This window comes from Trueperaceae bacterium (assembly GCA_019454765.1).
GTDB lineage: Bacteria > Deinococcota > Deinococci > Deinococcales > Trueperaceae > JAAYYF01.
On the sequence record JACFNR010000001.1, the window covers coordinates 100,405 to 186,117 of the forward strand.

77 protein-coding genes are annotated in these 85,713 nt (G+C 72.2%); 42 read left to right on the plus strand and 35 right to left on the minus strand.

Annotation, left to right across the window (positions count from 1 at the left end; translation table 11 throughout):
- Positions 1-54: 54 nt before the first annotated feature.
- From H3C53_00425 to H3C53_00435, 3 genes are read right to left on the minus strand one after another with little or no spacing between them, the layout of a single operon-like run.
- Complete coding sequence (locus H3C53_00425) at positions 55-1,395, minus strand: NAD(P)(+) transhydrogenase (Re/Si-specific) subunit beta (protein ID MBW7915140.1); 1,341 nt, start codon at positions 1,393-1,395, stop codon at positions 55-57.
- Positions 1,396-1,429: 34 nt separating this feature from the next.
- A complete protein-coding gene (locus H3C53_00430; protein MBW7915141.1) occupies positions 1,430-1,708 on the minus strand; it encodes an NAD(P) transhydrogenase subunit alpha in 279 nt (92 codons plus the stop codon).
- A gap of 2 nt (positions 1,709-1,710) precedes the next feature.
- Complete coding sequence (locus H3C53_00435) at positions 1,711-2,853, minus strand: NAD(P) transhydrogenase subunit alpha (protein MBW7915142.1); 1,143 nt, start codon at positions 2,851-2,853, stop codon at positions 1,711-1,713.
- Positions 2,854-2,945: 92 nt separating this feature from the next.
- Here H3C53_00435 and pfkA point away from each other — a divergent pair, with 92 nt between their 5' ends.
- On the plus strand, positions 2,946-3,914 hold the full coding sequence (pfkA, locus tag H3C53_00440) for a 6-phosphofructokinase (protein MBW7915143.1): 969 nt from the start codon (positions 2,946-2,948) through the stop codon (positions 3,912-3,914).
- 9 nt (positions 3,915-3,923) lie between these two features.
- Here pfkA and H3C53_00445 read toward each other — a convergent pair whose 3' ends face one another.
- Positions 3,924-5,180 (minus strand): tyrosine--tRNA ligase, encoded by a 1,257-nt coding sequence (locus tag H3C53_00445; GenBank protein MBW7915144.1) that lies wholly within the window; start codon positions 5,178-5,180, stop codon positions 3,924-3,926.
- A gap of 152 nt (positions 5,181-5,332) precedes the next feature.
- Here H3C53_00445 and gnd point away from each other — a divergent pair, with 152 nt between their 5' ends.
- Genes gnd through rocF form a run of 3 tightly spaced genes read left to right on the plus strand, consistent with a single transcriptional unit; the run spans position 5,333 to position 8,724 of the window.
- Positions 5,333-6,232: a decarboxylating 6-phosphogluconate dehydrogenase gene (gene gnd, locus H3C53_00450; protein ID MBW7915145.1), complete on the plus strand. Its 900-nt coding sequence runs from the start codon at positions 5,333-5,335 to the stop codon at positions 6,230-6,232.
- Positions 6,232-7,809 carry a glucose-6-phosphate dehydrogenase gene (gene zwf, locus H3C53_00455; protein ID MBW7915146.1) on the plus strand — a complete coding sequence of 526 codons (1,578 nt, stop codon included), beginning with the start codon at positions 6,232-6,234 and terminating at the stop codon, positions 7,807-7,809. The genes gnd and zwf overlap by 1 nt, the downstream gene beginning before the upstream one ends.
- Positions 7,810-7,830: 21 nt before the next feature.
- Complete coding sequence (rocF, locus tag H3C53_00460; protein ID MBW7915147.1) at positions 7,831-8,724, plus strand: arginase; 894 nt, start codon at positions 7,831-7,833, stop codon at positions 8,722-8,724.
- A 27-nt stretch (positions 8,725-8,751) separates the two neighbouring features.
- On the opposite strand, the gene H3C53_00465 is transcribed toward rocF, so the two are convergent.
- On the minus strand, positions 8,752-9,726 hold the full coding sequence (locus H3C53_00465; protein ID MBW7915148.1) for a patatin-like phospholipase family protein: 975 nt from the start codon (positions 9,724-9,726) through the stop codon (positions 8,752-8,754).
- Positions 9,727-9,810: 84 nt separating this feature from the next.
- On the opposite strand from H3C53_00465, the gene H3C53_00470 reads away from it, so the two are divergent.
- Positions 9,811-10,725 carry a glycosyltransferase family 2 protein gene (locus H3C53_00470; protein ID MBW7915149.1) on the plus strand — a complete coding sequence of 305 codons (915 nt, stop codon included), beginning with the start codon at positions 9,811-9,813 and terminating at the stop codon, positions 10,723-10,725.
- Positions 10,719-11,531 carry a hypothetical protein gene (locus H3C53_00475; GenBank protein MBW7915150.1) on the plus strand — a complete coding sequence of 271 codons (813 nt, stop codon included), beginning with the start codon at positions 10,719-10,721 and terminating at the stop codon, positions 11,529-11,531. Before H3C53_00470 ends, H3C53_00475 begins: the two co-directional genes overlap by 7 nt.
- Positions 11,532-11,544: 13 nt before the next feature.
- Here H3C53_00475 and H3C53_00480 read toward each other — a convergent pair whose 3' ends face one another.
- Both H3C53_00480 and H3C53_00485 read right to left on the minus strand, forming a co-directional pair.
- Positions 11,545-12,534 (minus strand): histidine kinase, encoded by a 990-nt coding sequence (locus H3C53_00480; GenBank protein ID MBW7915151.1) that lies wholly within the window; start codon positions 12,532-12,534, stop codon positions 11,545-11,547.
- A gap of 1 nt (position 12,535) precedes the next feature.
- Positions 12,536-13,204 (minus strand): response regulator transcription factor, encoded by a 669-nt coding sequence (locus H3C53_00485; protein ID MBW7915152.1) that lies wholly within the window; start codon positions 13,202-13,204, stop codon positions 12,536-12,538.
- Positions 13,205-13,326: 122 nt separating this feature from the next.
- Between H3C53_00485 and phoU the strand changes: the two genes are divergently transcribed.
- From phoU to gatC, 8 genes are all read left to right on the plus strand, one after another.
- Positions 13,327-13,980: a phosphate signaling complex protein PhoU gene (phoU, locus tag H3C53_00490; GenBank protein ID MBW7915153.1), complete on the plus strand. Its 654-nt coding sequence runs from the start codon at positions 13,327-13,329 to the stop codon at positions 13,978-13,980.
- 85 nt (positions 13,981-14,065) lie between these two features.
- Entirely contained in the window at positions 14,066-14,983 is a 918-nt protein-coding gene (locus H3C53_00495; protein MBW7915154.1) for an N-acetylmuramoyl-L-alanine amidase, read from the plus strand.
- Between the two features lie 23 nt (positions 14,984-15,006).
- Positions 15,007-15,426, plus strand: a complete 420-nt coding sequence (locus H3C53_00500; GenBank protein MBW7915155.1) for a FixH family protein — start codon at positions 15,007-15,009, stop codon at positions 15,424-15,426.
- 53 nt (positions 15,427-15,479) lie between these two features.
- A complete protein-coding gene (locus H3C53_00505; GenBank protein ID MBW7915156.1) occupies positions 15,480-16,973 on the plus strand; it encodes a 4Fe-4S ferredoxin in 1,494 nt (497 codons plus the stop codon).
- Positions 16,970-17,902, plus strand: a complete 933-nt coding sequence (locus H3C53_00510; protein ID MBW7915157.1) for a M15 family metallopeptidase — start codon at positions 16,970-16,972, stop codon at positions 17,900-17,902. The genes H3C53_00505 and H3C53_00510 overlap by 4 nt, the downstream gene beginning before the upstream one ends.
- On the plus strand, positions 17,892-18,638 hold the full coding sequence (locus H3C53_00515) for a hypothetical protein (GenBank protein ID MBW7915158.1): 747 nt from the start codon (positions 17,892-17,894) through the stop codon (positions 18,636-18,638). Before H3C53_00510 ends, H3C53_00515 begins: the two co-directional genes overlap by 11 nt.
- On the plus strand, positions 18,635-19,363 hold the full coding sequence (locus tag H3C53_00520) for a DUF554 domain-containing protein (protein MBW7915159.1): 729 nt from the start codon (positions 18,635-18,637) through the stop codon (positions 19,361-19,363). The genes H3C53_00515 and H3C53_00520 overlap by 4 nt, the downstream gene beginning before the upstream one ends.
- Before the next feature lie 89 nt (positions 19,364-19,452).
- On the plus strand, positions 19,453-19,746 hold the full coding sequence (gene gatC, locus H3C53_00525) for an Asp-tRNA(Asn)/Glu-tRNA(Gln) amidotransferase subunit GatC (protein MBW7915160.1): 294 nt from the start codon (positions 19,453-19,455) through the stop codon (positions 19,744-19,746).
- A 6-nt stretch (positions 19,747-19,752) separates the two neighbouring features.
- On the opposite strand, the gene serS is transcribed toward gatC, so the two are convergent.
- Entirely contained in the window at positions 19,753-21,033 is a 1,281-nt protein-coding gene (gene serS, locus H3C53_00530; protein MBW7915161.1) for a serine--tRNA ligase, read from the minus strand.
- Between the two features lie 137 nt (positions 21,034-21,170).
- On the opposite strand from serS, the gene H3C53_00535 reads away from it, so the two are divergent.
- The 3 genes from H3C53_00535 to H3C53_00545 are packed head-to-tail and all read left to right on the plus strand — an operon-like array spanning position 21,171 to position 24,416.
- The gene (locus tag H3C53_00535; protein ID MBW7915162.1) at positions 21,171-22,265 is read left to right on the plus strand and encodes an HD domain-containing protein; all 1,095 of its coding nucleotides are present in this window, start codon (positions 21,171-21,173) and stop codon (positions 22,263-22,265) included.
- 47 nt (positions 22,266-22,312) lie between these two features.
- A complete protein-coding gene (locus H3C53_00540; GenBank protein MBW7915163.1) occupies positions 22,313-23,032 on the plus strand; it encodes a DUF3108 domain-containing protein in 720 nt (239 codons plus the stop codon).
- Positions 23,033-23,051: 19 nt separating this feature from the next.
- Positions 23,052-24,416: a bifunctional folylpolyglutamate synthase/dihydrofolate synthase gene (locus tag H3C53_00545; protein ID MBW7915164.1), complete on the plus strand. Its 1,365-nt coding sequence runs from the start codon at positions 23,052-23,054 to the stop codon at positions 24,414-24,416.
- On the opposite strand, the gene H3C53_00550 is transcribed toward H3C53_00545, so the two are convergent.
- The 16 genes from H3C53_00550 to H3C53_00625 all read right to left on the minus strand — a co-directional run bounded on the left by H3C53_00550 (position 24,379) and on the right by H3C53_00625 (position 42,065).
- Positions 24,379-25,545: a PilT/PilU family type 4a pilus ATPase gene (locus H3C53_00550; protein ID MBW7915165.1), complete on the minus strand. Its 1,167-nt coding sequence runs from the start codon at positions 25,543-25,545 to the stop codon at positions 24,379-24,381. The two genes, H3C53_00545 and H3C53_00550, sit on opposite strands and share 38 nt — an antisense overlap.
- Before the next feature lie 103 nt (positions 25,546-25,648).
- On the minus strand, positions 25,649-26,371 hold the full coding sequence (locus tag H3C53_00555) for an amino acid ABC transporter ATP-binding protein (GenBank protein MBW7915166.1): 723 nt from the start codon (positions 26,369-26,371) through the stop codon (positions 25,649-25,651).
- 103 nt (positions 26,372-26,474) lie between these two features.
- Positions 26,475-27,692: an amino acid ABC transporter permease gene (locus H3C53_00560; GenBank protein ID MBW7915167.1), complete on the minus strand. Its 1,218-nt coding sequence runs from the start codon at positions 27,690-27,692 to the stop codon at positions 26,475-26,477.
- Between the two features lies 1 nt (position 27,693).
- Positions 27,694-29,511, minus strand: a complete 1,818-nt coding sequence (locus H3C53_00565; protein ID MBW7915168.1) for an ABC transporter permease subunit — start codon at positions 29,509-29,511, stop codon at positions 27,694-27,696.
- Between the two features lie 161 nt (positions 29,512-29,672).
- A complete protein-coding gene (locus H3C53_00570; GenBank protein MBW7915169.1) occupies positions 29,673-30,686 on the minus strand; it encodes an amino acid ABC transporter substrate-binding protein in 1,014 nt (337 codons plus the stop codon).
- Positions 30,687-30,983: 297 nt separating this feature from the next.
- Positions 30,984-31,628 (minus strand): V-type ATP synthase subunit D, encoded by a 645-nt coding sequence (locus H3C53_00575; protein ID MBW7915170.1) that lies wholly within the window; start codon positions 31,626-31,628, stop codon positions 30,984-30,986.
- 21 nt (positions 31,629-31,649) lie between these two features.
- Positions 31,650-33,074, minus strand: coding sequence for a V-type ATP synthase subunit B (locus H3C53_00580; protein MBW7915171.1), 1,425 nt, complete (start codon positions 33,072-33,074; stop codon positions 31,650-31,652).
- 13 nt (positions 33,075-33,087) lie between these two features.
- Entirely contained in the window at positions 33,088-34,827 is a 1,740-nt protein-coding gene (locus tag H3C53_00585) for a V-type ATP synthase subunit A (protein MBW7915172.1), read from the minus strand.
- Between the two features lie 16 nt (positions 34,828-34,843).
- Positions 34,844-35,170: a V-type ATP synthase subunit F gene (locus H3C53_00590; GenBank protein MBW7915173.1), complete on the minus strand. Its 327-nt coding sequence runs from the start codon at positions 35,168-35,170 to the stop codon at positions 34,844-34,846.
- Complete coding sequence (locus tag H3C53_00595; GenBank protein MBW7915174.1) at positions 35,163-36,182, minus strand: V-type ATPase subunit; 1,020 nt, start codon at positions 36,180-36,182, stop codon at positions 35,163-35,165. The genes H3C53_00590 and H3C53_00595 overlap by 8 nt, the downstream gene beginning before the upstream one ends.
- A 6-nt stretch (positions 36,183-36,188) precedes the next feature.
- A complete protein-coding gene (locus H3C53_00600) occupies positions 36,189-36,779 on the minus strand; it encodes a V-type ATP synthase subunit E (GenBank protein ID MBW7915175.1) in 591 nt (196 codons plus the stop codon).
- A 2-nt stretch (positions 36,780-36,781) separates the two neighbouring features.
- On the minus strand, positions 36,782-37,093 hold the full coding sequence (locus H3C53_00605) for a V-type ATP synthase subunit K (GenBank protein ID MBW7915176.1): 312 nt from the start codon (positions 37,091-37,093) through the stop codon (positions 36,782-36,784).
- The gene (locus tag H3C53_00610; protein ID MBW7915177.1) at positions 37,093-39,081 is read right to left on the minus strand and encodes a hypothetical protein; all 1,989 of its coding nucleotides are present in this window, start codon (positions 39,079-39,081) and stop codon (positions 37,093-37,095) included. The genes H3C53_00605 and H3C53_00610 overlap by 1 nt, the downstream gene beginning before the upstream one ends.
- Positions 39,078-39,398, minus strand: coding sequence for a hypothetical protein (locus tag H3C53_00615; GenBank protein MBW7915178.1), 321 nt, complete (start codon positions 39,396-39,398; stop codon positions 39,078-39,080). Before H3C53_00615 ends, H3C53_00610 begins: the two co-directional genes overlap by 4 nt.
- Before the next feature lie 229 nt (positions 39,399-39,627).
- A complete protein-coding gene (locus H3C53_00620) occupies positions 39,628-41,466 on the minus strand; it encodes a DNA primase (protein ID MBW7915179.1) in 1,839 nt (612 codons plus the stop codon).
- Positions 41,467-41,516: 50 nt separating this feature from the next.
- Entirely contained in the window at positions 41,517-42,065 is a 549-nt protein-coding gene (locus H3C53_00625; protein MBW7915180.1) for an adenine phosphoribosyltransferase, read from the minus strand.
- A 61-nt stretch (positions 42,066-42,126) separates the two neighbouring features.
- Here H3C53_00625 and ruvB point away from each other — a divergent pair, with 61 nt between their 5' ends.
- From ruvB to H3C53_00650, 5 genes are all read left to right on the plus strand, one after another.
- Positions 42,127-43,284, plus strand: coding sequence for a Holliday junction branch migration DNA helicase RuvB (gene ruvB / locus H3C53_00630; protein MBW7915181.1), 1,158 nt, complete (start codon positions 42,127-42,129; stop codon positions 43,282-43,284).
- Between the two features lie 7 nt (positions 43,285-43,291).
- Positions 43,292-44,353 carry a DUF4388 domain-containing protein gene (locus H3C53_00635; GenBank protein ID MBW7915182.1) on the plus strand — a complete coding sequence of 354 codons (1,062 nt, stop codon included), beginning with the start codon at positions 43,292-43,294 and terminating at the stop codon, positions 44,351-44,353.
- A 253-nt stretch (positions 44,354-44,606) separates the two neighbouring features.
- Positions 44,607-45,854, plus strand: a complete 1,248-nt coding sequence (locus H3C53_00640; GenBank protein MBW7915183.1) for an ABC transporter substrate-binding protein — start codon at positions 44,607-44,609, stop codon at positions 45,852-45,854.
- 72 nt (positions 45,855-45,926) lie between these two features.
- Entirely contained in the window at positions 45,927-47,063 is a 1,137-nt protein-coding gene (locus H3C53_00645) for a sugar ABC transporter permease (GenBank protein ID MBW7915184.1), read from the plus strand.
- 35 nt (positions 47,064-47,098) lie between these two features.
- Complete coding sequence (locus H3C53_00650; protein MBW7915185.1) at positions 47,099-47,935, plus strand: carbohydrate ABC transporter permease; 837 nt, start codon at positions 47,099-47,101, stop codon at positions 47,933-47,935.
- 6 nt (positions 47,936-47,941) lie between these two features.
- Here H3C53_00650 and H3C53_00655 read toward each other — a convergent pair whose 3' ends face one another.
- Positions 47,942-49,918: an acetoacetate--CoA ligase gene (locus H3C53_00655; GenBank protein MBW7915186.1), complete on the minus strand. Its 1,977-nt coding sequence runs from the start codon at positions 49,916-49,918 to the stop codon at positions 47,942-47,944.
- An 87-nt stretch (positions 49,919-50,005) separates the two neighbouring features.
- On the opposite strand from H3C53_00655, the gene H3C53_00660 reads away from it, so the two are divergent.
- The 7 genes from H3C53_00660 to H3C53_00690 all read left to right on the plus strand — a co-directional run bounded on the left by H3C53_00660 (position 50,006) and on the right by H3C53_00690 (position 60,035).
- Complete coding sequence (locus H3C53_00660) at positions 50,006-51,829, plus strand: ATP-binding cassette domain-containing protein (GenBank protein ID MBW7915187.1); 1,824 nt, start codon at positions 50,006-50,008, stop codon at positions 51,827-51,829.
- Between the two features lie 46 nt (positions 51,830-51,875).
- Positions 51,876-53,963 (plus strand): excinuclease ABC subunit UvrB, encoded by a 2,088-nt coding sequence (gene uvrB, locus H3C53_00665; protein ID MBW7915188.1) that lies wholly within the window; start codon positions 51,876-51,878, stop codon positions 53,961-53,963.
- Between the two features lie 27 nt (positions 53,964-53,990).
- Positions 53,991-55,637 (plus strand): hypothetical protein, encoded by a 1,647-nt coding sequence (locus H3C53_00670; protein ID MBW7915189.1) that lies wholly within the window; start codon positions 53,991-53,993, stop codon positions 55,635-55,637.
- A gap of 336 nt (positions 55,638-55,973) precedes the next feature.
- Positions 55,974-57,104, plus strand: coding sequence for a 16S rRNA (adenine(1518)-N(6)/adenine(1519)-N(6))-dimethyltransferase RsmA (gene rsmA / locus H3C53_00675; protein MBW7915190.1), 1,131 nt, complete (start codon positions 55,974-55,976; stop codon positions 57,102-57,104).
- Positions 57,105-57,188: 84 nt separating this feature from the next.
- Entirely contained in the window at positions 57,189-58,133 is a 945-nt protein-coding gene (locus H3C53_00680; GenBank protein MBW7915191.1) for a carbohydrate kinase family protein, read from the plus strand.
- Complete coding sequence (locus tag H3C53_00685; protein ID MBW7915192.1) at positions 58,120-59,157, plus strand: peptidase S41; 1,038 nt, start codon at positions 58,120-58,122, stop codon at positions 59,155-59,157. Before H3C53_00680 ends, H3C53_00685 begins: the two co-directional genes overlap by 14 nt.
- A complete protein-coding gene (locus H3C53_00690) occupies positions 59,157-60,035 on the plus strand; it encodes an MBL fold metallo-hydrolase (GenBank protein ID MBW7915193.1) in 879 nt (292 codons plus the stop codon). Before H3C53_00685 ends, H3C53_00690 begins: the two co-directional genes overlap by 1 nt.
- 19 nt (positions 60,036-60,054) lie before the next feature.
- Here the strand turns inward: H3C53_00690 and thrC are convergent, their stop codons facing one another.
- Together thrC and H3C53_00700 are read right to left on the minus strand one after the other, a co-directional pair.
- Positions 60,055-61,350 carry a threonine synthase gene (thrC, locus tag H3C53_00695; protein ID MBW7915194.1) on the minus strand — a complete coding sequence of 432 codons (1,296 nt, stop codon included), beginning with the start codon at positions 61,348-61,350 and terminating at the stop codon, positions 60,055-60,057.
- Positions 61,347-62,372, minus strand: coding sequence for a homoserine dehydrogenase (locus tag H3C53_00700; GenBank protein MBW7915195.1), 1,026 nt, complete (start codon positions 62,370-62,372; stop codon positions 61,347-61,349). Before H3C53_00700 ends, thrC begins: the two co-directional genes overlap by 4 nt.
- A 109-nt stretch (positions 62,373-62,481) precedes the next feature.
- Here H3C53_00700 and ychF point away from each other — a divergent pair, with 109 nt between their 5' ends.
- Together ychF and H3C53_00710 are read left to right on the plus strand one after the other, a co-directional pair.
- Positions 62,482-63,567, plus strand: coding sequence for a redox-regulated ATPase YchF (gene ychF / locus H3C53_00705; protein MBW7915196.1), 1,086 nt, complete (start codon positions 62,482-62,484; stop codon positions 63,565-63,567).
- A 138-nt stretch (positions 63,568-63,705) separates the two neighbouring features.
- Entirely contained in the window at positions 63,706-64,314 is a 609-nt protein-coding gene (locus H3C53_00710; protein MBW7915197.1) for a helix-turn-helix domain-containing protein, read from the plus strand.
- 18 nt (positions 64,315-64,332) lie between these two features.
- Here the strand turns inward: H3C53_00710 and H3C53_00715 are convergent, their stop codons facing one another.
- Positions 64,333-66,972, minus strand: a complete 2,640-nt coding sequence (locus H3C53_00715) for a BamA/TamA family outer membrane protein (GenBank protein ID MBW7915198.1) — start codon at positions 66,970-66,972, stop codon at positions 64,333-64,335.
- A gap of 80 nt (positions 66,973-67,052) precedes the next feature.
- Between H3C53_00715 and H3C53_00720 the strand changes: the two genes are divergently transcribed.
- Both H3C53_00720 and H3C53_00725 read left to right on the plus strand, forming a co-directional pair.
- Positions 67,053-67,910, plus strand: a complete 858-nt coding sequence (locus H3C53_00720; protein MBW7915199.1) for a purine-nucleoside phosphorylase — start codon at positions 67,053-67,055, stop codon at positions 67,908-67,910.
- 43 nt (positions 67,911-67,953) lie between these two features.
- Positions 67,954-68,493, plus strand: a complete 540-nt coding sequence (locus H3C53_00725; protein ID MBW7915200.1) for a DivIVA domain-containing protein — start codon at positions 67,954-67,956, stop codon at positions 68,491-68,493.
- 26 nt (positions 68,494-68,519) lie between these two features.
- On the opposite strand, the gene H3C53_00730 is transcribed toward H3C53_00725, so the two are convergent.
- Both H3C53_00730 and H3C53_00735 read right to left on the minus strand, forming a co-directional pair.
- Positions 68,520-68,951, minus strand: a complete 432-nt coding sequence (locus H3C53_00730) for an SUF system NifU family Fe-S cluster assembly protein (protein ID MBW7915201.1) — start codon at positions 68,949-68,951, stop codon at positions 68,520-68,522.
- Complete coding sequence (locus H3C53_00735) at positions 68,948-70,183, minus strand: cysteine desulfurase (protein ID MBW7915202.1); 1,236 nt, start codon at positions 70,181-70,183, stop codon at positions 68,948-68,950. Before H3C53_00735 ends, H3C53_00730 begins: the two co-directional genes overlap by 4 nt.
- A 124-nt stretch (positions 70,184-70,307) precedes the next feature.
- Here H3C53_00735 and recF point away from each other — a divergent pair, with 124 nt between their 5' ends.
- The 3 genes from recF to H3C53_00750 are packed head-to-tail and all read left to right on the plus strand — an operon-like array spanning position 70,308 to position 73,888.
- Positions 70,308-71,378: a DNA replication and repair protein RecF gene (gene recF / locus H3C53_00740; GenBank protein MBW7915203.1), complete on the plus strand. Its 1,071-nt coding sequence runs from the start codon at positions 70,308-70,310 to the stop codon at positions 71,376-71,378.
- Positions 71,371-72,315 carry a DUF721 domain-containing protein gene (locus tag H3C53_00745; GenBank protein MBW7915204.1) on the plus strand — a complete coding sequence of 315 codons (945 nt, stop codon included), beginning with the start codon at positions 71,371-71,373 and terminating at the stop codon, positions 72,313-72,315. The genes recF and H3C53_00745 overlap by 8 nt, the downstream gene beginning before the upstream one ends.
- A 34-nt stretch (positions 72,316-72,349) precedes the next feature.
- Complete coding sequence (locus H3C53_00750) at positions 72,350-73,888, plus strand: 2,3-bisphosphoglycerate-independent phosphoglycerate mutase (protein ID MBW7915205.1); 1,539 nt, start codon at positions 72,350-72,352, stop codon at positions 73,886-73,888.
- Here H3C53_00750 and H3C53_00755 read toward each other — a convergent pair.
- From H3C53_00755 to H3C53_00770, 4 genes are all read right to left on the minus strand, one after another.
- Positions 73,885-75,165 carry an alkaline phosphatase family protein gene (locus H3C53_00755; protein MBW7915206.1) on the minus strand — a complete coding sequence of 427 codons (1,281 nt, stop codon included), beginning with the start codon at positions 75,163-75,165 and terminating at the stop codon, positions 73,885-73,887. The genes H3C53_00750 and H3C53_00755 overlap by 4 nt on opposite strands.
- Positions 75,166-75,302: 137 nt before the next feature.
- Positions 75,303-76,940, minus strand: a complete 1,638-nt coding sequence (groL, locus tag H3C53_00760) for a chaperonin GroEL (protein MBW7915207.1) — start codon at positions 76,938-76,940, stop codon at positions 75,303-75,305.
- A 56-nt stretch (positions 76,941-76,996) separates the two neighbouring features.
- On the minus strand, positions 76,997-77,299 hold the full coding sequence (gene groES / locus H3C53_00765; protein ID MBW7915208.1) for a co-chaperone GroES: 303 nt from the start codon (positions 77,297-77,299) through the stop codon (positions 76,997-76,999).
- A gap of 158 nt (positions 77,300-77,457) precedes the next feature.
- Positions 77,458-77,772 carry an FUN14 domain-containing protein gene (locus tag H3C53_00770; protein MBW7915209.1) on the minus strand — a complete coding sequence of 105 codons (315 nt, stop codon included), beginning with the start codon at positions 77,770-77,772 and terminating at the stop codon, positions 77,458-77,460.
- Here H3C53_00770 and H3C53_00775 point away from each other — a divergent pair.
- From H3C53_00775 to H3C53_00795, 5 genes are read left to right on the plus strand one after another with little or no spacing between them, the layout of a single operon-like run.
- Positions 77,714-78,799, plus strand: a complete 1,086-nt coding sequence (locus tag H3C53_00775) for a pseudouridine-5'-phosphate glycosidase (protein ID MBW7915210.1) — start codon at positions 77,714-77,716, stop codon at positions 78,797-78,799. The genes H3C53_00770 and H3C53_00775 overlap by 59 nt on opposite strands.
- On the plus strand, positions 78,796-79,962 hold the full coding sequence (locus tag H3C53_00780; protein ID MBW7915211.1) for a DUF4115 domain-containing protein: 1,167 nt from the start codon (positions 78,796-78,798) through the stop codon (positions 79,960-79,962). Before H3C53_00775 ends, H3C53_00780 begins: the two co-directional genes overlap by 4 nt.
- A gap of 22 nt (positions 79,963-79,984) precedes the next feature.
- Complete coding sequence (locus H3C53_00785) at positions 79,985-81,160, plus strand: ABC transporter permease (GenBank protein MBW7915212.1); 1,176 nt, start codon at positions 79,985-79,987, stop codon at positions 81,158-81,160.
- 45 nt (positions 81,161-81,205) lie between these two features.
- A complete protein-coding gene (locus H3C53_00790) occupies positions 81,206-82,978 on the plus strand; it encodes a DUF2207 domain-containing protein (protein MBW7915213.1) in 1,773 nt (590 codons plus the stop codon).
- A 59-nt stretch (positions 82,979-83,037) separates the two neighbouring features.
- Positions 83,038-83,739, plus strand: coding sequence for an ABC transporter ATP-binding protein (locus H3C53_00795; protein MBW7915214.1), 702 nt, complete (start codon positions 83,038-83,040; stop codon positions 83,737-83,739).
- A 91-nt stretch (positions 83,740-83,830) separates the two neighbouring features.
- On the opposite strand, the gene H3C53_00800 is transcribed toward H3C53_00795, so the two are convergent.
- Positions 83,831-85,183 carry a beta-glucosidase gene (locus H3C53_00800; protein MBW7915215.1) on the minus strand — a complete coding sequence of 451 codons (1,353 nt, stop codon included), beginning with the start codon at positions 85,181-85,183 and terminating at the stop codon, positions 83,831-83,833.
- Between the two features lie 86 nt (positions 85,184-85,269).
- Here H3C53_00800 and H3C53_00805 point away from each other — a divergent pair.
- On the plus strand, positions 85,270-85,713 hold a 444-nt coding region (locus tag H3C53_00805), incomplete at its 3' end, for a DMT family transporter (protein MBW7915216.1).

Genomic DNA, 85,713 nt, shown 5'->3' on the forward strand with positions numbered 1-85,713 from the left:
GGTCGGCGCCACCGGCGGGCCGGCCGGTGGCCGCCCCGAACCCGAACGCGCGGGCTAGGCGTCCTTGAACTCGGCGACGAGCGAGCCGATGGAGGCCTTGGCGTCGCCGAACAGCATGCGCGTGTTCGGCTTGTAGAAGAGCGGGTTCTCCACCCCGGAGAAGCCGGGGTTCATGGAGCGCTTGAGCACGATGCAGGTGCGAGCCTTGTCGACGTCGATGATCGGCATGCCGTAAAGCGGGCTGCCCTCGTCCTCGCGCGCCGCCGGGTTGACGACGTCGTTGGCGCCGATGACCACTGCCACGTCGACCATCTCCATGGTGGGGTTCACGTCGTCAGGCTCGACCAGTTGCTCGTACGGCACGTTGGCCTCCGCCAAGAGCACGTTCATGTGGCCCGGCATGCGGCCCGCCACCGGGTGGATCACGTAGCGCACCTCCGCGCCGTTGCGCTCGAGCAGGTCCGCCAGCTCCTTCACGACGTGCTGCGCCTGCGCGACGGCCATGCCGTAACCCGGCACGAAGATCACGCTGGCGGCGGCCTCCAGGAGGAAGTAGGCGTCGTCGGCGCTGATCGGCTTGATCTCGCCCTCCACCTGACCGGCGGAGGCGTGGGTGGCCGCGCCGAAGCCGCTGAAGAGCACGTTGGCCAACGACCGGTTCATCGCCTTACACATGATCTGCGTGAGTATCAGCCCAGACGCGCCCACGAGCGAGCCCGCCACCACCAACACGGTGTTGCCGATGGCGAAGCCGGCCGCGGCACCGGCGATGCCCGAGTAGCTGTTCAGGAGCGAGATGACGATGGGCATGTCGGCGCCCCCGATGGGGATGACAGCCAGCACGCCCAGCGCCAGGCCCAGCACGAGGAAGACGAGCAGCAGCGGGTAGGAGGCGGCGGGCGCGATCACGAAGATGACGCCAAGGACGAGCGTGCCCCCCAGGATGCCCGCGTTGACCAGTTGCTGAGAGGCGAACAGTATGGGCTTCCCGCTCACGCGCTCCGACAGCTTGGCCCACGCCAAGACGGAGCCTGTGAACGTCACGGCGCCGATGACGACCGCGGCGAAGATGGCGATGGCGGACACGGGGTCGGCGTGTGGCGTCCGGATGTACTCGTTCCAGCCCACGAGCATGGACGCCAGGCCACCCGACCCGTTCAGGAGGGCGACCATCTCCGGCATCGCCGTCATCTTCACCGTGCGAGCGACGTACACGCCGATGGCGCCACCCACCAACATGCCGACGATCACGTAGGTGAAGTCGATCCCGGCCGACACCAGCGTGGCGACGACGGCCAGCAGCATCCCGAGGGCGGAGACGAGGTTGCCGCGGCGCGCCGTCGTAGCGCGACCCAGCATCTTGAGGCCGAAGATGAACATGACGGCCGCGACCATGTAGACGAGTTGGACGACCTGGGTCACGCCGACCTCACTTCTCCTTCTCGCCGGCGCGGAACATGCCGAGCATGCGGTCGGTCACCAGGTAGCCGCCCACCACGTTGACGGTGGCGGCGGCGATGGCCAGCACGGCCAGGACGGTCGCCAGGGTGCCGTCCACCGCCGTGGCCGCGATGGCGCCCACGATGGTGATGCCCGAGATGGCGTTCGACCCCGACATCAGCGGGGTGTGAAGCTGCGACGGGACCTTGTTGATCAGCTCGAAGCCTAGGAAGATCGCCAAAACGAAGGCGAGCAGGAGTAGCATCATGGTCACCCTTCTCCCAGAGCGGCGCGGACCCGCTCGTCGCGCACCTCGCCCTGCGACGTGAGCAGGCAGGCGCCCACGACCTCGTCCGCCGCATCTAGGCGCAGCCCTCCCGCCTCCTTGTCCCAGGCATGCTCGATGAGCAAGTACAGGTTGTTCGCGTAGACGAGGCTGGCGTCCTTGGCCACCTTGGCGGGCAGGTGTTCCAGCCCGACGATGCGGACACCGCCGTCGGTCACGACCTCCTGCCCCGCTACCACGCCCTCGACGTTGCCGCCCGTCGAGGCCGCCAGGTCGACGATCACGCTGCCGGAACGCATGCCGGCCACCATGTCGGCGCTGATGATGCGCGGTGCCCGACGCCCGAAGACCTGGGCCGTGGTGACGATCACGTCCGCCGTGGAGCACACCCTGGCCATCTGCTTGCGTTGCGACTCGAGCTGCTCGGCGGACAGCTCCTTGGCGTAGCCCTGCTCCGTCTGCCCCGTCTCCCCCACGTCGATCTCGACGAACTTCGCACCGAGCGACTGCACCTGCTCCTTCACGACCGGCCGCGTGTCGTACGCCTCGACCCGGGCGCCGAGCCGCTTGGCGGTGGCGATGGCCTGCAGCCCGGCCACCCCGGCGCCGACCACGAACACCCGGCCCGGTGGGATCGTCCCGGCCGGCGTGCTCATCATCGGGAACGCCTTCATCGACCGCTCGGCGGCCAACACCACTGCCGCGTAGCCCGCGAGGCTCGCCTGGCTGGAGAGCGCGTCCATCTTCTGCGCGTAGGTCGTGCGCGGGATGAGTTCCACGCACAACGCCTCGAGGCGCAACCTGGCGAGCGCCCTCACCAGGTCGTGGTTGAAGAACGGGTCGAGGAACCCGGCCACGACCGCGCCGGGCCGCATGGCCTCCAGGTCGGCGACGGCCGGCGGCTGCACGGCGAGCAGCACGTCGGCGCCCGCCAACAACGCGCCACGGTCTGCCCCGAAGCTCGCCCCGGCCTTGCGGAAGTCGTCGTCGCTCATGAACGACGCCGCGCCGACCCCCGGCTCGAGCGTGACGGTGGCCCCCAGCTTGACGAGCTTCTCGACCACCTGCGGGGTGAGCGGGCTTCTTCGCTCACCGCTGACGGACTCCCTCAAGGCGACGATGTTCATATCGGCCTCATCTTTGCACGCGCGTCCGAGCCGCCGCCCGGGTCAGTTGCCCCGCCCGTGACGCGCACGCCTTGGGGCTATACTCCTCAGTCATGATGCATCTCGGCATCCTCACCAGCGGCGGTGACGCGCCCGGCATGAACGCCGCCATCAGGGCGGCGGTCCGTACCGCCGCCCATGACGGCATCCGCATGACCGGCATCTACCGCGGCTTCCAGGGGCTGGTGGACGACGACACGGTCGAGTTGGGGCCGCGCGCCGTGGCCAACGTACTCCAGCGCGGCGGCACGGTGCTCCGTACCGCCCGCTGCGATCAGTTCCTCGAACCGGAGGGCCGCAGGGCCGGCGCCGAGACCCTGAGGCGTCACGGCGTGGACGGGCTCATCGTCGTCGGCGGCGACGGCAGCTTCCGCGGCGCCCAGCTCCTGCAGGAGGAGCACGGCGTGCCCGTCGTCGGGATCCCCGCCACCATCGACAACGACATCAACGGCACGGACGTCTCCATCGGCTTCAACACGGCGCTCGACGTCGCGCTCGACGCCGTCGACCGCCTGCGCGACACGGGCGCCAGCCACGACCGCCTCTTCCTCGTGGAGGTGATGGGGCGGCGCGCCGGTCACATCGCGCTGTCGGTCGGCGTTGCCGGGGGCGCCGAGGCCATCGTCGTGCCCGAGGCGCCCCTGCCGGCGGCCGAGGTCGTGAGGCTCCTCACCAAGGCCGAGGAGCGCGGCAAGACCTCCAGCATCGTCGTGGTGGCGGAGGGCGCCTTCCAGGGTGGCGCGGCCGAACTGCAGAAGGCGATCGAGTCGTCGTGCGGTTACGACGTCCGCACCGTCATCCTGGGTCACACCCAGCGCGGCGGCAGCCCCAACGCCCGCGACCGAGTGCTGGCGTCGCGGCTCGGCTTCCACGCCGTGCGGACCCTCGCCGCCGGCACGAGCGGCGTGATGGTCGGCACCAACCGTCGCGAGGTCGTCACCATCCCCCTCAAGGAGCTCGAGCTCCACCCGAAGGACATCGACCGCGAGCTGCTGGAGATCGCCTACGTGCTGGCCGTCTGAGCGCCGCGCCTAGGCTCGCCGCACCCTCACGAATGCGTCCCTGCCGCGCTGCAGCACGGCGGGGCGCTCCAGCTCCAGCCGCGCGGCCGGGTCCGTCAGCGCCTCGCCGTCCAACCTGAGGCCGCGGTTCTGCACCAGGCGCCGCGCCTCGCCGTTGGAGGCGGCCAGGCCCGCCAGCACGGCCAACCTGAGGAGCCCGACGGTGCCCGCCTCGAACTCGCCGGCCGGCACCGCCACCTCCGCCACATCGTCTGGGATCCCGCCCCGCGCCACCTCGTCGTAGCGGCGCTCGGCGGCCGCCACCGGATCGGAGCCGTGGTAGATCGTCACCAGGGCTCGCGCGAACGTGCGGTGCGCCGCGACGGGATCGCGCGCCAGCTCGGCTCCCAAGGCGTCGAGGCCCAGGTCGGTGCAGAGCTCGGCGTACTGGAGCAGTTGAGCGTCGTTCACCTGCATCGCCTTCTTGAACATCACCTCGGGCGGCTCGGCTATGCCGATGTAGTTGTCGAGCGACTTCGACATCTTCTCCACCCCGTCGAGCCCCACGAGGAGCGGCGTGGTGAGGGCGACCTGCGGCTCGAGCCCGTACGCCCGCTGAACGTCACGGCCGACCAGCAGGTTGAACAGCTGGTCGGTGCCGCCCAACTCGACGTCGGCCCTGATCGCCACGGAGTCGTAGGCCTGCGCCAGCGGGTAGAGGAACTCGTGCACGCTGATGGGCACGCCGCCATGGAAGCGCTTCGTGAAGTCGTCACGCTCGAGCATGCGCGCGACCGTGTAGTTGGAGGCGAGGCGCACGACGTCCGCGAAGCCCAGTGGCTCGAGCCACTCAGAGTTGTGGCGGATCTCTAGCTTGCTCTCGTCGGTGTCGAGGATCCGCGCCGCCTGCTCAACGTAGGTCCGGCCGTTCCGCCGCGTCTCCTCCAACGTGAGCACGGGCCGCGTCTTGCTGCGGCCGGACGGGTCGCCGATCATGCCCGTGAAGTCGCCGATGATGAGAACTACCCGGTGGCCGAGGTCCTGGAACTGTCTGAGCTTCCTCAAGACCACAGCGTGGCCGACGTGGAGGTCCGCGCTCGACGGGTCGACCCCGAGCTTGGCTCGCACCTGCCTGCCCTCGCGCGCGGCCAGCTCGAGCTTCTCCAGCAAACCGCCGTCCGGCACCACGTGCTCCGCGCCCCTGTTCAGGAGACGCAGCGCCTCGGCGTGGGCGCCCGCCACCTCGTCGTCCCGCCGCGAGGCGGGAGTCGTCCCTTCGCTCACCATCGTCCTCCTGGAACATCGCGAGCACCGCGCCGCGCGGCGCCGTGGTGCGCCCTACGCGACGGGCGTGCGTCAACGGCGCGCAGTCTAGCACGCCCACTTGCTAGCATCGAACTCGTAACCCCGCCCACAGCGGGCGGGTCAGGAGGTACAGGATGGAACTCGCTATCGTCGGGCTGGGCAGGATGGGGGCCGACATGGCGCGCCGGCTCATGCAAGGCGGACACGCGCCGGTCGTCACCGACCTGACGCCCGACCTCGTCACGGAGCTGGTCGAGGAGGGCGCGCGCGGCGCGCGCGACGTCGCCGACGCCGTCAAGCAGCTGTCGGCCCCGCGGGTGGTGTGGAGCATGGTGCCGGCCGGCGGGCCCACCGAGCAGGTCATCGAGCAGGCCCTCGCCGCCCTGTCGCCGGGCGACGTCATCGTGGACGGCGCCAACTCCAACTGGGAGGACTCGCGCCGCCGCGCCGACCTCGCCGAGGCCAAGGGCCTCGGCTGGGTGGACGCGGGCGTCTCCGGCGGCATCTGGGGTCTGGAGGAGGGGTACAACCTCATGGTCGGTGGCCACGACGACGCCGTGAAGATCGTGTGGCCCGTCCTCGAGACCCTGGCGCCCGCCAGCGGGTTGGCTCACGTCGGCCCGCCGGGCACCGGTCACTTCGTGAAGATGATCCATAACGGCATCGAGTACGGCCTCTTGCAGGCGTACGGCGAGGGGTTCGAGGCGCTGGCGCGCTACCCTCACCACGACCTCGACCTGCCGGCCATCGCGCGGCTCTGGACGCACGGCGCCGTCGTCCGCTCCTGGCTGCTCGAGCTGCTGGCCGAGGCGCTGCACGACGACCCGCGCCTCACCGAGCTCAAGGGCTACGTCGACGACAGCGGCATGGGGCGCTGGACGGTGGACTTCGCGGTCGCCAACGCCGTCGCCATGCCGGCCGTGACCGCAGCCCTCTACGCCAGGTTCGCGAGCCGCGACGCCGACGCCTTCTCCAACCGCGCCGTGGCTGCGCTGCGCAACCGCTTCGGCGGTCACAAGACGAAGAAGGCATGATGCGGGCCGAGGAGGCGGGTAGCTCGGCCGCGCGTGACGCGGCTCGCGCCGCGGAGCCGGCGGTCAGGCGCGTCGAGCGCGAGGCCAGGCCGGGCGCCCCCGACAGCGTGTCGCGCGCGAAGCCGGCCCCGGCCTGCGCGTTCGTCATCTTCGGCGTCACGGGGGACCTCACGGGCCGCAAGCTCATCCCGGCGCTCTACCAGCTCGCCGCCAAGGGGGAGCTCAACGAGGGGAGCGTCATCGTCGGCCACGCTCGCCGCGAGATGACCGACGACGAGTTGCGCGCCTACCTCCGCGACAAGGTCGCGGCCGAGGTGCCCGACCTCGACGCGGGCGTGTGGGAGCGGTTGGCGGCGCGCATCAGCTACGTGCAGGGCGACTACGAGAGCGCGGACGGCTTCGTTCGCCTCGCGCAGAAGCTGGCCGGGCTGGACGTCGCCGGCACCATCTTCTACACGGCCACGCCGCCCGAGGTTTACGCCACCATCGCCCGTTCGCTGGCCGAGGCGGGGCTGGCGCGCCCCGCGCCCGGCAGGTTCGCCCGGCTGGTCGTCGAGAAGCCGTTCGGAACGGACGAGGCGTCCGCCAAGGAGCTGAACGCCCTCCTGCTCGAGCACTTCGACGAGTCGCAGCTGTTCCGCATCGACCATTACCTTGCGAAGGAGACGGCGCAGAACCTCGGCGTCCTGCGGTTCGCCAACAGCATGTTCGAGCCGGTATGGAACAACCGTTACGTCGACCACGTCCAGATCACGATGATCGAGCCCATGGGCATGGAGGGGCGCGGCCGCTTCTACGAGTCCGCCGGAGTGCTGCGCGACGTCTTCCAGAACCACCTGCTGCAGCTCCTGGCCCTGATGGCGATGGAGCCGCCCGTGCGCTTCGACGCCCGCGCCGTGCGCGACGAGAAGGTGAAGCTGTTCAGCGCCGTCAGCTGCCCCAGCCCGGCCGACACCGTCTTCGGGCAGTACGTGGCCGGCAACGGCGCGGTGGGGTACCGGCAGGAGAAGGACGTGGACCCGAACTCGAAGCAGGCCACCTACGCCGCCATGCAGTTGCGTGTAGAGAACTGGCGCTGGTCCGGGGTGCCCTTCTACCTGCGCTCCGGCAAGCGCCTAGAGGCCAAGGCCAGCGAGATCGTGCTGCAGTTCAAGGCGCCGCCTCACGTCCCGTTCGCGCTCAGCGCGCCGGTGCACGCCGACCGCCTCGTGATGCGCATCATGCCCGACGAGGGCATGACCATCCGCTTCAACGGGAAGCGGCCCGGCCAGAAGGTGGAACTCGACCGGATCGGCCTCGACTTCTCCTACGGGGAGAGCTTCGCGGGCGCCATCCCGGACGCCTACGAGACGTTGATACTCGACGTGATGAACGGCGACGCCACGCTCTTCATGCGCGCCGACGAGGTCGAGGCGCAGTGGCGCATCGTCGCCCCGGTCCTCGCCTACCTGGAGGAGCGGCGGCCGACCCCGGCCTTCTACGAGGCGGGTGGGCGCGGGCCGCAACAGGCCTACGCGCTGCTCGAATCCGCCGGACGCGAGTGGAAGAGGCCCGCGGGGGTGCGACGGGGCGGCTAGGGCGCGTGCTAGCGTGACCGCATGCGCAGGGTGCGGGTGGTGGGGGTGCCCATCGACCTCGGGGCCGGTCGCCGCGGGGTCGACATGGGTCCGAGCGCGATCCGCCTGGCGCGGCTGGCGCCGGTGCTGCGCGAACTGGGTCACGAGGTCGTCGACCTCGGCAACGTCGAGGCGCCCGTGGCGGAGGCGCACGAGCACCTCCTCACGCCCGCCGGTCCGCACCACGCCGACGTCATCGCGGCCGCCTGCGCCGCCACCCACGCCCGGCTCAGCGGCCTGCCGGCCGACGACTTCGTCGTCGCCCTCGGCGGCGACCACTCCATCAGCATGGGCACGGTGGCCGCGCTCGGGAGCCGCCAGGCGACGGGTTTGCTCTGGGTAGACGCCCACGCCGACGCCAACACCCCGGCGACGAGCCCGTCGGGGAACGTGCACGGGATGTCCGTGGCGCACCTGCTCGGGCTAGGCGACGCCAGGTTCCTGGACGTCTGGGGCGGCGGCGCCATGCTGCGCCCCGAGCACGTCGTCTACCTGGGACTCCGTAGCGTCGATCCCGGGGAACGCGCCCTCATCCGCGACCTGGGCATCACCGCCTACACCATGAAGGACGTGGACAACCGCGGCGTCGCCTACCTGGCGGCGGCGGCCCTCGAGCAGCTGGGCGGCCTGGGGCGCCTGCACGTCTCGTTCGACGCGGACTCGCTCGATCCCGCCATCGCGCCGGGGGTCGGCACGCCGGTTCCCGGCGGCCTCACCTACCGCGAGGCGCACCTCCTGATGGAGCTGCTGGCCGACTCTGGCGCGGTCACCTCGCTCGACTTGGTGGAGGTCAACCCGACCCTGGACCGCGCCAACGAGACGGCGGCCATCATGGTGGAGATGGCCGCCAGCCTGTTGGGCAAGCGCATCCTCTGACCCGGGGCCCTCCCGGCGCCCGGCGCCTCAGACCTGCGCCATCGCGGTGATCACCAGCGGCACGAGCCCGGTGAGGGCGGCGTCACCCGCCCTGATGGCCTCGCCTGCTCTGTGGAAGTTCAGCCAGTGGATGGGCGGCTTGGTGTGGACCTCGAAGCGGCGGCAGCCACCCGCGGCGCTCACGGCGCCGTCGGGCCCGGCCGTGGGTGCGCCACCACGCGCGGCGCCGGCCCAGCCTCCCGCCGCGAACGCCAGGGCCCGGCCGAGGCGTCCAACGGCGCCCTTCGGCGCGGCCGCGGCCGCCCGCGACTGCCAGCGCCGCGCGCCGTCCGAGGCGAGCACGCGCCGCGCCAAGCGGATGGCGCCCGAGTCCCCCGCCTCCATGCCGGCGCCGATGCCGATGGCGACATCGACGTCGAGGCCGTCGAGCGTGTCGAGGGGCACGGGCGAGCCGATGCCGCCATCGATCAGCCGCCGGCCGTCGACGAGCGCGGGGGCGAACACGCCGGGGATGGCCGTACTGGCCCGCAACGCCAGGGCGAGCGGCCCCGACTCGAGGAGCACCTGCTCGCCGCTATCGATGTCCGTGGTGACCACGACGAGCCGCTTCTCCAGGTCGGCGAACGACCGCCCCTCAAGCAGCCTGTCGAAGTAGGCCTCGAGGCGTTTGCCCTGGAACAGGGCGGCGCGGTGCAGGCCGAAGTCGGCGACGTACGGGAAGACGTCGCGGCGCCGCATCGACTCCGCCTGGCGCAGCAGCTCCGGCAGCGGCCTGCCGGTCGCGTAGAGCGCCCCGACGACGGCCCCGAAGCTGGTGCCGGCGATGACGTCGGGGACGAGTCCGTTACGTTCGAGGCTGGCGAGCGCGCCGAAGTGGGCGTAGCCACGGGCGCTGCCGCCGCCGAGGGCGACGCCGAGGCGCGGCGCGGGCCGAGGGCGTGGGGCGGCCACGGCGCCTTCGGTCGTGGCGAGGGCGCGCGCGGGACGACTGTCTGAGAACACGCGGCATGGTACGTCCTGGGAGATGAGCTCCATGTAACTTAGCTCGCGTCCCGCCCCCGGCCCGGGCGTGGCATGCTGCTTGCCATGGCTGAGCCGCGCCTGACGGTGGCCGTGGTCACCTACCGCACCCCCGACCTCGCCCTCGACTGCCTGCGGTCCGTGGTGGCGGCGGCGCCGGCGGCACCCGTGCGGCTCGTCGACACCGACCCGTCGGCCGAGTTCGCCGCGCGCGTGGCGGCGGCTCAGCCGACCGTCGCGTACGTGCCGGCCGAGAACAGGTCGTACTCGCACGCGGTGAACGTCGGGTTGGCTGGCGCCGCCACCGAGTTCGTGGCCCTGATGAACGCGGACGTGCAGCTCGGGCCGGCCACCTTCACCGACCTGATTCAAGCGCTCGACCGCGACGACGGCGCCGGCGCCGCTGGGCCGCTCGCGCTGGGCAGCGACGGGCGGCCGCAAGACCTCGGCCCGTGGTACGCGCGCCACTACCGCGCGTTGCGGCGCCGGGCCGACGCCGCGCGGTCCTCCGGCGCGCCGGATGGGGGCGCGGCCGCGCCGGCCAGCGTCGACGTCCCGTGGCTCTCCGGCTGCCTCCACGTCGTCAGGTCCGCGGTCTGGCGGCAACTGGGCGGCTACGACGAGGCGTTCCGGTTCTGCAACGAGGACCTCGACTTCGGGCTGCGTCTCGGGCGCGCCGGCCTGAGGAGCAGCCTGGTCGACACCCGCGTCGTCCACCTGGGCGGCACGTCCACGCCGGCGCACCCGGCGTTCGCGGTGGAGGGGCGTCGCGGCGGCCTGATCATCGGCCGGCGCCACTACCCCGCTCCCCTGTTCGCGGCCCAGCGCGCGTTCGTGCTCCTCGAGGGGCTCGCGGGCGGGGTGCTGGCCGGCACGCCCGGGGCCAGGGCCGCCTACCGGGAGCTGCGGCGGCTGGCCACGTCCGGCGACCTCGACAGGAGTCCGTTCGGCGCGACGCTCGACGACAGGCCGCCGTGGTGACTACCGCGCAGACCGACATGTGGCAGCGGCTGACGACCGACCCCGTGTTCTTCTACTCGGCCGCGGCGGCGCTGCTCCTCGGCATCGTCTCCCTCGCGACCGGCCTGGCGCGCGGCGACGTCCTGGTACTGGCGAGGCCGAGGAGCGCGCTCAGCGTGCTGGCGGCCGTGGCCATCGCGTTCGCGGCGACGGTGGCGGCGGAGTGGGCGCTGGCCGGCGGCGCCGCCCCATGGGTGAGCGGGACGACCAGGGCGCTGGCGCGCGTGCCGCTCTACCTCGTGGCCCTGGCGTACGGGCCGGGCGTCGGCCTGGTGGCGGGCGCCCTCTTCGGCGCCGCCACGGCCGGCGGGGCGTTCCCGGGAGCGCGGGAGGCCCTGTTCACCTTCGAACTGGTCGTCCTCGGTTGGTTGGCCATCTACCCCTCGCCACGCCTGGCCCGCTGGGCGGGGCCGTTCGACGTCGCGCTGGCGCGCTGCCTGACATGGGGCACCGCGGGCGTCGCCTGGCTCAGCTACCAGGGCGGCGGCGTCACGGCCACCGCGGTCGTTGCCGCCAGCGGCCGTTGGCCCTGGGCTGCCCTCGTCTCGGCGGCCGCGCTCGTCCTGGCCGCGCCCCGTTGGTACGACGCGCTCTTCCCCCACTCCCGCGTCGCCCCGCGACCGGCGGGCGCGGGGGCGCCGCCGGTCAACGCGGTGCGGGCGCTGCGGGAGCCCGAACTGGCACCGGCCGAGTACGACCGGCCGCGCCACCCGCGGCGACCGCCGCTGGCCACGCCGCCGCTGCGCGATGACGACCCCAACGACTGACCGAGCGCTCGCCTCAGCCGCCGTCGACGAGCGGGAAGGAGACGCCGAACGCGTTGGCGCCACCCACGCCCCCCGGACCCCACTCGTGGGGCCCGCCCCACGCGGCGCCGCCCCACCGCTCGGCTATCGAACGGACCACGTAAAGCCCCAGCCCGGCCCCCTGCGAGGCGCCACGTCCCCTGCCGCGCGGGGTGAACAGCGCCGGCACCGCCACCGGGTCGAGCGGCGTCCCCGAACCTCTCACCTCGAGGCGACCGGCGGGCTCCGGTCCGCTGGCGGCCGCGCCCGGCTCCCGCCAGGCGGCCACCTCGATCCGGCCGCCCCAGCTGCCGTGGATGACGGCGTTCTCGACGAGGTTCAGGACCACCTGGAGCAGCTTGTCCTCGTCCACCCAGGCCATGAGCTCGTCCACCTTGACCACCAACTCCGCCCCGGAGCGCTCCACCGGTTCGCGAAGGAGCGACAGGGCCCGGCGCACGACGTCCGCGACGGGGACGCGCCGCTCGCGCGGCGGACGCGACTCGACCGTGAGGTCGTCGAGCAGGCGCGACAGGCGTTCCGCCTCGGCCCGCGCCAGGCGGACGAAGTGCGCGTCGTCACCGGCGCCCGCCGTGGCGGCCTCGCGCGGCTCGAGCGCCTCGATCGCCCCCCGGATGACGGTCACGGGCGTCCTCAGCTCGTGCGACAGCACCGCCAGGAGGTCGCGCGCCGCGGCGCGCTCCTCGCGAAGGGCGGTGATGTCCTCGAGGACCAGGCCGTCGCGCGTGACCGTGGCGCGGACCGTCCGAGAGCGGAGCGACAGCTCGCCCCCCTGGCCGCTGGCCCACATTGCCTCGAGCCGGTGATCGCGCAGGACGGCTATGGCGACCGCGCCCCGCGCCCGCGCGCGGTCGACGTCGAGAAGGCGGGCCGCCGCCGCGTTGAGGTCGGCCACCCGGTCGCCCGCCAGCAGCACCACCCCCTCGGCCAGCGCGTCCCACCACCCGCCGAGGTCGCCGCTCACGTCACGGCCCCGTCAGGTCACCCGCGCGGTAGCCGCGGCCCCGGACGGTGACGATCACGGTGTCGGCGAAGGCGGCACGGAGCTGCGCCACGTGCTGGTCGACGGTCCGTTCGGTGCCGACGAAGTCGGGTCCCCACACGCCGTCCAGCAGTTCGAGGCGCGAGTAGACCCTGCCCGGGTTGGCGGCCAGGAAGGCCAGCAGCTCGAACTCCCGTCGGGTCAGGTCCCGCGCCGCGCCGAACCACGACGCCGTCCCGGCGTCGAGATCGACGAGCAGCGGACCGAGCGCCACGCGCCGCGGCCCCTCGGTCCGGCGCAGCAGCGCCCGCACGCGGGCCACGAGTTCCGCGGACGAGAACGGCTTGGTGAGGTAATCGTCGGCTCCCGACTCGAGACCCTCTACCCGCTCGCCCTCCCTGGCGCGCGCCGTCAACATGAGCACGGGCAACCGCGCCGCGCTCCCGGCCCGCAAACGGCGGAGCAGGCTCAGGCCGCTCTCGTCCGGCAGCATCCAATCGAGCACCATCAGGGAGGCGCGCGGCGCCGCCCGCCAGGCGGCCAGCGCGGTCGAGGCCTCCTCGACGGCGAACCCGGCTCTCACGAGGTGATGGCGCACCACGTCGCACACCGCGTCGTCGTCCTCCACCACCAGGATGGTGGGCCCGCTCACCCGCGGTCCACCGGGCCCGCACCTGGACGCCGCAGTGGCCCCATGCCGTCATTGTAAGGTCCGGGCGCGCGCGGCGCGGCCGTGACCCCGCCATGACGCTGGCGCGCTACGCTCTTGGCATCATGAGCGAGACGGCACCGGCCCCCTTGGAACTCGACCTGCAGGCGATCAGCGGCGACCTCGTCCGGATGCTGAGCCTGGTGCGCGAGAGCTGCGAGTGGGCGCGGCGCTCGCTCATCGACGCCGACCAAGCGGCGGCCGCCCACTGCTCCGAGCTCGACGACGAGGTCGACGCGATCCAGGCGCGCCTCGAGGTTAGGATCCTGACGGTGATCGCGCGGCGCCAACCGGCGGCGCGCGACCTCAGGTTCCTCGGGGCGGCGCTGCAGGCGCTCGCCGACATCGAACGCGCCGGCGACTACGCCCAGCACGTGGCCGACGTGGGCAGGAGCCTGGCGCTCGAGCCGCCCCTCAAGAAGTACCTCGACATGCAGCGCATCTTCGAGGTCCTGGCGACGATGATCGACGCCACGAGCAAGGCGTTCGCCGAGGCGGACGCGGTCGCGGCGCGGCGCGCGCACGGCCTCGACGCCGAGATCGACGACCTCTACGATCAGATCCAGCGGGAGCTACTGACCTACATGCTCGCCGACCCGAAGAGCATCGGCCGGGCCACGCAGCTGCTGGCAGTGGCGCGCTACCTCGAGCGGCTGGGAGATCACCTCGAGAACGTCAACGAGCACATCATCTTCTGGCTCGAGGCCGTGCGGCTCTGAAGGCGCAGGCGGCAGCCACCTGCCGTGGCGTAAGCAGGCCGCCGCCGCGGTTGTGACCCGCCGCGACGGTTAGTAGCATCTGGGGATGAACGGAGGCCGCGATCCGCTAGGGCTCACGGCGCCACGCCGGGAGCGGGGCGACGAGCCCGCGGGCCTCGGCCCCGAGGCGCCGAGCCGCCGCAAGCTCAGGCGGCGGCTCCTCGGACGCGGCTTCCTCGCCGCCCTGGTCCTACTGCTCCTCCTCAACGTCGCCACCGCGGTCAGGGAACGCGGCCTCGCCCCGGTAGCCGCCCTCGGTGGCGGCCTCGCCGGCGGGATCGAGCGACTGCTCGAGGCCGCGCCGGGGGCGGGGCAGGTCAGGGTCTGGCGCGCCGGGCCGGCGCGGTGGCTTGCCAACCGCATCCTCGGCCCCGTTCGCGTCGGCCTGCAGGTGGGGCACCTGGACGCGGCGCTCCAGCCCGACGAGCTCGCCGCGCTCCGTTACAGCACGGGCGCGCACCACGCGGGCCTCGACGAGGTGACCGTCAACGCCGCCGTGGTCGAGGCGTTGGCGACCAGGCTGCGAGCGCGGGGCGCGGTCGTCGACGTGTTCGGCGCCACCGTGCCGGCCGGCTACCGGGCGGACCTGGTGTTAGCGGTGCACGCCGACTCGAACGTCGACCCGACTCGAAGCGGCTACAAGAGCGCCCACTTCTGGCCGGCCAGGAACCCGCGCGAACCGCTCCTGAAGCTCGCCGTCGACCGCGCAGTGTTCGGGTCGACCGCCCTGGCCGACGACGACGCCAACGTCTCCGCCAACATGTTCGAGTACTACGCCTTCAACCACGCTCGCTTCGAGCACGCCGTGGCGCGGCGGACGCCCGCCCTACTCGTCGAGCTCGGCTACCTCTCGAACCCGCGCGACAGGGGCGCCCTGCTCCGCCCGGACGGACTCGCGGCGGCGCTCGAGGCGGGCCTCGTCGCCTACCTCCGGGTCACCGGCCGGGTGCCCGACGCCTGGTGACCCGTGGTAACCTGCCGCCGACGATGCACCGCCGTTCGCACCTCGCGCCGCGCCGCGCCGCGCCCCTCCTCGCCGTCCTGGTCGGCGCAGCGTTCCTGGCGAGCTGCAGACCGCCCGAGGGCAAGGCGACGCGGGCGGCCGACGCTCCGGTCGTGGTGGTCCGGCTGGACGGCCCCGCCCGCGTGGGGGTCGTGCCGCTGGTCGTCGAGGTGACGGCCGCCGGCGCGCCCGTGACGGGCGCGGTCGTGAAGGTGACGGGCGACATGACGCACGCAGGCATGCAGCCGGTCACGGCCGCGGCCGTCGAGACCGGCGATGGCGGTTACCGCGCCGCCGGGTTCGCCTTCACGATGGCCGGTGATTGGGTCGTGACGGCCGACGTCACGACGCCGGCCGGTACCCGCGTCAGCGGCGAGCTCCTCACGACCGTCGCGCCCAAGTGACCGTCCCGCGCGCCACCGGCGCGGTCGAACTGCCGCGCGCCACCGGACCGTTCGTGGATCAGCCCGCCGGCTTCGACCTGTTCCGCCTCCCCGGACTCAGGCGGCTGGCGCGCTTCAAGTACGGCCGCCTCGTGCTGCAGCTGCCGCTCCTGGCCCTCGTCCTCATGGTGGTGGTCGACGGGCTCACGGGGAGGCAGCTCGCCCCGCGCAACGTGGCCACCACCGTCACCTGGCTCCACTACCGCGGCCTCGTGGTCCTGGCCCTCGCGCTCTTCGGCAACGCGTTCTGCGCGGCGTGCCCCCTCATGCTCACGCGCGGCGCGGCGCGGCGCCTCAAGCGCCTGCTTCCCGCCACGTTCACCTTCCCGCGCCGGCTCCGCAACAAGTGGTTGGTCCTCGCCATCACCGCCGCCTACTTCATCACCTACGAGGTGTTCGACCTCTGGGCCAGCCCCTGGCTGACGGCCTGGTTGGTCATCGGCTACTTCGGCGCCGCTCTGGTCGTCGACACCCTGTTCCCGGCCGGCACGTTCTGCCGGTACGTGTGCCCGCTCGGCAACTTCAACTTCGCGCTCTCCACCGTCTCGCCTAGCCAGGTCGTGGCGGTCGACCCGGACGTGTGCCGCGCCTGCGTCCACAAGCCGTGCCTCCACGGCCGCGAGACCTACGCCGAGACGCCTGCGCGCGCCCCCACGCGCGCCGCCTTCATCCCGCTCGCGGAGATCACCAACCCCAACGGCACCGGTTACTTCCCCGGCTGCGAGAGCGACCTGTTCGTCCCGACGATCACGAGCAACATGGACTGCACCTACTGCTTCAACTGCGTGCGCGCCTGCCCGTACGACAACGTCGCCCTCAGCGTGCGGACGCCGGGGCGCGAGCTGAGCCGGGCCCCTTGGGCCAGGCGCTTCGGCCTGCCGGCGCTCGCGCTAGGTGTGCTGCTCACCTTCTGGGGCGTCGTGAACGCGCTCGCCATGATCACGCCCTTCTACGCGTTCGGCGCTCGCCTGGCCGCCTTCCTCGGCACGCGCGACGAGGCGGTGCTGCTGGCCGTCGTCTACCTGCTCGTCACGGCGCTCGGCGTCCTACTGACGGTGGGCGCCGCCATGTTGGCGGACAGGCTCGGTGGCAGGCGCACGGGCCCGGTCGCGGCCTCCACGCGCTGGGGGTACGTCACGGTGGCGCTCGGCTTCGGCTTCTGGGGCGCTCACTACCTGTTCCACTTCCTGACGGGGGCTCTCAGCATCGTGCCCGTCTTCCAGCACTTCTTCGAGTATCGCGGCCTGCTCGTCGACCCCAACTGGCGCCTGGCGCAGATGGTGCCCTCGCGGTGGCTCTTCCCCATCCAGGCGCTCGTCGCGGCCGTCTACACCGCCATAGCGCTGGCGACCGCCGTGCGCATCGCCCGCCGCGACTTCGCGGGCCGCGCCTGGGTGTTGGCGATGTGGCCGATGCTCCTCTACGTGCTCGCGTTCACGGCCTCGCAGCTCGTGATCCTGGCTCAACCCATGGAGATGCGCGGGACCATCCTGGGGCCGCTGCCGTGAGGCGCGGCCGCCGCGTGCTCGGCGCCGCGCTCTTGGCCGCGCTGGCGCTGTGGGCCGCCGTCGCTGCGGGCGCCGGCCGGCAGGGCCGTGCGGACGCCGACCCGGAACGGCCGAGCGCCGCGCACTCCGCGCCGCCGCCCGCCCCTGCCGCCGGGGCCGAGACGTCGCAGTCCGTCGGGGCGCCCGCGACGGCACCCCTGCCGGCTGCGGACGCCGCGGCAGAGTCGGCGACCCCCGCGGCTGCGCGGGGCGGGGACGACGCCCGAGGCGACGCGCCGTCCCTGCCCACCTGCGAGATCGCCGACCTGCCGACGCGCGCCACCGAACCGGACGGCTTCGCCCACGCCGTCCTCGACACCGCATACGCCCTCCCCGCCGATTACGTCCCCGCCGACCTGGTGGAGTTGCACGCCGCTCTCGGCGACGTGTCGCGCTACGCCGCGGCCGAGGGACAGCGGCTGAGGCGCGCGGCGGCCGCCGACCTGCACGCCCTGTTCGTGGCGGCCGAGGCCGCCGGCGTCCGCCTCGAGGTGGCGTCCGCCTACCGGTCGTACGAGTACCAACGCCGCACGTTCGACCGCTGGGTCGAAGAGGACGGCTACGAGCACGCCGTCCGCACGAGCGCCCGCGCCGGGCATTCGGAGCACCAGCTCGGCACCGTCGTCGACCTCAAGAGCCGCGGCGGCCCGGCGGCATGGGACCTGGACGACTGGGCCGCGACGCCCGAGGGGGCCTGGCTGGCCGAGAACGCCTGGCGTTTCGGGTTCGTCATGAGTTACCCGCGCGGCAAGGAGGCGGTTACGTGTTACCTCTACGAGCCGTGGCACTACCGCTACCTCGGTCGCGAGCTGGCGGCGCGCGTCCGGGCGTCCGGGCTCGCCCCGCGCGAGTACCTGTGGGCCCTCGCGGGCGGTGCGCATGACGAGTGACCTTGCCCCGTCGCGCGGCGCGCCGAGCGACGCGACGCCCACGACCTGCGGCCGGGCGTGGCGGCTGCTCCCCCTCGTCGCCTGCCTCGCGCTCGCGCCCCTCCCCGCGACCGCACTCGCGCACGCGACCCTCGTCATCGGCACCCTCGAGGTGTCGCCCGACCCGCCCGTGCCGGGCGCCGCCCTCGCCGTCACGGTGCGGCTCGAGGACACGCTACTCACCCCCGTCGAGAAGGCGTTCGTGCGCGTGGAGCTGCGCGCCGGCGACACCGACGGGCCCGCGGCCCCGGAGAGCGCCGTGGGAAGCCAGGCCGGCGACTTCCTGGCGGTGCCCCCGGCGGCCGCCTCCGAGCGTTTCACGGAGACGGGGGTGAAGGGCACCTACACGGGCAGCCTGACGGCACCGGAGGCCGGCAGCTACACGCTGAGCGTGCGGGACACGACGTTCCTGAACGAGGAGGCCATCGCCAACGTGACGCTCACCGTGGGCGGGGCCGCCAACGGCGCCGTCGCGTTCGTGCTGCCGCCCACGCCCACTCAACCCAAGTCGCTGTCGACGTGGCTCCTCTGGCTCATCGGGGTCCCGCTGCTGGCGGGGCTCGTGACGACGGTGCTGGTGTTGCGGCGTCCGGCCCGGTCGGCCGAAGCCGATGAGGGTGGTGCGAGCGGCGTGGGTGGCGAGGGCGGCGCGGGGCCGGGCGCCGGGACCGACGGTCCCGAGCGGGGCGCGCCTTGACGCCGCTCGAGCAGACCTGGGGCACTCTCTTCAACGTGGCGACCGTCCTAGTCGGGTCGGCGGTCGGCCTGGCGCTGCGCGGGAAGCTGCCGCCCCGCGTGACGGAGGCCGTCATGCAGGGCATCGGCCTCGTCACCCTCTACATCGGCATCGCGAACGCCTTCGACCTCGGGCGGGTCGGCGACCCGCCGGGCGTGATAGTGGGGTTGATGGCGCTGGCGGTCGGCGCCGCGCTGGGGGAGTGGTGGCGGATCGAGACGGGGCTCGAGCGCCTGGGCGACCTCCTGAAGAAGCGCCTGCGCGGGCGCGGCCGCTTCACGGAAGGGTTCGTGGCCGCCTCGCTCCTGTTCTGCGTGGGGCCGCTCGCACTGCTCGGCAGCATCCAGAACGGCCTCAGCGGCGACGCGGGTTTCCTCCTGCTGAAGTCGGCGCTCGACGGCTTCTCGGCCCTCGCGCTCGCGGCCAGCCTCGGGTTCGGCGTCGCCGCCTCGGCCGCGGTCGTGCTCGTCTACCAGGGGGGGCTGTCGCTCGCCGCCGGGGTCTTCGCGAACCTCGTCCCCGACCCCGCCGGCGACCCCCGCGTCCTGCTGGTGAACGGCGTGGGTGGGCTGATCATCATCGCGCTCGGGCTCGGGCTCCTGGAGGTGAAGCGCCTCAAGGTCGCCGCCATGCTGCCCGCCCTGCCGCTGGCGGTGCTGTTCTACTGGCTGGCCCGGCTCTTCTAGGCCCACCGCGACAGGCCGGCGGCGGCCGGCCGGCCGGCCAGCAGCGGCGGCGCCGAGCCGGCCGGCCGCGGTCGTGCTACCATCCCGGCGTGACGCCACCCGACGCGCGCCTGGAACACCTGCAACGCCTCGCTCGGCTGCAGCTCGACGAGGCCGAGGCCGAGGCGGTCGCGGCCGACGTCGAGCTCCTGCTCGGTTACCTGACGCGCCTGCAGCAAGTGGACGTGACGGGCGAGCCTGAATGGACGCCGCCGGTGGCCCCGAAGGCCTTCGCGCGCCCCGACGCGGTCGAACCGTCCATGGCGCGAGCCGAGGCGCTGGCGTTGGCGCCGGCCCGGCAGGACGGCTACTTCAGGGTCCCGCGGGTCCTCGACGACGCCTGAACCCCACTAGCCGAGCCGGGCCGTGCCCAGGTACGGCCTAAGCGCCTCCGGCACCGCGACGCCGCCCTCCTCGTCCTGGTAGGTCTCGACCAGCGCGGCGATGGTGCGCGGGAACGCCAGCGCGCTGCCGTTCAGCGTGTGCACCGCCTCCGTCTTGCCCTTGCCGGCCGCGCCGCCGGCACGGCAGCGGGTCTTCAGGCGGTTCGCCTGGAACGCCTCCATGTTGCTGACGCTCGACACCTCCAGCCACCGCTCCTGGCCCGGGCTCCACACCTCGAGGTCGTACTTCTTGGCCTGCGTGAAACCGAGGTCGCCCGTGCACATGAGCAGTCGCCGGTACGGCAAGCCGAGCGCCTCCAGCATCCCCTCCGACAGCGCGGTCATGTCCTCCAGGGCCGCGTACGACGTCCCGCCCGCCACGAACTGCACCATCTCGACCTTGTCGAACTGGTGGACGCGGTTGAGGCCGCGCACGTCCTTGCCGTGGCTGCCCGCCTCCCGCCGGAAGCAGGGCGTGAACGCCGCGTACCTGATGGGGAGATCCTCGCTCGCGAGGATCTCGCCGCGGTGGAGGTTCGTGACAGGCACTTCCGAGGTGGGGATCAGGAAGAAGCCGTCCGTCACCTCGTACATCTGACCTTCCTTGTCGGGCAGCTGGCCGGTGGCGGTGGCCGAGGCCGCGTTCACCATCAGGGGCGGGGCGACCTCGACGTAGCCGGCGGCCGCCAGGCGGTCGAGGAAGAAGTCGCGCAGGGCGCGCACCAGCCGGGCGCCCTCCCCCCTGAACACCGGGAAGCCCGCCCCGGTGAGCCTGATGCCGGCCTCGAAGTCGACCCAGCCGCGGTCCGCGAGGAGGTCCCAGTGGGGCACGGGCGTGAACGCGAACTCCCGCCGGCTGCCCCACTCCTTGACCACCACGTTGTCGTGCTCGCTCGCCCCGTACGGCACGCTCGCGTGCGGGACGTTGGGGATCTCGAGCATCAGCTCGTCGAGTTCGGCCTGCAGCGACCGCTCGCGGTCCTCCAGCCTCTTGACGCGCTCCGACAGCGCGCTCATCTCGGCCATGAGCTCGGGCGCGCCTCGGCCCTCGCGCTTGAGTTGCCCCACCAGTCGCGCGTTCGCGTTGCGCTGCGCCTGTCCCGCCTCCAGCTCGCTCCGCAGGAGCCGCGCCTCCTCGTCGACGAGGAGCAGGCGGTCGAGCTTGGCGAGGGCACCCCGCAGTTGCTTGGCCTCGATGGCCCGCCTAACGGCGGATGAGTTCTCGCGGATGAAGCGCAGGTCGAGCATGAGGGCCATTCTAACGACGCGGCGCTCCACCCTGCCCCGCGGCGGGGGCGCGGGTGAGCGGAACCTCGCAGCCGCCGCCGGGGGGCGCGGGTATATTCGGGTCACGACGCGCTCGGCGCGCGGGTCGTAGGTGAGCGGTGTTCAAGAGGATCTTCGCAAGCGGCACCAGCACGGCCGCGCTCGACGCCTTGACCGTCGGCGAGGCGCTGCTCCGCGCCCGCACGGCCAAGGAGATCGGGCACGAGGCCCTGGCGGCCCTCTGCGCAGGCCTCGCCGGCGACGTGCGCGCCTACCTCGTCACCGGCTCGGCCGAGGACGGCTACCGCTTCGAGGCGCAGCACGGTTACGGAGACGCCCTCTTACAGCTCCCCGCCGTCAACGGTCCGTGGCGCAGCCCCGGGCCCCGCGTGGTGCCCAACCCGCTCGCCGAGCTGTTCACGAGCAACGAACCGGAGCTGCGGTCGGAGTACGGCGCCCTCGGCCTCCGCGAGGCCGCCACGGCGCTGGTGGTGCCGGTGGCCGGTCGCTACGAGCGCTACGGCGCCCTCACCGTCACGCGCCACGGCGCGCCCGCCTTCGGCGACGACGACGTCAAGCTCGCCGGCCGCTGGGCGGCCGTGCTGGGGGAGGCCCTCGGGCGGGCGAGCGAACTCCGCTTGGCGAAGCTCAGCCTCGTGCAGTTCACGCGAGCCTTCGTGCAGGCGTTCGAATCGCCCCACTTCGCGCAGCTCGGGCACGCCGAGCGCGTCACCGCCTACGCCCTGGCCATCGGCCGGGCGCAGGGCATGTCACGCGCCCAGCTCGCCGACCTCTACTTCGCCGCCATGCTCCACGACATCGGCAAGCTCGGCAACGGCCTCGACCCGAGCATCGAGGACCTGGAGCACCCGCAGCGCGGCGCCAACATGGTGGCCGTCTCCGACCTGCTGCTCACGGCCGCCGAGGGCATCAGGCACCACCACGAGGCGTGGGACGGCTCCGGCTTCCCGGACGGCCTCCGCAAGGAGGGGATCCCGGTGGCGGCGCGCATCGTCGCCGTCGCCGACACGTTCGACCTACTGAGCAGCGAACGCGGACGGGCGCTGCCCCTGCGCGACGTGGAGAAGGCGCTCGACGCCCAGGCAGGCAAGACCCTCGACCCCGCCACCGTGGCGCTGCTCCTGCACGTGCTCCGCCAGGGTCGCAGCACGCAAGAGCTCGCCAACCTGAGCGACGACGACCTACCGTTCTGAGCGGCCACGGTGTCGGGCGCTCCCGGGAGCGGTGGTAGATTGACGCCATGTCGGTCGAGGTGATGAGCTACCGTCTCACGTACCGCGGCAAGCCCGCCGGGACGCAGGTGCTGAAGAGCGAGCTGCGCGGGCGCCACGCCCGGTTGGAGGGGCGGTCCCAGTTCCAGGGGCCGCTCGGCACCTCCACCGTGGTGCAGAAGAGCCGGAGTCACGCGCAGCGCTACTTCTCGCTCCGCTACCTGGAGGAGACTCAGGAGCGCAACGAGAGCCGAAGCCTCGACGTGACGTTCGACGCCGCCACCGGGCTGGTGACCGCCGTGAAGGGCCCGAAGGATCAGGCCGCCATCCCGTACCTAGTCCCCTTCCGCGACCCCCTCGGGCTGCTCTACGAGCTCCGCGCGCTCGACGCCCCGGCGCAACCCGCCACCGTCCCGATGCTCGGCAAGGACGTGCGCGTGCAGTTCGCGGGCGTGGTCGACCTCGAGACGGCGCTCGGTCAACGTCGGGCGCGCGCCTACCTGCTTCACCCGGGCCAGAGCGTCGTCTACGTCGACGTGGCCGAGCCCCACCACATCCTCAAGCTGACGCAGCGCCTGGCCGAAGGGCACCTGGACGCGCTGCTCGTGAAGGTCGGCAGCGAGCCGTCCCTCGAGCCGTTCGGGGAGGCGCCGCCGCCACGCCGCAGCAAGGGCGGCCGCGACAAGGCAGAGCGCGACAAGGGCGACCAACCCCAGAAGCGGCGACCCCGTCGGCGGCGGCGCCGCTGATCGCCATCACCGCCGCACCGTGACGCAGGCAGCGGAGGACGACGCGCTCGCGTGGCTCTACTCGCGCTCGCGTGCCGGCGGGGAGCGCACGAGCGCGCGCGCCGCGGCGCTCCTCGCCGCACTCGGCCTCGCGCCGCCGCCCCTGACCGCCGTCGTGGTGGGAACGAACGGCAAGGGCACGGTCACGGCCATGATGGCCGCCGGGCTGAGCGCCGCCGGGCGGGTCACGGGCCGCTTCCTCTCCCCTCACGTGGAGGCGTTCGAGGAGCGCGTCGCGGTCGCCGGGAACCCGACCACCCGAGGGCGCGTGGCGGAGTTCGTGCGAGCGGCGCGGGACCTGGACGCCGCGTGGCCCCACGGCGAGGCCACGCGCCCTGCCTTCTTCGAATGGGTGTTGGCGTTCGCGCTCGACGAGTTCAACCGGCTCGGGGCGGACGCCGCCGTGCTGGAAGCGGGCGTGGGTGGCCACCACGACGCCACGCGCGCGGTGGCGCCCCTGGCTCTGGCGGTCCTCACCAACGTCGACCTTGACCACGTCGAGACGCTCGGCGGCAGCCTGGAGGCCATCGCGCGAGACAAGGCGCTGGCCTTCCGGCCCGGCGTACCCGCCGTCTGCGGCGCGACCCAGCCCGGGGTGCTGGCCGTCGTCGGCTCGGTCGCCGCCGAGCTCGGCGCGCCCCTCCACGTCGACCCGTTCGCCGCCGGCGGAGGTGGCGAGGCCGCGCTGTTCACCCTCCCGCGCGCCGTGGAGCGCGCGCTGGGCGAGCCCGGCACGGCGGGCGGGCTCCGCCGCGCCAACCGCCGGGCCAACTCGCGGCTCGCGGCCGCCGCGCTGCGCCTGCTGGGCGTCGACGAGGCGGGCGTGGCGGCGGGCCTCACCGCACCGGCGCTGCCGGCGCGACTCGAGCGGTTCCTGCTGCCGCCGGCCGCGGTCGGCTCGCGACCCGTGCTGGTCGTCCTGGACGGCGCGCACGACCCGGCCGCCGCCGACCGCCTCGCCGGCGAGGTCGAGCCCGGCTACGTGCTGCTCTTCGGGGCGCTGGCGCGCAAACAGGGGCGGGAGGTCCTCGAACGCCTGGCGCCGCGCGCCGCCGGCGTGGTCGTGACCGACGCCGCCACCGGCGAGCCGGCGGCGCACGCCCGCGCCGGCGACGTGTACCTGCCAGACACCGCCGCCGCCCTCGCCGCCGCGCTGGCGCTGGCGGAGGCGACACCGACCGACCAGCCGACTGTGGTGGTGGCCGGCTCGCTCTACCTGGCCGGCCTCGTGCGCCCCCTGTTGCGGGCGGCCGGGACCAGGCTGATGGACCCGTGGGAAGGTCCGGCGCCGCGCCCCGCGGCGGGGCTCAGCGCCCGAAGCCGCCGCGCGACTTATGGAGGTTGACGGTCTCCTCGAGCTCGTCGATGCCGATGCCGCCCTGCCGCTGCGTGACCATCAGACGGAACTCGTGGGGGCTGGTTGCCATGAAGGTGGCGTCCTCCATCGTGATGCGCCCGGCGAGGTAGAGCTCGACGAGGTGCTGGTCGAAGGTCTGCATGCCGCGCAGGTTGTCCTGCATGAGCGCCTCCTTGATGAGGGGCGTCTTCTCCTCGTCCTTGATGTAGTCGCGGATGAGGGGCGTGTTCACGAGGACCTCGAGCGCCAGCACGCGGCCGGCCCCGTCCGAGCTGGGCAGTAGGCGCTGGCTCAGGATGCCGAGCAGCGACTCGGCGAGCAGGATGCGGATCTGGTCGCGCTCGTGGGGCGGGAAGAAGTCGATGATGCGGTTGACGGTGCGGATCGTGTCGAGCGTGTGCAGCGTGCTGAACACCAGGTGGCCCGTCTGCGCCGCCGAGATGGCCGCCTCCACCGTCTCCTTGTCGCGCATCTCGCCCACCATGATCACGTCGGGGTCCTGGCGCATGGCGAACTTGAGAGCGCCCACGAAGTCGGCCGTGTCGAGGCCGATCTCGCGCTGGATAACGAGGCTCTTCTGGTTGCGGTGCAGGATCTCGATGGGGTCTTCCACCGTGATGATGTTGCGGGCGAAGCGCCGGTTGATGAAGTCGATCATGGCCGCCAGCGTCGTCGTCTTGCCCGAGCCCGTCGGGCCCGTGACCAGCACAAGGCCGCGAGGTTGGCTCGACAGGTCCGTGACGACGTTGCCGGGCAGCCCAAGCGACTCGAAGCTCGGGATGGCGTCGCGGATCACGCGCATGACCACGCCGACGGAGCCGCGTTGCCGCAGCACGTTGCAGCGGAAGCGGGCGATGTTCGGGATGGTGAAGGCGAAGTCGACCTCGTGGCGATGGCGGAAGAGCTCGCGCTGCGACTCGCTCATCATGGCGAGGGCGATCTGTTCCGTCTGCTCGGGCGTGAGTGTGGGCACGCCCTCGAACGGGTACAGCTCGCCGTCGATCCGCATGTGTGGCGGCGCCCCCGCCTGCAGGTGGATGTCGGACGCGCCCTTCTGCACGATGCTGCGCAGCACGTCGGCGATGCGGATGCCGCGGCTACCGTTGGCGTCGCTCATGGCTCGTCGCCGCTCACGGCGCGCCTGACCCAGGTTCGCTTCATGCGGTCAGTCTAGTGGGCGCCCGCGGCGGACCGGTGTGACATTCCGCGCGGCCCCGGCGTCAGAGGATCTTGGAGAGGAAGGAGCGCGTGCGCGCCTCGCGCGGGTTGCTGAAGAAGTGCTCGGGCGTCCCGACCTCGACCACCTGGCCTGCGTCCATGAAGACGACCCTGTCGCCGACCTCGCGGGCGAAGCCCATCTCGTGCGTCACGACGACCATCGTCATGCCCTCGTTGGCAAGGTTCTCCATCACCTGCAACACCTCGCCGATGACCTCCGGGTCGAGCGCGCTGGTGGGCTCGTCGAACAGCATCACCTTCGGTTCCATGGTGAGGGAGCGAGCGATGGCCACGCGCTGCTGCTGGCCGCCCGACAGCTGGCCGGGGTACTTGGCGGCCTGCTCGGGGATGCCGACCTTCTCGAGGAAGTAGCGCGCGCGCTCCTCCGCCTTCGCCTTCTTCCACTTGCGGACCCTCGTCGGGGCGAGCGTGATGTTATCGAGCACGGTGAGGTGCGGGAAGAGGTTGAACGACTGGAAGACCATCCCCGTCTCGCGCCTGATCTGGTCGATGGCGCGCACGTCGTCGGTCAGCTCGACGCCGTCGACGACTATCCGCCCCTGTTGGTGCTCCTCGAGGCGGTTGATGCAGCGGATCAACGTCGACTTGCCTGAGCCCGACGGGCCGATGATGACCACGACCTCGCCCCGGTTCACGGACGCCGAGATGTCCTTGAGCACGTGGAACTCGCCGTACCACTTGTTGAGACCCTCGATCTCGATGATCTTGTCGCCGCCGGCCGGCGCGTCGGCGCGCACCGGGGTCGGGCCCTTCGCGGGATCGGTCACACGGAACCTCCTTGGTATCGAGCCGGGACGGTCACGGCGCTCACCTCTCCCCCACGCCCAGCCGCCGCTCCAGCTGCCTGGAGGCGACGGACATCCGGAACGCGAAGAAGAAGTAGATGGCGGCCACGAACAGGAACACCTCCAGCTTCACACCACCCGTCACCAGTAGCGCCTCGGGTTGTGCGGTCACCACGTCGCCGACCTTGAAGAAGTCCATCAGGCCGACGATGAAGACGAGCGAGGTGTCCTTGAACAGGCCGATGGCCTGCCCGACGATGGCGGGGATGACGGCGCGCAGCGCCTGCGGCAGGACGATCAGCAGGGTGGTCTGCCAGCCGGACAGGCCGAGGGCGCGAGCCGCCTCCGTCTGGCCGCGCGGCACCGCTTGCAGCCCGCCGCGCACGTTCTCGGCCATGTAGGCGGCGGAGAAGAGCGTGATGGCGACGTACGCCCGCATGATGGCGGGAAGCGAGTTGGCGTCGACGTTCAGGAGGAGCGGCAGCAGGAGCGAGGCGATGAACAGCCACATGATCAGCGGCGCCCCGCGGATCACCTCGATGAACGTGATGCAGATGTACTTGATGGCGGGGAGCTTGCTGTTGCGCCCGAGTGCCAGCGCGATGCCGAGCGGGAAGCTCGGGACGATGCCGGTGAACAGGATGAGCGTGAGCAGGAAGCCGCCCCAGTCGCGCACGGGGACCTTGGCTAGCGGCCCCGCCGCCGTGAAGCCAGACAACACGAGGTAGCCGAGCACGAGCCACGCCCCCCACGCCCACGGCAGCTGCCTGACGGACGCGCGGGGCCAGCGCGCGCCGACGAGGTAGCCGACGGCGCCGAGCACGACGACCATGGGCCACAGGTAGCGCACGCTGGGCCAGAAGACGACGGCCAGGACGGTGACGACGAGGCAGAAGCCCCACAGGGCGGCGAAGGCGCCCCCGACGATGGACCTGAGCCCGCCGGCGCCGGCCATCACGCCCATGAGTCCGAGCATGACGGCGAGGCCGGCGAGGGGTCGCCAGAGCAGCTCGACGGGGTAGCGGTAGACCCCGAACAGCTTCATGTTCTTCCACACGAGGCCCCACGACGCCTCGACGAAGACGAAGGTGAGGAGGTTGTAGACGGCCCAGCCTAGCGCCACGGCCGCCACCACGGTGAGCACCGAGTTGAAGGGTCCGGCGAACAGGTTGTGCCGCAGCCAGTGGCGGACGCCGCTCGACTTGGCGGGGGCGGGGCGGGCCGGGATCAGCTCGTGCACGTCACCGCTCCACCAACGCCAGGCGCGCGTTCACCTGGTTGAGGACGACCGAGAACGCCAGGCTGATGGCCAGGTAGCCCCCGACGAGGAGCAGCGCGATGGGGATGGCCGCTCCCGTCTGGTTCTGGATGACGCTCGCGATGACGAAGAACTCCGCGTAGCCCGCCAGGGAGGCGAGCGAGGAGTTCTTGGTCAGGTTGAGGTACTGGCTGATCATCGGGGGGAGGACGATGCGCATGGCCTGCGGGAAGACGACGAGCGTGAAAGTCTGGTAGCCCGACAGGCCGATCGCCTGCGCGGCCTCGCGTTGCCCCTTGGGCACCGCGAGGATGCCTCCGCGCACGATCTCGGCGATGAACGAGGAGGTGTAGACGACGAGCGCCAGGAGCAGGGCGAGGTAGTTCACGGTCAGCCTCATGCCGCCCTCGTAGTTCGCCACGGGGATGAAGGCGCGGCTCCACACGAGGGCGCCGACTGGCAGGATGGTCGTCTCGGCGGTCAGGCTACTCTCCTTCTGGGTCGCCGCGGTGCTGGCCTGGCCGAACGCTGAGAAGCGGCCGCTGGGCTTGGGCGCGGCGGTCGCGGCCGCCTCCTCGGCCCCGGCGTCGACGGCGGCCTTGAAGAGCGGCGTGCGCACCTGACCGTCGCGGTCCGACACGAGGGTGCGCCGGAAGTCCGTCAGGGTCATCACGACCTCCACCCCGCCGTAGCCGCGGCCCGTCGCGGGGTCGATCTCCTCGCCGGCATCGAGCCTGTCGTTGCCGTTGCGGTCCGCGTACACGGAACCGATCGAGGGGAAGTCGCGGAAGGCGAGCTTGAGGCCCCGCTCCGCCGCGGCCGCCGGGTCGGCGAAGTCGACCGTCACCGCGGCCGCCTCGCGCTTGCCGATGAGCGGGAAGCGGACGGTGCCGCTGACCACCTCGCGGCTCTCGACGAGGTTCTGGCTCGTGGTGGTGAGCGTGGCGTGAGGCAGCTCGACCCGCACGGGCACGAACGCGGCGGGGCGCGCCTGTCCGTCCGTCACGAACGAGGTGGTGCCGCGGCCCCGATCCGCCTCGAAGGTCACCCGCAGGTCAGGGGGCACGCTCGGGTTCAGGTAGGTGGTCGCGAGACCGACGCCGGCAACCGCCACGAACGCCACGAGCGGGTAGGGCCACACGCGGCCGACCACGTCGAGGCGCCTGAGCTGGGCGCGGCGCCACAGCAGCGCGGCGACCGCGAGCACCAAGGCGGCCGCCAGCCACGGGAACCAGGCCGAGAAGCGGTACGTGGGGTAGAGGAACGGGAAGCCGAGGCCGACGTTCGACATGAGTAGGCCGCCCGGCAGGGCCACCGGGTCGGAGATGCGCGGCGGGAACGGTAGCAAGATAGCGGAGTACCAGAAGACGATCTGGACTGCCAGGGGGATGTTCCTGAGCACCTCGATGTAGACGCTCGCGATGGTGCGCACGAGCCAGTTGGCAGATAGGCGCATGACGCCGAACAGCACCCCGAGGACGGTGGCGAGGGCGACGCCCACGAGGGCCACCTTGAGGGTGTTGAGGAAGCCGATGAGGAGGGCGCGAGCGTAGCTGTCGGTGCCCTCGTATGGGATGGGGCGCTCGGCGATGGGGAGGTGGGCGGGTCTGGGCAGGAAGGAGAAGTCGGCGGGGAGGTTGGCGGCGGCGAGCGCCGTCACCACGTTGTTCACCAGAACGCCTATGCCCGCCACGATGGCGAACACGAAGGCGATCTGCGCGATGATGCCGATGACCTTGACGTTGCGCCAGAACGGCACCACGTTGTCGCCGGACTTGCCCCGAAGTTGTGCGTCTACCACGTGGCCTCGTCTATCGATCCGGTCTCGTCGGGAGGGACCGCGCACCCACCGTGGCGGCCGCCAGCGGGGGTCTGCGGACCCGCGACGCCGGCCGGAGCCTGGTTGACTCCGGGATCCGGCGCCGCGGGTTGACGTCAGTCAGCCTTCACTCGTGGCGAACGTCAGTTGAAGGGGAAGCCGTAGATGAGGCCGCCCTCGTAGTACTGGGCGTTGAGGCCGCGCTCGAGCCCGAAGACAGAGCCGGCGCCCAGGTTGCGTTCGAAGATCTCGCCGTAGTTGCCTACCGCCTTGATGGCCTGGTAGAAGGCGTCGGCGCGGAGGCCGAAGGCCTGGACGTACGACTCGGAGCCGGGGGCGCCGAGGAGGCGCTTGACCTGCGGGTCCTGCGCGTTGACGAGCATGTCGTCGACGTTGGCCTGCGTGACGCCGTACTCCTCGGCGTTGAAGAGGGCGAACACGGTCCAGGTGACGACGTCGAACCACTGGTCGTCGCCGTGCAGCACGGCCGGCCCCAGGGGCTCCTTCGAGATCACGATTGGCAGGATCTTGTGGTCATCCGGCTGACGCAGCTGCAGCTGGTAGGAGAGGAGGCCCGAGGTGTCGGTCGTCCAACCGTCGCACTGACCGTCGTCGTACGCCTTGATGAGCACGGGCGCGGTCTCGAAGATGACGGGCGTGAACGAGATGCCGAGGCCCGACAGGGTGGTCTGGAGGTTGGTCTCGGTGGTCGTGCCGGACTGCACGCATACCGCGCGGCCCTCGAAGTCGGCGAGGGAGTTGATGCCCGAGTCCTTGCGAACCATGAAGCCCTGGCCGTCGTAGTACGTCGTGGGACCGAAGTTGGCGCCCCAGTCGGTCTCGCGGAGGCTCGTGCGGGTGGTGTTGCGCAGCAGCACGTCGATCTCGCCGGACTGGAGGGCGGTGGGCCGCTCGCCGGCCGTGAGGGGCCGGTAGACGACCTTGGAGGCGTCGCCGAAGACGGCGGCGGCGATGGCCTTGCAGAAGTCGATGTCGAAGCCCTGGTAGTTGCCGTCGGCGTCGACGAAACCGAAGCCGGTCAGGGTGGCGTTGACGCCGCAGCGAAGCTCGCCGCGGTCCTTGATGGCCTGGAGTCGCCCCTGGGCGAACACCGAGGAGGCGCCGACGAGCAGCGCCAACGACAAGAGGATCCGGATGGTTCGAGACATTAATCCACCTTCCTACGAGCGTGCGAGGACTGATTTTCGACTCCCCTTCGAGGGAGGTTGAAAGGGGTCATCAGGACTTTATCCGGAAGGCGCTGGTCGTGTCAAAGCGAGGCACGTCGTGCAGCACGGCGGCGGCGCGCACGGCGCGGTTGCGGTCCGGCGTGACCCTCCCGCTCGAACGCGAACGGGAGCACCCGCTGGGTGCTCCCGCCACGTACTCGCTCGCTGGCCGTGCCGCCGGCCTGGTGGGCCGCCGGGTCGTGGCGCCCGGCGGCGCCCCGAGCCTCACGCCTTGGCGGCGTCGGCCTCGTCTCGCGCCTCGAGCTTCGCCTTGATGCGCTTCAGCGTCGTCACTTCCTCGAGCGCGCGCTGATCCAGCACGCTCCTGATGTGCCGGATCTCGTAGTTGATGCCGGGGATGACGAGCTGCTCGAGCGCGTTGACGCGCCGGTTGGTCTTCTTGATCTCCTCGCCGATCTTGCGCAGCCGCGTCTCCGTGGCGGCCACCTTCACGATGGCCTCGACGAGCTTGCGGAACTGCCTCGCCGCCTCCAGCGTCGACGTTCCGGCGCCCACGGGTGAGAACGGCAGGGCGGCGTCGAAGCTTGGCGGCTGCACCTGGGGCACCTTCACCCCGAAGATGTTCTCCATCTTCAGGGGGATCTCCAGGCCCTGGTGTTGGGCGAGCGCGAGGCTGCCGACGGCCTCCGGGCCGTCCCAGGCGTTGGCGAGGAAGAGGGCGAAGTAGGCGTCGCGGCTCGCCTGTTGCAGCTGGCGGCGCGCCTCGAGCGACGCCTTGACGAGGGCGAAGAACTCCCCGACGAGGGCGTCGCGCTTGCGCTTGAGCAGGTCGGCGCCGCGGATGGCGAGCTTGGCCTGGTCGCGCCTCTGCAAGAGGTTCGACCTGGTGGGTGCGACGTTCTCAGCCACTACCTGACCTCCTTCCGCGCCTCAGAGCTGGTCTCTGCGGGCGGCGCCCCACAGCTCGTCCATCTTGGCGCCGTAGTACTTGTCGATCTGATCGTTGGAGAGGCGCGTGAGCTCGCTCTTGGGGAGCTGCGAGAGGACCGCCCAGGCGATCGACAGCGACTCCTCGATGGTGCGGTTGGCGCTCCCCTGGTTGATGAAGTTCTTCTCGAACTCGTCGGCGAACTTGAGGTACAGCTTGTCGTTCTCGGAGAGGGCGTCCTCGCCCGTGATGGCCACGAGGCGACGCAGGTCGAGGCCGTTGGCGTACGCGGCCTGCAGCTGGTCGGCCACGTTCTTGTGATCCTTGCGCGTCTTCCCTTCCCCGATGCCGTTGTTCATGAGCCGCGACAGCGACGGACCGGGGTTGATGGGCGGGTAGACGCCCTTGTTGTGGAGCGCCCGCGCCAGGTAGATCTGGCCCTCGGTGATGTAGCCCGTGAGGTCGGGGATCGGGTGCGTGACGTCGTCGTCTGGCATGGTGAGGATCGGGAGCTGCGTGACGGAGCCGGGGAGCCCCTCGACCACGCCGGCGCGCTCGTAGATCGACGCCAGGTCGGTGTACATGTAGCCGGGGTAGCCGCGGCGCCCCGGGATCTCCTCGCGCGCGCCGCCGATCTCGCGCAGCGCCTCGCAGTAGTTGGTCATGTCGGTGAGGATGACCAGCACGTGGTAGCCGTGCTCGAAGGCGAGGTACTCGGCGGCGGTGAGCGCCATCTTCGGCGTCAGCAGGCGCTCGACGGCGGGGTCGTCGGCCTTGTTGAGGAACAGCACGGAGCGCGCCAGCGCGCCGGTCCGCTCGAACTCCTGGGTGAAGAACGTCAGCTCGCGCTGCGTGACGCCCATCGCCGCGAAGACGACGGCGAACTCGGTGTCCTCGCCGATCACCGTGGCCTGCCGCGCGATCTGCGCGGCGAGCTCGTTGGCCGGGAGGCCCGACCCCGAGAAGATGGGGAGCTTCTGGCCGCGCACCAGGCTGATCAGGCTGTCGATGGTGGATACGCCGGTCTGGATGAACTCCTCCGGCTTGCGGCGCGCCACCGGGTTGATGGGGGCGCCGCCGATGGGGAGGCGCTTGTCGGCCACCACCGGCGGCAGGCCGTCGATGGGGGCGCCGGCGCCGTTGAAGCGGCGGCCGATCATCTCGCGCGCCACCCCCAGCCGGGCCACGTTCTCCACCAGGCTGACGGTGGTGCTGGAGAGGTCGATGCCGGAGGTCTCCTCGAAGACCTGCAGCACCGTGAACTCCTTGGAGACCTCGATGACCTGACCGCCGCGCAGGCGGCCGGTGCCGTCCTTGATCTGGACGATGGCGTTGTACGAGAGGTCGGGCGCGTTCTGCAGGAACAGGAGCGGCCCGGAAACGTAGCTGACCTCGCTATAGACCTTCTTGAGTAGGTTGCTGCTCATCTCTCTCCTAGCCTCAGGCCGCTACCGCGAAGCCCTCGTCGAGCTCGGCCATGACGCCGCGCTGGTAGGCGTCGAACTCGTCCTCGGCGACGTAGCGGGACCGCTGGATCTTCTCGATCACCGGCGCCTTGAGGATGTCGTCGACCGTGGCGCCGGCGTCGAGTGCCGCCTTGGCCTGGTCGTAGAACCGCAGCATCATGTGGAGCATGCCGTAGGCTTTGCCCATCGAGCAGGAGGCGTCGACGGGGTCGAAGCCGTTCTGCTGCAGGAAGTCCTGCCGCAGGATGCGGCCGGCCTCGATGACGAGGCGCTCCTGGTCCTGCAGGGCGTCGGGGCCGACGAGCTGCACCACCTCCTGGAGGTCGCTCTCCTGCTGCAGGAGCGTGACGGCGCGGTCGCGCAGCTCCGGGTAGTCCTCCGCGACGTTGGCGCGGTACCAGTCCTCGATGATCGGGGTGAACAGCGAGTAGGAGCGGTTCCAGTTGATGGCGGGGAAGTGACGGCGGCGCGCCAGCGAGGCGTCGAGCGCCCAGAAGCAACCCGTGATGCGCAGCGTCGCCTGGGTGACGGGCTCGGAGAAGTCGCCGCCGGCCGGGCTGACGGCGCCGATGATGGAGACGGCGGCCTCGTCGCCGGCCAGCGTGGTCACGCGGCCGCCGCGCTCGTAGAACGCCGCGAGGCGCGACGCGAGGTAGGGCGGGTAGCCCTCCTCGGCGGGCATCTCCTCGAGGCGCGAGGAGATCTCGCGCAGCGCCTCGGCCCAACGGCTGGTGGAGTCGGCCATGATCGACACGGAGTAGCCCTGGTCGCGGAAGTACTCGGCGAGGGTGATGCCCGTGTAGATGGACGCCTCGCGCGCGGCCACCGGCATGTTGGAGGTGTTGGCGATGAGCACCGTGCGGTGCATGAGCGGGTCGCCGCTCTTGGGGTCCTCGAGTTCCGGGAACTCGACCAGCACGTCGGTCATCTCGTTGCCGCGCTCGCCGCAGCCCACGTACACCACGATGTCGGCGTTGCCGAACTTGGCGATCGACTGCTGCGTGACGGTCTTGCCCGAGCCGAACGGTCCGGGGATGGCCGCGGTGCCGCCCATGGTGAGGGGGAAGAGCACGTCGAGGATGCGCATGCCGGTGAGGAACGGCGTGACGGGGTCGAGCTTCTTCGCCACGGGCCGCGGTTGACGCACGGGCCAGGGGTGGTACATCTTCAGCTCGGTGCCGTCTTCCAAGGTGGCCACGGCCGTGTCGATGGTGTACTCGCCGGCGCCGACGACGCTCTTGACCACACCCGACACGGTCGGCGGCACGAGGATCTTGTGGACGAACTGGAACTCCGGCACGGTCCCTATGACGTGGCCCGGCTCGAGCCTGTCGCCCGGCTTGACGGAGGGCGTGAACTGCCACTTCGCGTCGCGCGAGAGCGAGTTGACCGTGATGCCGCGGTCGATGTAGGTGCCGGACGCCTCGCGGATCTTGTCGAGGGGTCGCTGGATGCCGTCGAAGATGCCGTTGAGCATCCCCGGGCCCATCTCGACCGCCAGAGGTAGACCGGTCGATACGACCTGCTCGCCGACGGTGAGGCCGGCCGTGTCCTCGTAGACCTGGACGAAGGCCGTGTTGCCGTCCAGGCGGATGATCTCGCCGATCAGGTTCTCGTCGCCCACGCGCACGATGTCGTACATGCGCGCGCCCATCATGCCCTCGGCGATGACGGCCGGGCCGGCGATGCGTTGGATCTTGCCTTCGATGGCCATTATCTATACTCTCCTGCTACTCGAGCTTGATGTCGAAGCCGATGGCGCTTCGCACCAACTCCTTCATGTAGGTGACGGCGTCGTCGCCACTCCCGAAGGCGGCGCCGAGGCTGGGGACGCTCAACAGCACGGGCAGGTCGCGCCCGCGCATGGCCCGCTCGGCAGCCTTGACGGGGTCGCGGATAAGGCCCTCGTCGACCACCACGAGGCCGTAGGCGTCCTCGTGGATGATCTCTTCCAGGGCGTGCACGGCCTCGCCCGGCACGCTGACGCGCACCTCCACGCCGGCCAGGCGGTAACCGATTGCCGTCTCGGCGTCGGTGAGGACCAAGAGGCTAGGCATGAGCCAGCTCCCGTTCCAGCGCCTCGCGTGGCACGCCGTAGAACTTGCCACGCGCGAGGAGGCGCAGCTGCGCCGCCTCCGCCTCCTTGCGCCGTAGGAAGTCGACGACCACCCCGATGTTCAGTGGGTCGAGCGCGAGCCGGCGCGCGTCGGCGTCGAGCACCTTGCGGATCTCGGCCTCGGCCGCGCCGAGGTCGCCGGCCGCGGCCGCGGCGGCCGCCGCGGCGAACGTGCCGCCGGCCAGGGCCGCCAAGGCCCCGTCGGCGTCGTCGACGAGCGCCTGGAAGGCCGTCTGCCTGAGCTCGTGCCCGCCGGGGACGAACAGGTCGGCCGCGACCACGCCGGTGCCTCGCACCTTGAGGGCCGTGCGTAGGTTGGTGGCGTCTACCTCCCGCGCCAGGTAGCGCAGGAGCCCGGTGGGCGCGTTCGCGTCGCGCGCGCGCTGGGCCATGGCGGCGTAGTAGGCCATGTCGAGCGCCAACTCGAGGGCGAAGAGGTCCTGGTCGGCCTGGTAGCGCCGCGCCGCCCTCACGAAGGCGGCCGTGATCTCGGTGCGCGCCAGCGCCAGCACCTGCGCCGCGGCCGCCATGTCGCTCGCGACGGCGGCTTGCTCCAGGAGGGCCGGCTTGAGTTCGCCTGCCGGGAACAGCGAGCCCTGGATGTCATCAACACCCTTGCCCGCGTGCTTGCCGCGGGCGATCGCCTTGACGTTGGCGAGGTCGAAGCGCATGAGGAGCAGCCCGATGAGCTGGCGCGGCTGCCCGTCCGTCGTGGAGAGGAGGCCATGGGAGGTGCGGTAGACGTTGCGGGCCACCGCCCTGTCCACCGCCGCGAGCCCGTCGCCGCGCGCCTGCGCCTCCTCCAGCTCCCGCATGTACGGGGTCTGGGACAGGCCGGCGGTGAAGGCGCGGAAGTCGCTGGCGTCGAGCGCCGCCTGGTAGTAACCGGGGCCGAGTAGCTTGGCCTTCATCCCGCGCACGCGCGCGTTGATGTAACCGTAATCGCTCGACATGGGCCCTCAACCCGCCTTGGCGCCGAAGAGCGCCGCCGAGACCTCCGAGGCCAACTCGCCGCGCAGCGCCTCGAGCCGACCGTGGAGCGTGTTCTCGATGACGCTATGGTTGACGGTGCGGAGCCTGACGCCGCCCCGGACGTCGTCCGCGGTCTCGACCGGCAGTCCGAGGCCGGCGTCGGCGACGGCCTTCTCCGCCAGGGCCTCGTCACCCCGGCCGACGACGAGGGCCTGCAGCGCTTGACCGCCGGCACCCGCGACCGCCTCGGCCAGCAGCTTGGCGAACACGGCGGGGTAACGAGCCGGGTCTGCGAGCAGCTCGTCGACCTGGGCGCTCACGGCGGCGAACACGCCCTGCACGGCGTCGTGCTGGGCAGTGAGGCGCAGCGACGACGCTTCGAGCTGCGCCGCCGACTTGGCGCGCACCAGGAGGGCCTCGCTCTGCGACTTCACGGCGCGGGCGCGCGTTGCCTCGAGCGCCTGCGCCTCCGAACTCGCGCCGACAGCGATCTCCGAGGCGCGCTGGCGCGCCTCGGAGAGGATGGCCTCGATCTCGGTGCTCGCCTCTTTCTCGAGCAGAGCCGAAAGATCAGCCACGCTTACCCGCCGATCTGGTTGTTCAGGAAGAAGGCGATGACGAAGCCGAAGATGATGAGCGTCTCGGGGATGACGAGGTAGATCAGGATCTGACCGAAGGCCTCGGGCCGTTCGGCGAGCAGGCCGGCGCCGGCGCTGCCGATGGCGGCCTGGGCGATGGCCACGGCGATGGCCGCGAGGCCGATGGCGAGGCCGGCGCCGAGGGCGATGAGACCAGCACCGATGCCGGGCCCGCCGGCGGACTGGGCGAAGGCGACGGCACCGACGAGGGCGAAGACGGAGACGGCCGAGAGAACGCGGACTACCTTATTCATCACTTTCCTCCTAGGAGCTTGAACGGTCTGTATGGTCGGCCGCTAGCGTCGTAGTAGCCGAACTTGGTGAAGAACTCGACATACTGCAGTCGCAGGGGCTGCAGCGTATGCCCGATGATCGTGAGGGTTATCGCGGTGAGGTGGACGGCCGCTCCCAGGACGATGCCCAGGATGGGACCGATGACGGGCAGGGTGCCCGCGACCGCGAAACCCAGGCTCGTGACCAGGTTGGCCACGAGGGCGGCCGAGAGGCCGACGGCGAAGAGTCGGAGGTAACTGAGGATGTTACCGGAGTTCGAGATGAGCTCGACGAGCATCAGCGGCATCTTGGCGAGCACGGCGCAGGCGAGGAACACGAGCATGAGGACGAGCACGCCGCCCAGGAGGGCGGGCGAGAGCGCGCCGTTCAGGTACGCCCAAGCGAACACGACGATGCCGGCCAGGCCCGACGCCATGCCGGCGCCCTCGTAGACGTGCTTCATGTCGCCGTGCCTGGCGCCGTAGATGACGCGGATGATCCAGCCGCCGATCACCTGAAGCACGCCGAAGCCGATGCTGAGGAGCAAGAGCGGGGTGAACACCTCGACGCGGAAGATCGGCACGTCGATCAGGCCGTAGCCGGGCTCGTGGTGCAACGTCGTGTAGAAGATCGGCCGGCCGGCCGGGAAGCGCTCGAGGAAGTTGCCGAACACCTCGCCGAACAGGAAGCCCCACACGATGGACCAGGCGGCGCACCAGTAGATCACGGTGCTGATGGGCTTGAGCGCCCCCGCCGGTACGACGATGTTGAGGGGGCCGAGGTCGAGCTTCTTGCCGGCCTCGCCGCGCCGGCGCAACCAGTAGGCGATGAGCGCGAACAGCGCGCCGAACCCCATGTCGCCGACGACGAGACCGAAGAACAGCGGGAAGAAGACGGCCAGCGTCCACGACGGGTCGAAGCTGCCGTACTTCGGCGGCGCGAACAGCGCCAACAGGCCCGTGAAGGGCCGCACCCAGGCGGGGTTCTCGAACTTGACCGGCACGCCCTCGTCGTGGTGGGCGTCGGCCTCGCGCGTGCTCATGACCACGTCGGGACCGAACTGCTTCGTGAGGGACGCGACCACGTTGTCGCGGTCCGCGCTGGGCACCCAGCCCCTCAGGGCGAAGCCGTAGCGGCCCTCGGCGAGGTCCTGCAGGCGGTCGTAACGCTCGCGCTGGTTGCGCGCGGCGCGGTCCAGGGACGCGAGGCGCGCCCCCTGCTGGCCCGCCAGCTTCTTGAGGTCGGCGGCGATGGCCTCGAGCCGCTGCGGTAGCACCCGCGCGCGCTCCTCCATGACGTGAGCCGCCTTCGCCACGCCCAACCCCGCGTAACCGTCCGGCAAGACGAGCTCGGAGAGTCCCTCCTTGGTAAGGGCGCTCCTGAGGTCGGCCAGGCGCGTGGCGAGGGTGACGGCCACCACGAGGTGCCCGCCCCTGTGATGGCGGCTAGCGAACGCCACGGCGCCGCCGAGCTGCTCCTCGAGCTTGGGGGCGACAGCGTCGAGGCCGCCGTCATCGATGAGGAACGCGACGGAGCGGAGGTAGCGCGAGTCGTCGAGGGGGCCCTGCAGCGGCGCGAGTTCTCGCAGAAGCGGCTGGAAGGCTCGGATGAGCTCCAACTCGTCCGTGAGCTCGCCGCGCTCGGCCACGAGCCGCTCCACCTGTTCGGCCACCTGCTTGAGGTCGCGTTCGATGGCGACCGGGTCGGCGCCGACCTCGACGCGTTGCTGCTGCTCGACGTCGATCTTGAGCTCCGACAGCAGCGCCGCCGACTTGGCGACGAGCCGGTCCCAGCTCTCCTTGGCCTCCAGGTCGGAGCCGGCGAGCTTCAGTCGGCGGATGGACTCCTGAGTGGCGCCCGGGTCGAGCGTGTCGACCTGCACCACGCCCAGGTTCTGGAGGCTGGTCAGCACTTCCTTGGCGCGGCTGCGCCTGCCGACCACCACCACCTGGTCCATCGTGGCGATCACGGCAGGACCTTCTCCATGACCAGCTGGACCGCGCGTTGGGCGTTGTTGCGCGCCTTCTCCCGCAGCAGCTCGGCGCTCTCGCGCGCGGCCCTGACGATCTCCTCGCGCGCGGAACCGGCCTCCTTGGCGGCGGCCTCCAGGTCGCGCTTGGCGGCGCTCTCGGCCTTCGCCTTGGCGTCCTCGACCAGCTTCGCGGCGTCCACCGCGGCCTGGTCAAGCTGCGCCTTGGCCTTGGCCTTCGCCTCCTCCACCTTGCGCACCAGGTTCTTCTCCTGGGTCACCAGGTCTTGGAGCAACTTCTCACCTTGGGCTTCCAAGCGGCCCTCCTTCCGTCACACACGCCGGCACCGGCACCAAAAGGCGGGGCCTGATGTCGTCGGGATCGTCCGCTAGTAGTTCGTGCACAAAAAAACGCAGTCGAACGGCATATGACGCCCCTGACGCGTTTCCGCCCAAACATACCAAGGCACCCCAGGGGTGTCAATCAAGGACATTCGTCCCGCGAGCGCCCGACCGGCGCCTGGAACCTCCCCACACTGTAGTGCGTCAACCCCGGCGCTTGCGCCGCTTCGAGAACGAGCCCTGCACCCGCAGGCGCCGCTCGGCGTCGCGGGCCGTCAGCACTCCCTGTATCTCGTGGAGCTCGTCGTAGAGGTCGGCGAGGGCCGCGCCGTCGGCGGCGCCATCTTCCAGGTCGCGCGCCAGCTGCGCGCGGCGCGCCAGCAGGCGCGCCCGGCCCTCCTCCTTCTGCTCCTCGAGGTCGAGCTCTCGCAGGCGCGACATGGCCTTGACGAGCTGGTCCTCGACGTCGATGCGGCCGTCGTCCTCCGCTTCGGCCCGGAGGAGCCGCTCGAGAACCACCGCCCCATCGTCGAGCCCCTGGTACTCGGCCAGCACGGCGTCCGCATCGAAGTCGAGCCGCCGGCAGCGCCGCTCGAACTCCACGAGCAGCGAGTCGGCGCCCTGGTCGGGCAGTCCGGCGAGGACGCGCCCGAGGCGCTCGGCGAGGGCGCGCGGCTCCATCAGGAGCAGGGCGACCACCTCGAGCTCCAGGCGCCGCGCCTGCCCCAGCTCGAGGCGGCGGCTTCTCATGCCCCGCATCTCGGTGGGCGACGGCGCGCGCCGCGCGTGCCCCGCCAACCAGTCGTCGAGGCGCGCGGCGTCGATGGCGAGGTGCTCGATCACGAGCCGCCGCATCTCGGCCGCCACCGGGTCGAAGACGGCGCGCGGTCGCAACACCCCCTGGAGCTCCTCGAGCACGGCCCGCTGCCCGGTCAACGTGGTCACGTCGTGACGCTCCGCCACGCGCCGGAACCGGAACTCGACCTCGCTAACGCCCCGCTCGAGGGCGGCCCGGAACTCGTCGAGGTGCCCTCCGAGCACCGCTTCCGCCGGGTCCTTGCCGTGCGGAACGCTCACGGCCGTCACGACGAACGATCGCCCGACGGCCTGGTCGAGCCCGGCGAGCACCGCCCTCTGCCCCGCCTCGTCGGCGTCGAACGCCAGCTTCACGGCGTGCACGTCCAACCGCGCCAGCGCGTCCCCCTGCTCGGCGGTGAGGGTGGCGCCGAGGGCGGCCACCGTGTTGGCGAGTCCCACCTGGTGCAGGGCGATGACGTCCATGTACCCCTCGACCACGATGACCTCGCCGCTGCGCCTGATGTCGGCGCGCGCCCGGTCCAGTGCGTAGAGGAGCTCCCCCTTGCGGAACAGCTCAGACTCCGGGCTGTTCATGTACTTCGGCTGGGAACCGTCCATCACCCGGCCGGCGAAACCGACAAGGCGCGACAGGCCGTCGCGGATGGGGAACATCACCCTGTCCCTGAAGCGGTCGAAGCGCCGCCCGCGCTCGCTCTCGATGACGAGCCCGAGGGCGAGCAGGTCGTCCTCCCTCACCCCCTTGGCGAGGGCGTGGCGCAGCAGCCCGTCCCACCCCGCCGGGGCGTAACCGAGCTCGAACGCCGTCACGGTGGCGGTCGTCAGCCCGCGGCCCACCAGGTAGTCGAGTGGCGGACCCGCGAGGTGTGAGCGGAAGTAGTCGAGGGCGAGCTGGTTGACGTCGTAGAGGTCCCGCCGGTGCGGCTCCCCCCCCTGGCCGACCGTCACCTCGACGCCGGCCCTGGCGCCCAGCAACCGCAGGGCGTCGGGGAAGCCGAGCGACTGCGTTCGCATCACGAAGTCGAAGACGTCGCCCTTGGCGTGGCAACCGAAGCAGTAGAAGTAGCCCCGGTCGACGTGCACGTGGAAGCTCGGCGTCTTCTCGGAGTGGAACGGGCACAGGCCCTTGAGCTGACCGCGACCGGCCGGCTTGAGCGCCACCACCTCCCCGACCACGTCGGCGATGTTGAGGCGCTCCTTGATCTGCGACTTGGCGTCTGCGGCCATCTACCCGGCTCCCCGAAGCACCCGCACGTTACTCCGCCACGCGGCCGGCCTCAGTCGTGCGCGCCCAGCTCCGCCGGGAACAGCGGCAGGTGGCCCAGCGCCACCACCCCCTCGCGCTCGTCGCCCTCGGTGAACACGACCATCGTCGCCACGACGGTGGCGCCGATCTCGCCGAGGATCTCGACCAACCCCCCCAGGGTGCCGCCCGTCGAGACGACGTCGTCCACGATGGCCACGCGCTTGCCGCGGAGCTTCTCGACGTCGGCGCCGTCGATGACCAGGAGCTGCGGCTTGCCCGTGGTGATGGAGACGACGGACTTCTTGATGGCGCCCACCATGTAGGGCTTCTCCGTCTTCCTCGCCACCACGTACGGCAGGCCGCTCCTGACGCTCATGGCGTGAGCCAGCGGGACCGCCTTCACCTCCGGCGTCACCAGCGTCTGGACGCCGTGCGGCAGCCGCTTGACGAGCTCCTCGGCGGCGGCCTCGGTGAGGGCCGTGTCGCCGAGCAGGTTGAGGAGCGCGACCGACGCCGCCCCCACGTTGACGACCTTCAGCTCGCGTTCCTGGTCCCCGACGCGAACCCGGTGAGTCTGCATGGTGTGACCCTCCTGCTGCGGCGCCCGCCCGCCGGACCGACCGGCGCCGGGCGCCGAGGCCATGGCCGAGCCACCTTACCGCAGCGCGCCACCGGCAGCGCGCCGTCGGCGCGAGCGCGCGGGCAACCGACCCCGCCAGGCGGGGGGCAGGTGGGAGCCGCGAGCGCCGCCGGGAGCGGGTCGCCGCGGGCCGCGTGATACGCTCGAGGGCGTGGATGAGGTACGGCTCAGGCCCGCTTCGTTGGCTGCCTACGTCGGCCAGGCGCGCCTGAAGCGCAAGCTGGAGGTGTACCTCGAGGCGGCGCGAGACCGCGGCGAGGCGCTCGATCACGTGTTGCTGTACGGCCCGCCGGGGCTCGGCAAGACGACCCTCGCGCACATCATCGCGGCGGAGCTAGGCGTCGGGATCCGCGTGACCTCCGGGCCCGCCATCGAGAAGCCCGGGGACCTGGCCGCGATCCTCACCAACTCCCTGGAACCCGGCGACGTGCTGTTCATCGACGAGATCCACCGGCTCGGCCGCGTGGCCGAGGAGCACCTCTACCCCGCCATGGAGGAGTTCAAGATCGACATCGTGTTGGGGCAAGGCCCCGCCGCGCGCTCCATCCGGCTCGAGCTCCCGCGCTTCACCCTCGTCGGCGCCACCACGCGGCCGGGCCTCATCACGGGTCCGCTGCGGAGCCGCTTCGGGATCATCGAGCACCTCGACTTCTACTCGGACGCCGAGCTGGCCACCTCGGTGCGGCGCGACGCGCGCGAGCTCGGGTATCACCTCTCGGACGAGGCGGCGCTCGAGATAGGCCGGCGCTCGCGGGGCACCATGCGCATCGCCAAGCGCCTGCTCAGGCGCGTCCGCGACTACGCACAGGTGGCCGGCGACGACGACATCGACCTGGGGAGGGCCCGTCACGCGCTCGACGCGCTCGACATCGACGACGCCGGCCTCGACCGGCGCGACCGCGCCATCCTCGCGGCGCTGGTCGAACGGTTCGCCGGCGGGCCGGTGGGGCTCGACACGCTCGCGACCGCCGTGTCGGAGGACCGCGCCACGCTGGAGGAGGTCTACGAACCGTTCCTGATCCAGCGCGGGCTGATCATGCGGACCCAGCGCGGCCGGGTCGCCACCCCGGCCACCTACCGGCACCTAGGGCTCCCGGTGCCTCAGTCCGGCGCCGACCAGGCGCAGCTCTTCGGCGCGGGCGCCGAGGGGCCGGGCTGAGGCCGCCGTGATCTCGGGCACGCTCAAGACGTTCCCACTCGCCGACGTCTTCCAACTCGCGGCGCTCAGCCAGAAGTCGGGCATCCTGACGGTCGAGCGGAGCGGCGTGCGCGGTCGCGTCTACTTCGCCCAGGGTCGGGTCGCCTACGCCCACCTGTCGTCGACGGCGCACCTTGGCGAGGTGCTGATGCGCCTCGACCTGCTGACGGCCGTCGAGGTGCAGGAGATCCTCGCCGACCAGTCGCGCGAGAACGCCGGCACCCTGCTCGGGCGGATGGCGGTGGAGCGGGGCCTGCTCGACGAGGCCGACCTCGAGCGCGCCATCGAGGCGCAAGCGTTCGACGTGGTCACCGAACTGTTGAGCTGGACGGACGGCGCCTTCGAGTTCACCGACGTCGATCCAGGTGCGTCGCAGGTCCCGCCCGGTCACGGCATCGACGCGGGCATGCTCATGATGCGCGTCGCGCAAGGCATCGAGGAGTTCAGGGAGTTCGGCGCGCCGCCCGAGGCCGTGTTCAAACGCTCGGGCGACCCCACCCTGGTGACCTTGCCTGCCGGCGGCTGGGAGGTGCTTGGCCAGGTCGACGGTCGGCGGTCCGCCCGCACGCTGGCGGCGGAGTCCGACATGCCCGAACGGCGCCTCCTGGCCGTCCTGGGGGAGCTCGAGAAGCTCGGGGTGATCGAGCGCTCGCCCTACCCGGCCGATGAGCCGCTCGTGCTGGTCGTGTCGGCCAGCCCGGCCTTGACCCGACTGATCACGCTCGCGTTGCGGCGCAGCGGCGTCCGCGCCGCTCACGTGGGGACCGCCGGCGACGTGTTCGCCGGCATCAACGAGCACCACCCCCGTGCGCTCGTGCTGGACGACGACGGCGCCGCGTGGGAGTTCGTCCGCGACCTGCGCAAGAGCGCCGCCCAGGGGCACCTGCCCGTGCTCGTCCTCGTCGACAAGGCGCCGCGCGGGGGGCTCTTCCGGCCGCTCCCGAAGGCCGAGTGGCTGCTGAAGCCGTTCGACGAGCTCGAGTTGCAGCGCCAGGTCGCCAACCTCGTGGGCGCGCCGAAGGCGCACTGAGGCCGGCGCCGCGCGCGCTGAACCACGAACGCTGTGTAGCCTGCCGTGACGCCCGCAGCGCCGGCCGCGGCGGGCGCTGCTATCCTGCACGAGTAACGCGACGCAACCGCGACGAACTCGGGCCCGCCGAGGCCCGCGCGGCGCCGTGCCCGGCGCTGAGCGGTCGTGTCGGTTCGGCCGGGTCGGCCGCCCACCGCGACCGACCGGGCGGAGAGAGGTGACAGCCGTGAGGAGAACCCTGAGCCTGATCGTGATGCTGGTCCTGGCGGGCGCCGTGGCCGGCGCCCAGACCGTCGTGACGGTCGCGGCAGGCGCCGTCGGCCAGGAGCTGGAGCTGACGCGCGCCGCCGCCGAGCGGTACATGAAGCTCCACCCCGACGTGACCGTCAACGTCCTCGAGACGCCCGACCTCAGCGACAACCGCCTCGGTCTCTACCTGCAGATGTTCGAAGCCAAGTCCTCCGACGTCGACGTCTTCCAGATCGACGTCATCTGGCCGGGCGACCTGGCCGAGCACTTCGTCGACCTCTACGACTACGGTGCCCGCGATGTCGCCAAGGAGCACTTCCCGGCCATCATCGAGAACAACACGGTCGACGGCCGCCTCATAGGCATCCCGTGGTTCACCGACGCCGGCCTCCTCTACTACCGCACCGACCTGCTCGAGAAGTACGGCTTCAGCGGCCCGCCAACCACCTGGGCCGAGCTGACGGACATGGCGAAGACCATCCAGGACGGCGAGCGCGCCGCCGGTAACCCGGACTTCTGGGGCTTCGTCTGGCAAGGCAACAGCTACGAGGGGCTGACCTGCGACGCGCTCGAGTGGGTGGCGTCGTACGGTGGCGGCTCCATCGTCAGCCCGGACGGCACCATCACCATCAACAACGACAAGGCCATCGCCGCCATCGACGAGGCCGCATCCTGGGTGGGCACCATCTCCCCCAACGGCGTGACCAGCTTCGGGGAGGAAGAGGCCCGCAACATGTGGCAGGCCGGCAACGCGGCCTTCATGCGCAACTGGCCCTACGCCTACAGCCTCGGCAACGCGGACGACAGCGTGATCAAGGGCAAGTTCGACGTCAACCCGCTGCCCGCCGGCCCGGGCGGCAAGCCCGCCGCGACGCTCGGTGGCTGGCAGCTCGCCGTCTCCAAGTACAGCAAGAACCCGGCGGCGGCGGCGGACGTGGCGCTGTTCCTCGCTTCGTACGACGAGCAGAAGATCCGCGCCGTCGAGGGCTCCCTCAACCCAACCATCATGGCCCTCTACCAGGATCCCGACGTCCTGGCGGCAGTACCCTTCTTCGGCTCGCTCTACGACGTGTTCACCAACGCCGTGGCGCGACCCTCCACCGCCACGGCGCCGGACTACGCCGCCGTGTCGCGCGCCTTCTACTCGGCCGTCCATAGCGTGTTGACGGGCCAGGCCACCGCGGCGGACGCGGTCGCCGAGATCGAGGCGGACGTCGAAGACATCACGGGCTTCCCGACCGGCCAACCGTGACCATCGCCCCGCGGCGCCGCCGGCCGCGGTGCGCCGGGCGCCGGAGCTCCCGGCGCCACCGCTGGAGGACAGATGCAGGACGCCCATGAGGCGCCGACGCCGCCCGCCGCCCTCCCCCTCGACGGGGAGGGCGGCGGCGGTCGCGGGCGCCCCAAGAAGAACGGCGTCTCGCGCCTGATGCGCCTGGAGCGGCGCACCGCCTACCTGCTGCTGCTCCCCACCTTCCTCGTCCTGGCGGTCATCGCCGCCTACCCGTTCGGTCAAGTCGTCTACTCGAGCCTGACCGACGCCAAGTTCGCGAGTTCGCAGCCCACCAGCTTCGTGGGTCTCGACAACTACCGCACGCTCTTCGCCATGACCATCAGGCGCCTCCCCCCGAAGCTGGACGAGTCGGGCGCGCCCGTGCTGGTCGACGGCAAGGTCAGGTACGAGTCGGCGGTGTCGGTCCTGCCCCGCTCGCCGCGGCGCTACCGTCAGGTCTTCCAGTTCGGGCTGCTGGGCCACCGTTACGTCCTCGGCGCCGTGAGCGCCGACTTCGTGCGCGCCGTGTGGGACACGGTCGTGTTCACCGTCGTCGCCGTGGCGCTCGAGACCATCCTCGGCATGATCATCGCGCTCACGTTGAGCAGCGAGTTCCGCGGTCGCGGCGCCATGCGAGCGGCGATGCTCGTGCCTTGGGCCGTGATAACGGTGGTATCGGCCCGCATCTGGGAGTGGATGTTGCAGCCGACGCGAGCGGGGCTCTTCAACGCCCTCGGGTCGTACCTGGGCCTCAGCGAGGGCCGCACCGACTTCTTCGGCAACCCCACGCTGCAGCTTCCCAGCATGATCATGATGGACGTCTGGAAGACGACGCCGTTCATGGCGCTACTTCTCCTGGCCGGGCTCGCCACCATCCCCGCCGAGTACGCCGAGGCGGCCAAGGTCGACGGGGCGGGTCCGCTTAGGCGCTTCTTCCGGATCACCCTGCCCCTCCTCACCCCGACCCTGGCCGTCGCGCTCATCTTCAGGACGCTCGACTCACTGCGGGTCTTCGACATCTTCCAGGTCGTGCTCGGCAACCAGCGCTACTCGATGGCGAGCTTCGCGCAGGACATGCTCATCAGCCGGCGCGACATGGGGCTGTCGTCCGCCGCCTCCGTCACGATCTTCGTGATCATCTTCGTGTTCGCGCTCCTCTACGTGCGCTCCATGAAGGTCGACACGTGACCGGGCGAAGGGTGGCGAGGACGCGGCGGCGGCGGGTGGCGCTGCGCGTCACGGGCCGCGTGCTCTTCTGGCTGCTGATCGCCGTGCTGCTCGTCTACCTCCTGTTCCCGTTCTACTGGGCGCTCGTCTCGGCTCTCAAGACGCAGACGGAGCTGATCAGGACGCCCGCCACCCTCTGGCCCGAGAACCCCGTGCTCGCCAACTTCCGTTCGGTGCTCGGCAACGACCGCTTCGTCCGCGCGCTGGGCGTGTCGACGCTCGTGGCGTCGAGCGTCACGCTGCTGTCGCTCCTCGTCGGCGCCGTCGCCGGCTACGCCCTCGGCAAGATGCGCTTCCAGGGCCGCGGCGCCTCCCTCTACGTCATCCTCGCCATGACGATGTTCCCGCAGATCGCCGTGTTGGCCGGCCTGTACGCGGTGATCCGGTTGCTCGGCATGCCGGCCGTACCCAGCATGATCCTCTCCTACATGCTCTTCACCCTGCCGTTCACGGTGTGGGTGCTGACGTCGTTCTTCAAGGGTCTACCGGATTCGCTCCTCCAGGCCGCGCAGGTGGACGGCGCCACGCTCCTCCAGGCGTTCCGCCACGTTCTGCTGCCGCTCACCGCCCCCGCCCTCGTAACCACGGGCCTGCTGGCGTTCATCCAGGCGTGGAACGAGTACCTCTTCGCCCTCACCTTCACGGTGATCGACCCGCCCGCGCGCACCGTGCCGGTCGCCATCGCGCTGTTCACGGGCGAGATCGCCCGCCAGGAACCGTTCGGCGAGATCATGGCCGCGGCCGTCATCGTCACCATCCCGCTCGTGCTCCTGGTCCTGATCTTCCAGCAACGCATCGTGGCCGGGCTGACCGCGGGCGCCGTCAAGGGCTGAGCGCGCTCAGCCGCCGGCGGCCAAGCGCTCGAGGCGCTCGGCGATGGCGTCGAGCGCCTCGGGGTTCGCCACCGCCTCCCGGCCGGGCACCGTCTCGCCGTTGACCAGGCGGGCGACGGCGAGCTCCATCGTCTTGCCCGAGCGGGTGCGGGGCAGCGCCGGCACGTCGACCACCACCTTGGGGACGTGGCGGGGCGACGTGGCCGCCCTGATCGCGCCCTTCACCCGCGCCACGAGCTCGGCGTCCAGGCGCGCGCCGGGCCGCAGGGTGACGAGCAGCCACACCTCCTGGTCGCCGGGCACCCGCCGCGCCACGGCAACGGCCTCCGCCACCTCGGGCACCGCCTCGAGGGGGCGGTAGATCTCGGCGGTGCCGATGCGCACCCCGCCCGGGTTGAGGGTCGCGTCCGAGCGGCCGAACACCACCAACCCACCGCCTGCGGTGCGCTCCACCAGGTCGCCGTGGCGCCACAGGCCGGGGTAGACCCCGAAGTAGGCCGCCTCGTAGCGCTGGAAGTCGGGGTCGTCGAGGAAACGCAGCGGCATCGACGGCAGCGGCGCAGCGCACACGAGCTCACCGGGCCGGCCCACCACTTCGGCGCCCGCCTCGTCAAGCACCCGCAGGTCCACCCCGAGGCCCGGCCCCTGGATCTCGCCGGCGCGCACCGGCAGGATCGGGACGCCGAGCATGAAGCAGCTGACGATGTCGGTGCCACCCGATATCGACGCGAGGTGCACGTCGGCCTTCACGTGGCGGTAAACGTACTCGAAGCCGCTCGGCGGTAGCGGCGACCCGGTGGAGGCGACGGTGCGCAGCGTTCCCAACCGGCAAGCCGCGCCGGGCTCGACTCCCTGCCGGTGTAGCTCCTGCAGGAAGCGGGCACTGGTGCCGAAGAACGTCACGCCCAGCCGCGCGGCCAGGCGCCAGGTCGCCAACGGATCGGGGTGGGCGGGCGAACCGTCGTAGAGCACGATGGTGGCGCCGGAGGCGAGGGCGGAGACGAGCCAGTTCCACATCATCCAGCCCGTGGTCGTGTAGTAGTACACGACGTCGCCGGGCCTGACGTCCGAGTGGAGCGCGTGCTCCTTCCTGTGAGTCAGGAGGGCGCCGCCCGCGCGGTGGACCATGGCCTTCGGCGCGCCCGTCGTCCCCGAGCTATACAACACGTACAGGGGGTGATCGAACGGCACCTGGGCGAAGCCGAGCGGAGCGCCCGCGAAGGGCGCCACCCAGTCGTCCCAGGCCTGCGCGCCGGTGAGCCGCGGCCCCTCCCCCGGGTAGACGAGCTCCACGAGGCGCGCCGCGGTGGGCAGCCTGCCGGCCAGCGCGGTCACGGTGGCGCTCGTGTCGAAGAGCTTCCCGCCGTAGCGGTAGGCGCCGCTCGCGAAGAGGACCTTCGGCGCCACCTGACCGAAGCGCGCGGCAGCCGCGTCCGCGCCGAAGTCGGGCGAGCAGGAGGTGAACGCGGCACCGAGGGAGGCGGCCGCCAACAGGGCGACGACGGTCTCGGGCAGGTTGGCGGCGAACGCCGCCACGGCGTCGCCCTCCCCCACCCCGGCGTCGGCGAGCGCGGCACGCGTGGCGGCCACGGCGCGCCGCAGCTCCTCCCAGCCGACCCGGCGCTCGCTGCCCGCCTCGGTCACGGCGACGATGGCGGTGCCCGCCGGCGTCACCCCGCGAGGCTCCAGGAGCGCCTGCGCGTAGTTGAGGGTGCTGCCCTCGAACCAGCGCGTGCGCGGCATCGGGTCGGCCGACCTCACGGCCGCGCCTCTGGTCGCGAACGGCAGGCCCAGCTCGTCGGCCAGGAGGCCCCAGAAGGGCCCGGGGTGCGCCACGCTCCAGGCGTGCAGGGCGAAGTAGTCGGGGAGCGCCTCCCCCGCCGCGCGCTCGGCCGCGCGCCTGAAGGCGTCCATGGCGGAGGCGGCGACGCGCTCGGGAGACGGCGTCCACAGCACCGCCCCGGCTGACGGCTCGTTCGGCATGAGGCTCACTCCTCTGGGGGCCGGGCGGGGGCCGGGCGCCGGCCGCGTCACACTGCGGGCACTTCGGTGTCCAGTGTACCCTTGGGCATGCTCTCTCGCGGCGGTCGCGCCGCCTCGCAGGACGGGCGTCGCAAGGTGACGAGGGCCGACTGGTCGCAGTTGCGGCGCGCCGCCACCTTCCTGCGCCCGCACCGCGGCGCGCTGGCCGGCGGCATCGTCGCCGTGGCGCTGGCGGGCGGCCTCGGGCTGGTCTTCCCACTGTTGATCAGGGACCTCCTGAACTCCGCCTTCGCGCCCGGGGCGGCCAGCGACCTGGCGCGGGGCGAACTCGACCGCGTGGCGCTCCTGCTTCTCGGCCTGATGCTCGTGCAGGCGGTCTTCAACTACCTGCGCATGTACCTGCTGGGGCGCGTGGGGGAGGCGGTGGTGGCCGACGTGCGCAAGCGCGTCTTCGCTCACCTGCTCGGCCTGTCGGTGCGCTTCTTCGAGGACCGGCGCACGGGCGAGATCACCTCGCGCCTGACGGCCGACATCGCCACCCTGCAGGGCGCCGTCTCGCTGCAACTGGCGCAGTTCGTGAACCAGGGGGTCACGCTCGTCGGAGGCCTGGCCGTGCTGCTCTTCCTCGAGTGGCGCCTCACCCTCCTGATGCTCGCCGTCATCCCGGCGTTGGTCGTGGCGGCCGCCGTGTTCAGCCGCGGCCTCAGGCGCTATAGCACGCGTTTCCAGGACGACCTGGCGGCCGCCAACGCCGCCGCCGAAGAGGCCATGACGTCGATCCGGGTCGTCAAGTCGTTCACGGCGGAGCGCCTCGAGGAGCGTCGCTACGCGCAGGCCATCGATCGCTCGTACGGCAGCGCCCTGAAGCGGGTGACGCTCCGCGCCTACTTCGTGCCTGCGGTCATCCTCGGGATGTCGCTCGGCCTCGCGCTCGTCCTCTGGTACGGCGGGCAGCTGGCGGTCGCCGGGGCGCTGAAGAGCGGCGACCTGGTGGCCTTCCTCCTCATCACGGTGTTCGTGGCGGGCAGCATCGGTACCTTCACGGACCTATGGGCCCAACTGCAGCAGGCCATCGGGGCGTCGCGCCGCATCTTCGAGCTGCTCGATGAGACGACCGACCTGCCCGAGCCGGCTCACCCGGTGACGCTCCCGAGCGTGCGGGGCGAGGTGCGGTTCGAGGGCGTCTCGTTCGGCTACGGCCGGGGTGGCGCCGCCGTGCTTCACGGCGTGGACCTGGTGGCCAGGCCGGGCGAGGTCGTGGCGCTGGTCGGTCCTAGTGGCGCCGGCAAGAGCACGCTCGTGAGCCTCGTCTCCCGCTTCTACGACGTCGACGCCGGCCGGGTCACGCTCGACGGGGTCGACGTGCGGCGGCTCGCTACCGCGGACCTGCGCGCCCTCATCGGGCTGGTGCCGCAGGAGACGCAGCTCTTCTCCGGCTCTGTGCTCGAGAACGTTCGTTACGGTCGCCCGAGCGCGGGCGACGAGGAGGTAAAGGAGGCGTGCGTCGCGGCCAACGCCGACGGGTTCGTGGAGGCGTTGCCCCACGGCTACGCCACGCAGGTCGGCGAGCGCGGCGCGCTCCTCTCGGGCGGGCAGCGGCAACGGCTCGCCATCGCCCGAGCGTTGCTCAAAGACCCGAGGATCCTCATCCTCGACGAGGCGACCAGTTCGCTCGACAGCGAGTCGGAGGCGCTCGTCCAGGCGGCGCTCGAGGTCCTGATGCGGGGGCGGACCACCTTCGTCATCGCCCATCGCCTCGCCACGGTGAGGCGCGCCGATCGCATCCTCGTGCTGGCGGGCGGGCGGATCGTGGAGAGCGGAGCACACGACGAGCTGCTGGCCGCCGAGGGGGTGTACGCCGACCTCTACCAGCTGCAGTTCGCCGGCGGGGCGCCCGTGGCGGCGCGGTAGCCCCGGCGGGTCGGCGCACCGCCGCCGCCGCGTAGAATGACGGGTCATGCCGCTCACAGTGAAAGCGCCGTACACGCCGAAGGGCGACCAGCCCGAGGCCATCGCCGGGCTCGTCGGGGGGCTCGGCGACGGCCTGCGGTTCCAGACGCTCCTGGGCGCCACCGGCACCGGCAAGACCTACACCATGGCCAAGGTGATCGAGGCGGCGCAGCGGCCCGCGCTGATCCTGGCGCCCAACAAGGTGCTCACGGCGCAGCTGGCGGCCGAGTTCCGCGACTACTTCCCCGACGCGGCCGTCGAGTTCTTCATCTCCTACTACGACTACTACCAGCCCGAGGCGTACGTCCCGGCCCGCGACCTCTTCATCGAGAAGGACGCCAACATCAACATGGAGCTGGAGCGGCTGCGGCACTCGACCACCCGCTCGCTCCTCACGCGGCGCGACGTCATCGTGGTCGCCTCCGTCTCCGCGATCTACGGCCTGGGCTCGCCCGAGGAGTACGAGAAGCTGCACCTCATGCTCTCGGTGGGCAGGCAGCTGCCCCGCGACGAGATCCTCGCCACCCTCGTTCGGCAGCAGTACGAACGCAACGACGTGGAGCTGGCGGCGGGCAGGTTCCGCGCGCGCGGCGACGTGGTCGAGGTGTGGGCCGCCTACGAGGAGCGGCCGCTAAGGATCGAGTTGTGGGGCGACGAGGTCGACCGGCTCACGATGATCGACCCCGTGACGGGCGACGAGCTGTCGGAGCTGGACAGCGCCATGGTCTTCCCCGCCAAGCACTACGTGACCCCGTACGAGAAGCTGGCGCCCGCCATCGTCGAGATCGAGCACGACTTGGCGGGGCGCCTCGCCTACTTCGAGGCTACGGGCAAGCTCCTGGAGAAGCAACGCCTGAAGGAGCGCACGCAGTACGACCTCGAGATGTTGCGCACGCTCGGCTACTGCTCGGGCATCGAGAACTACTCGCGCTACCTGGAGCGGCGCCCGCCCGGCAGCACCCCCGGCACGCTGCTCGACTACTTCCCGGACGACTTCATCACCTTCCTCGACGAGTCGCACGTGATGCTGCCACAGGTGCGCGGCATGTTCAACGGGGACCGGGCCCGCAAGCAGACCCTGGTCGATTACGGCTTCAGGCTGCCCGCCGCCCTCGACAACCGGCCCCTCACGGAGGAGGAGTTCCTCGCCAAGGTCGGGCAGGTCGTGTTCGTCAGCGCCACCCCGACGGAGCGAGAGACGGGCATGTCCGACCAGGTGGTGGAGCAGGTCATCCGTCCCACCGGCCTGGTGGACCCGGGCGTGACCGTCAAGCCCAGCAAGGGTCAGATCGACGACCTCCTGTTCGCCGCCAGGCAGCGCGCGGAGCGGGGCGAGCGCGTGCTCGTCACGACGCTCACGAAGCGCATGGCGGAGGACCTCACCGAGTACCTCGCCACGCAGGGGTTGCGCGTGCGTTACATGCACTCCGACATCGACGCGGTGGAGCGCCAGGTCATCATCCGCGACCTCAGGCTCGGGCACTTCGACGTGCTGGTCGGCATCAACCTCTTGCGAGAGGGACTCGACCTGCCGGAGGTGAGTCTGGTGGCGATCCTCGACGCCGACAAGACGGGCTTCCTCCGGAGCGGCCGGTCGCTCATCCAGACCATCGGGCGGGCGGCGCGCAACGTCAACGGCGAGGTGTTCCTGTACGCCGACGAGACGAGCGACGCCATGCAGCTCGCCATCGACGAGACGAACCGGCGCAGGACCAAGCAGCTCGCCTACAACGAACGCCACGGCATCACTCCCGAGTCGGTGCGCAAGCGCGTGCACGACGTCATCCGCGGTGAGGACGATGGGGCCGGCGACGTCGCGCCGACCCCGCTCGACCCGTGGGAGCGCGAGCTCGTCTACGACGACGCCCGCCAGGAGCTGGCGCTACTCGAGAACGAGATGTGGGAGGCGTCCGAGGGGCTCGACTTCGAGCGGGCGGCCGCCGTGCGCGACCGCATCCGCGAGCTGGAGGCGCGGCTGCAGGGACGTGAGGTCGCCATGCCCACCCTGCCCGGCCAGGCGCCCAAGCACGCCGCTGTAAGGCCGGGCGGCGCCCGGGCCCGCCCGGCCGCCGGCAGCGGGAAGGCGCGGGCATGAGGCGAGCGCAGCGCGGCAGGGGTGACGGTGCGGCGAGCTGAGCGCGGCCGCCGCGCGCGGCGCCTGCTCGCCTGCCTCGTGGCGTGCTGGGGGGTCGCGACGGCGCAACCGTACGCGGCTGCCGGTGACTGGGCGCGACCGCACCGGGTCAAGACCGCCGAGCGCGCCGTTGCCGCGGTGGCGGCGGCGTGGCCCACGGCCGGGCCCACCGTCGCGTGGGCGGGGCAGGACGCCGTCTGGGCGGTGACGGGGGGAGCTGCTCCCGAGCGGCTCGCCGCGGCCGACAACGTGCGCGCCGTCAGCGCGGGGAGCGTGGGGGGCGAACTGGTCGTCGCCTGGGCGCAGCGCGACCGCAACACCGGACTCCACCACCACCTGCTCTGGCGTCACGGCGCCGTCACGGAACTCTTCACCGACCCGCTCGCCGTCGAGTTCACGGTGATGGAGCTGGGCGGGGTCGGCTACCTGGCGGCGGCGCTGCGCCGCGACGGTCGGGCCGAACTCACCCTGATCCCGGTGGACGGCGGCGAGTCGCGGGTCTTCCACCGCACCCCGCTCTCGGTGCGCGGCCTTACCTTCGCCGGCACCGCGGACGGCGGCGCGTGGGCCGCCTGGTTGCAGGGGAGGACGGAGCGGACCGAGTTCGGGGTGCAGGCCGAGTGGCACCCCTACGTGGCGTTGCTGCAGGCGGGAGACGTCGGCCCGGCGGCGGCCACGGCGCTCGGGGACGCCGAGGTCGCCGACGAGCGGCAGCGCGCCGTGGTCGCGGCGTCGCCCACGGGCGACGCGCGCGTCCTGTGGACGAGCGAGGACGGTGGCCTGGTGCTCGGCGAGGTCGCGGCGGTCCGCGGCGCCGCGCCTACGCTGGTGGGCGTGAGGACCGTCGGGGCCGACGGCCGGCCCCTCGCTGCCGCCTGGCCCCGCTTCTACTGGACCACCGGCACCAGCTTCGCCCTGCTCGACGCGAGCGACCCGGCCGGGACGCCCCGCAACGTCCTGTGGTCACCCGTCACCGTGGAGGGCGCCGCCTTCGCCAGCGCGACCGCCGCGTCGTCCCTCGGACCCGCCAACCTCCTCGCCTGGTACGGCCGGGCGCAAGGGGGTGGAGTGGAGCTCTGGGCCTCGAACGACACCGCGCCCATGCGCCCGGGGTGGACGGACCGGCTCGCCGCCCTGATGGGTTGGAACCCCTGGTTCGTGGCCGAGCAGGCCGTCGGACAGGCGCTCACCTCGCTCCTGGTCGGGGTGCTCGCCGTGCTGGCGGCCGTGCCCTTCCTACTGGTCGCCGTCCCCCTGACGGTGATCGCCGTGGGGCGCCGACGCCCGGTCGGCTTCGGGCCGGGCGCGCGCCCGGCGGGTGGGCGTCCCGCGGGCGGGCGCGCGGCGGGTGGGCCGGCGGCGGGCCTGGCGCTTGGCGCCCTCCCCCTGCTGGCGGCCGCCATCGCTCTCGCCGCGACGGGGGTCTACGGGGGCGACGCCCCGGCCGCGGCCGTCGGTGGGGTGGCGCTGGCGTTGGGAGTGGGATTCGCCGCCGGTGGCCTCGCCGCCCGCCGGGGGGATCGCGAGCTGCAGAGCACGGTCTTCCTGGCCGCCGCCACGACCATCTTCGCCGGCGTCGCCACTTGGTCGTTCATCACCTACGCGGCCTGGGCCCCCTTGGTGGGCCTGGCCTGACCGCACGCGCGCTGCGCGCCCGGCGGGCCGCGAGGCGCACAGCGCGCCGATGAACCGACCAGGTCGTGTGTTAGGCTGGCCCGGCATGAAGTTCAAGGTGGGCGACCACGTGGTTTACCCTTCCCAGGGGGCTGGGGTCGTGGCGGAACGGACCTCCCGCGTGGTGCTCGGGCAGGAACACGAGTACCTGAAGGTCGTTTTCGCCAGGGGTGACATGGAGGTGCTCGTCCCCGTCAAGCGAGGTCAGGAGGTGGGGCTCCGGCACACCGTCGGGGTGGACGAGGTGCCGCGCCTGCTCGAGTCGATCCGCGCCGCCGACCTGGCCCTGCCGGCCCAATGGCCGCCGCGCTTCCGCGCCGAGCAGGACATCCTCTCCGGCGGGAGCGCGTACGACCTGGCGCGGCTCTCCGGCGTCCTCGCCAAGCGCGACGCCGAGAAGGGCCTGGCCGCCACAGAGCGCGAGGTGCTCGACAACGCCCTCACCATGCTGGGCAGCGAGCTCGCCGTCGTGCTGGGAGTCGGCCTGGACGAGGCCGACGCGCTCCTACGCGAGGCCATGGCCCACCACGGCGTGTGACCGCCGACGAGACGCAGCCTTCCTCGGGTAGCACCGGGCAGGGCGTACGCGCGCACGCGCTCGCGCTGCTGGCACGCCACGGGCTCCGGGCCGACAAGGGGTTCGGACAGAACTTCCTGGTGGACCGCGCGGTGCTGGCCGCCATCGTGGGCGCCGCCGAGCTCGTGCCGGGCGAGCGGGTGCTCGAGGTCGGTCCCGGTCTCGGCGTCCTGACGCGCGCGCTGCTCGACGCCGGCGCGGCCGTGACGAGCGTGGAGCTGGACGCCAGGCTCGTGCCGGTGCTCGAGACCGAGTTCTCGGCCGAGCTGGGTCGGGCGGACGCCGGCGGTCTCACCCTCGTCCGCGGTGACGCGCTACGCTTCGACCTGGCCGCCGTGGGCGAGGGCGCCAAGCTCGTGGCCAACCTGCCGTACAACGTGGCGACGCCCATCGTCGCCCGCCTGCTGGAGTCGGGGCGCTTCGCGCGCCTCGTCTTCCTGGTGCAGCGCGAGGTAGGCGAGCGGCTGTGCGCCGCCCCCGGCACCCCCGCGTTCGGCGCGCTGTCGCTCCTCGTGGCTCATTTCGGGACCGCGAAGGTTGTTAGGCACGTGCCACCGGGGGCGTTCCTGCCGGCGCCGAAGGTGACCTCGACCGTGATCCGCATCGACACGGACCCGGCGGCGCGGCCGGACCCCGCGCTGTTCGCGCTCATCCACTCCGCCTTCGCCCACCGCCGCAAGACGCTCGTCAAGAACCTGCAGTACGCGGGCACCGAGCGCGCCGCCGCCGAGGCGGCCGTCGCGGCGGTCGGCCTCGATCCCCGGGTGCGAGCGGAGCAGCTCGGCCTACCCGAGTTCGGCCGCCTGGCCGCACGCCTGGGCCTGGCAGCCGGCGTCCCACCTGCCTCATGAAACGGCGAGTATACTGCTCCAAGCGACAACATCTCCCGGCCCCGACCCACCAGGTCAGGTTGCGCCGGTAGGAGCAGAGAGCGAATGGCGCATTTCTTCGTGGTCGGCGACGCCACCGTCGACCAGATGTACTTCGTGAACGACTTCCCCGAGCACGGCGGCGAGGTCCCGGCCGTGCGCGCGGTCATGGAACCCGGCGGCTCCGGCGGCACCGTCGCCACCGTCCTGGCGCGCCTCGGCAACCCCACGCGCATCGCCACCCGCGTCGGGACCGGCCCGTTCTCGGCGCTCGCCCTACGCAACATCGTCGACGCGGGTGTCGACACCTCGCTGATCCAGAAGGACCCCGACCTGCAGACCAGCTCGATCATGCTGATCATCACGCCCGACGCCCAACGCACCATGATCAGCGCCGCCGGCGCCAGCCGCCAACTCGATTCGGCCGAGCTCGAAGAGGCCGCGGTGGCCGAATGCGACGCGCTCGTCATGAGCGCCTACAGCCTCATCGGCGGCCCGCAGAAGGAGTACGCCCTACAGGCCCTGGCGTACGCCCACAAGCACAAGCTGACCACGTTCGTGGACCTGGGCACCGGCGCCGTGAAGGCCATGCAGCGCCGGCTCGTCGACACCCTGCGCGACGTCGACTACTGGTTGATGAACGAGCACGAGCTCTACCTGTTGACCGGGCGCTCGTCCATCTCGGACGCCGTCCACGACCTGCGCGGCGTGGGCGTTGAGCAGCTGGTGGTCAAGGTCGGGGCCATGGGCTCCATCGTGATAACGGCCGAATCGAACGAGCTGGTGGAGGCGCACGAGATCGACGTGGTCGTCGACTCCACCGGCGCCGGCGACTACTTCACGGCCGCGTTCGCGCACGCCGTCATGGCCGGCCACGACATCCACGAGGCCGCCCGCTACGGCAACGTGGCCGGCGCGCTGAACACCACCAGGGTGGGGGCCCAGAGCCTGGTGCTGGACGAGGCCACGCTGCGGCGCCACGCGGCCGTGCTGTCAGATGCGCCAGCCTGAACGCCGCCGGCGGCCACGACCCCTCGCCCCTATCCTCCTCGCCCTCGTCCTCCTGGCAGGGGCGGGCGCCGCGGCGGCGCAGGCGGGTTCCAACGCGGGGCGCTTCGACGCGGCTTGGGACCTGGTCGCCACGCGCTACTGGCACCTGGAACGCACGGGCGTCGACTGGGACCAGGTGCGCGCCGACTACAGGCCGCGGGCGGTGGAGGCGCCGGACGACGCGGCGCTCTACGCGCTGCTCGAGGAGATGTACTCCCTTCTCGGCGACGACCACTCCGTCTTCGTTCCCCCTGACCGCGTCGCCGAGGTGCGCGCCGAGTACGGCGACCTGCCGTGCGTGATGCTCCTCGGCGCGGCGAGCGGCGGCAGGGCCACCGCGGCCGCCGCCCTCCCGCTGCTCGCTCGCGCCCAGGGCGCCGTCGTGCCGCTCACCGACGAGGCGCGGCTGGCCAACGTCCGCTACGGGGTCGCGGCGGCGGGCGTCGGCTACGTGCGCCTGCCGGACCTGGCCTCGGACGGCGCCGCGGCGGCCGTCCGCACCGCGGTGACCGCGCTCGAGAGCGCGGGCGTCGGAGCGCTCGTCCTCGACCTGCGCGGCAACCCGGGCGGCCGCCTCGTGACGATGATGCAGGTGGCCGGCGTGTTCACCAGCGGCTTCATCTGGCGCACCATCACCAGCTGGACGTTGCCGCTCCCGTACCCGGCCATCGGGCTGACGCACACCGACCTGCCGCTCGTGGTCCTCATCGACGGGGGCGTCAACAGCGCCGCCGAGGGACTGGCGGGCGGCCTGCAGCAGCGCGGCAGGGCGGTGGTGGTGGGCGAGCGCAGCGCCGGCAACGTGGAGGCCCTCCTGCCCTTCTGCCTGCGCGACGGCTCGCAGGCGTGGATCGCCACGGGCGTCCTCGCCCCGATCGGCGGGCCGACCTGGGAGGGGCGCGGCGTCGAACCCGACGTCGCCGCCACCTCCGACACGGCGCTGGCGGCGGCCCTCGCCTACCTGGCGTCGCTGAAGGGCGAGTAGTGAGCACGGGCGCCCCGGCGGACATCGTCCGCGTGTCCGCGCACCTCTGGTCAGTCCGGCTGCCCTGCGACACGTTGCCGCCCTACGACCACGTCAACGCATACGTGGTGGCCGGCGGCGGCGTGGCCGTGGTGGTGGACCCGGGGTCGAACCGACCCGAGGCGCAGGCCATGCTCCGCGCCGCCCTGACCGCGGCCGGCGCGCGGCTCCTCAAGGGCATCGCGCTGACGCACACGCACCCAGACCACGTGGACGGGGTGCCGCCACTGGCGGCCTACGAGGCGGACCGGAACGGCACGGCCCCGCCGCTCCTCGTCCACGCCGCCGAGGCGGGGAACCTGCCCGACCGGAACGTGACCTACCTGGCCGACGGCCGCGTGCTCACCGTTGGCGACGCGACCATGACCGCGCTGCACACCCCCGGTCATAGCCCCGGTCACCTCACCTTCGTCGTGGCGGGCCCCGCCGGCGAGGTCGAGGCGGCACTGGTCGGCGACCTGGCGGTGGCGACCGGCTCGGTCTGGGTCGGGCTGCCCGAGGGCGACGTCAGCGCCTACCTCGCCACCCTCGAGCGCGTAGCCGCGATCGGCGCTCCCCTGCTGGCCCCGGGCCACGGCGCGCTCATCGAGAACCCTGTGCGACGGCTACAGGAACTGGCGGCCCACCGCCGCGAGCGCGAGGCGCAAGTGCTCGCCGCGCTCGCGGTGGGCAGCGCCACCGCCGCCGAGATCACCCGCCGCGTCTACCCGGGCCACCCGGACGCCGTGCTGGCGCTGGCGGAGCAGACCGTCCTCGCGCACCTGGTCAAGCTGATGCGCGAGATGAAGGTCGTCCACCTCGGCGACGACCACCGCGGCCCGTACGCGTTGCGGGGCTGAGGCGCCTCGGCCCGCGCCGCTAGTCGGGCCAGTCGAGGAGGGCCGCCCTGAGCGCCGCCGACTCGGGTTGCAGGGACTCGACGCGCTTCGGCGCCGCCGCGAAGCGCCGCAACTGGGCGGGCACGTCCGGTGCCATTCCCGTCGCCCGCAGCACGGCCTCGGGGAACTTGGCGGGGTGCGCGGTGGCGAGGACCAACGCGGGCACCGCGGCCTCGCCCTCGGTTGCCGCCCTGAGCCGTTCGAGCGCCGCCAGGCCGACGGCGGTGTGCGGGCACACGAGGCGGCCGCCGGCGAGGGACGTGGCTCGCATGGTCGCGAAGGTCGCGTCGTCGTCGATGGCCAGGCCCGTCACCCGGCGGCGCATGTCCTCGCCCAACCACGCGTGCAGGCGCTCGAAGTTCGACGGCGCACCCACGTCCATGGCGTTGGACGGCGTGGCCACGCCGGCGGCGAAGGCGAAGGCGTCGGCGGCGCCCGCCAGGTAGCGGGGGAAGTAGTCGTTGCGGTTGTGGGCGGCGAGGAAGCCGGCCACGGCCAGGCCCGCCTCGGCCGCCAGCATCCCGGCGGTGAGGTTGCCGAGGTTGCCGCTCGGCACGACCACGCGCAGCGCCTCCTCCGCGCCCCGCGCCTCCCACACGCGCGCCGTCCCCCACAGGTAGTAGAGCGCCTGCGGCAGCAGGCGGCCGACGTTGATGGAGTTGGCCGACGTCAGCCTCAAACCCTCCAGCGCCGGGTCGGCGAACGCCGCCTTGACGAGGCGCTGGCAGTCGTCGAAGGTGCCCTTCACGGCGAACGCCCTCACCCCCGGGCGCTCGGCGGTGAGCTGCGCCTCCTGCACGGGGCTGACGCCGCCAGAAGGGTACAAGACCGCCACCCTCACGTTGGGAACGCCCGAGAAGGCGTCCGCCACGGCGCTGCCAGTGTCGCCCGAGGTGGCCACGAGGACGGTCACTGCGGCGCCCCGCCGCTCGAGCGCCGCCCCCATGGAGCGCGCCAGCGAGCGCGCCCCCACGTCCTTGAACGCCGCCGTCGGGCCGTGGAACAGCTCCAGCAGGTAGACGTCGCCCGGCAACTCGACCACCGGCCACGGGAAGTCGAGGCCCTGCGCAACCGCCTCCGCCGCCTCCTCCCCCATGTAGACCGGCAGCACGAGCCGCGCCAGCGCGGCCGGGCTCCCGGCCGCCGCCCAGCCGTCCGGCAGCGGCGGAACGGCGGTCGGCCAGTAGAGCCCGCCGTCGGGGGCGATGCCCTCGAGGATGGCCTCCTCGAAACCGACCTCGCCGGCGCCCCGCCGTGTGCTGCGGTAGCGCATCACAGCTCCTCGACGCCGGCCGCGTCGGCGGCCGCGCCCGTTGGCGCCGCGGGCCGCGCCAACGGGCGGGGTCCCGAGTCGCCGGCGGCGGCGGCGAGCACGTCGGCGACGACGCCGCTGGCCGTCGAACCGGCGCCGGCGCCCGCGCCGCGCACGTAGACCTCGCCGACCTGAGCGCCCGTGAAGAGCAGCGCGTTGGTCCCGCCCGTCGTGAGGAGGGGGTGCCCGAGCGCTAGCGACACCGGGCGCACCCTCGCCTCCCAGGCTTGCCCGCGCGCCACCACGCTGCCCACGAGCCGGACGCGCCTTCCTCGGCGCGCCTCGGCCGCCAACGCCTCCGGCGTCAGGTCCGTGATGCCCCGGGCGGCGGTCCGCACCGCCTGCCACGCGATGTTCGGTTCGAACGCCAGGCGGGCGAGCAGGGTCAGCTTGTGGGCCGCGTCGACGCCCTCCACGTCGAGGCTCGGCTCCGCCTCCGCGTAACCCAGCCGTTGCGCCTCGGCCAACGCCTCGGCGTACGCGACGCCGTCGTCCATCATGCTGAGGATCACGTTGCAGGTGCCGTTCAGGACAGCGTGCAGGCTGACGGGGTCCGAGCCGCGCAGGGCGCCGGAGAGCACGCCGACAGCGGGCGTGCCCGCCATCACCGCCGCCTCGAAGTGGACGCGCCCCGCCTCGAGGTGGGGCAGGTACTCCCCCCACCGTTCCGCCAGCGCCGCCTTGTTGGCCGTGACGAGCCGCTTGCCCGCGGCGAGGTGCGCCAGCGACAGGTCGGCGGCGACGCCGGTGCCGCCCGCCACCTCGACGACGATGTCGGCGTCGTCGAGGACGGCCGGGTCGGTGGTGACGAGCCGGCGCCAGCCGGGGAACTCGCGCGGCTTGTCCTCATCGCGCACCAGCACGCCCAGGACCTCGAGCCCTGGCCGTTCGGCCAGCATGGCGGCGGCACGCCCACCCACCGTGCCGGCCCCGATGAGCGCGACCTTCGTCGCGAGACGGCCACCACGCCGCGCGGTCTGGTAGATTCGTTGGTCGGTAGCGTCCGGCTGGTTCACGGGCGCACTCTATCACTTACGTTGCGCGTCCCAGACGCGCCAACTGCCGGTCGTTGGCGCGTGGGCGCCGAGGAGAAGGATGCTCCAGGTAGGTATCGTCGGCTTGCCCAACGTGGGCAAGAGCACCCTGTTCAACGCCATCACCCGCGCCGGTGTCGAGGCAGCCAACTACCCGTTCGCGACGATCGACAAGAACGTCGGGGTGGTGAGCGTGCCCGACGAGCGCCTGGCCGTCTTGCAGCGCCAGAACTCCAAGGGCGACCGGGTGCCGGTGATCGTGCCCACCCACGTCGAGTTCGTCGACATCGCGGGCCTCGTCAAGGGTGCCCACAAGGGCGAGGGGTTGGGTAACCAGTTCCTCGGCCACGTCCGAGAGGTGGCCGCCATCCTGCACGTGGTGCGCTGCTTCGACGACGACAACGTCGTGCACGTCTCGGGGGAGGTCGACCCGCTGACCGACATCGACGTCATCGACACCGAGTTGCTGTTGGCCGACATCGCCACCCTCGAGCGCCGGCTGGAGCGGCTGAGGCGGAGCGCCAAGGGGAACCCGGAGGACGCCGCCTGGTTGCCCGGGCTCGAGCGGCTGCTGGCGGAGCTGAGCGGCGGGCGTGCCGCGCGCGATTCCGCCATCGAGCTGCCCCCCGACCTGGGCCTCCTCACGGCCAAGCCCGTCATCTACGTCTGCAACGTGGCCGAGGCGGACGTCGTCACGGGCAACCGCCACGTCACTGCGGTGAAGGAGCACGCCGCGAGGCTGGGCGCCGACGTCGTCGTCATCTCGGCACGCATCGAGGAGGAGCTGGCGCAGCTGGAGCAGGACGACGCGAGGGCGTTCCTCGCCGACATGGGACTCGAGGAGCCCGGCCTCGACCGGCTCGTCCGCACGGCCTACCACACGCTCGGCCTGCTCACCTTCCTGACCGCCGGCGAGAAGGAGGTGCGCGCCTGGACGGTGCGCGCCGGAGCCAAGGCCCCGCAGGCGGCCGGGGAGATCCACTCCGACTTCGAACGCGGCTTCATCCGCGCCGAGGTCGTCAGCTACGAGGACCTCGTCGCGGCCGGCAGCATCGCCAACGCGCGGGCTAAGGGGCGGTTGCGACTCGAGGGCAAGGATTACGTCGTCAAGGACGGCGACGTCATGAACTTCCTCTTCAACGTGTGAGCCGCCGCGCGGCGCGCGGCGCCGGCCCCACGTGAGCCACGAAGCTGCGCCGGAACCCGGGCGGGACTATCCTCACAGTCACGAGCGGCTCGCGCCCGGCGGCGTCGGCGCGCAGCCTGCGTCGAGAGGTGGCGAGAGGTGGGCAGCGCGCGTGGCACCGAACAGCTCTCCCGTTCCCGCACGTTCGGGGCGGGCGACGTGGTGCTCTACCCGGGACCGCCGGGCGACCTCTACCAGGTGGTCTCCGGGCTCGTGAGGCTCCACGCGGTCGACGGCGACGGACTCGGCGCGACCCTCCGCTACGTGAAGCCGGGCGGCTACTTCGGGGAGGAGGCCGTCACCGGCCGACCGCGGCGCTACTTCGCCGAGGCGGTCACCGCGGCCGCCGTGACGGTGCTGGATCCGCACTACCTGTCGGGCGCCGACGTCCGCGCGCTTGCGCTCGACCTGGCCGTGGCGATCGACCGCCTGAACCGCTCGGTGCTCCGCCTGGCCACGCGGCCCCTCAAGGCGCGGGTGGCGGCCGAGTTGCTCGAGCTGTCGGACTCCGCCATCGCCTCCGTGTCGGAGGAGGGCGTCGCGACCGTGCGGATGACCCACGACGAGCTGGCCGCGGCGGTCGGCTCCGTGCGCGAGACCGTGACGAAGGTCATCGGCGAGCTCGTGCGCGCCGGGGCGTTGCGGGCGGGTTACGCCAAGCTCGTCATCTTGGACCCCGACCTCCTGACCGAGATCGCGGACGCCTGACGCACTGCGCGGCGCCGGTCAGAACACCGGCCCGACGCGGAAGCTGAACACGCCGGTGGGGTGCCGCTCGCTGAAGGCGTAGTCGAGGCGGATGGCGGGCAGCACGAGGCCGCTGAACCCCAGGTTGACCTGCACGCCCAGACCGGCACCCGCGAAGATGGGCGTCTCGTACTCGCCGAACTCCGGCACGCCGGATGCCCAGCCCACGTCGACGAACGCCAGACCGATCACCGTCTGCGTGGCCACCGTGGAGAGCCCGAAATCGTAGCGGTACTCGAACGAGGTCGTCACGTAGGTTCGCGACAGGTCGAAGTCCTCGAGGGTGTATCCCCTGATCTGGGTGGCGACGTCGTTCGTGCGTCCGACCGTGAAGCGCTTGCTCGACGGGTAGAGCCCGCCGAACTGGTGGCCGACGTCGAGGCGGGCCGCGAAGACGTGATGCTCGTCTTGCACCTGCTCCGGCGCGATGTCGGCGAGCTTCACGTAGCCGCGCACCCCGAGGGCCACCTGCTCGTAAACGTACGGCGTGCGCGCCCCGCCGACGAGGAAGTCGTTGCCGAAGCCGACGCCGCCCGCGCCGTAGGCCGACAGCCCGTCGGAGGGGAAGTTCGTGTCGGTGCGCGAGTCGTAGGTCACGCGTAGCCCCGTGAACGCCGACAGGCCGCTCGTGGGCAGGTACTGCACGGCGTCGCCGCTCGGCAGGGAGCACTTCGTCGGGTTGGTCACGACGCCGCCGGCGACGTCGCACGCCCCGATGGGCGGCTCGAGCTTGTACTCGTTGTAGGCCCCGTTGGCGTTGAACTGCAGGTAGGTGTGGTCGGCGATCGGCCGCCCGACACCGAAGCTGAGCCCCGTCGAGCGCACGGTGTACTCCCCGACGCGCACGTGGTTCTCGGGGACGTCCGCCAGGCCGGGGTGGAGGATCGTCGTCTGGTTGTCGGCCGACAACGGGTTGTTGTTGTTGACGACGCTGAAGAGGGTCAAGTTGACGGCGGTGGGGACCTCCTGGAGGTCGAAGGCGTCGAGGTAGAGCCACGGGATCGCGTACGCCACCCTCCCGCCGAGCATGATGCCGATGTCGGTGTTGACGACGTCCACCTCCGCGCTCACCGTGTGGCCGAGACCGAGGAAGTTCTTCTCCGAGTACTCGACGCTGCCCGAGAAGCCCGTGTCGGTGGCGTAGGTGGCGGCGGGCCTCAGCTGGCCGGTCTGGCGCTTGGCGAGCTGGATCACGACGAGCGCCTCGTCGGGAGCCTCGACGGGCTCGAGCGAGTAGTTGATCACGTCCACGACCCCGAGGCCCGCCAGCTGGCGAAGGCCGTCGACGATCTGCTTGTCGGACACGACGGAGCCGACCTCGGGCAGGTAGCGCGTGACCACGGACTCGCGCGTGGAGCTCGGCTCCCCCTCATAGCGCAGCTCGTAACCGGCGGTCTTCAGCTCCGTTATGCGCTGGACGTAGGTGCCGTCGTCGTAGGAGAAGTCGGGTCGCGTCACCACGCGGTAACCGGCGGCCTGGTAGGCCCGGACGATGCTCTGGAAGTCCTCCACGGCGAGCACGGAGGTGAACGTGTCCCCCACCTCGAGCTTGAGGACCTTCATCAGGTCGGCGGTGGGCAGAACGGTGTTCCCCTCGATCACGATGCCATCGACCGCCCCGGCCGTCTCGGGGGCGCCGAGGCGGAACGTCACGCGCACGCCGCCGCTGGGCGACACCGCCGCCTGGAGTTGCACGTCCGACGACCGCCCGCGCGCCAGGCGCTTCACCTCGGTGAGAAGCTCGTCGTAGTTGAAGAGGTCGCCCGGCCGGATGGCGAGCCGGCCCGGGTCGACGCCCAGCGCCGTGGTGTCGATGGAGGCGATGCGCAGCTCCAGCACGCGGACCGTGAGCACGCCCCCCTCCAGGCTGGTGGTCGCGGTGTCGACGCCGCTGCCGCGGTAGCCGAGGTTCCAGTAGCGCGTGGCCACGGCCTGGACCGTCGACTCGTAGAGGGGCAGCTGGAACTGACCCTCCTTCTCGAGGCCCTGGAAGATGGCGGCGAGGTCGCCGCCGGTCAGGACGGTGTTGCCCTCGAACACGACCGACCGGATGGCGGCCGACTCGTCGACCGTGTACGTGAGCCGCACCGGCACGTCGGCCGCGCTGCCGGCGAGGTCGGGCGCGGGGGCGACGCTCAGGTCGACCTCCACGTCGAACGGGAACCCAGCCTGCCGGTAGAGCTGGCGGATGGTGTCCTTGGCCTCCTCGGCGCGCGTGGTGTTGTACACGCGCCCCGGTTCGAGCAGGTTGTTGACGCGCAGCGCGTCGAGGAGCGAGGCGGCGGGCACGCTCGGGCTGTCCGCGATCTCGATCTCGCCGACGCGCGGGTTCTCCTTCACCGCGATGATGAGCACGGGGCCGGCCGGCGACGACTCCAGCGCCACCGTGACCTCCTCGAAGGTCCCGAGGCTGTAGACGCGGTTGCGCTCCGCCTCGAGGTCGACGGTCGCGACGGCCGTGCCGACCCGGGACGTCACGATGGTGCGGACGATGTCGGCGTAGGTCGTCGTGCCGGTGACCCGCACCTCCGCGAGCCTCCCCTGCAACGCTCCCTGCCCGTGGACGGTGGCGGTTGCGAGCAGCAGGAGCAGGACGGCGGACAGGCCACGTAGCGACATGCGCGCAGTGTACCGGAGGCGGCGTGAGAGGACTAAGAGAGCACGTGCCCGGCGCCCGGCGCCGCGGTTATGATTCCGCCATGACCGAGCCGAGCCACAAGACCGCGCCGCGCGAGGCGCCGAACGAGGCCGCCGTCGTCGCCGCAGCAGCCGAGGCCATCAGCAGCGCGACGAGGCTCGCGCCGGACGTCGCGCTCGTGTTGGGTTCGGGGCTCGGACCGTTGGCCGACCTGGTCGAGAACGCCACCGCCATCCCCTACGCGGCGGTGCCGGGCATGCCTGTCGCCACGGCCCCGGGTCACGCCGGCAGGTTCGTGGTGGGCCACCTCGGTGGGCGCGCCGTCGTCGCAATGCAGGGGCGGGTGCACCCGTACGAGGGGTTCGATGCGCGCGAGTGCAGCTTCCCCATCGCGGTCATGCACGCCCTCGGCGCCCGTTCGCTCGTGGTGACGAACGCCTGCGGCGGACTCGACCCCGCGTTCGCGGCGGGCGACCTCATGTTGCAGCTCGACTACATCAACTTCACCGGCCAGAACCCACTCATCGGCCCCAACGACGACGCCGCCCACCCGCGCTTCCCCGTCATGTTCGACTGTTACGACCCCGAGTACGTCAGGCACGCTCGGGCCGTGGCGCTCGCCGAGGGGATCCACCTGCGCGAGGGCGTGTACCTCGCCATCACGGGTCCGACGTACGCCACCCGCGCCGAGCTGCGCGCCTTCCGCACCCTCGGGGCGGACGCGGTGGGCATGTCGACGGTCTTCGAGGTCATGCGGGCGCGCCACCTGGGCATGCGCGTCCTGGGGATCTCGACGGTGACCGACATGGCGCTGCCGGACCGGGACGAGCACGCCACCGGCGACGAGGTCCTGGCCGTGGCGCAACGGAGCGGAGCGACCTTCCGGCGCCTCGTGCTGGCGGTCCTGCCGGGGCTGTGACCGTCGCGACGACCGGGCGCGGTTGCGGGCGGCGGTGGGCCGCGTGAGCCGCCTCTCCCCCATCGACATCCAGCACGCGGAGTTCCCGCGCCGCTCGCTCGGTTACGACCGGCGTGAGGTCAGGGCCTTCCTCGAGCGCCTCGCCCTCGAGGTCGAGGCGGCGCTGAAGGACGCGCAGGGACTGCGGCGCCGCCTGGCGGAGGCCGAGGCGGAGGTCGAGCGGCTGCGCGGCGCCGAGGCCGACCTGCAGCAGGTCGTGCTGGCGGCGGAGCGGATCGCCACGGACGTGCGCGAGAACGCCAAGCGCGAGGCGGAGCTGCTGCTGGAGGAGGCGGAGCGGGCGCGCCGGGCGCGCCTGGAGGGCGTCGAGTCGGCCGCGGTGGGGGCCAGGGCCGAGCTGGAGCGGCTGACGCTCCAGAGACGGCTCTTCAAGGAGCAGTTCCGGGGCCTCCTGGCGGCGTACGCCGCGGCGCTCGACGCCGACGACGCGTTGGCGCCGGCCGCGCCGCGCCGCGCCGGCGCGGCCGAACCCGACGACAGCGCCGCTCAGGGGGCGCTCCTGGACGACAGCGCCGCGCCCTGATCGGGTGCGCGGGCCCAGAGCCGGCGTCAGGCGCTAGGGCGGAGCCTGGCGAGGGCGGCGTCGAGGGTCTTCCACGGCAGGGCGGCGCACTTGACCCTGGCGGGCAGCTTGGCGACGCCCGCGAGGAGCTTCAGGTCACCGAGTTCGACTCCGGGCGCCTCCCCCCTTATCAACCGCTGGAAGGCGGCGGACAGCGCCGCCGCGTCGGCGAGCGTGGCGCCCGCGACGGCCGTGGTCATCAGGCTGGCGCTCGCCTGGGAGATGGCGCAACCCTCGCCGACGAAGCTGATCTCGGCGACGACGTCGGTGCCCGCCTTGACGTACAGCGTCAGCTCGTCGCCGCAGCTCGGGTTGATACCCTCCTGCACGACGTCGGCGCCCGCCAGCTCGCCGTGGTGGCGCGGGCGCCTGTAATGGTCCATGATCACTTCCTGGTAGAGCTCGTCGAGCAGGCTCACGCCCTCACCCCGAAGCGGGACGCGACGGCGGCGACGGCGGCGGCGAAGCGCTCGACCTCCTCGCGCGTCGTGTAGACGTAGAAGCTGGCGCGCGCCGTGGCGGGCGCGCCGAGTACCTTGCCCAGCGGTTGGGCGCAGTGGTGCCCCGCGCGCACGGCGATGCCCTGCAGGTCGAGCGCCGTGGCGACGTCGTGGGCGTGGAGGCCCTCGACCTCGAAGGCGACGACGCCGCCGCGGTCGGGCCCGCGCGGCCCGAACGTCCTCACGCCGGGCACCTCGTCGAGGAGCGAGAGCGCGAGCTCCGCCAGGTGCGCGTCGTGGCGCGCCACGGCGGCCATGCCGAGCCCGTCGAGGTAGTCGACAGCGGCGCCGAGCCCGACGGCCTCCGCCACGCTGGGCGTGCCCGCCTCGAAGCGCATCGGGATGTCTGCGTAGGTGCTGCCCTCCAACGTCACGCGCTCGATCATCTCGCCGCCGCCGAGGAACGGCGGCATGGCCGCCAGCACCTCCTCGCGCGCCCACAAGGCACCTATGCCGGTGGGTCCGAGCATCTTGTGGCCGGAGAAGGCGTAGAAGTCGCAGTCGAGTTCCGCCACGTCTACAGGCAGGTGCGGCGCCCCCTGGGCGCCGTCGATCAACGCCAGCGCCCCGGCGTCGTGGGCGAGCCTGACCACCTCCGCGACCGGGTTGATGGCCCCCAGCACGTTGCTCATGTGGAAGGTCGCCACGAGGCGGGTGCGCGGCGACAGCGCGGCGGCGAGGGCCGCGAGGTCGAGGCGTTGCGCCGGCGTGAGGGGCACGAAGCGCAGGACGGCGCCGAGGTCGCGCTGCAGGAACTGCCACGGCACGAGGTTGGCGTGGTGCTCGGCCACGCTGAGGACGATCTCGTCGCCAGGGCGCAGGTTGGCGCGTCCCCAGCTGGCGGCGACCAGGTTGATGGCCTCGGTCGCGTTGCGGGTGAACACGAGCGAGCGCGGGTCCGGCGCGCCGATGAAGCGCGCCACGTTGGCGCGGGCCGCCTCGTACGCCTGCGTGGCCTCCTCGGCCAGGGTGTGCGCCCCGCGGTGGACGTTGGCGTGGTGGTGCTCGTAGTAGTCGCGCATGGCGTCGAGCACCTGGCGCGGCCGTTGGCTGGAGGCGGCCGAGTCGAGGTAAGCGAGCGGACTGCCGTTCACCTCGCGCGCCAGGATCGGGAAGTCCCGCCTGATCGCCGTGACGTCGAGATCGCTCATCGACGCCGAGTCTACCGTCGGTCGGGGTCCAAGGGTGCGCGCACGGCAACCGTGCGCGCACGGTCGCCGTGCGGCGCACGGCGACGGGACGGGCCGCGCCGCACCATGGCGGTACACTCGGCGGGTGCGGCTCGTTGACCTGACGCAGCTGAACTTCCGCAGCCTGCTCACGCAGCGCTTCGAGTTCCCACCCGGCGTCGTGGCGGTGGTGGGGCGCAACGCTGCGGGCAAGAGCAACCTCCTGGCGGCCGCCTACCTGGCTTGCACCGGGGAGGTCGTCGGCGGGCGGTTGGCGCGCCAGGTGCGGCTCGGCGAGGAGGAGGCGTACGTGGCCGCCACCGTCGAGCACGCCGAGGGCCTCTCCCGCATCGAGGTCGGCCTGGCGCCCGGCAGGAAGGTCGTCAAGGTCGACTCCCAGGCCGCGCGGGTCGGGGACGTGGCGCGCGTCGTGAGCGCCGTGCTGCTTACGCCCGAGGACGCCGACCTCGTGCACGGCCCCCCTGCGTCGAGGCGCGGCTACCTGGACGGGCTCCTCGCCAAGCTGTCGCCGCGCTACGCCTCCATGGCCCGCGAGTACGGGCGCGTTGTGGAGCAGCGCAACGCGCTCCTGCGCGCGGGCGAGAGCGGGGCCAGCCTGGAGGTGTGGAGCGACCGCTTCGTGACGCTGGGCACGGAGCTCTCGGCCGTGCGGGACCGCGCGATGCTTCGCCTCGCGCCGCTGGCGAGCGCCATCTACCGCGAGGTGGCGGGAGCGGCCGCCGAGGGCGGGGAGCTTCGGCTGAGCCTCAGGCGCTCGCACGAGGAGGGCGGGCTCGCCGAGGCGCTGGCGGCGAGCGCCCGCCTCGAGTCGCTCAGGGGGCAGACGCTCGTCGGCCCGCACCGCGACGACCTCTACCTGGAGCTGGGCGGCGTGGGATTGCAGGAGTACGGTTCGCGCGGCGAGGCGCGCACCACCGCCCTCGCCCTCCGGGCAGCCGAGTACAGGCTCCTGAGCGAGAAGCACGGGGAGCCGCCCGTCCTGCTCATCGACGACTTCACGGCGGAGCTCGACGCGGGCAGGCGGGAGTACCTCCTGGCCCTCGCCGCCGCGACGCCGCAGGCGCTGGTCTCCGGGACGGAGCCGCCGCCCCGCTACGACCAGCTCGTCGAGCTGGTGCGGGGGCGCGTCCACGCCACGGAGCGTTGCCATGCGTGAGAGGCACGTGTCCGAGCTCCTGGCGGAGGTGTTCCGCCGTGGCGGCATGAAGCGCGGCGTGCGCCGCGCCGAGGCCGTCCTGCTGTGGCGCCGGCTCGTCGGCCCGGAGCTGGCGGCGTTCAGCACGGCCCTGACGCTGCGCGACGGCGTGCTCTACGTGAACGTGAGCGACTCGGAGACGGCCATGCACCTGACGCTGGAGCGGCACCGCTTCATCGCCGCCTTCCGCGAGCGCTTCGGGGTGACCGACGTGCGCGAGATCCGCTTCCAGGTCGGGCGGGTCGACGGGAGCGGACCGGAGCCGATGGCCGCGCCGCCCCCGCCCCCGCCCCCCGGAGCCGAGCTGCGACGCCTCCGCGAACGGCTCGCGCGGCTCGAGCTTCCGCCTGAGGTGCACGAGGAGGCGCTCGCCGCGGGCCGGAGCCTGCTGACGCTGCAGGCCGCGCGCCGCGCCGCGGGGTGGGTGCCTTGCCCGACCTGTGGCGCCCTCCACGACGGGCCGCTGCGTCCCCTCACCGCCAAGGAGGCGGCGCTGCGCGAGGCGGGTCGGCGGGACGCCACCCTGGAGCTCCGGCGCGAGCTATGCGAGACCTGCGCGCGCTACGCGCGCGAGGGCCGCGTGGTGGCCGCGGCCCGTGCCCTGCGGGCGACGCCGCTCGCCGTTCCCGCCACCCTCGCCGAGGACGAGCTGGCCGTGGCGCGCCACCTGGCGGCGCGCGCTCTAGACGAGGCCATCGCCGCGCTTCTGCCCGCCGCCGTCTCCGACCCGCGGCTCGCCGGCCAGCTCGAGGCCGCGGCGCGCCACCGCCTCGCCCTGAAGACGCTGACCCCGCCCGCCTCGTTCAGCCACGCCGACCTCACGAACCTCGACCCGCGCCTCGGACCGGTGCTGGCGCTCACGGACGACGGGCAGGCGCCGGCGCCCGGGGCGCCTTGACGCCGCCCGCGGCAGTCCCATTGGAGCCATATCCATGACCAGACCTGTGGTGATGATCATCCTAGACGGCTTCGGCCTCGCCGCCCCCGGCCCCGGCAACGCGGTGGACCTGGCCGCCACCCCCACCTTCGACGCCATCTGGCGCGACAGGCCGCATACGGAGCTGGCGGCCTCCGGGGTCGCCGTCGGGCTGCCAGCCGGGCAGATGGGCAACAGCGAGGTCGGCCACCTCAACCTGGGAGCGGGCCGCGTCGTGAAGCAGAGCCTCACCTACCTCCAGGGGTTGATCGACGACGGCACGTTCTTCGACAACGCCGCGCTGCTGCGGTCGTGCCGGGCCGCGGCCGGCCACACGCTGCACCTGCTCGGCCTCGTCAGCGACGGCGGCGTCCACTCGGACATGAGGCACCTGCTGGCGCTCGTCGAGCTCGCGCAGCGAGAGGGCGTCGACCGGGTGAGGGTGCACGCCTTCACGGACGGGCGCGACGCCGCGCCCGACGGCGCCCGGCGCTACCTGGCGACCCTGGAGGAGCGCCTGGCCGCTGCCCGCGCCGCCGGCTGCGACGCCCGGGTCGCCACGGTCTGCGGGCGCTACTACGCGATGGACCGCGACAAGCGCTGGGAGCGCACGAAGCTCGCCTACGACCTCATCGTCTGCGGGCGGGGCGAGCACGCGGCGGCGGACGCGGTTGCCGCCGTCGAGGCCGCCTACGCGCGCGGCGAGACGGACGAGTTCGTGCGTCCGACGGTCGTTGCCGAAGACGGCGCCGTCCAGGACGGGGACGCCCTCGTGTTCTTCAACTTCAGGACGGACCGGGCGCGGCAGCTGAGCCACGCGCTCCTGGGTGGCGCCGGTTGGAGCGAGTTCGAGCGCTGCGCGTCGCCGCGCATCGACTTCCTGTCGCTGCTCGAGTACGACAAGGAGCTCCACGCCCCGTTCGCGTTCGAGCTGCCCGAGATCGACGACACCCTCCCGCAGACGATCGCGCGCGCCGGCCTCAAGCAGTTCCACACCGCCGAGACCGAGAAGTACGCCCACGTCACCTACTTCTTCGACGCTCAGCGCGAGGCGCCCTACCCGGGCGAAGAGCGCCGCATGGTTCCGTCTCCCAAGGTGTCGACCTACGACCTGCAGCCCGAGATGAGCGCGCCCGAGCTGGCGGCAGGCACCGCGGCCAGGGTGAGAGACGGCGACGACGCCTTCGTGCTCGTCAACTTCGCCAACCCGGACATGGTGGGGCACACGGGGAACCTGGCCGCCGCCGTGAGCGCCTGCGAGGCGGCCGACGCGGGCCTGGCCGCCGTGCTGGACGCCACGCTCGCGCGCGGCGGCGTGGCGCTCGTGCTCGCGGATCACGGCAACGCCGAGAAGATGCTGGAGGACGACGGCAAGCCGCACACGGCGCACACGACCAACCCGGTGCCGTTCGTGCTCGTCACCGACGACCCGGCGCTAGCTGACGCGAGGCTGCGTGACGGCGGGGTGCTGGGCGACGTGGCGCCGACCGTGCTCGCCCTTCTCGGCGTGCCGCAACCGACCGCCATGACCGGGCGCTCCCTGCTGGTCCGCTAGGGCGCCTCGAGGTCGAGCGCGAGGAGCGGCACGAGCATCTCGTCGCGGGTCAGGGAGCCGTGCATGCCTAAGGGGAGGCGCTCGGCGCGCGAACCCCACAGCGCCGCGCCGCCCCTCGCCAGCAGCACCACGTCGCCGACGCGCGCCGTCGCCTCGGGGTGTAGGCGCGTCGGGTCACCGTAGAGCCCCGCCGCGACGGCAGCTTCGCCCGCCAGGACCGTGAAGCGCCCCCCCAGGCGGGCGCGGGCCTCGTCCAGGAGCGCGTCGCGCCCGCCCCGGCGGGCGTAGAGGAAGACGTGGCGCGGCTCGCCCGCCGCGCGCCACGCCAGCCTGTCACTCAGCCACGGCAGCTCGTCGACGAACAGGGCCTCGGCCGGCGGGACGAGGTGGTGGCCGTGGTCGGCGGTGATCAGGAGGAGGGTGCGGCGCCGCGCCCTGGCCGAGAGCCCGGCGAGGGTGCGCGTCAGGCCGCCGACGAGCGCCTCGAGCAGCGGGAGGAACGTCGGGGTGGCCGGCCCGTCGCGGTGCATGAGGGTATCGACGTCCGGGAGGTAGGCGAAGGTGTAGCCGCGGGTCCCGACGCTCTCCTCGAGGTGGGCGGCAAGGCGCGTGAGCATGTCGACCCAACCCACGTAGCCGTCGACCTCGGCGCCGGCGTTCTGCAGCCGCGACAGGGGGCTGGACGCGATCGTTGCGGGCTGAAGCGTGCGGCTGCTCACGCCCGCCGCGCTCAGCACCTGGTGGATGGTAGGCGTGAGCAGCGCGGTCTCCGGCGCGAACCCCCACGCCTCGAGGTCGCCGCTACCGTGGTCGCTCCAGGCGGGTCGCCAGAAGAGCATGTTGGCCACGAGGCCAAGGGCGGGCAGGAGCTGGGTGTAGCCGAGGATGCCAAGCTCGGCGGGGGCGGCGCCGTTGCCCGCGAGCACGGTGGTGGCCACCGTGGTGGTGGATGGCGCCACCGTCGTCAGTGGACGACCGAGCCAGCCTTCCGGCCCGAGGTGCGCGGCGTGGCGCGTGACCAGCTCGCCCAGCCCCCGGTCGTCGCCCGCCAGCCCCTCGAGCTTGGCGTAGCCCAGGCCGTCTACCAGGAGGAGCACCACTCGGTCGTAGCGGTCGGCGAGCCCGGGTAGCGCCAGCGGGTCGCCGCGCCAGGGCCCGTCCACGCCGAGGAGGCTGCCGATGGTGGCGGGCAGGTCCGAGAGGGAGGGTCCAGGCGCGAAGGGGGCGACGAGCTCGGGACCCAGTAGTCCCTGGAGTGGTGTCGATGGCGACGTCATCACCGAACGGTACTCCGTCACCGTGGCGCCCGTGGCGCCACGGTGGGTCGCGGCGGGAACGAGAAGAGGCGCCCCGGACCCTGCCGGGGCGCCTCTCACCGGCCGCGGCGCGCTGGGCGCCGCGGCTCAGGCGGGTTTCAGAAGTCCATCCCGCCCATGTCGCCGCCCGGCATGGGGGGCGTCTTGTCTTCCTTCTCGGGGCGGTCGGAGATGACGACCTCGGTGGTGAGGAGGAGGGCGCCGATGGAGGCGGCGTTCTGGAGCGCGGTGCGCGTGACCTTGGCGGGGTCGACGATGCCGGCCTTGAACATGTCGGGGACGTACGAGTCCGTGGCGGCGTCGTAGCCGTACTTGCCGTCGTTCTTGCCGAGGATGTTGTTCACCACGACGCTGCCCTCGGCGCCGCCGTTGGCGGCGATCTGGCGGGCGGGCTCCTCGAGGGCGCGCAGGAGGATCTGGGCGCCGGTGCGCTCGTCGTGCTCGAGCGAGGCGACGACCTTCTTGACGGCGGTGGTCGCGTGGATGAGCGTCACGCCGCCGCCGGCGACGATGCCCTCCTCGACGGCCGAGCGGGCGGTCGAGAGCGCGTCCTCGTAGCGGTGCTTCTTCTCCTTGAGCTCCGTCTCGGTGGCCGCGCCGACGCGGATGACGGCGACGCCGCCCGAGAGCTTGGCCAGGCGCTCCTGGAGCTTCTCGCGGGCGTAGTCGGAGTCGGTGTGATCGAGCTCGGACTTGATGCCCTTGATGCGCTCCTGGATGCCCTCGGTGCTGCCCTGGCCCTCGATGATGGTGGTCTCGTCCTTGTTGCTGCGGATGCGCTTGGCGCGGCCGAGCTGGTTGAGGCGCACGTTCTCGAGCTTGTGGCCGAGCTCTTCGCTGATGACCTCGCCACCGGTGACGGCCGCGATGTCGCGGAGCATCTCCTTGCGGCGGTCGCCGAAGCCCGGGGCCTTCACGGCCGAGACGTTGAGCGTGCCGCGGAGGCGGTTGACGACGAGCGTGGCGAGCGCCTCGCCCTCGATGTCCTCGGCGATGATCAGGAGGGGCTTGCCCGTCTGCATGACCTGCTCGAGCACGGGGAGGAGGTCCTTGAGGGCGCTGATCTTCTTCTCGTGGATGAGGATGTAGGCGTCCTCGAGCACGGCCTCCATGGCGTCGGAGTCCGTGATGAAGTAGGCGCTCAGGTAGCCCTTGTCGAACTGCATGCCCTCGACGAAGTCGAGCTCCGTCTCCATGGTCTTGGACTCCTCGACGGTGATTACGCCGTCGCGGCCGACCTTGTCCATGGCGTTGGAGATCTGCTTGCCGACCTCGGGGTCGTTGGCGGAGATGGAGGCCACCTCGGCCACGGCCTTGCTGTCCTCGACGGGCTTGGCCATCGAGTGGATGCTCTCGACCGCCGCCTCGACGGCCTTCTCGATGCCGCGCTTGAGGGCGAGCGGGTTGGCGCCGGCGGCGACGTTGCGGAGGCCCTCGCGCACGATGGCCTGGCCGAGGACGGTGGCGGTCGTGGTCCCGTCACCGGTGATCTCGTTGGTCTTGCTGGCGATCTCGATGAGCAGCTTGGCGCCGATGTTCTCGAGCGAGTCGGCCAGTTCGATCTCCTTGGCGACGGTGACGCCGTCCTTGGTGATGGTCGGGCCGCCGAACTTCTTCTCGAGTACGACGTTGCGGCCCTTGGGCCCCAGCGTCACCTTGACGGCGTTGGCGACGGCGTTGACGCCGCGCTCGAGCGAGCGGCGGGCGTCTTCCTTGAAGGTCAGGTCTTTAGCCATGTTCTCTCCGTTATCTTGGGTTGACTAGGTGCTGGGTGGTGCCGGCGTTCCCGGGTTTACTCGAGGACGGCGTGGATGTCGCGCTGGCTGAGGATCATCAGGTCCTTGCCGCCGAGGTCGACCTCGGTGCCGCCATACTTGGCGAAGAGCACCGTGTCGCCGACCTTGACCTCCATGGGCTCGCGCGTGCCGTTGTCGAGGAGCTTGCCGGTGCCGACGGCGATGACCTTGCCGCGCTGGCTCTTCTCCTTGGCGCTGTCGGGCAGGACGATGCCGCTGACGGTCGTCTGCGGCTCGTCGATGACCTCCACCACGACCTTGTCTCCCAGCGGCCTGAGGGTCTGCTTCTTGTCTGCCATGGGTTCCTCCGGATAGGGTTTGTGCCTCACTTGGCAGTCTCGACCTGCGAGTGCCAAACGGCTACATGCTATCCGCGCCCACGAGGGACTGTCAAGTCGGTCGAATCAATCTCTTTGAGCGTGGGCCACTCAGGTCATCTGCGGCCTCTGGCCGCCGCTCAGCCGCGCCTCAACCCCAGCACCACGCCGGGCACGAAGGCCGCGGCGAACGGGATGTTGTAGGTCAGGAGCCGCAGCAGGCTCCGCCACGCCCGCTCGAGCGAGCTCGTCTCCAGGAGCGGGTCGACGCTGGCCTGGACGGCCGCCCAATCCACGCTCACGAACCCGGACCAGGCGAGCAGCTGGATGGCGACGAACAACAGGCCGAGCGCCAGCGCCACGAACTTCCCGACCTTCTTCAAGGCGTAACCGGCGATGAAGCCGGCGACGCCCCCGAAGGCGATCTGCTGCAGCCACGGGAAGACGGTCGACAGCTCGACGTTCACCGGCCGAGGTTACCACGGTGCCGGTGGCCGCCCCAAGGCGCCCTCCCCTGCGCGGCGACCTCCCGGGCGCGGCGCGTGCCGCTGCGGTAACATTGGCGGCGTGACCTCCGCTCCGTTCCGCCTCTCGCCCGACGTGGCGGCGGCGCTGGCGCGCCGCGCGCCGGTGGTGGCGCTAGAGTCCACCGTCGTCACGCACGGCCTGCCGCGCCCCCAGAACCTCGAGCTCGCAAGGCGCCTCGAGGCCGTCGTCAGGGAGGAGGGCGCGGTGCCAGCCACCGTCGGCATCTTAGGCGGCGAGGTCCGCGTCGGCCTCACCGACGCCGACCTCGACAGGCTGGCGGGTGGCGGGGCCGACAAGGCCTCCACCTGGAACCTCGCCGCCCTCGTCGCCGCCAAGCGAGACGCCGGCACCACGGTCGCCACCACCCTCTACGCCGCCCACCGCGCCGGCATCAAGGTGTTCGCCACCGGCGGCATCGGCGGCGTTCACGACACGCCGTTCGACGAGTCCGCCGACCTGGGCGCCCTCGCCGCGCACCGGGTGCTCACCGTCTGCGCCGGACCCAAGAGCATCCTCGACGCGCGCGCCACCGTCGAGCGCCTCGAGACGCTCGGCGTGCCCGTGGTCGGTTACCGTTCGCGCAGCTTGGCCGGTTTCGTCGTCCGCGAGACGGACGTCGCCCTGCCCGCCGGGGTGGAGACGCCCGCGGAGGCAGCGGCCGTGCTGCTCGCCCAGGAGGCCCTCGACCTGCCCGCCGGCGTGGTGCTGAGCAACCCCGTGAGCGTCGGGCTCGAGACCGGCGACTTCGCCGCGTACCTGGAGCGGGCCCGCGCCGGCGCGCGGTCCCAGGGCGTGACCGGCCGCGACACCACTCCCTACCTGCTGGCGAAGCTCGCCGAGCTGTCCGGCGGCGCCACCATGACCGTGAACCTCCGCCTCCTCGAGGAGAACGCCAGGCTGGCGGCGCACGTGGCGCGCGCGTACCAGCATGCCGCGGCCGAGCCCGCCACATGAGCCCGGACGACACGGCCAGGCGCCTCCCCGCCAACGGCCCGCACGAGACGCTGCACCCGCCGGCTCGCGCCGGCGGACAGGACGAGCTTGGCACGCTCTTCCGCCAGGCGCGGCAGGCGCAGGGCCTCGAGCTCAAGGACGTCGCGGAGCTGACGCACGTGCGTCGCGACTACCTCAAGGCGCTCGAGGAGGGCAGGTACTCCGACCTGCCGGAGGACGTCTACACGCGCAACTTCGTGCGCCTCTTCGCTCAGGCCGTCGGCGTGCCCGCCGACCGGGCGCTCGAGGTCTACCAGCGCGAGCGGCAACGCGCCGGCGGCCTCTCCACCCTGGAGGAGCGTCTGGAGAAGGAGCGGCGGGGCGAGCCGCCAGGGCAACCGCGACGGCGTGGGGGCGGCGGATTCCAGCTGAACCCGGCCGTCCCCACGCTGCTGCTGGTGGTGGCCCTCGTGGCGCTCGCCGTCTGGGGTTACAACTCGCTCTTCTTCCGCGGCGTGCCGGCGCCGCAGCCGGGCGAGGCCGGCACGGCCGCGCCGACCCCCGCGCCCCAGGCGGGGTCGCAGCCCCCCGGCGGGCTGGCGGCGCCCATCGGCGGCGCCGGAGCCCCCGACGGGCAGGCGGAAGGGGGTTCGGCCGGGACCGCAGCGCAGCCCGTGGGCGGCACGGTGCTCCTCGACGTCATCACCAACCCGCCGGGGGCGCGGGTGTCGGTCGACGGCTTCGTCCTCCCGGGCGTGACCCCGATCCGCGCCGTACCCGTCACAGCGCGCGCGGGTCGCACGCTCGAGGTCACCCTCGATGGCTACCGGACGGTCGAGCAGCGCTTCGATCTCACCGAGAGCCGCACCGTCGAACTCGACCTGACGGCCGTCGCGGCGGGGCCCGAGGCGGAGTCCACCGCGAGCGTCCCGGTCGGCGCCACCGAGATCGTCATCGTCATCAAGGCCACGAGCTGGCTCGAGGTCTACCGTGGGTCGGCCCGCAACGAGGGGGAGCGGCTCGTGTACACCACCGCCGCCCCCGGTCAGACCTACCGCTTCACGCTGCCCGTCTACGTCCACGCGGGCAACGCGGCGGGCGTGGAGGTGACCCTCGGCGACGGCGTGCCGTTCGCGATGGGATCCTCCGGCGCGGTGGTGGGACGGGCCTTCCAGGCGCAGTGACCCCGCGCCTCCCCGCCCGCGCATGAGCCGGGCGGCACCCGCCGTCACGTTCGGCTTGGCGCTCGCCTCCCTCGGTCAGCGGCCGGTGCGCACGTCGCTCACGGCGGTCGGCATCGCCGTCGCCGTGGCGGGGGCCATCGTCTTCCTGTCGTTGGGCGAGGGGATCAGGCGCGTCTTCGCGGACCAGCTCGCCAACCTCGGACCCGACATCCAGGTCACGTACGGCCCCGCCTCCGGCGACTTCTTCCCCACCACGCCGGACCTCCCGGGCCACTACCTGCAGGACCTGACGGCCGCGGCGCCGGCGCTAGGGATCCGTTCGGTCGTGCCCGTCCTCGTCTACCTCCGCGGCGGCTTCAGCCCCTCGTCGTCGTTCGTGATCGAGGGGTTACCGGCCGCCGTCGACCTTGGCGAGCTCTTCCACGGCGCGACGGCGCACGCCGGGCGCGGCCTGGTGCCGAGCGACGAGGGGGCGGCCGTGGCCGTCGTCGGCTCGAGCGCGGCCGAGCGTGGCGGCCTCGACGTCGGCTCGCCGTTGCGGCTGAACCCGACCACCAGCCTCGAGGTGGTGGGGATCGTCGGCGCCGGCGGCGGGCTCCTCGACAACCTCATCGTCGTGCCGCTCACGACGCTGCAGGCGGCCCTGGGAGTGACTGACCGCTATAGCCTCCTGGCCGTCTCGAGCGAGCGGCCGGAGCGCGCCGAGGCGGTGGCGGCGGCGGTTCGGGAGCGCTTCCCGGCCCTGGGCGCGCGGACGAGCTCGGAACTCTTCGCTCAAGTCAACGCCAGCCTGCGCGTGTCGGACGTCGTGCGCCTCGGCATCAGCGCCATCGCCCTGATCGTCGGCGCGATCGCGGTGGCCAACACGGTCATGATGAGCGTCTTCGAGCGCACGCGGGAGTTCGGGGTGATCAGGGCGGTGGGGGCGCGGCCCCGCTTCCTCTTCGGGCTCGTGCTCACGGAATCCGCCCTCCTTGCCGTGGCCGGCGCGGCCGTCGGTGTCCTCCTCGGCGGCCTCGGCGTACGCGCCGTGAACCACCTGGCGTACGACTACGTCGGGTTGCACGTGGCGCTGCTCACGCCCAGGCTGGTGGCGTTCGCCGTGCTGGTGGCGCTCGCCATGGGCCTGCTCTCGGGACTCGTGCCCGCGGCGCGCGCCGCGCGCCTGGGCGTGGCCGCCGCCCTCGCGCGCGAGTGAGGTAGACCGCTCGGGCCGGTTCCGGTCAGGACGGTAATATCGGGCATGTCTCCCCTGCGGTCCCTCAGGTTCCTGCTGCCGGTCTGCGCGCTCCTGCTGGTCGGCGCCGTCTCCGCTCAGTCGTACCAGTGGCGCGACGTGGTGCAGAAGGTCAACATCCTCCCGGGCGGCAGCGTGATCGTCGACGACACGCGCACGCTCTGGACCGACGACGACTTCGGCGAGGCGTTCATCTGCGTGCATCTCGCCCCCGGGCAACGCCTGACGCTGCTCGAAGGGTCGGGAGCGCTCGGTCCCGGCCCTTCGGCCACCGCCTTCCAACAGGCGTGCGACGGCGGCACGGAGGTCGTCGTCAAGAACAGCGTGCGCCTGTCGGAGCGCCGGGTGCGGTTCGTGTACCGCCTCGACGGCGCCCTGGACCTCCGCAGCGATGTCGTGCAGTGGTACTGGCAGATCCTGGAGCAGGACCACCCGCCCGTCAGGGGCTACAGCCTGACCGTCACGACGCCCGGACCGAGCGCGGCGCCCTACGACGCCTACGTCCACCGCTTCGCGAACCCGGAACTGCCCAGGGTGTCGTTGAGCGACGACCGCAGCCGCCTCGACGTCGCCTTCGACCGCGTTCCCAGCGGCGACGGCGTCGAGATCCGCTACCTCATGGACCCGGCCCTGTTCCTCGACCGGGGCAGCAGGCCCGGCATGGAGTCGTTCCTCCTGGCGGAGGCGAAGGACGCCGGGGTGCAGACGATGCTTCAGGTGCGGCGCTCCCCCTGGTGGGCCGCCCTGCCGGCCGCCCTCCTCGGCGTCACCGGACTCGCGAGCCTGCGCGACTACCGCCGCGTCGGCCGCGAACCGCGCGACGAGTCCATGAAGTACCCGTTCGAGCCGCCCTCCGACCTGCCGCCGGCGGCGGTGACCTCCGTGCTGCAGCAGGTCGCCAACCCCGCCGGCCTGGGGCCGGCCTTCCACGCCACGATCATGGACCTCATGCGGCGCGGCTTCGGCACCTTCGTCACCTCCGCCAAGAAGGGCGAGTTCGCCATCGAGCTCCACGATACCGACCGCAGCGGGCTCCACCAGTTCGAGAGCGACGTGCTCGGCTACCTCGCGAAGGCGGCGCGGACCGGCGCCCCCTCGCGGCTGTCCAGCGCCGAGCTGAAGGCCTACTCGCAGAGGTACGCGAGCGCCTTCATGTCGTCGTGGGGCAAGGGGGTCCGCGCCTGGCTGGAGGACAGGCTCGGGGGCTCCCTGCTGACCGCCGACAGCGTCAAGGTGGCGCGGAAGCACGGCGGACGCCTCCTGCTCGTCGCGCTGGCGTCCGGCGCGTTCGCCTTCGTCGTCACCGGTCCCGCTAGGGGTCTCGTCATCGCCCTCGCCGGCGCCGCGCTCGTCGCCGCCATCGCCTCGAAGATCGCGCTCGTCGCCTGGCGGCCCGAGGTCGCCCGCGAGGTTCACGGCTGGCAGGGGTTCAAGCGCACCCTCACCGACTACACGCGCATGAAGGATGCTCCCCTCGACTTCTTCGGTCTCTGGGACGTGTACTACTGCTACGCCGCCGCCCTCGGGGTGGCAGACCAGTACCTCAAGACGCTGAAGAAGGCCGCGCCCATCGCCGGCGCCGACGAGACGGCGATGATGAGCCGCGCCACGTGGTTGAGCGCGAGCAGCGGCGGCGGCTTCTCGAACCTGGGGGCCCTCAGCAGCTCCATCAGCACCCTGTCGAGCGCCCTCTCCTCCGCCTCCGCCTCCGCGTCCTCCGGCGGCTCCTCGAGCGGAGGCGGAGGCGGAGGCGGCGGGGGCTCGTCGGGCGGGCGCTGACCGCCCTGGACGCCACCGCGGCGCCGCCGAGCGCACGGGACGGTCCGGCGGCGCCGCCGCTGAGCGCCACCGACCTGACGCGGACCTACGCCGCCAGGAGCGGCCAGGTGCCCGCCCTGAGCGGCGTGACGGTGACCTTCCACCCGGGCAGGCTGACGGCCATCAAGGGGCCGTCCGGGTCGGGGAAGTCGACGCTGCTCAACCTCCTCGCGGGCCTCGACCGCCCCACGGCGGGCGCGGTGCGGCTCGGGGAGACCGACCTCTCCACGCTAGACGAGACGCGGTTGGCGGCGCTGCGCCTACACCGCTTCGGCTTCGTGTTCCAGTCGTTCAACCTGCTGCCCGTCCTGACGAGCTGGCAGAACGTCGCCTTCCCCATGGGCCTGGCCGGAGTCGACGCCGCCACCCGGCGCGCCAAGGCCATGCGGCTGCTGGAGCGGTTCGGCCTGGTCGGCCGCGCCGCGCACCTGCCCGCCATGCTGTCGGGCGGCGAGCGCCAACGGGTCGGCCTGGCGCGAGCGCTCGTCAACGACCCCGACGTGCTGTTCGCGGACGAGCCGACGGGCAACCTCGACAGCCGCAGCGGCGAGGTCGTCCTCGCGGCGCTCGCCGAGGTGGCCGCCGAGGGGCGAACGGTCATCATCGTGACCCATGACCTGCGGATCGCCGAGCGCGCCGACGCCGTGCTCGAGTTGCTCGACGGTCGCGTCGTCGGCGCGGACGGCGCCATCACGGCTCGCGGCCACGCCCACGACGGCTAGGGGCACGGCGGTGCGATCCATCGAGGCGACCGACGGTCGCACCACCAACCGCGGCGCCGGCTGGGCCGTGGCGGTGGCGGGGCCGGCGCGCTCAGTCGACGGGCTCTAGGCCGCCGCCCCCGAAGACGCGCCTGAGGTACGCGAAGGACGCCTTGGGGGTCCTGCGCAAGGTGGCGCGGTCGAGCGCCACCACCCCGAACGGGCGCGTGTACCCGTCGGCCCATTCGAAGTTGTCGACGAGGGTCCAGGCCAGGTAGCCGCGGACGTCGCAACCCGCCGCGATGGCGTCGGCCACCGCCCGCAGGTAGCGAGAGAAGTAGTCGATCCGGCGCCGGTCCGCCGCGCCCGACCCCGCCGCGCCGGCGGCGTGGGCAGCGCCAAAGGCGGCGCCGTTCTCCGTGATCACCACGGTCGGGTTGCCGTACGAGTCCCGCAGGTCGAGGAGCACGCGCTCGAGCGCGTGGGGCGCGACCCGCCACCCGGACAAGGTGACCTCCTCGCCGGGTCCCGGCGGCACGATCTCCAGCCCGAGCGGCCCACCCCCGGCCCGCACCCGCTCCAGCGTGTAGTGGTTGACGCCGAGGACGTCGATCGGCTGCTGGATGAGGGCGTCGTCCCCGCTCCGGGCGACCGGCTCGAAGAAGCCGGCCACGCTCTCCGGGTAGCGCCCCAGCAAGAGCGGGTCGAGGCTGCAGCGGTTGTAGGCCGCGTCCGCCAGGCCCGCGGCGGCCACGTCCTCCTCGCGCGGCCCGCCCGGGCCATGCGGGGCCTCGACGGGCTGCAACTGCACTATCGTGCCGAGCCTCAGCCCGACCTCCTCCGTGCGCAGCCTCGCCACGCCCAGCCCCACCGCGAGGTTCTGATGATGCACGGCCGCCAGGTACGTGGCCAGGTCGCTGGCGCCCGGAGCGTGCATGCCCACCAGGTGGCCGAGGAGGGCGTGCGCGTTCGGTTCGTTGAGCATGAAGAACGTGCGCACCCTGTCGCCCAAGCGGCGGGCGACCGCGCCCGCGTAATCCGCGAAGTAGTGGGCGCAGTCGCGTTGGCCCCAGCCGCCGAGGTCCTGCAGCGCCTGCGGCAGGTCCCAGTGGTAGAGGCAGACCCACGGTTCGATGCCGGCCTCCAGCAGCTCGTCGACGAGCCTGTCGTAGAACGCGGCGCCGGCCGGAGCCGCGCGTCCACGCCCGGTCGGGAACCAGCGCGGCCAGGAGACGGAGAAGCGGTAGACCCGCGCCCCGAGCCGGCGTAGCAGCTCCACGTCCTCCTGGTAGCGGGCCAGGTGGTCTGTCGCGACGTCGCCCGTGCTGCCGTCGACGATCGCCCCTGGCCGCCGCACGAACCGGTCCCAGATCGACTCGCCCTTGCCGCCCGCCGCGCTCGCCCCCTCGATCTGGTAGGCCGAGGTCGACACGCCCCATAGGAAGTCGTCAGGGAAGACGTTCACGGCAAGGCTCCGCCTGGCATTATGCCCCGAAGGGCCGCGACGGGGAGCGCACGAGGCACGACCTCACTCGCGGTAGCATCGCAGCGATGCCGCCCAACCCGCCCCACCGACGCGTCTTCGCGGTACTGGGAGTGGCGCTGGCGGCCGTGTCGTTCGCCGCCATCTTCATCCGCTGGGCCGACGCCCCCGGCGTGGTGGTGGCCCTCTACCGCATGCTTGTCGCAGCGGCGGTGATGGCCCCCCTGACCCTGCGGGGCCTGAGGCGCAAGCCGTTCACGCGGGTCGGCGCGCGGACCACCCTCCTCGCCGGGGTGATGCTGGCCCTCCATTTCGCCACCTGGATCACGTCGCTCACCTACACCACGGTCGCCGCCAGCGTGTCGTTGGCCGCCACGGCGCCCCTGTGGGTGGCGCTGTTGGCGTGGGCGTTCCAGCGGCGCCCGCCGAGCGCGCTGACGCTGCTCGGCGCCCTGATCGCGGTGGCGGGGGCGGCCGTCATCGGCTACGCCGACGCGGGAGCCGCGAGCGGC

Excerpts from the sequence above, each read along its gene's own strand:
- H3C53_00550 (MBW7915165.1), bottom strand. The coding sequence starts at position 25,545 with ATGAGCGACGCCAACGGTAGCCGCGGCATCCGCATCGCCGACGTGCTG.
- H3C53_00735 (MBW7915202.1), bottom strand. The coding sequence starts at position 70,183 with ATGAGCGATCTCGACGTCACGGCGATCAGGCGGGACTTCCCGATCCTG.
- groL (MBW7915207.1), bottom strand. The coding sequence starts at position 76,940 with ATGGCTAAAGACCTGACCTTCAAGGAAGACGCCCGCCGCTCGCTCGAG.
- rsmA (MBW7915190.1), top strand. The coding sequence starts at position 55,974 with ATGGCCGCCGCGCTTCCGCGCCGAGCAGGACATCCTCTCCGGCGGGAG.
- H3C53_00775 (MBW7915210.1), top strand. The coding sequence starts at position 77,714 with ATGAAGCCGGCGACGCCCCCGAAGGCGATCTGCTGCAGCCACGGGAAG.
- H3C53_00680 (MBW7915191.1), top strand. The coding sequence starts at position 57,189 with ATGGCGCATTTCTTCGTGGTCGGCGACGCCACCGTCGACCAGATGTAC.
- H3C53_00430 (MBW7915141.1), bottom strand. The coding sequence starts at position 1,708 with ATGATGCTACTCCTGCTCGCCTTCGTTTTGGCGATCTTCCTAGGCTTC.
- H3C53_00790 (MBW7915213.1), top strand. The coding sequence starts at position 81,206 with ATGTCTCCCCTGCGGTCCCTCAGGTTCCTGCTGCCGGTCTGCGCGCTC.
- H3C53_00585 (MBW7915172.1), bottom strand. The coding sequence starts at position 34,827 with ATGGCCATCGAAGGCAAGATCCAACGCATCGCCGGCCCGGCCGTCATC.
- uvrB (MBW7915188.1), top strand. The coding sequence starts at position 51,876 with ATGCCGCTCACAGTGAAAGCGCCGTACACGCCGAAGGGCGACCAGCCC.
- H3C53_00500 (MBW7915155.1), top strand. The coding sequence starts at position 15,007 with ATGCACCGCCGTTCGCACCTCGCGCCGCGCCGCGCCGCGCCCCTCCTC.
- zwf (MBW7915146.1), top strand. The coding sequence starts at position 6,232 with ATGCGGGCCGAGGAGGCGGGTAGCTCGGCCGCGCGTGACGCGGCTCGC.
- H3C53_00785 (MBW7915212.1), top strand. The coding sequence starts at position 79,985 with ATGAGCCGGGCGGCACCCGCCGTCACGTTCGGCTTGGCGCTCGCCTCC.
- H3C53_00425 (MBW7915140.1), bottom strand. The coding sequence starts at position 1,395 with ATGGTCGCGGCCGTCATGTTCATCTTCGGCCTCAAGATGCTGGGTCGC.
- H3C53_00595 (MBW7915174.1), bottom strand. The coding sequence starts at position 36,182 with ATGTCGAGCGATTACGGTTACATCAACGCGCGCGTGCGCGGGATGAAG.
- H3C53_00645 (MBW7915184.1), top strand. The coding sequence starts at position 45,927 with ATGCAGGACGCCCATGAGGCGCCGACGCCGCCCGCCGCCCTCCCCCTC.
- H3C53_00715 (MBW7915198.1), bottom strand. The coding sequence starts at position 66,972 with ATGTCGCTACGTGGCCTGTCCGCCGTCCTGCTCCTGCTGCTCGCAACC.
- H3C53_00655 (MBW7915186.1), bottom strand. The coding sequence starts at position 49,918 with ATGCCGAACGAGCCGTCAGCCGGGGCGGTGCTGTGGACGCCGTCTCCC.
- phoU (MBW7915153.1), top strand. The coding sequence starts at position 13,327 with ATGAGCGAGACGGCACCGGCCCCCTTGGAACTCGACCTGCAGGCGATC.
- H3C53_00580 (MBW7915171.1), bottom strand. The coding sequence starts at position 33,074 with ATGAGCAGCAACCTACTCAAGAAGGTCTATAGCGAGGTCAGCTACGTT.
- H3C53_00620 (MBW7915179.1), bottom strand. The coding sequence starts at position 41,466 with ATGGCCGCAGACGCCAAGTCGCAGATCAAGGAGCGCCTCAACATCGCC.
- H3C53_00495 (MBW7915154.1), top strand. The coding sequence starts at position 14,066 with ATGAACGGAGGCCGCGATCCGCTAGGGCTCACGGCGCCACGCCGGGAG.
- groES (MBW7915208.1), bottom strand. The coding sequence starts at position 77,299 with ATGGCAGACAAGAAGCAGACCCTCAGGCCGCTGGGAGACAAGGTCGTG.
- H3C53_00745 (MBW7915204.1), top strand. The coding sequence starts at position 71,371 with ATGCGTGAGAGGCACGTGTCCGAGCTCCTGGCGGAGGTGTTCCGCCGT.
- H3C53_00780 (MBW7915211.1), top strand. The coding sequence starts at position 78,796 with ATGAGCCCGGACGACACGGCCAGGCGCCTCCCCGCCAACGGCCCGCAC.
- H3C53_00640 (MBW7915183.1), top strand. The coding sequence starts at position 44,607 with ATGCTGGTCCTGGCGGGCGCCGTGGCCGGCGCCCAGACCGTCGTGACG.
- H3C53_00685 (MBW7915192.1), top strand. The coding sequence starts at position 58,120 with ATGCGCCAGCCTGAACGCCGCCGGCGGCCACGACCCCTCGCCCCTATC.
- H3C53_00470 (MBW7915149.1), top strand. The coding sequence starts at position 9,811 with ATGGCTGAGCCGCGCCTGACGGTGGCCGTGGTCACCTACCGCACCCCC.
- ychF (MBW7915196.1), top strand. The coding sequence starts at position 62,482 with ATGCTCCAGGTAGGTATCGTCGGCTTGCCCAACGTGGGCAAGAGCACC.
- H3C53_00515 (MBW7915158.1), top strand. The coding sequence starts at position 17,892 with ATGACGAGTGACCTTGCCCCGTCGCGCGGCGCGCCGAGCGACGCGACG.
- H3C53_00445 (MBW7915144.1), bottom strand. The coding sequence starts at position 5,180 with ATGGTGAGCGAAGGGACGACTCCCGCCTCGCGGCGGGACGACGAGGTG.
- H3C53_00625 (MBW7915180.1), bottom strand. The coding sequence starts at position 42,065 with ATGCAGACTCACCGGGTTCGCGTCGGGGACCAGGAACGCGAGCTGAAG.
- H3C53_00540 (MBW7915163.1), top strand. The coding sequence starts at position 22,313 with ATGTCGGTCGAGGTGATGAGCTACCGTCTCACGTACCGCGGCAAGCCC.
- H3C53_00750 (MBW7915205.1), top strand. The coding sequence starts at position 72,350 with ATGACCAGACCTGTGGTGATGATCATCCTAGACGGCTTCGGCCTCGCC.
- H3C53_00755 (MBW7915206.1), bottom strand. The coding sequence starts at position 75,165 with ATGACGTCGCCATCGACACCACTCCAGGGACTACTGGGTCCCGAGCTC.
- H3C53_00435 (MBW7915142.1), bottom strand. The coding sequence starts at position 2,853 with ATGAACATCGTCGCCTTGAGGGAGTCCGTCAGCGGTGAGCGAAGAAGC.
- serS (MBW7915161.1), bottom strand. The coding sequence starts at position 21,033 with ATGCTCGACCTGCGCTTCATCCGCGAGAACTCATCCGCCGTTAGGCGG.
- gnd (MBW7915145.1), top strand. The coding sequence starts at position 5,333 with ATGGAACTCGCTATCGTCGGGCTGGGCAGGATGGGGGCCGACATGGCG.
- ruvB (MBW7915181.1), top strand. The coding sequence starts at position 42,127 with ATGGCCGAGCCACCTTACCGCAGCGCGCCACCGGCAGCGCGCCGTCGG.
- H3C53_00660 (MBW7915187.1), top strand. The coding sequence starts at position 50,006 with ATGCTCTCTCGCGGCGGTCGCGCCGCCTCGCAGGACGGGCGTCGCAAG.
- rocF (MBW7915147.1), top strand. The coding sequence starts at position 7,831 with ATGCGCAGGGTGCGGGTGGTGGGGGTGCCCATCGACCTCGGGGCCGGT.
- H3C53_00590 (MBW7915173.1), bottom strand. The coding sequence starts at position 35,170 with ATGCCTAGCCTCTTGGTCCTCACCGACGCCGAGACGGCAATCGGTTAC.
- pfkA (MBW7915143.1), top strand. The coding sequence starts at position 2,946 with ATGATGCATCTCGGCATCCTCACCAGCGGCGGTGACGCGCCCGGCATG.
- H3C53_00605 (MBW7915176.1), bottom strand. The coding sequence starts at position 37,093 with ATGAATAAGGTAGTCCGCGTTCTCTCGGCCGTCTCCGTCTTCGCCCTC.
- H3C53_00720 (MBW7915199.1), top strand. The coding sequence starts at position 67,053 with ATGACCGAGCCGAGCCACAAGACCGCGCCGCGCGAGGCGCCGAACGAG.